General features: G+C 55.5%; 101 protein-coding genes, 1 tRNA gene, 1 pseudogene and 1 riboswitch (1 of these 104 only partly in view). Of the genes and pseudogenes, 54 read left to right on the top strand and 49 right to left on the bottom strand.

What is annotated here, in order from left to right; genetic code table 11:
• Positions 1 to 8: 8 nt before the first annotated feature.
• Positions 9 to 1,235 (top strand): MFS transporter, encoded by a 1,227-nt coding sequence (locus SADFL11_RS00755; protein WP_050775983.1) that lies wholly within the window; start codon positions 9 to 11, stop codon positions 1,233 to 1,235.
• Positions 1,236 to 1,305: 70 nt separating this feature from the next.
• Here the strand turns inward: SADFL11_RS00755 and SADFL11_RS00750 are convergent, their stop codons facing one another.
• From SADFL11_RS00750 to SADFL11_RS00740, 3 genes are all read right to left on the bottom strand, one after another.
• Complete coding sequence (locus SADFL11_RS00750) at positions 1,306 to 1,626, bottom strand: 2Fe-2S iron-sulfur cluster-binding protein (protein WP_040452313.1); 321 nt, start codon at positions 1,624 to 1,626, stop codon at positions 1,306 to 1,308.
• A 112-nt stretch (positions 1,627 to 1,738) separates the two neighbouring features.
• Positions 1,739 to 2,101 carry an Hpt domain-containing protein gene (locus SADFL11_RS00745; RefSeq protein ID WP_228198240.1) on the bottom strand — a complete coding sequence of 121 codons (363 nt, stop codon included), beginning with the start codon at positions 2,099 to 2,101 and terminating at the stop codon, positions 1,739 to 1,741.
• Between the two features lie 250 nt (positions 2,102 to 2,351).
• Entirely contained in the window at positions 2,352 to 2,666 is a 315-nt protein-coding gene (locus SADFL11_RS00740; RefSeq protein ID WP_008192916.1) for a hypothetical protein, read from the bottom strand.
• 275 nt (positions 2,667 to 2,941) lie between these two features.
• Here SADFL11_RS00740 and SADFL11_RS00735 point away from each other — a divergent pair, with 275 nt between their 5' ends.
• Entirely contained in the window at positions 2,942 to 8,641 is a 5,700-nt protein-coding gene (locus SADFL11_RS00735) for an apolipoprotein A-IV repeat region-like domain-containing protein (protein WP_008192877.1), read from the top strand.
• A 91-nt stretch (positions 8,642 to 8,732) separates the two neighbouring features.
• Here SADFL11_RS00735 and SADFL11_RS00730 read toward each other — a convergent pair whose 3' ends face one another.
• Positions 8,733 to 9,224, bottom strand: coding sequence for a MarR family winged helix-turn-helix transcriptional regulator (locus tag SADFL11_RS00730; protein ID WP_008192694.1), 492 nt, complete (start codon positions 9,222 to 9,224; stop codon positions 8,733 to 8,735).
• Between the two features lie 169 nt (positions 9,225 to 9,393).
• Here SADFL11_RS00730 and SADFL11_RS00725 point away from each other — a divergent pair, with 169 nt between their 5' ends.
• The 3 genes from SADFL11_RS00725 to SADFL11_RS00715 are packed head-to-tail and all read left to right on the top strand — an operon-like array spanning position 9,394 to position 12,245.
• A complete protein-coding gene (locus SADFL11_RS00725) occupies positions 9,394 to 10,422 on the top strand; it encodes a TRAP transporter substrate-binding protein (protein ID WP_040452315.1) in 1,029 nt (342 codons plus the stop codon).
• 2 nt (positions 10,423 to 10,424) lie between these two features.
• Positions 10,425 to 10,934 carry a TRAP transporter small permease gene (locus SADFL11_RS00720; protein ID WP_134852859.1) on the top strand — a complete coding sequence of 170 codons (510 nt, stop codon included), beginning with the start codon at positions 10,425 to 10,427 and terminating at the stop codon, positions 10,932 to 10,934.
• Between the two features lie 3 nt (positions 10,935 to 10,937).
• The gene (locus SADFL11_RS00715; RefSeq protein WP_008197376.1) at positions 10,938 to 12,245 is read left to right on the top strand and encodes a TRAP transporter large permease; all 1,308 of its coding nucleotides are present in this window, start codon (positions 10,938 to 10,940) and stop codon (positions 12,243 to 12,245) included.
• Positions 12,246 to 12,263: 18 nt separating this feature from the next.
• Here SADFL11_RS00715 and SADFL11_RS00710 read toward each other — a convergent pair whose 3' ends face one another.
• Genes SADFL11_RS00710 through SADFL11_RS00695 form a run of 4 tightly spaced genes read right to left on the bottom strand, consistent with a single transcriptional unit; the run spans position 12,264 to position 16,876 of the window.
• Positions 12,264 to 12,869 (bottom strand): ABC-type transport auxiliary lipoprotein family protein, encoded by a 606-nt coding sequence (locus SADFL11_RS00710; protein WP_040450824.1) that lies wholly within the window; start codon positions 12,867 to 12,869, stop codon positions 12,264 to 12,266.
• A gap of 26 nt (positions 12,870 to 12,895) precedes the next feature.
• On the bottom strand, positions 12,896 to 14,899 hold the full coding sequence (locus SADFL11_RS00705; RefSeq protein ID WP_008194030.1) for an MlaD family protein: 2,004 nt from the start codon (positions 14,897 to 14,899) through the stop codon (positions 12,896 to 12,898).
• An 11-nt stretch (positions 14,900 to 14,910) separates the two neighbouring features.
• On the bottom strand, positions 14,911 to 15,720 hold the full coding sequence (locus tag SADFL11_RS00700) for an ABC transporter ATP-binding protein (protein WP_040450825.1): 810 nt from the start codon (positions 15,718 to 15,720) through the stop codon (positions 14,911 to 14,913).
• 7 nt (positions 15,721 to 15,727) lie between these two features.
• Entirely contained in the window at positions 15,728 to 16,876 is a 1,149-nt protein-coding gene (locus tag SADFL11_RS00695) for an ABC transporter permease (RefSeq protein WP_008192992.1), read from the bottom strand.
• Positions 16,877 to 16,967: 91 nt separating this feature from the next.
• Here SADFL11_RS00695 and dgcN point away from each other — a divergent pair, with 91 nt between their 5' ends.
• Positions 16,968 to 17,981, top strand: a complete 1,014-nt coding sequence (dgcN, locus tag SADFL11_RS00690; protein WP_040450826.1) for an N-acetyltransferase DgcN — start codon at positions 16,968 to 16,970, stop codon at positions 17,979 to 17,981.
• The gene (gene dgcA / locus SADFL11_RS00685; protein ID WP_008190276.1) at positions 17,978 to 18,961 is read left to right on the top strand and encodes an N-acetyl-D-Glu racemase DgcA; all 984 of its coding nucleotides are present in this window, start codon (positions 17,978 to 17,980) and stop codon (positions 18,959 to 18,961) included. The genes dgcN and dgcA overlap by 4 nt, the downstream gene beginning before the upstream one ends.
• Positions 18,962 to 18,971: 10 nt before the next feature.
• Here dgcA and SADFL11_RS00680 read toward each other — a convergent pair whose 3' ends face one another.
• The gene (locus tag SADFL11_RS00680; RefSeq protein ID WP_008188632.1) at positions 18,972 to 20,147 is read right to left on the bottom strand and encodes an MFS transporter; all 1,176 of its coding nucleotides are present in this window, start codon (positions 20,145 to 20,147) and stop codon (positions 18,972 to 18,974) included.
• Positions 20,148 to 20,266: 119 nt separating this feature from the next.
• Here SADFL11_RS00680 and SADFL11_RS00675 point away from each other — a divergent pair, with 119 nt between their 5' ends.
• Positions 20,267 to 21,439 (top strand): protein phosphatase CheZ, encoded by a 1,173-nt coding sequence (locus tag SADFL11_RS00675; protein WP_008196044.1) that lies wholly within the window; start codon positions 20,267 to 20,269, stop codon positions 21,437 to 21,439.
• A 173-nt stretch (positions 21,440 to 21,612) separates the two neighbouring features.
• Here SADFL11_RS00675 and SADFL11_RS00670 read toward each other — a convergent pair whose 3' ends face one another.
• The 4 genes from SADFL11_RS00670 to SADFL11_RS00655 form a co-directional block, all read right to left on the bottom strand.
• Positions 21,613 to 22,944: a globin-coupled sensor protein gene (locus tag SADFL11_RS00670; protein WP_008189237.1), complete on the bottom strand. Its 1,332-nt coding sequence runs from the start codon at positions 22,942 to 22,944 to the stop codon at positions 21,613 to 21,615.
• A 301-nt stretch (positions 22,945 to 23,245) separates the two neighbouring features.
• Entirely contained in the window at positions 23,246 to 24,256 is a 1,011-nt protein-coding gene (locus SADFL11_RS00665) for a threonine ammonia-lyase (RefSeq protein ID WP_050775984.1), read from the bottom strand.
• 128 nt (positions 24,257 to 24,384) lie between these two features.
• Entirely contained in the window at positions 24,385 to 25,422 is a 1,038-nt protein-coding gene (locus SADFL11_RS00660; RefSeq protein WP_008195489.1) for a glycosyltransferase family 4 protein, read from the bottom strand.
• Entirely contained in the window at positions 25,419 to 26,222 is an 804-nt protein-coding gene (locus tag SADFL11_RS00655; RefSeq protein ID WP_040450827.1) for a UDP-2,3-diacylglucosamine diphosphatase, read from the bottom strand. The genes SADFL11_RS00660 and SADFL11_RS00655 overlap by 4 nt, the downstream gene beginning before the upstream one ends.
• A gap of 261 nt (positions 26,223 to 26,483) precedes the next feature.
• On the opposite strand from SADFL11_RS00655, the gene SADFL11_RS00650 reads away from it, so the two are divergent.
• Positions 26,484 to 27,263 carry an SDR family oxidoreductase gene (locus tag SADFL11_RS00650; RefSeq protein WP_008188885.1) on the top strand — a complete coding sequence of 260 codons (780 nt, stop codon included), beginning with the start codon at positions 26,484 to 26,486 and terminating at the stop codon, positions 27,261 to 27,263.
• A gap of 61 nt (positions 27,264 to 27,324) precedes the next feature.
• On the opposite strand, the gene SADFL11_RS00645 is transcribed toward SADFL11_RS00650, so the two are convergent.
• The 4 genes from SADFL11_RS00645 to SADFL11_RS00630 all read right to left on the bottom strand — a co-directional run bounded on the left by SADFL11_RS00645 (position 27,325) and on the right by SADFL11_RS00630 (position 31,967).
• Positions 27,325 to 28,638 carry an OmpP1/FadL family transporter gene (locus tag SADFL11_RS00645; protein ID WP_008197175.1) on the bottom strand — a complete coding sequence of 438 codons (1,314 nt, stop codon included), beginning with the start codon at positions 28,636 to 28,638 and terminating at the stop codon, positions 27,325 to 27,327.
• Between the two features lie 603 nt (positions 28,639 to 29,241).
• A complete protein-coding gene (locus SADFL11_RS00640; RefSeq protein WP_008191951.1) occupies positions 29,242 to 30,351 on the bottom strand; it encodes a TRAP transporter substrate-binding protein in 1,110 nt (369 codons plus the stop codon).
• A complete protein-coding gene (gene thiD / locus SADFL11_RS00635; protein WP_008196980.1) occupies positions 30,348 to 31,160 on the bottom strand; it encodes a bifunctional hydroxymethylpyrimidine kinase/phosphomethylpyrimidine kinase in 813 nt (270 codons plus the stop codon). The genes SADFL11_RS00640 and thiD overlap by 4 nt, the downstream gene beginning before the upstream one ends.
• A 33-nt stretch (positions 31,161 to 31,193) precedes the next feature.
• A complete protein-coding gene (locus tag SADFL11_RS00630; RefSeq protein WP_008188587.1) occupies positions 31,194 to 31,967 on the bottom strand; it encodes a hydroxyethylthiazole kinase in 774 nt (257 codons plus the stop codon).
• Between the two features lie 68 nt (positions 31,968 to 32,035).
• A riboswitch (TPP riboswitch) is annotated at positions 32,036 to 32,146 on the bottom strand.
• Between the two features lie 137 nt (positions 32,147 to 32,283).
• Here SADFL11_RS00630 and SADFL11_RS00625 point away from each other — a divergent pair.
• On the top strand, positions 32,284 to 32,520 hold the full coding sequence (locus tag SADFL11_RS00625) for an Lrp/AsnC ligand binding domain-containing protein (RefSeq protein WP_040450828.1): 237 nt from the start codon (positions 32,284 to 32,286) through the stop codon (positions 32,518 to 32,520).
• A 30-nt stretch (positions 32,521 to 32,550) separates the two neighbouring features.
• On the opposite strand, the gene SADFL11_RS00620 is transcribed toward SADFL11_RS00625, so the two are convergent.
• Positions 32,551 to 33,552, bottom strand: coding sequence for a DMT family transporter (locus SADFL11_RS00620; protein ID WP_228198239.1), 1,002 nt, complete (start codon positions 33,550 to 33,552; stop codon positions 32,551 to 32,553).
• Positions 33,553 to 33,909: 357 nt separating this feature from the next.
• Here SADFL11_RS00620 and SADFL11_RS00615 point away from each other — a divergent pair, with 357 nt between their 5' ends.
• The gene (locus SADFL11_RS00615) at positions 33,910 to 34,923 is read left to right on the top strand and encodes a putative transporter (RefSeq protein WP_008196586.1); all 1,014 of its coding nucleotides are present in this window, start codon (positions 33,910 to 33,912) and stop codon (positions 34,921 to 34,923) included.
• A gap of 60 nt (positions 34,924 to 34,983) precedes the next feature.
• On the opposite strand, the gene SADFL11_RS00610 is transcribed toward SADFL11_RS00615, so the two are convergent.
• Entirely contained in the window at positions 34,984 to 36,057 is a 1,074-nt protein-coding gene (locus SADFL11_RS00610) for a tartrate dehydrogenase (protein ID WP_008193225.1), read from the bottom strand.
• Between the two features lie 138 nt (positions 36,058 to 36,195).
• Between SADFL11_RS00610 and SADFL11_RS00605 the strand changes: the two genes are divergently transcribed.
• Together SADFL11_RS00605 and SADFL11_RS25505 are read left to right on the top strand one after the other, a co-directional pair.
• A complete protein-coding gene (locus SADFL11_RS00605; protein WP_040450829.1) occupies positions 36,196 to 37,110 on the top strand; it encodes a LysR family transcriptional regulator in 915 nt (304 codons plus the stop codon).
• A gap of 153 nt (positions 37,111 to 37,263) precedes the next feature.
• Positions 37,264 to 38,259: pseudogene (locus tag SADFL11_RS25505) on the top strand (TAXI family TRAP transporter solute-binding subunit).
• Positions 38,260 to 38,310: 51 nt separating this feature from the next.
• Here SADFL11_RS25505 and SADFL11_RS00595 read toward each other — a convergent pair.
• Both SADFL11_RS00595 and SADFL11_RS00590 read right to left on the bottom strand, forming a co-directional pair.
• Positions 38,311 to 41,277 carry an HD domain-containing phosphohydrolase gene (locus SADFL11_RS00595; RefSeq protein WP_167578935.1) on the bottom strand — a complete coding sequence of 989 codons (2,967 nt, stop codon included), beginning with the start codon at positions 41,275 to 41,277 and terminating at the stop codon, positions 38,311 to 38,313.
• Positions 41,278 to 41,452: 175 nt separating this feature from the next.
• Entirely contained in the window at positions 41,453 to 43,750 is a 2,298-nt protein-coding gene (locus tag SADFL11_RS00590; RefSeq protein ID WP_040450830.1) for a xanthine dehydrogenase family protein molybdopterin-binding subunit, read from the bottom strand.
• 261 nt (positions 43,751 to 44,011) lie between these two features.
• Between SADFL11_RS00590 and SADFL11_RS00585 the strand changes: the two genes are divergently transcribed.
• A complete protein-coding gene (locus SADFL11_RS00585) occupies positions 44,012 to 45,007 on the top strand; it encodes a DMT family transporter (RefSeq protein ID WP_008192141.1) in 996 nt (331 codons plus the stop codon).
• 53 nt (positions 45,008 to 45,060) lie between these two features.
• Here the strand turns inward: SADFL11_RS00585 and SADFL11_RS00580 are convergent, their stop codons facing one another.
• Both SADFL11_RS00580 and SADFL11_RS00575 read right to left on the bottom strand, forming a co-directional pair.
• Positions 45,061 to 46,722 carry a long-chain-fatty-acid--CoA ligase gene (locus tag SADFL11_RS00580; protein WP_040450831.1) on the bottom strand — a complete coding sequence of 554 codons (1,662 nt, stop codon included), beginning with the start codon at positions 46,720 to 46,722 and terminating at the stop codon, positions 45,061 to 45,063.
• Positions 46,723 to 47,007: 285 nt separating this feature from the next.
• Positions 47,008 to 48,165, bottom strand: a complete 1,158-nt coding sequence (locus SADFL11_RS00575) for an AAA family ATPase (protein ID WP_008193126.1) — start codon at positions 48,163 to 48,165, stop codon at positions 47,008 to 47,010.
• A gap of 207 nt (positions 48,166 to 48,372) precedes the next feature.
• Between SADFL11_RS00575 and SADFL11_RS00570 the strand changes: the two genes are divergently transcribed.
• The gene (locus SADFL11_RS00570) at positions 48,373 to 48,918 is read left to right on the top strand and encodes a hypothetical protein (RefSeq protein ID WP_008193648.1); all 546 of its coding nucleotides are present in this window, start codon (positions 48,373 to 48,375) and stop codon (positions 48,916 to 48,918) included.
• A gap of 12 nt (positions 48,919 to 48,930) precedes the next feature.
• Here SADFL11_RS00570 and ade read toward each other — a convergent pair whose 3' ends face one another.
• Entirely contained in the window at positions 48,931 to 50,652 is a 1,722-nt protein-coding gene (gene ade, locus SADFL11_RS00565; RefSeq protein WP_008193843.1) for an adenine deaminase, read from the bottom strand.
• Between the two features lie 381 nt (positions 50,653 to 51,033).
• On the opposite strand from ade, the gene SADFL11_RS00560 reads away from it, so the two are divergent.
• The 8 genes from SADFL11_RS00560 to eda all read left to right on the top strand — a co-directional run bounded on the left by SADFL11_RS00560 (position 51,034) and on the right by eda (position 60,489).
• Positions 51,034 to 52,353 (top strand): ROK family transcriptional regulator, encoded by a 1,320-nt coding sequence (locus SADFL11_RS00560; RefSeq protein ID WP_008195040.1) that lies wholly within the window; start codon positions 51,034 to 51,036, stop codon positions 52,351 to 52,353.
• A 25-nt stretch (positions 52,354 to 52,378) separates the two neighbouring features.
• Entirely contained in the window at positions 52,379 to 53,395 is a 1,017-nt protein-coding gene (locus SADFL11_RS00555; protein ID WP_008193365.1) for a sugar ABC transporter substrate-binding protein, read from the top strand.
• A 79-nt stretch (positions 53,396 to 53,474) separates the two neighbouring features.
• Positions 53,475 to 54,557: an ABC transporter permease gene (locus tag SADFL11_RS00550; RefSeq protein WP_008196864.1), complete on the top strand. Its 1,083-nt coding sequence runs from the start codon at positions 53,475 to 53,477 to the stop codon at positions 54,555 to 54,557.
• Complete coding sequence (locus SADFL11_RS00545; RefSeq protein WP_186009079.1) at positions 54,533 to 55,330, top strand: ATP-binding cassette domain-containing protein; 798 nt, start codon at positions 54,533 to 54,535, stop codon at positions 55,328 to 55,330. The genes SADFL11_RS00550 and SADFL11_RS00545 overlap by 25 nt, the downstream gene beginning before the upstream one ends.
• Positions 55,331 to 55,361: 31 nt before the next feature.
• Positions 55,362 to 56,309, top strand: a complete 948-nt coding sequence (locus SADFL11_RS00540; protein ID WP_008196099.1) for a carbohydrate kinase family protein — start codon at positions 55,362 to 55,364, stop codon at positions 56,307 to 56,309.
• A 98-nt stretch (positions 56,310 to 56,407) separates the two neighbouring features.
• Positions 56,408 to 57,883 (top strand): glucose-6-phosphate dehydrogenase, encoded by a 1,476-nt coding sequence (gene zwf / locus SADFL11_RS00535; protein ID WP_008196915.1) that lies wholly within the window; start codon positions 56,408 to 56,410, stop codon positions 57,881 to 57,883.
• Positions 57,884 to 58,020: 137 nt separating this feature from the next.
• On the top strand, positions 58,021 to 59,841 hold the full coding sequence (gene edd / locus SADFL11_RS00530; protein WP_040450833.1) for a phosphogluconate dehydratase: 1,821 nt from the start codon (positions 58,021 to 58,023) through the stop codon (positions 59,839 to 59,841).
• 9 nt (positions 59,842 to 59,850) lie between these two features.
• On the top strand, positions 59,851 to 60,489 hold the full coding sequence (gene eda, locus SADFL11_RS00525; protein ID WP_008189533.1) for a bifunctional 4-hydroxy-2-oxoglutarate aldolase/2-dehydro-3-deoxy-phosphogluconate aldolase: 639 nt from the start codon (positions 59,851 to 59,853) through the stop codon (positions 60,487 to 60,489).
• A 39-nt stretch (positions 60,490 to 60,528) separates the two neighbouring features.
• Here the strand turns inward: eda and SADFL11_RS00520 are convergent, their stop codons facing one another.
• Positions 60,529 to 61,095, bottom strand: coding sequence for a PilZ domain-containing protein (locus tag SADFL11_RS00520; RefSeq protein WP_008190645.1), 567 nt, complete (start codon positions 61,093 to 61,095; stop codon positions 60,529 to 60,531).
• 266 nt (positions 61,096 to 61,361) lie between these two features.
• Between SADFL11_RS00520 and SADFL11_RS00515 the strand changes: the two genes are divergently transcribed.
• The 5 genes from SADFL11_RS00515 (at position 61,362) to SADFL11_RS00495 (ending at position 65,154) form a co-directional block, all read left to right on the top strand.
• Entirely contained in the window at positions 61,362 to 62,150 is a 789-nt protein-coding gene (locus tag SADFL11_RS00515) for a delta-class carbonic anhydrase (RefSeq protein ID WP_040450834.1), read from the top strand.
• A gap of 141 nt (positions 62,151 to 62,291) precedes the next feature.
• Positions 62,292 to 63,929: a glucose-6-phosphate isomerase gene (gene pgi, locus SADFL11_RS00510; RefSeq protein ID WP_008196177.1), complete on the top strand. Its 1,638-nt coding sequence runs from the start codon at positions 62,292 to 62,294 to the stop codon at positions 63,927 to 63,929.
• A 256-nt stretch (positions 63,930 to 64,185) separates the two neighbouring features.
• The gene (locus tag SADFL11_RS25730) at positions 64,186 to 64,455 is read left to right on the top strand and encodes a membrane lipoprotein lipid attachment site-containing protein (protein WP_008189470.1); all 270 of its coding nucleotides are present in this window, start codon (positions 64,186 to 64,188) and stop codon (positions 64,453 to 64,455) included.
• A 57-nt stretch (positions 64,456 to 64,512) separates the two neighbouring features.
• On the top strand, positions 64,513 to 64,782 hold the full coding sequence (locus SADFL11_RS00500; protein ID WP_008190802.1) for a hypothetical protein: 270 nt from the start codon (positions 64,513 to 64,515) through the stop codon (positions 64,780 to 64,782).
• Between the two features lie 99 nt (positions 64,783 to 64,881).
• On the top strand, positions 64,882 to 65,154 hold the full coding sequence (locus tag SADFL11_RS00495) for a hypothetical protein (RefSeq protein ID WP_040452330.1): 273 nt from the start codon (positions 64,882 to 64,884) through the stop codon (positions 65,152 to 65,154).
• 76 nt (positions 65,155 to 65,230) lie between these two features.
• Here the strand turns inward: SADFL11_RS00495 and ald are convergent, their stop codons facing one another.
• Positions 65,231 to 66,370: an alanine dehydrogenase gene (gene ald, locus SADFL11_RS00490; protein ID WP_008192100.1), complete on the bottom strand. Its 1,140-nt coding sequence runs from the start codon at positions 66,368 to 66,370 to the stop codon at positions 65,231 to 65,233.
• A gap of 151 nt (positions 66,371 to 66,521) precedes the next feature.
• Between ald and SADFL11_RS00485 the strand changes: the two genes are divergently transcribed.
• Entirely contained in the window at positions 66,522 to 67,040 is a 519-nt protein-coding gene (locus tag SADFL11_RS00485) for an Lrp/AsnC family transcriptional regulator (protein ID WP_008192338.1), read from the top strand.
• Between the two features lie 85 nt (positions 67,041 to 67,125).
• On the top strand, positions 67,126 to 68,013 hold the full coding sequence (locus SADFL11_RS00480; RefSeq protein ID WP_008197368.1) for an SMP-30/gluconolactonase/LRE family protein: 888 nt from the start codon (positions 67,126 to 67,128) through the stop codon (positions 68,011 to 68,013).
• A gap of 610 nt (positions 68,014 to 68,623) precedes the next feature.
• Here SADFL11_RS00480 and SADFL11_RS00475 read toward each other — a convergent pair.
• The 10 genes from SADFL11_RS00475 to SADFL11_RS00425 all read right to left on the bottom strand — a co-directional run bounded on the left by SADFL11_RS00475 (position 68,624) and on the right by SADFL11_RS00425 (position 74,722).
• Entirely contained in the window at positions 68,624 to 69,208 is a 585-nt protein-coding gene (locus tag SADFL11_RS00475; protein WP_040450836.1) for a hypothetical protein, read from the bottom strand.
• 99 nt (positions 69,209 to 69,307) lie between these two features.
• Complete coding sequence (trhO, locus tag SADFL11_RS00470; protein WP_008197206.1) at positions 69,308 to 70,123, bottom strand: oxygen-dependent tRNA uridine(34) hydroxylase TrhO; 816 nt, start codon at positions 70,121 to 70,123, stop codon at positions 69,308 to 69,310.
• A gap of 139 nt (positions 70,124 to 70,262) precedes the next feature.
• A complete protein-coding gene (locus tag SADFL11_RS00465) occupies positions 70,263 to 70,631 on the bottom strand; it encodes a RebB family R body protein (protein WP_134852858.1) in 369 nt (122 codons plus the stop codon).
• Between the two features lie 234 nt (positions 70,632 to 70,865).
• On the bottom strand, positions 70,866 to 71,195 hold the full coding sequence (locus SADFL11_RS00460; RefSeq protein ID WP_040450837.1) for a RebB family R body protein: 330 nt from the start codon (positions 71,193 to 71,195) through the stop codon (positions 70,866 to 70,868).
• Positions 71,196 to 71,399: 204 nt separating this feature from the next.
• Positions 71,400 to 72,197: a hypothetical protein gene (locus SADFL11_RS25165; RefSeq protein WP_081450477.1), complete on the bottom strand. Its 798-nt coding sequence runs from the start codon at positions 72,195 to 72,197 to the stop codon at positions 71,400 to 71,402.
• The gene (locus SADFL11_RS00445) at positions 72,154 to 72,813 is read right to left on the bottom strand and encodes a hypothetical protein (RefSeq protein WP_040450838.1); all 660 of its coding nucleotides are present in this window, start codon (positions 72,811 to 72,813) and stop codon (positions 72,154 to 72,156) included. The genes SADFL11_RS25165 and SADFL11_RS00445 overlap by 44 nt, the downstream gene beginning before the upstream one ends.
• On the bottom strand, positions 72,810 to 73,100 hold the full coding sequence (locus SADFL11_RS00440) for a hypothetical protein (RefSeq protein WP_040450839.1): 291 nt from the start codon (positions 73,098 to 73,100) through the stop codon (positions 72,810 to 72,812). The genes SADFL11_RS00445 and SADFL11_RS00440 overlap by 4 nt, the downstream gene beginning before the upstream one ends.
• 31 nt (positions 73,101 to 73,131) lie before the next feature.
• Positions 73,132 to 73,773 (bottom strand): hypothetical protein, encoded by a 642-nt coding sequence (locus SADFL11_RS00435; RefSeq protein ID WP_008196835.1) that lies wholly within the window; start codon positions 73,771 to 73,773, stop codon positions 73,132 to 73,134.
• A 35-nt stretch (positions 73,774 to 73,808) separates the two neighbouring features.
• The gene (locus SADFL11_RS00430; RefSeq protein WP_008188621.1) at positions 73,809 to 74,039 is read right to left on the bottom strand and encodes a RebB family R body protein; all 231 of its coding nucleotides are present in this window, start codon (positions 74,037 to 74,039) and stop codon (positions 73,809 to 73,811) included.
• Positions 74,040 to 74,116: 77 nt separating this feature from the next.
• Complete coding sequence (locus SADFL11_RS00425) at positions 74,117 to 74,722, bottom strand: RNA polymerase sigma factor (RefSeq protein ID WP_134852857.1); 606 nt, start codon at positions 74,720 to 74,722, stop codon at positions 74,117 to 74,119.
• Positions 74,723 to 75,138: 416 nt separating this feature from the next.
• Between SADFL11_RS00425 and SADFL11_RS00420 the strand changes: the two genes are divergently transcribed.
• The gene (locus SADFL11_RS00420; protein ID WP_134852856.1) at positions 75,139 to 75,804 is read left to right on the top strand and encodes a hypothetical protein; all 666 of its coding nucleotides are present in this window, start codon (positions 75,139 to 75,141) and stop codon (positions 75,802 to 75,804) included.
• A 42-nt stretch (positions 75,805 to 75,846) separates the two neighbouring features.
• Here SADFL11_RS00420 and SADFL11_RS00415 read toward each other — a convergent pair whose 3' ends face one another.
• On the bottom strand, positions 75,847 to 76,854 hold the full coding sequence (locus tag SADFL11_RS00415) for an LLM class flavin-dependent oxidoreductase (RefSeq protein WP_008192281.1): 1,008 nt from the start codon (positions 76,852 to 76,854) through the stop codon (positions 75,847 to 75,849).
• Positions 76,855 to 77,101: 247 nt separating this feature from the next.
• Between SADFL11_RS00415 and SADFL11_RS00410 the strand changes: the two genes are divergently transcribed.
• The 5 genes from SADFL11_RS00410 (at position 77,102) to SADFL11_RS25800 (ending at position 80,659) form a co-directional block, all read left to right on the top strand.
• Positions 77,102 to 77,626 (top strand): flavodoxin domain-containing protein, encoded by a 525-nt coding sequence (locus SADFL11_RS00410; RefSeq protein ID WP_167578934.1) that lies wholly within the window; start codon positions 77,102 to 77,104, stop codon positions 77,624 to 77,626.
• Between the two features lie 256 nt (positions 77,627 to 77,882).
• The gene (locus tag SADFL11_RS00405; RefSeq protein WP_008191316.1) at positions 77,883 to 79,076 is read left to right on the top strand and encodes a tyrosine-type recombinase/integrase; all 1,194 of its coding nucleotides are present in this window, start codon (positions 77,883 to 77,885) and stop codon (positions 79,074 to 79,076) included.
• A complete protein-coding gene (locus SADFL11_RS00400) occupies positions 79,069 to 79,608 on the top strand; it encodes a hypothetical protein (RefSeq protein WP_040450841.1) in 540 nt (179 codons plus the stop codon). The genes SADFL11_RS00405 and SADFL11_RS00400 overlap by 8 nt, the downstream gene beginning before the upstream one ends.
• A 33-nt stretch (positions 79,609 to 79,641) precedes the next feature.
• On the top strand, positions 79,642 to 79,896 hold the full coding sequence (locus SADFL11_RS25805) for a helix-turn-helix transcriptional regulator (RefSeq protein ID WP_040450842.1): 255 nt from the start codon (positions 79,642 to 79,644) through the stop codon (positions 79,894 to 79,896).
• A 133-nt stretch (positions 79,897 to 80,029) separates the two neighbouring features.
• Positions 80,030 to 80,659, top strand: a complete 630-nt coding sequence (locus SADFL11_RS25800; RefSeq protein ID WP_081450478.1) for a helix-turn-helix transcriptional regulator — start codon at positions 80,030 to 80,032, stop codon at positions 80,657 to 80,659.
• Positions 80,660 to 80,814: 155 nt separating this feature from the next.
• Here SADFL11_RS25800 and SADFL11_RS00385 read toward each other — a convergent pair whose 3' ends face one another.
• Entirely contained in the window at positions 80,815 to 81,609 is a 795-nt protein-coding gene (locus SADFL11_RS00385) for a hypothetical protein (protein ID WP_040450844.1), read from the bottom strand.
• A gap of 693 nt (positions 81,610 to 82,302) precedes the next feature.
• On the opposite strand from SADFL11_RS00385, the gene SADFL11_RS00380 reads away from it, so the two are divergent.
• The 3 genes from SADFL11_RS00380 to SADFL11_RS00365 all read left to right on the top strand — a co-directional run bounded on the left by SADFL11_RS00380 (position 82,303) and on the right by SADFL11_RS00365 (position 86,517).
• On the top strand, positions 82,303 to 83,352 hold the full coding sequence (locus tag SADFL11_RS00380; RefSeq protein ID WP_134852855.1) for a hypothetical protein: 1,050 nt from the start codon (positions 82,303 to 82,305) through the stop codon (positions 83,350 to 83,352).
• Between the two features lie 868 nt (positions 83,353 to 84,220).
• Positions 84,221 to 85,396: a hypothetical protein gene (locus tag SADFL11_RS00370; RefSeq protein ID WP_050775987.1), complete on the top strand. Its 1,176-nt coding sequence runs from the start codon at positions 84,221 to 84,223 to the stop codon at positions 85,394 to 85,396.
• Positions 85,396 to 86,517, top strand: a complete 1,122-nt coding sequence (locus tag SADFL11_RS00365; protein WP_040450845.1) for a hypothetical protein — start codon at positions 85,396 to 85,398, stop codon at positions 86,515 to 86,517. The genes SADFL11_RS00370 and SADFL11_RS00365 overlap by 1 nt, the downstream gene beginning before the upstream one ends.
• A 299-nt stretch (positions 86,518 to 86,816) precedes the next feature.
• Here the strand turns inward: SADFL11_RS00365 and SADFL11_RS00360 are convergent, their stop codons facing one another.
• The 4 genes from SADFL11_RS00360 to SADFL11_RS00345 form a co-directional block, all read right to left on the bottom strand.
• Positions 86,817 to 88,802: a DUF2075 domain-containing protein gene (locus tag SADFL11_RS00360; protein WP_040450846.1), complete on the bottom strand. Its 1,986-nt coding sequence runs from the start codon at positions 88,800 to 88,802 to the stop codon at positions 86,817 to 86,819.
• Positions 88,803 to 88,857: 55 nt separating this feature from the next.
• On the bottom strand, positions 88,858 to 89,736 hold the full coding sequence (locus tag SADFL11_RS00355; RefSeq protein ID WP_167578933.1) for an HNH endonuclease: 879 nt from the start codon (positions 89,734 to 89,736) through the stop codon (positions 88,858 to 88,860).
• Between the two features lie 85 nt (positions 89,737 to 89,821).
• On the bottom strand, positions 89,822 to 90,166 hold the full coding sequence (locus SADFL11_RS00350; protein WP_081450481.1) for a KTSC domain-containing protein: 345 nt from the start codon (positions 90,164 to 90,166) through the stop codon (positions 89,822 to 89,824).
• Between the two features lie 428 nt (positions 90,167 to 90,594).
• A tRNA-Lys gene (locus SADFL11_RS00345) sits at positions 90,595 to 90,670 on the bottom strand.
• A 608-nt stretch (positions 90,671 to 91,278) separates the two neighbouring features.
• Between SADFL11_RS00345 and SADFL11_RS00340 the strand changes: the two genes are divergently transcribed.
• Both SADFL11_RS00340 and ilvN read left to right on the top strand, forming a co-directional pair.
• Positions 91,279 to 93,054: an acetolactate synthase 3 large subunit gene (locus SADFL11_RS00340; protein ID WP_008193850.1), complete on the top strand. Its 1,776-nt coding sequence runs from the start codon at positions 91,279 to 91,281 to the stop codon at positions 93,052 to 93,054.
• 27 nt (positions 93,055 to 93,081) lie between these two features.
• The gene (gene ilvN, locus SADFL11_RS00335; RefSeq protein WP_008189543.1) at positions 93,082 to 93,654 is read left to right on the top strand and encodes an acetolactate synthase small subunit; all 573 of its coding nucleotides are present in this window, start codon (positions 93,082 to 93,084) and stop codon (positions 93,652 to 93,654) included.
• Positions 93,655 to 93,766: 112 nt separating this feature from the next.
• Here the strand turns inward: ilvN and SADFL11_RS00330 are convergent, their stop codons facing one another.
• Complete coding sequence (locus SADFL11_RS00330; protein ID WP_209002702.1) at positions 93,767 to 96,301, bottom strand: sensor domain-containing protein; 2,535 nt, start codon at positions 96,299 to 96,301, stop codon at positions 93,767 to 93,769.
• Between the two features lie 371 nt (positions 96,302 to 96,672).
• On the opposite strand from SADFL11_RS00330, the gene serA reads away from it, so the two are divergent.
• The 3 genes from serA to SADFL11_RS00315 all read left to right on the top strand — a co-directional run bounded on the left by serA (position 96,673) and on the right by SADFL11_RS00315 (position 100,182).
• Positions 96,673 to 97,917, top strand: coding sequence for a phosphoglycerate dehydrogenase (serA, locus tag SADFL11_RS00325; RefSeq protein ID WP_008194468.1), 1,245 nt, complete (start codon positions 96,673 to 96,675; stop codon positions 97,915 to 97,917).
• A 143-nt stretch (positions 97,918 to 98,060) separates the two neighbouring features.
• A complete protein-coding gene (locus tag SADFL11_RS00320; RefSeq protein WP_081450482.1) occupies positions 98,061 to 98,516 on the top strand; it encodes a thiol-disulfide oxidoreductase DCC family protein in 456 nt (151 codons plus the stop codon).
• On the top strand, positions 98,506 to 100,182 hold the full coding sequence (locus SADFL11_RS00315; RefSeq protein ID WP_209002701.1) for a saccharopine dehydrogenase family protein: 1,677 nt from the start codon (positions 98,506 to 98,508) through the stop codon (positions 100,180 to 100,182). Before SADFL11_RS00320 ends, SADFL11_RS00315 begins: the two co-directional genes overlap by 11 nt.
• Positions 100,183 to 100,224: 42 nt before the next feature.
• On the opposite strand, the gene SADFL11_RS00310 is transcribed toward SADFL11_RS00315, so the two are convergent.
• The gene (locus SADFL11_RS00310; RefSeq protein WP_008194469.1) at positions 100,225 to 100,845 is read right to left on the bottom strand and encodes a DUF1826 domain-containing protein; all 621 of its coding nucleotides are present in this window, start codon (positions 100,843 to 100,845) and stop codon (positions 100,225 to 100,227) included.
• Positions 100,842 to 102,056 carry a GTP-binding protein gene (locus tag SADFL11_RS00305; protein WP_008192547.1) on the bottom strand — a complete coding sequence of 405 codons (1,215 nt, stop codon included), beginning with the start codon at positions 102,054 to 102,056 and terminating at the stop codon, positions 100,842 to 100,844. The genes SADFL11_RS00310 and SADFL11_RS00305 overlap by 4 nt, the downstream gene beginning before the upstream one ends.
• Before the next feature lie 418 nt (positions 102,057 to 102,474).
• Here SADFL11_RS00305 and SADFL11_RS00300 point away from each other — a divergent pair, with 418 nt between their 5' ends.
• Positions 102,475 to 103,605, top strand: a complete 1,131-nt coding sequence (locus SADFL11_RS00300; RefSeq protein WP_008194132.1) for a hypothetical protein — start codon at positions 102,475 to 102,477, stop codon at positions 103,603 to 103,605.
• 317 nt (positions 103,606 to 103,922) lie between these two features.
• Positions 103,923 to 105,035 (top strand): hypothetical protein, encoded by a 1,113-nt coding sequence (locus SADFL11_RS00295; protein ID WP_040450847.1) that lies wholly within the window; start codon positions 103,923 to 103,925, stop codon positions 105,033 to 105,035.
• 22 nt (positions 105,036 to 105,057) lie between these two features.
• Here SADFL11_RS00295 and SADFL11_RS00290 read toward each other — a convergent pair whose 3' ends face one another.
• Entirely contained in the window at positions 105,058 to 105,954 is an 897-nt protein-coding gene (locus tag SADFL11_RS00290) for a DMT family transporter (RefSeq protein WP_008191778.1), read from the bottom strand.
• Between the two features lie 237 nt (positions 105,955 to 106,191).
• Here SADFL11_RS00290 and SADFL11_RS00285 point away from each other — a divergent pair, with 237 nt between their 5' ends.
• Genes SADFL11_RS00285 through SADFL11_RS00275 form a run of 3 tightly spaced genes read left to right on the top strand, consistent with a single transcriptional unit; the run spans position 106,192 to position 108,198 of the window.
• The gene (locus tag SADFL11_RS00285; protein WP_008192329.1) at positions 106,192 to 106,941 is read left to right on the top strand and encodes a pyridoxine 5'-phosphate synthase; all 750 of its coding nucleotides are present in this window, start codon (positions 106,192 to 106,194) and stop codon (positions 106,939 to 106,941) included.
• Positions 106,941 to 107,528 carry an HD domain-containing protein gene (locus SADFL11_RS00280; protein ID WP_040450849.1) on the top strand — a complete coding sequence of 196 codons (588 nt, stop codon included), beginning with the start codon at positions 106,941 to 106,943 and terminating at the stop codon, positions 107,526 to 107,528. Before SADFL11_RS00285 ends, SADFL11_RS00280 begins: the two co-directional genes overlap by 1 nt.
• A gap of 46 nt (positions 107,529 to 107,574) precedes the next feature.
• The gene (locus SADFL11_RS00275) at positions 107,575 to 108,198 is read left to right on the top strand and encodes a LysE family translocator (protein ID WP_040450850.1); all 624 of its coding nucleotides are present in this window, start codon (positions 107,575 to 107,577) and stop codon (positions 108,196 to 108,198) included.
• 62 nt (positions 108,199 to 108,260) lie between these two features.
• Here the strand turns inward: SADFL11_RS00275 and SADFL11_RS00270 are convergent, their stop codons facing one another.
• The gene (locus tag SADFL11_RS00270) at positions 108,261 to 109,160 is read right to left on the bottom strand and encodes a LysR substrate-binding domain-containing protein (protein WP_008191790.1); all 900 of its coding nucleotides are present in this window, start codon (positions 109,158 to 109,160) and stop codon (positions 108,261 to 108,263) included.
• A 167-nt stretch (positions 109,161 to 109,327) separates the two neighbouring features.
• On the opposite strand from SADFL11_RS00270, the gene SADFL11_RS00265 reads away from it, so the two are divergent.
• From SADFL11_RS00265 to SADFL11_RS00245, 5 genes are all read left to right on the top strand, one after another.
• The gene (locus SADFL11_RS00265) at positions 109,328 to 110,458 is read left to right on the top strand and encodes a TauD/TfdA family dioxygenase (protein ID WP_008189084.1); all 1,131 of its coding nucleotides are present in this window, start codon (positions 109,328 to 109,330) and stop codon (positions 110,456 to 110,458) included.
• Positions 110,455 to 111,219 carry a class II aldolase/adducin family protein gene (locus SADFL11_RS00260; protein ID WP_040450851.1) on the top strand — a complete coding sequence of 255 codons (765 nt, stop codon included), beginning with the start codon at positions 110,455 to 110,457 and terminating at the stop codon, positions 111,217 to 111,219. The genes SADFL11_RS00265 and SADFL11_RS00260 overlap by 4 nt, the downstream gene beginning before the upstream one ends.
• Positions 111,220 to 111,341: 122 nt before the next feature.
• Entirely contained in the window at positions 111,342 to 111,935 is a 594-nt protein-coding gene (locus SADFL11_RS00255) for a DJ-1/PfpI family protein (RefSeq protein ID WP_040450852.1), read from the top strand.
• 136 nt (positions 111,936 to 112,071) lie between these two features.
• A complete protein-coding gene (locus SADFL11_RS00250) occupies positions 112,072 to 112,422 on the top strand; it encodes a ribbon-helix-helix domain-containing protein (RefSeq protein WP_008192966.1) in 351 nt (116 codons plus the stop codon).
• A gap of 377 nt (positions 112,423 to 112,799) precedes the next feature.
• Complete coding sequence (locus SADFL11_RS00245; RefSeq protein WP_040450853.1) at positions 112,800 to 113,159, top strand: ribbon-helix-helix domain-containing protein; 360 nt, start codon at positions 112,800 to 112,802, stop codon at positions 113,157 to 113,159.
• A gap of 16 nt (positions 113,160 to 113,175) precedes the next feature.
• Here the strand turns inward: SADFL11_RS00245 and SADFL11_RS00240 are convergent, their stop codons facing one another.
• Positions 113,176 to 114,282 (bottom strand): NAD(P)/FAD-dependent oxidoreductase, encoded by a 1,107-nt coding sequence (locus tag SADFL11_RS00240; RefSeq protein ID WP_008195794.1) that lies wholly within the window; start codon positions 114,280 to 114,282, stop codon positions 113,176 to 113,178.
• Between the two features lie 226 nt (positions 114,283 to 114,508).
• Positions 114,509 to 115,343 carry the 3' portion of an Asp-tRNA(Asn)/Glu-tRNA(Gln) amidotransferase subunit GatA gene (gene gatA / locus SADFL11_RS00235; RefSeq protein ID WP_008188852.1) on the bottom strand. It continues 650 nt past the right edge of the window, so the window shows 835 of its 1,485 coding nt (coding positions 651–1,485); the start codon falls outside the window, past its right edge; its stop codon occupies positions 114,509 to 114,511.

Raw genomic sequence — 115,343 nt, 5'->3', positions numbered from 1 at the left:
AGAAAAGAATGACGTACTTCACACAAAGCACAAATCCAAATGAATTGACTGGGTGGCGTTCGCCTGTCGTCCTCTTGATGATCATGGCAGGAGCCATGCAGCTGTCCTTTGCTGCCTGGTGGAACCTGATGAACAATTTCGCGGTTCAGGAGCTTGACTTCACAGGCCGGGAAATAGGCATCCAGCAGTCCATCCGCGAGATTCCCGGCTTCCTGAGCTTCCTCGCCGTGTACCTTCTGCTTGTGATGCGCGAGCAAACACTGGCTTATCTCTCGCTGTTGCTGCTCGGCGTCGGTGTTGCCATTACTGGTTACTTCCCCACCGCGCTTGGCTTCTACATAACAACCCTGATCATGTCGATCGGGTTCCATTATTACGAGACCATGGCGCAATCGCTGTCCTTGCAATGGCTGCCCAAGGCAACCGCGGCTGCGAGTATGGGCAAGATCCTGGCCGTGGGCTCGTTCGCCCAGCTGATTGCCTACGGTCTGATTTTCATTGCCTGGAAGACGTTCAACCTGTCTTTCACGGTGGTCTTCGCGATCGCTGGTGGTCTGACCATTGTTGTGCTGGCCTTCCTCATCATGGCCTACCCGCACTTCAAGGAAGGCGTTCCACAGCACAAGAAACTGATCCTGAAAAAGCGCTACTGGCTGTATTACGCGCTGACCTTCATGGCCGGTGCCCGCCGCCAGATCTTCACGGTCTTTGCCGGCTTCCTGATGGTCGAACGCTTTGGCTACGACGTTCATGAGGTTGCCGGACTGTTCCTGATCAACGGCGTCTTCAACATGCTGCTGGCGCCGAAGATAGGCAAGTTGATCGTCCGCTTCGGTGAACGCAAAGCCTTGATCCTGGAGTATGTCGGTTTGATCGGGGTCTTTGTGACCTATGCTTTCGTCACCAATGCGACTGTTGCCGCGGCGCTATACGTGATCGACCACGCCTTCTTTGCAATCGCTATTGCTATCAAGACCTACTTTCAGAAGATTGCCGATCCGGCTGATATCGCACCGACGGCGGGAGTTGCCTTCACCATCAATCACATCGCTGCAGTCTTCATCCCGGTTCTATTCGGCCTGGTCTGGCTGGTCTCGCCAGCAGCCGTCTTCCTCGCGGGAGCCGGAATGGCTGCTGTCAGCCTGTTCCTCTCAACCATGATCCCATCCAACCCGGATGACGGGAACGAGGTTGATTGGTGGTTCCGGAAACCAGCTGCTCAACCGGCAGAATAATAACTGGACACAAACAAAAAACCCCGCCGGATCATTCCAGCGGGGTTTTCAATATGAACTACGTAGCGTCTTAAGCCTGACGTTCCGGGACGTGGACGACCAGTCCGTCCATGTCACCCGTCACCTTGATCTGGCAGGACAAGCGTGACGTTGGTTTCACGTCGTAGGCAAAATCAAGCATGTCCTCTTCCATCGGTTCCGGCGAACCGGTTTTGCCCGACCATGCATCATCGACATAAACATGGCAGGTCGCACACGCGCAGGCGCCGCCGCACTCGGCTTCAATGCCCTGAACCATGTTCTTGATGGCGTTTTCCATAACCGTGGACCCTTCGGCGGCATCAACTTCCGTCCGGGCTCCATCGGCAGTTACAAAGGTGATTTTTGGCATATTCGCGTCCAAGGATAAAAGTGTCTCTCGATGACCCGACATAAAGGTTCCGGACAAAAGGTCAAGGACCATGCCATTTATGGATGGAATACAAAGTCCGGCGTGAGAGAAATCAGCCTTCCAGCAGATCGCAGATATACCCGTTGGCTTCTGTGACCGCCGCGACAAGACCTGTCGTCGGCGCATTGTGAGCAGCTTTCAAGTCGCCTTCCAGACACTCGCATGCCGTAGCGACCCGCGCAGCACCAATCGCCCGCGCTGAACCTTTGAGCGTGTGAACGAGATCGGCGCGGACAGACGGGTCCGTCTCGTTTTCCAAACGCTCTAGGGTCATCCGGGATTGGGATTTGAACAAGTGGAGTACCTGAACCTCCAGATCACGGTTGCCCAGTGTGTTTGTGGCCAGCTGCACCAGATCGATTGGTGCCTCGGGACTGGCGCGTCCTGACACGCGTGCCATCGATGAAGGGGCCATAAGGGTGCTCCGAAATACTCAACACATGCCTGGCGGCACGCTGCCGCAAGCTCTACAGGCGACTGAGTTTGCAGCGAAGACCCAAACGCCCGGTTAAATCGGGCGTTGCTGGGTCGCAAATTCAGGCATGTCCCCAAAAAACTGATTTCTTGGTTAACGGACATTAAGGGCCGACCCGCTCGCGGCCGAGAAAAGTATTGCTTTTTCGCAGGTTTCCTGGATCGATAAAATTTTAATAAAATGATTCGCATTAACGTTTTTCGTTTTTTTGACTTGCGGTCAATAATTCGAAGGCGTCTGCGGTGAGCTTACAAACCAACCAGTCAGGCTTGATTGGGTTGGAAAACCAAGGCTCTGCCCAACCTGCATCAATGCAGGAGCGGATCGTTCGGGCGGGAACCTGGCGGCCTTGATCATCAAAGAGAGGCAACTTTCCTCCCGGCTGGCCGAGCCCTGATTTCAACCAACGCTTTTGTGCGGGCGACAGACTGCCCGCATTAAGTGCGGATTTTTTTGCCGGCCCCGCTTCGCTTTCCGTTACGTGCTTTTGCTTCGTTTGAGGCATGAGATCCCCCTCCTAAGTGATTCAGGCGACTACTGTTTCTTGTTCGTTAGGAGAGATTGTGCCATTACAGTAACTGATGCGGCAAGATGGGGAGAATGCTGTCAACCTTCATGGTTGCAGCGGGTCAGCGGCGGCCCTTCCCAGAGTTTATGATCCGAACCGGAAACAGTGTTAGTCTCGGTTCAAGATCGGCGCATCCGGTTGACCCTCATGACAGCGAAAAGCTGCCTGAGATCACCGGTGTGTAAAGAGTACGGATGTGAGGCGACCCAAAAATGGCAAATCCGACGAAGGCGAAAGACCCGGCGGAAGCAGCTCTGTCTGCAGTTGAAGAAGCGCTTAAGCTTGATTTCGGCGGCCCTGAAGCTTCAGCGGCAGATCAACCGGCGGAACAGGAAACGCCGAGCGATGAGCGCCCGTCACGGCGCGCGGCCAAGACTGCGGATAACAGCGAAGCAGACAAAGACAACCAGCGCCCGGCCCGCCGCCGTGGACGCGGCGGACGCCCGCCGGCTGCCAATGACGACCGCCGGAACATCGGCAATCTGATTTACGCCCTGCAACGCCGGCCATCGACAGCGCCTTTCTGGGGCGCATTTGCCTTGAGCGCCGTTTGGGCCGCGCTCGGCACCAGCCTCTTCATGTCGTCGTTCGCTGACCGGGTTGCCGGCGTTACGGATGCAGAAACGCTGATGCAGTCTCCGGACATGATCCTGGCTGCCATCGGGATTGTGGTTCCGATCATCTTCTTCTTTGTCATGGCCATGATGATCTGGCGCGCGCAGGAACTGCGCATCGTTGCCCGCGGGATGACCGAAGTCGCCCTTCGCCTCGCCGAACCGGAAGACATGGCCAAGGAATCAATTTTGAGCGTTGGCCAAGCCATCCGCCGCGAAGTAGCGGCTATGGGCGACGGCATTGAACGCGCGATTGCCAGGGCGAGCGAACTGGAAGTTCTCGTTCACAACGAAGTGTCGTCGCTGGAACGCTCCTACAATGACAATGAGCTGAAAATCCGGTCCCTGATCGAAGAGCTGGTCACCCAGCGCGAAGCGATTGTCATGAACGCCGAGCGGGTACGAGAGACGATCGCCGGCGCGCATGAGAATTTTGCCTCTCAGCTCTCTGACACGTCTGGTGAACTTGGGTCGAATGTCGACCAAGCGACCCAGCGTATGATCGACGCGGTGAATGCACGGGTTGAGGAACTCACCAGCACCGTGGATTCGCGGATCGAGTCCCTTGGTGCGACGCTCAATGCCTCCGGTAACGAGATGGTAGAGTCCCTCACCGTTCGCGCGGAAGATTATGTGGCACGCCTGTCCAACACCGGCAATGAGCTGGTCGATAACCTCTCGCAAACAGGCACCACGATGTATGAGACCCTCTCCTACCGTGGCAATGAGGTGAACGAACGCTTCGCCGAGACCGCCAACACCTTCGTCGAAACCCTTTCAAAGCGTGGCCTGGAAATCAACGAAGCGCTGACGACATCCAGCACCACTGTAGTCGACACGCTCAGCAGCAAGGCGGATGAATTCCGCACAGCGCTTGAAACCACAGGAACTCAGGTCGGCGATACCATCACGGCGCGTGGCGAAGAGATCAACGCGAACCTGTCTCTGACATCGGGCCGCCTGATCGACACCATCACGGCACGCACCGAAGAGCTGGTGACAACGGTCGACACCCGCGTCACCCACCTGGACGAGGCGCTTGCAGAAACCGGCAACAGGGTTGTCGAGAGCATTTCCGAAAAAGGCCAGACCGTCACCGACACCATTTCCATCCGGGGTGCGGAGATCGTCGAAACACTGTCCAGCCGGTCTACCGAGGTTGCAGAAATTCTGCGCGGCACCGGCGAAAGCATCGTTGTCGATCTGTCCCTGCGCGGCGGCGAAATCGCGGCCAAACTGGACGAAACAGCTGGCTCCCTCACACAGACCATTTCGGTCCGTGGCGGCGAACTGGCCGACAAGCTCGACAATATCTCCGAGCGGATCTACACGGCCATTTCGATCAACGGCACCGAGCTGGACGAGCGTCTTGCTGCCCGTAGCAACGAGATGGCTAGCATCCTTGAACAGCAGACCATCGGCTTCCGCGAGACACTGGAAAGCGTCTCCGGCCAGTTCGCTGCAGGTCTTGGCGAACAAACCGGCTCACTCACCCAGAAACTCGCCGAAACCGGCACTCAGCTCGCCGAGCTCATCGGCAGCCGCGGTGACCGTGTTGCCGGTGACATCAACGAGATCAGCGGCAAGATCGCGGAGACCATCGAGGTTCGCGGCCAGGCGCTCAACGATGGCCTTGCCAACCGCTTGGGTGAACTGGAAACCATCGTTTCGGATCGCGGCGGACAGCTGATTGACGCGTTTGATACGAAAACCTTGCTGCTTTCCGAAGCTCTGGACAGCCGTCTGTCGACCCTGGACGTTACGTTCGGCAATCGCATCGAGACGATGGACAGCAAGCTGGGCGAGCGGATCGAAACCATGGATACGTCCCTGGATCAGCGGTTCTCGGCCATCGACACCACGCTCACCGACCGCATCAGCACGATGGACGCGTCCCTTGGGGATCGCATAGCGGCCATGGACACGTCCCTTGAGCATCGCTTCACAACCATGGATGCAACGCTCGGCGATCGCATTTCGACCATGGATGCGTCTCTCGAGCAGCGTGTAACCACGATGGACACCACGCTCGGCGAACGGATCTCCACGATGGACTCCTCGCTTGGCAGCCACATAAACACGCTGGATCTGACCCTAGACCAACGCACGGCTGCGTTTGAAGCTGCGCTGGAGTCCCGGACCCAGATCCTCGGCGATGCCATCGAACAACGTACCACAGTCATCAGCGACACGCTGGAGGACAAGACCCGCAACATCACGGATGTCCTCGCAGACCGCTCCGACGCAATCACGTTGCAACTTGGCCAGCGCGTTGAAGCTGCGGGCAACACACTTGCAAACCGTGTCGATGAGATCGGCACCAAGCTGACGTCACATGTCGATACAGCAGCAGGCGCCATGGCCGAGAAGGCAGAGCTCCTGACTGCAACCATGACCAGCGGCACCGACAGGATCGACGAGACCCTCGATGCCCGTGCACGTCAGATTTCCGATACACTGATTTCGCGCACCAAGGAAATCGCTCAGGCCTTCGTTGAAGGTCAGGACGAGATGACTTCTGCCCTCGACAACCGCCTGACAGAGGCCGGTTCGGTCCTTGGCAAGCAGAGCGAGCAACTGACGGAATCCCTGTCAGAGCGCATTGCCGAAATCAATGTTTCCCTCGGTGCCAAGGTGTTCGAAGTCGCGGAAACGCTCGACACGCGCGCCAGCCAGCTGGAAACCGTCCTCAATGAGCGCCTGGAAAGCATTTCCGGCACACTGACGGGAGAAAGCGAGCGCGCTCGCGATATCCTGACAGCTGTCATCTCCGAGGCCGGCGCGACCCTGTCGACCGAAAGCACCCGCCTCCGCGACATGGTTCAGGAAGCTGTCGCCAGCGCGGTTCAGTCGCTTGCCGATGAGCGCACCCGCACGGTTGAGATCGTGGACGTTGCTCTGAACGATGCGACCGCGAAACTCTCCGGTGAGGGCGACCGGATGCGCCAGATCGTTCTTGGATCCGTTGGCGAAGCCCGCGGCATCCTGGTTGGCGAGAGCCAGAAAGCTGCCGAGCAGATCACCCAGACCGTTGCACAGGCGAGCGGTTCGTTGACCAGCGAAAGCCAGCGTGCTGCCGTCCAGATCAGCCAGACAATGGAACAGGCAACTGGGGCCATGTCCGGCGAAAGCGCCAAGATCCGCGAACTGGTTCTTGTAGCGGTCGGCGACGCTGCCCGGGCCATGGCTGCAGAGAGCGAAAAAGCCCGCACGCTTTACGCTGGTACACTGGCCGAATTCACCGGCTCCCTCACCGGTGAAAGCGATAAGGTCCGTAGCGAACTGTCTGGCCTGATCGCAGAAATCTCAGGCAACCTGTCCGCCGAAAGCGAACAGGCACGGATGACCCTTGCGCGTACGCTTGAGGAAATCCGCGGTCAAATGTCTGGCGAAGCCAACATGATCCGCACCAGGGTCAACAGCGCGGTTTCCGAAGCCGCCGACCTCTTGGTCAATCGCGGCAACGAAGTCGCGACCGAAATGCTCGACAAGGCCTCGGCGCTCAACGAAGCCTTCGGTGCGCGCTCTGGCGAACTGGCGAAAATCGTCGGCACGGACGGCAACGAACTCATTTCCGCGATTGAAATGCGTGCCAACGACCTCACCGGCCGCCTGTCGGAAGTTCACGGAGCCATCCTTGAAGCCATCACGGTCAAGGGCAAGGATGTCACCGACACCTTTGCGCATACCGGGCTGGACGCTACCCGCTCGCTGGTTGAGGCTGGCGACCGGATTGTTGCTTCCATCAACGAGCGCAGTGATCAGGCAACCCGCCTCCTCACCGATACCAAACATCGGCTCGAAAACGACGTTACCGACATCCTCAACAAGATCGAGACGTCGAACGCGAACCTTCAGGCCATTGTGTCCACGGCAGGGGAGAACCTCTCCGAAGTGGAAGGCAACCTGGCACGCCGTGCAGGCGAATTCCGCTCTGCTGTCGACCGGGCGGTCACGGAGACCAACTCGACAACGAGCTTGATCGACGAACAGGTTGGCAACCTGCGCGATGTCACGGCAACCACGTTGGCCGACATCCAGAACCTGACAAACCGGTTTGGCGACCAGTCGGAAGAGCTCACAAAAGCGGCTCGCTATCTGGAAGACACCAACCGCTCCGTGGAATCCCGTGTCACAGACCGCAAGAGTGCGATCGAAGAGGTCGCCGACACCCTTCTGGCAAAGACAGAAGCTGTCGACACGCTCATGCGTTCGTTCACCCAGACCCTGTCGGAAACGCTGGAAACCGCCGACGACAAGGCCCGCGATGCGGCCGGCATGCTCTCAGCGGCTGCCGAGGCAGCGTCCAAGAAGGTGTCCGAACAGTTTGAATCCATGCGCCTGACAGCCGGAATGGAAGGTCAGAAAGCACGCGATGCGATCCGCGCCGCGCAGGACGACATCATTTCGGAAATGAGCAGAACGGTTAGCGATGCCTCCGACCGCTTCAACGATGCGGCAACCCGGATGCGTGATGTTGCTCGCGATGTTCACCGCGAGCTGGAAGCAACCCGCAACGAGCTGAAGCAAGGCGTTCTCAACTTGCCGGACGAGGCGGAGGAATCTTCTGCAGCGCTCCGCAAAGTGGTCAACGAGCAGATCCGCGCCCTGACCGAGCTGTCGGACATTGTTGCAAAACAATCAAACGCGCTCGACATCTCCAAGCCTCAGGCTCAGGTAGCAACGGCGTCGGCAGCTCCTGCACCAGCCCCAGCGCCCGCCCCTGCTCCGCAGATCCCACAGGCTCCGGTCTTTGCACAGCAGCCCGCTCAGCCGCGCCCAGCGGCTCCGCAGCAGCCGGAAACCCGCGGTCCGGTCAACACCCGCCGCCAACAGCCTGCACAACCGGACACGTCCGGTTCGACCGGGAAAGGCTGGGTCTCGGATCTGCTGCGCCGGGCATCGCGAGATGACGACGCGGCGTCCGACACCGAGCAGGGCCGTTCGCCGCTGCAAACGGTGGAAAGCCTGAACTCGCTGTCTGTCGATATCGCCCGTGCGATCGACCACGAGACCTTCATCGACCTTTGGGAACGCTACCGGAGCGGTGAGCGGCATGTCTTCACGCGCCGGCTCTATACACTGCAGGGCCAGCAGACCTTTGATGAGATCCGTCAGAAATACGCACGTGATCCGGAGTTCCGCACCGCTGTCGAACGGTACGTGTCCGATTTCGAGCAGCTCCTGTCTCAGGTCTCCCGCAACGACCGCGACAACATGCTTGGCCAGACCTACCTGACCTCAGACACGGGCAAGGTGTACACCATGCTCGCGCATGCCAGCGGTCGGCTCGACTAAGAGACAGCTCTAGCTGAAACACAAAAGGCGGCTCTCGGGCTGCCTTTTTCATTTATCGAAGACCAAATTTCGGCGTCAGTTCCTTGTGAAATTATGCGCCAGTCTCCCCGGTTTCCGCGTCAAGGTTTGCCCGGATCCTGGTCATGATATCCAGCATCGCCTCAATTTCTTGCGGCGCCAATCCGCCAAGCATTTTCTGCTCGACCGCCAACAGCTTTGGAGCCAGATCTTGGAAAGCGGATCGCCCGCTCTTCGATAGAGACAGGAGATAACTCCGGCCATCGGCCTCATTGGATTGACGGGTCAGGAAACCGCGGTCTTCCATGCGCTTGACGGCTCGGCTGACTACGACCTTGTCCATACTCGACCGATGCACGATTTCGCTCGCCTGCAGCCCCTCTACACTGGAGCCGAGAATGGCCATTACCCGCCATTCGGCCGGCGCCATGCCGTAATCACGCTGGTAAACATCAGCCAGCGCCCGGGTGACATCGGAATAAAACACCCTGACCAAATACGGGAAAAATGTTTCCAGCTGGAAGCCGTTCGGTGTGAAATCCGTCTCGTTTCCGTGTTCTGTCATGCTGTTCCTTGCCCGAATTGGCTCGATTGTAACCAGTTTGCTCTGCTGAGGCGTACCGATTAGCAAGATTTTACGATTGACTTAGTTTCAATTGCAACTAATTTCGATGAAACCGTTGTTACAGCGGCAAAGCATTTTGATCGGCAAAGACCGTATGGGAGGAACCGCCGTGAAACACTTGAAGCATCTATCTATCCTGGCCGGCTTGACCGCCGGAACACTGACCGGCTTCACCGCTGCAGCGTCCGCAGATGAACTTGTGCTGTCATCCTGGTTGCCGCCAAAGCACCCGGTCGTGACAGGGGTTATCGAGCCTTGGGCTGAGCAGGTCGCCGACGCAACAGAAGGCCGTGTGACTGTTCGCGTTCTGCCAAAGCCGCTTGGCCCGCCACCGGCCCACTATGACCTTGCCGCTGACGGTGTTGCTGACATCACCTATGGCCTGCACTCTTTCACCAAGGACGACCGTTTCCTTCGCTCCCGCATCGGCCAGTTCTCCTTCATTGCAGACACGGCAACAGACGGCTCCAAAGCCTACTGGAATGTGTATGGCGGCACCCTCGACGCCCATGCAGAACATGAAGGCACCAAGCTGCTTGGCCTTTGGGTGCATGGCCCGGGCATGTTCCACAACAACCAGCGCAAAATCGAATCCGCGGACGACTTCTCCGGTCTGAAAGTCCGGACACCGGGCGGCTATATCGCTGGCTTGTCTCAGGACCTTGGCATCACCACTCAGTTCATGGGACCAGGCGAAGTCTATGAAAAGCTTTCGCGCGGCGTGATCGACGGTGTTACCTTCCCGATGGAAGCGCTTCAGGCGTTCAACCTCACCGACCACATCAAGTATTCCATGAAAATCCCGGGCGGCATTTACAACACGTCCTGGTTCCTGGTCATGAACGAAGACGTCTGGGACGGCATCTCTGCAGAAGATCAGGCTGCGATTGAAAAGGTCTCAGGAGAAGCTCTTGCAGAACTCGCAGGTGGTGTCTGGGACGGCGCTGATACCCGCGGTGCAGCTTATATCGCGGACAAGGACATCGAAGTTTATGATGCCCCTGCCCCGGTACTCGCCAAGATCAAGGAACTGGCCGGCAAACACGAAGGTGCATGGGTTGAGGCCGTTTCCGCCACCGGTTTTGACGGTGCAGCGGCGCTCAGTGAGTTCCGCGCCCAAACCAACGTCAGCAATTGATCGTGACCGACGTTTCTGACAAATCGACGGCAGGCCGGACCTCAAGGGTCCGGCCTGTTATCAATGCGGTTCTGGGCGGCGCGTGCCTTGTGGTGCTGTTTGCGTTGATCGGCCTCACATGTATCGATGTCGTGGCCCGGTATCTCTTCAACAGCCCGGTCACTGGCGCTTATGAATTGACCGAGCTGCTGCTGGCCACACTCATCTTTCTGGCTCTGCCACTGACGACACTTGCCGGCGAACATATCGAAGTTGAGCTTCTGGACGGCGTCAAAAGCCCGTTTTTGAAGCGCTTTGGCACGCTGATTGCCGGCATTTGCACGATCGGTATCTTCATACTGATTGCCATGGAGCTGACCGAGCACGCTGAAAAGCTTCAGCGCCGTGGACAGGTGACTGACTCCCTTGAAATTCCGCTGTATCTCATCGGCTGGCTCGGAGCTGCCTCCTTCAGCGTTTCGGCCATTGCCGCCGCTGTTTTCTTCTACTCCCGTTTTCGCAAAGAGGCCTAACTCGTGCTTGAGGCTCTGATTGGTTTTGCCGCCCTGTTCGGCCTTGTCCTGCTGCGTGTGCCGATCGCCGTTGCCATGATTATCGTCGGCACAGCCGGGTTTGCCATGCTGCGCAATTGGAACGCGGCCTTCAATCTCCTGGGCAATGCGGCCTTCGACACCGGTTTGTCCTTCACCTTGTCTGTTATTCCGCTGTTCATCTTGATGGGCAATCTGCTGACCATTTCCGGCGTCAGCCAATCCCTGTTCACGACGGCACACCGGGCGCTTCACAAGATGCGTGGCGGCCTGGCAATGGCGACGATCGTTGCGTGTGGTGGGTTCTCAGCTGTTTGCGGGTCGTCGCTCGCAACAGCCGCCACCATGTCGAAGGTGGCGATGCCATCGATGCGCAAGGCCGGATATGCCGACAGCCTGGCAACTGGCTCCATCGCCGCCGGTGGCACGCTCGGCATCCTGATCCCGCCAAGCGTTATTCTGATCATCTACGGCCTTTTGACAGAGGCCGATATTGGGAAACTCTTTGTTGCCGGTATCATTCCAGGACTTTTGGGCGTCGTGTTCTACATGGCGGCTGTCTATGTAACGGTGCTCATGAAGCCGAACCTCGCCCCGTCCAGTCACGATGACATCCCCGTCGAACGCAAGGATGTGTGGGGGGTTCTCGCCGTACTTGGCCTGTTTGCGATCATCATGATCGGGATCTATGGCGGGTTCTTCACGCCGACAGAGGCCGCAGGGGTCGGCGCTGCCACAGCGTTTTTGATAGCACTGTTCTCAGGTGGTTTGACGTTCGAGAAACTGTTCCAAGCCGGTTTGAACTGCGCGCGGACCACCGCAATGATCTTCGCCATTATCATTGGTGCCGAGGTCTTCTCCAACTTCATAAGTTATGCCGGAGTTCCCGATGCCCTTCTGGAATTCGTCCAATCGCTCGATGTGAATGCCTATGTTGTCATTCTCGTTCTGGTGCTGATCTATGTGATCCTCGGCGCGGTTCTGGAAAGCCTGTCGATGATCCTCTTGACCGTGCCGGTGTTCTTTCCGCTCGTCACGTCTTTAGATTTCGGCACTGGCGCGTTGAGCGATCCGGAGATGGTGCTGATCTGGTTCGGCATCATCGTGGTGGTTGTGACTGAAATCAGTCTGATTTCACCGCCCATCGGCCTCAATGTATTCGTACTGCGCTCTGTTCTGACCGATGTGCCGCTGCGTACGATGTTCGCCGGCATCCTGCCCTTCTGGGCAGCCGACATCCTGCGTTTGGGCCTGCTCATTGCAGTCCCGGCGCTCTCGCTCGCACTCATCTAGGAAAATGCTCTTGGGCGCTCAGACGTTTCTGAGCGTCCAGGCCGCAATATCGGCAAACACCTGTTCTGCCGACTGGTTCATGGCTTCAACTGCCTTTTCAACGTCGGAGCTGCCGGACGGGGTTTCCCGCCGGAACACATTGTTGGCAACAGTACGGCCATTGCGGTCATTGACTACCCGCGCCGCAATCTCAACAACACCGCGGTTGGCCCCTTCAATATTCAGTTCAAACGCCCGGATATCCGTCTGTAGTTGATAATCGATCAGCAATCCGTCACCCGGCAGTCCGACGCCGCGGAGCCGTCCGGTATTTTGAAGCGTTTGCAGGAGCTTGTTCTGCACCACGTTCGGAAGCGTGTCGGCCCAGGCAACGTTCGGGAAGTAAGAATAGACCGGACCGCTGTCGACCACGGCGATATAGGTCGTATCGAGTGCCTTGAGCGCCCGCGGTGGCGCTACAAGCACCTGGACACGGCTGGATCGTCCGGACAACCCGCCGACATCAGCAGCCTGCAAACTGTAAAAGGCTGCAGGGCCCGAGCTCGCGCAACCGGACACCACGGCACCGGCGCCCAGCGCGCTGATAAACGCCCGCCGGCTCAGTCGGCTGTCTGCCTGTGTCATCCCCGTCAGTCCCCTATTCCCTTTACTCACCGGCGCCGCCCGCCTTGATAGGTCGGCACATCTTCACCGCCGAAAATGACGCGGTTCGGACTTTGTTCAAAGCTTTGTGCTGCCCGCTGGATCGAGACCAGCGTGCGATTGAACTGCGCCAATGCGGATGTCAGATCCGCAGACCCCTGGGTGGCAAATTTCGACAGGCCACCCGCAATGGCATCGGCACGGCTCTCGAACGCAACCGCGACCTTCCGTATCGCTTGCGCTGCAAGCGTTGCCTCCTTGATCAAGCCCTCGCCGTCGCCATCGACCATTTCGGAAACCTTTTCGACAAGGCTCTCAACCCGGACCGATGTGGAGTTGAGGGTCGCGGTCATCTGCTGGGCATCGGTAATGATCTGATCGACATCAGGTGTGCGTTTGCTCAAGTCCGCCGTCATTTGCTGAACGTTGTCAGCTGCCTGACGCGCGCTTTGCAGGATTGCCGGGATGCCATCTTCTCCAGCAAGGCCACTCGCCGCAGTTTCGACCGAGCCGACAATATTGGCGATCTTTTCCGGATCAACAGCGCGCAACAGTTCATCGGCAGACTGGAGCGTAGAGGCGAACCGTTCTGCGGCGACCTGAACATCTTCAACGAGCGCTGCAATCCGGTCATCCTGGCCGCGAACTGTTGCTGAAACCGCCTCAAAATTCTGGATCGTGGATTTTGTGGAGGCGATGATTTCGTTGATCTGGCTCTGCTGATTGTTGAAGTTGTCGACAATGCTCGCAACACTGTCGACGGTCTCACCAATGGTAGCCGGGTCGACGCTCGCAATGATTTCATCCACACGAACGAGAGAGATATTCAGTCCTTCTGTGAGTGTTGCCACGGACGCGACAATCTCGTCGACACGCAGCGGATCGATTACCGCGGCGATCTCGACACCGCGGGTTACGATCGCATCAACCTTACCGACGATATCGCGCGTCCCGGTGATCACGTCATTGATGGTGCCCTCGCGTGCGCGCAGCATCTCAACAATGTTGTTTACGCCCTGCATCGTGTTGGACGTTGCCACGACCAGTTCATCAATGTCACCCGAGCGCTTTTCCAGCACTTCGCCAAGCGCTGCGGCACCTTTCATGACCTTTTCGATGTCTTCTGGCTTCACCGCCTGAACAATGCTTTGAACGTTGCCGAGCCCATCATTGAGGCGCTCGGTGAACTCGGTCAGTTCCTTGGCCGCGTTTTGTGCATCAGCCATCAAAGTGTCGATATCTGTGCTCGCCTTGCCAAGGCTTCCAGAAAAGGCCTGCAGGTCGTCCACAATGGCCGTGACCTTGTCGGACGGGACAGCTGCCAGAAGCCGTTCACCTTCATCCACCAAGCCTTCAAGCCGCGTAGAAAGGCTGGAAAACGCGTCCGAGGCCTTTCCGATGCTTGCCATGAAATCCTTCACGCCATCGGAATTTGCGGCCAGAGCGTCTGAGAACGTCTCAACGTTCTGAATTGTTTTGGAAATTACGGGACCATTGTCCTGAAGGAGCTGATCAACGGTTTTCATCGTCGAATCCGCACGTTTCAGTACGTCCCGCGCGCCATCCACGATGTCGTCAAAAAACGACCGCTCGGCATTGATCAGCGGGATGTTATTCGGAGTCTGGCTGCCATCCGGATTCAACAGAAGCGGAGAGGAACTCGTTCCGCCGATCAGATCCACATAGGCAACACCGGTCAAGCCGGTGAAATTCAATGTTGCCTTGGTATCTTCGCGGAGCGGTGTGGATGGCCGGATTCGGACCGTCGCCAGAACCTTGGTCGGGTCACCTGGTGCAAAATCCAGCGATGAAACATCGCCGACCTTGATGCCGTTGAACAATACCTGCCCCCCCACAGGCAAGCCGGTCACTGCACCAGGAAACAGGATTTTGACTTCGACATTCTGACGCGATTCAGCGGTCACAGCGAGCCAATAGATGAACCCGAACGCGCTGAACAAGGTCGCAATCATAAAAGCGCCAATCAGGATGTAATTTGCGCGGGTTTCCATTCACTCAAACCTCATGTGCGGCGCAGAGCCCGCGCCCCTCGGAAGTAAGACTTAATCCAAGGGTCGTCATTTTTCATCATGTCTTCCATTGGCCCGATCGCAAGAACACGCTTTTGCCCGAGAACTGCGATGCGATCACAGATGGAATGCAAACTGTCGAGGTCGTGAGTAACCATATAAACGGTCAAATCCAGTGTGGAACTCAAATTTCCAATCAACGAATCGAACGCAGCAGCCCCAATAGGATCCAAGCCGGACGTTGGTTCATCCAGAAACACCAAATCCGGGTCGAGTGCAAGGGCACGGGCAAGGCTCGCACGCTTGACCATACCGCCGGAAAGTTCTGATGGAAGCTTGTCCGCCGCGTCTTGCGGCAAGCCCACCAGTTCCAGCTTCAAGGTGGCAAGTTCGTCCATCAGGCGCTGGGACAGTTTCAAATGCTCCCGCATCGGAACCTGGATGTTCTGCTTCACGGTCAGCGATGAAAACAGCGCGCCCTGTTGAAACAGCACGCCCCAACGGCGTTCGATCATCCTGCGGGTTTTGTCAGATGCGCTCGATAGATCATGACCGAAGACAGAAATCCGGCCGGCCCGTCTCGGCGTCAATCCGAGTATCGTCCGCATCAGGACCGACTTGCCAGTACCCGACCCGCCGACAAAACCAAGCACTTCACCCCGATGCACATCGAGGTCGAGATCCTGTAAGATGATCTTGGATCCGAACCCCACAGTAATGTCCCGGACCGAAAGGATATTCTCCGAATGCTCCGTGACCGGCGTCAATTTGCGCTCAGGTTGGTCGATGTCTGAAACTGCCATCTTGCCGTTATACCCCAATCGCCGCGAAGAACATCGCGAACATTCCGTCAACGACAATGACGAGGAAAATCGCTTTGACCACTGCCATGGTGGTGTGACGACCAAGCGACTCCGAAGACCCTTCAACCTTGAGGCCTTCAACGCAGGCAATAAGGCCGACGATCAGCGCCATGAAAGGCGCCTTGATGATCCCAACAACGAATGTGTTGACCGTAATGGCCGACTGGAGCTGCGTCAGGAATGCTGCCGGAGGGATATCCAGATACGCCCAGGTAATGAGACCGGCACCGAACAATGCAGATATATCCGCCACAAACGTCAAGATCGGCAAGGCGATCATCAATGCCAGAATGCGCGGCAGCACCAGAACTTCTGTCACGCTGAGGCCGATGACATGCAGTGCATCGACCTCCTCTTGCATGCGCATGGCGCCGAGCTCAGCGGTAAACGCCGAACCGGACCGTCCAGCCACCATAATTGCGGTCAGGATGACGCCGATCTCCCGAAGCACTAGGATACCTGCAAGATCGACGACGAAAATGTCGGCCCCGAATTGCCTCAGGTAAAATCCGCCCTGCTGAGAAATGATCGCGCCGATCAAAAAGCTCATCAGGGCCACGATCGGGACTGCGCCGATGCAGCTGCGGTCAAACTGTACGGCGATTGCTATGCTTCGAAGGCGTTTGGGCTGCAAAAGAACAGTCGACAGGACGATGCCGAGTGATCCTAGGATATGCAGCATCGCGAGAGTGTCTTTATACACTTCGACCATCTGCCGCCCGGTCGCTTCCAAAAACCCTACGATCGTGAAACCGGACCGGTCTGGTTGCCAGCGCGGCGGATGATGTTTCTCGATCTCGTGAAACAGGCTTTCGCGGACAGGCGTCACGCCGGTCAGCTGCACTTTCCGGCCGCTGAATTCCAGTTGCCCCCGGGTCCGGTGGATCAGCCAGGCCCCACTGGTATCCAGATGATCAACCTCTGAAACATCGATGCACGTCAGTTTGTCCTTGGCGACATTCAGCTTGGAGATTTGCTGGTCGGCGTCTGCAAGAGTGCTGACAGTCCAGTCGCCGGATAGAATAAGGGACTGATGTCCCTCGGAATCGGTGTCCAGGTGCAATTCCGGCGCTTTGTTTTTTTCCAAGAATGCCATTCCGGAGAGTTGCCCCTTGCCGCTCGTCAACTTCCCCCCGTATACCTGATTGTAAAGATTAACGTCCAGCAGTCAGATGAAAGCATTGCCCATGGAAATTGCCCGCCCTTACCTTTTGTTTCTCGGTGACGTCCCCGATGCCCTGGCCGCCAAGACCGCAACAGGCATTGTTGATTGGCGGAAAGACTGGTGTGTCGGACAGGTCCGGCTCGACGGCTGTGCCGCAGATACCGGTCTGAAGGACATGTCGATTTCCGAAGGATCTGCTGCCGGCGCCAAGACTATGGTCATCGGCGCGGTCAATGCCGGCGGACGTTTGCCGGATCATTGGGTTGATTCGGTGGTCGAAGCGTTGAATGCAGGCCTTGATGTTGCCTCCGGGCTCCATGTCAAACTCGGCGATGTTCCGGCAATCAAGGAAGCAGCTGCCAAAAACGGCCGCCAGCTGCACGATGTGCGCCACAACTCCATGACCTTCGCCACTGGAAAGGGCATCAAACGGCCGGGCAAACGGATTTTAACCGTCGGAACAGACTGCTCTGTCGGCAAAAAATACACTGCCCTTGCGATGGACAAAGCGATGAATGAGCGTGGCTACACCAGCTCGTTCTGCGCTACCGGCCAGACAGGTGTCTTCATTTCCGGCCGTGGTCTGTCTCTCGATGCTGTTATTGCCGACTTCATCGCCGGCGCTGCCGAGTGGCTCTCCCCAGCGACAGAGGAAGATCACTGGCAGGTCGTGGAAGGCCAAGGCTCCTTGTTCCACCCGTCATTTGCCGGCGTGACACTCGGCCTGCTTCATGGCTCGCAGCCCGACGGCTTTATTGTTTGCCATGAGCCCACACGAAGCAAAATGCGCGGCGTCGAAACCCCGCTTCCCACCGTCGATCAGGTCATCGACATGACCATTCAGTGCGGCAAGCTCACCAATCCCGGCATCCGCTGTGTCGGCATCGCGGTGAACACTCAGGCTCTGGATGACGATGAGGCGCTCGCGCTTCTTGCGAAACTGGGCGAGCGCCATGGCCTTCCGGCGACCGATCCGATCCGTTATGGCATGGAAGCCGTCGTCGATAAGGTGTCCGCGGAGTTCGGCACGCCATGAGCCGCAGCGTCAGCATTGACCTTGAAAGCTTCGAGATCGCGGGCGGTTTTACAATCTCCCGCGGCAGCCGCACCCATGCCAATGTGCTCGTCGCGACAGTAACGGACGGGGACCATGTTGGCCGCGGCGAATGCGTCCCCTACGCGCGCTATAACGAAACCATGGAAAGCGTTCAGGAGCAGATCCAGGAGATCTCGCCGCTGTTGAAAGACGGTTTGAGCCGCCATGCGCTACAAGAGGCCATGCCGGCCGGAGCCGCACGCAACGCAGTGGATTGCGCCCTTTGGGACCTTGAAGCCAAGCAGTCCGGAAAACCGGCTGCAGAGATTGCCGGTATCCCGCCGCTTTCACCGGTCACGACCGCTTACACGATCAGTGTCGGCACACCGGAAATCATGGCAGAAAAAACGGCAAAGGCCGCGCATCGGCCCTTGCTCAAGGTAAAACTTGGCGGGTCTGGCGACGATGAGCGAATAGAAGCTGTTCGCAAGGCCGCCCCGGACAGCACCTTGATCGTTGATGCAAATGAAGCCTGGGACGACAGCTGTTTTGCCAGGAACATGGCGGCGTGCGAAGCAGCCGGTGTGGCTTTGATTGAACAGCCTTTGCCCTCCAAGGGTGACAACCGTCTTATGGATTTCAGCTCAAGGATCACGATCTGCGCGGACGAAAGTCTGCACACGCGGGATGGGCTTGAAGATCTCCGCAGCCGGTATGATGCCATTAATATCAAGCTCGATAAGGCCGGGGGGTTGACGGAGGCCCTCGCGCTCCTCGATCAAGCCAAGGCGCTTGAGTTCAAGATCATGGTCGGTTGCATGCTCGGCACGTCTTTGGCCATGGCCCCCGCTGTCCTCTTGGCGCAGCGGGCAGACTATGTGGATCTAGACGGCCCACTTCTTTTGACCCAGGACCGCGAACCGGGACTGGTCTTCGAAGGCAGTACTTTGTTTCCGCCAAAACCGGAACTTTGGGGCTAACGCATAGGGTTTAACGGACTGGGTTCGAAGCCATGCGCTGACGCACCATCGGCGTCAGCGCAATCATCACCAGCGTTCCGGCCGCCGAAACTACCGCCATCAGATAAAACGGCAGATCCGGGTCCATCTCGTACAACGCGCCGCAGACGCTCAAACCAATGGCCATCTGCAGGCCGATTGATGTGGCAAGCAGCCCCTGGCCGGTCCCGGCCCATTTGCTCGGAACGACTTTTGCCAGAATTGCAATAGCGCCCAGATGGGCAGCGCCAAAGGTGAGCGCATGCAGAAGCTGGATCGCGATCATCGACACCAGCGTATCCGCGAACGGGAACAGGCCCCAGCGGGCGATCGCGGCAACGCCCGCAACGATCAGGAAAACCGGCGGGTCGAAACGAAGCGCGATCTTTCCGGCGACTGTGAAAAGTGCGATCTCAGCGATCACGCCAACGGCCCACAAAATGCCGATTGTTTCGTCTGCAATCCCAGCGGCTTGCCAATAGAGCGTCCCAAAACCGTAGAAAGCCGCATGGGTTGCCTGAAACAGGCCAAGCAGGATGAGCACAGGCCAAAACCAAACGGCTTTAAAGGGCGCCTCGCCAACGTCTTCGCGCAAGCCTTCGCTGGCCCCGGCTCCGCTTTGACGCGGAAGTGACAGGACAACGCCGCCTGTCAGAAGCGACGCCAAGCCAATCAGAAACAGCATCACCCAGACGGTGTCTCCGGTCGCCAGGAATCCACCTGCAAGATTGGCAGCAACAAACCCAGCAGATCCCCAAAGGCGCATCCGTGCATAGTCCGCTCCGGTGTTCCGCGCAGCATCCAAGGCATAGGCATCACTGAGCGGTAGAACCGGTGCCTTGAATACCATGTAGCCAATCACTCCAGCGCCCAGCACGTAAAGTCCATTTCCAAGGGCGAAAAGCGCGATAAAGACAGTTCCAAGCAGAGAATAAACAAATATGGACCACCGGCGCTGACCCGTACGGTCCGCCAGGTTCGTCAAAAGCGGGCTTGCGGCAATCCGGGCAACCGTCCCGGCCCCCAAGACAAATCCGATATCGGCCGCAGAAAACCCCTCGAACTCCAAAATGACCGGAAAGAATGGGAGAAACAGCCCATAGCCGAAAAAATGAACCCCGAACAAAGCAGAGACACGCGCACTGAGGGCCGACGTCAAATTCAACATGCAAACCGAACCGGATTTTGAGGCCCAAAAGAATATTAACGATTTTCAGTTTACCCTGATTTTGGAATTGTCCGGATTGGATACCGAACGGCCCTTGCAGAGTTGAGAATCGCGCCCTGATGAAAGCGGAAACACAACAGGTAGAACCGGAGCTGATAGGCGAAGCCGAATATCAGACGCTTGAACAGACCTTGATGGAATCCGATCGAGGACGTCGGTTTCTAAAAGAGTTTTTGAACCGGAACAAGACCCCGGAAACGACCGAGATCCTCGGCGCGATCCAACGTCTTGAGAAAGTCGTCACCCGCCAGCGCAAAGTGCCGGATCTCGACAAGATCCGCCTGGATATTGCCGACATGCACGAGGCAATTGAGCGCACCAAAGCAGAGATCGCCAACATCAAGGACGACGGTGACGAAAGCAATCGCTTTGTCGACGCCTCTCATGAGCTTGATGCGATTGTGACGCAGACCGAAGGCGCCACCCAGTCGATTCTGGAAGCTGCCGAGCAGATCCAGGAAAAAGCCTGGGTTCTTCGCGAAAATGGCGCAGACGATGCGACCTGCGACGATATTGATGCGAAGGCCACAGAAATCTTCATGGCCTGTTCCTTCCAAGATCTGACCGGCCAGCGCACCAACAAGGTGGTCCAGGTACTTCGATATCTGGAAAGCCGGATCAACCTGATGATCAACATCTGGGGCATCGAAGATCTGGAAGCAGATGACACCGCTGGTCCGGTCGACAGCCGCCCGGATGCCCACTTGCTGAACGGCCCGCAGCGTGACGGCGCCGGCGTCTCTCAAAACAGCGTCGATGAACTGATGTCTGTCAGCGGCGATGTGTTTGACTCCGCTGTGGAGGAAGTCGCAGCGCCTGGCAACCCATCTGCGAGTGAGGCTTCAGCACCAATGGGTGAAGCGGACATCGATGCCCTGATGGCCGGCGACAGCGGACCGATGGATGCGGCCGCGATTGATGACATGTTTGCATCCGCGCCTGCAGCCGAGGAAACGGAAGCTGAAGACACAGCAGACGTGACTGATCCGGTCGCCGATGAATTTGAAGCTGCCCACGCCGATGAAGTCCTGGATGAAGCCGCGATCGACAAACTGTTCGATGCGGAAGTCAGCGAGCCGGAAGCTGCCAACGACAGAGAACCGGCAGTGGAAACAGCAGAGGCAGAAGCTGATGCCGACTGGGCTTTGGTCGAGCAGGAAGCAGATGCCGACGATGGAGCTGACCCGCTGACGGAGCTGACCGAGGCCGAACGACAGGCTCTGTTCAACTGATCGATCTTCACCCCGTCAGGAGACAAGGGCGCCCATTCCAGGCGCCCTTTTTCTTTGCCTCACCTAAGCAAAAGCCGCGCTCGTTTCCTTGCGCGGCATTTGTCGTAGAGTTTTAAAGGCATCGTCGGCAGACCCGGAGATCTGCCAACGATGCCTCCCCTCTTTGTTCAAAGTTATCCGGCTGTGATCTTGTCAAAGAACTGGTTCGCTTCTTCGCTCAGACGTGCAGCCCTGTTCTTCAAGGTCAATGATGTTTCATGGATCGTCTCAACCGTGCCATCGACTGAATCGATCGACCCGCGCACAGCGGCGATCTCATCAGTAAAGCTCTGTGTGCCGACCGCCGCGATCTGAACCGCAGAAGAAATCTCCGCCGTTGCAGACGACTGCTGCTCCACAGCAGCAGCAATGCTGTTGGCGATCTCTGACAATTCGCTGATGATCGTGGTGATCCCATCAATATCCTGGACAGACTGCCGGGTTGCCTGCTGGATCGCAGCAATCTGTTCGGTGATCTCTTCAGTCGCCTTCGTGGTCTGACTTGCCAGCTCCTTGACCTCGGCCGCAACGACGGCGAAGCCCTTGCCCATTTCACCGGCCCGGGCCGCTTCAATGGTTGCGTTCAGCGCCAACAGGTTGGTCTGTTCAGCAATGTCAGAAATCAAGCCGATGACAGACCCCACCTGATCCGCAAAACCGGCCAGCTTGGTGACCGTTTCATTGGTGTTCTGGGCGCCTTGGACAGCTTGCTGGGCCTTTTCACGTGAGTGTCCGGCCTGACGCCCGATTTCAACAATCGAAGCGCTCATTTCTTCCGTTGCCGTCGCGCTGGACTGCACACCGCTCGCGGTCTCCGCGGAGGAGGCGTCCATGGTCTGCATACGGGTTGCGATCGACCCGGTCTCCCGGCTGAGGTCGCGGGAAGAGTTTTCCAACTCGTCAGACGTAGAGCTCAACTCGCCAACCACGCCGCTGAGTGAAGTTTCGAACGTGGCAATCGCCGACTTCAGCCCGTCTTCGCGCGCGACGGCATCCGCCACCATTTTTTCGTGGTAGGTCGAAATGGCGATGTCCATGTCCAGCATGACCAGTTTGGTGATTACCGCCATGACTTTTGAGCGCTTGGCCGCGGTCATCATCCGCTTGGTCAGCAGCACGTCGGAGATCTGGGTTAAGGCGAATGAGTAGCCGCCGATGTACCAGCTTGGATCAAGACCGATGCGCACATGCGCCAATCCGATCCGAATGGAGCGCTCAAGGTAGGCCTCGGTCGGTCCTTCGTTGAACATGCGCTCCCAATGAGCAAGTTGTGCCGAGATCAGGCGAGCTTCCTGGTCTCCGATCATTGTCGCCAGATGCGGGACTGTTTTTACATGGTCGTAAAATCCATCCATGATCCTCGGCAAATGAGAGGAAAGTGTCGGCCAGATCGATCGCGCCAATGTGCGATCTTCCTCGGTGAAACGGAAAAACGCCAGCCTGCCCTTTAGCGTTTGGTTCTGCATATTGGCTCCATAAACCCTGCAAGCCAGTGCTGGTCCCCCTCAGGCCAACACCGTCCCGCCAATCAACGTAACGCGCCCCTTCTTGAGGCGGGTTTCAACGGAACACCAGGTATTCAATGCCAAGGAAGACAGGGCGGCGGCATCAGCAGAGAGCATATCCCTACGTTACGTAACCTCCTGGTTTTGCTTCGCAATTCAGCAGACACCACGGATATTTCCGCACCATCCGTTCCTTCGCGAATCCACCGAAAGAAAACAGGATAGATACAATCCGCCTAATGGGTCAGCCCCTAACAGCGCGTTAACGCGAAACAGCCTTAAACAACATCTTAGGGTCGATATTCCCGCCTGTCAGTACGACACCAACGGTCCGTTCCCTTAGGTCAAGTTTCCCGGACAGCAGAGCGGCCAACGCAGCGGCACCGCCGGGTTCGACAACAAGTTTGAGCTCGGAAAACGCAAACGCCACCGCGTCCAGGACCTGCTCGTCGGTAACCGTAAATCCTTCCCCCGCAAATTGACGCAGGATCGAAAATCCGATCTCCCCGGGACTTTCAGAAAGAAGCGCATCACAGATCGAACCGGACTTGGCGGGATTGGACAACAGCTCCCCAGCCTCCAAGGACCGTTTATAGTCGTCGAAGAATTGCGGTTCGACCGTATGGAAGACCGTTTCCGCGGAAGTGTTTGCAAGCGCAAGCGCAATCCCGCTGGAAAGGCCTCCACCACCTGTGCAGGCCAGGACATCATCCAACCGCACACCAAGGTGTTTTGCTTGCGCTGCCATTTCCAGGCCAACGGTCCCCTGCCCGGCAATGACGGCAGGATCGTTGTACGGATGCACGAACGTCGCACCGGTTTCAGCGCAGATTTCGGAAGCGATCTTGTCGCGGTCTTCGGTGGCCCGGTCGTAAGTAATGACCGTCGCACCGTATCCGCGAGTGCGTTCCAGCTTCACCTGAGGGGCATCGGCAGGCATGACGATCGTTGCCGGCATGCCGAAGATCTTGGCGCTGGACGCGATGCCTTGTGCGTGATTACCCGACGAGCAAGCGACGACCCCCCTGGCCCGGACGTCCGGCTCCAATTGCCGCAAGCAATTGTAAGCTCCGCGAAACTTGAAAGAGCCGCTGCGTTGCAGGCATTCCGGCTTGATCAACACATGCCCGCCAACACGCTCATCCAGAGCGGGGTTGGTCAAGAGCGGGGTTTTGACAGCAACGCCTTCAAGGGCATCAGCGGCCTCCAATACATCGCCGTAAGTGACGGCTGTGCTGGTGGGGGAAGGTCGTTCTGCTGTCGCGCCGGTCATGGTGGCCACCTCGTTCAGGATCTGAGGTGGACAGGAGTACCGGCTACCCCTTGGCCTGACAACTGCAACATTGTGAGGGTTACAAAATCCCGCAGCGCCAATACTTTAAAGCTGCTGAGACTTTCAGATCACTCTACCGCGTTGGCCTGCGCCACCCCGCCAACGGCGGTGATACAATTGTCCAGGAACTGACGGCTGCTGGCTGCCCAAGTGTAATTGAGCGCAATGTTCCGGCAGTGGTCACGCGGAATATCGAGAGCGGCTTCACATGCCTCTGCGAGGTTTTCGGACAAAACACCGGCGCCGGTATCGCCGATGACATCCAGCGGCCCCATGACCGGATAGGCGGCAACCGGCACCCCGCACGCAAGCGCTTCCAGCATGACATTGCCGAACGTGTCGGTGAGCGACGGGAAGACGAAAACATCCGCGCTGGCGTAATGGCGCGCCAAATCTTCGCCGGTTTTCGCACCCGTGAAGAGTGTGTCGGTGAATTCCCTTTGCAGGGTATCCAGCTGAGGCCCATCGCCAACAACGACCTTGGAGCCGGACAGTTTCAGATCCAAAAACGCCTTGATGTTCTTCTCAATCGCAACGCGGCCCACATACATGAAGACCGGCCCAGGCAAATCCTGCGGTAGGACAGAGCCCTCATATGGCCTGAAGAGGTTTTCGTCGACCCCGCGCGACCAGCGCATCAAGTTCCGGAAGCCGCGATCTCTCAGGTCGTTCTCCAGCGAAGTCGTTGCCACCATGCAGCCGTTACCGGCGTTGTGGAAGCGGCGCATCCATGCATAAGACCAGGAAAGCGGCACCGGCATCCGGGCAGAAACATACTCCGGAAACCGTGTGTGATAACTGGTGGTGAACGGCTGTCCGCGCTTTTTGGCGATCCCGGCCGCAAGCAAGCCAAGTGGGCCTTCGGTCGCAATGTGCAGGTGTTCGCAGTCGAATTCATCCATCATCCGCCGCACGCTGCCCTTGTGGGTCAAAGACAGACGGATTTCAGGATATGTCGGGCACGGAAGTGTCTTGAAAGCCTGCGGGGTCAGGAACTCCATGCGAACGCCCATGGCGCGGAGTTCATCAGCTGTGCGTTCAAGCGAGCGAACGACGCCATTGATCTGCGGATGCCAGGCATCCGTGACAACAAGAATGGAACTCATGCGGCGACCGGAGCTTCCTGCGGCTTCTCGGTCTGGGCTCCGGTTTGGGCCTGTTCTACCCATCTGATCACCTCAAAGGTTCCATCATGATGTTCGGCAACCGCTGTGCAGCTCTCGACCCAATCACCCGTGTTAATGTAGTGGATGCCGTTGACGTCCCGGCTGGCCGCATGGTGGATGTGACCGCAGATGACGCCATCCACACCCTGCCGGCGTGCCTCGTCGGAAAGCGCTTCCTCGAACCGTCCGATGAAGCTGACAGCATTCTTGACCTTCAGTTTCGCCCAGGCCGACAAAGACCAGTACGTGAGGCCAAGCCGGCGGCGCACAGCATTCAATACCGTATTGACACCAAGCGCAGTGACGTAGGCTTTGTCGCCAAAGAACGCGAGCCACTTGGCATGCCGAATGACGACATCGAACTGATCACCATGGATCACCAGATACCGCCTATTGTCAGCAGTCTCGTGCACAATACTATCGGTCACCTCGACGCCACCGAAATGGGTACCCAAAAAGCTTCGGAGGAACTCATCGTGATTGCCAGGGATATAAACGATACGCGATCCCTTGCGGCCCTTGCGGAGGATCTTCTGAACCACATCGTTGTGAAGCTGTGGCCAATACCACGATCGCTTCAATCGCCAACCATCCGCGATATCGCCGACAAGGTAAATTGTCTCGGCGTCATTGTCCTTCAGGAAGTCAAGCAGAAGATCTGCCTGGCAGCCGCGCGTGCCCAAGTGGACATCTGAAATAAACAAGGCCCTGTAATGCCGCGATGTCTCTGAAGTGGACATTGCACGTCTCCTAGCTCCAATGGAACGCTATAGACGCGATTCAAGTTTCACTATTATGACAGATGGTATTTGGGGTGTGATGACGTCGCGTTTTCAGCAGTTCAGTAGAAAAAAAATCGCTTAGCCGCGCCACCAACCGCCATCAGCGGAACCTCGTCCAGACCCCGTGGTTCAAAGGGGCCGACAGGAAAGGGATGGCGGCGGCAGCGTTCCTTCCATAAGGTCCGGCGAACCACATCCTCTTAATTTGGGAGATCAATCATGGATTTGGGATTGCGCGGCAAGTCGGCGATCGTGTGCGCATCAAGCCGCGGGCTTGGCAGAGGGTGCGCAGAGGCGCTTGCAGAGGCCGGATGTGATCTGGTGATCAACGGACGCGACAAAGACGCTCTGGAAGCAACACGTGCGTATCTGACGGACACTTTTCAGGTGAAAGTCAGTGTTGTCGCTGCCGACGTTTCCACACCGGAAGGACAAGCGGCGCTTCTCACGGCCTGCCCAGAGCCTGACATACTGGTCAACAACAATGGCGGCCCGCCTCGCAAGGATTATTCAGAACTCAACCGCTCTGCCTTGCTGGAAGGTGCCATCCAGAACTTCGTGACCCCGATCGAACTGATCCAGGCGGTCACACCCGGAATGAAAAACCGGGGCTTTGGCAGGATTGTCAACATCACGTCCTTGTCCGTAAAGATGCCGATCGAAGGCCTGGACCTTTCCAGCGGCGCCCGTGCCGGTCTCACAGCATTCCTGGCAGGCGTGTGCCGCCAGTTGGCTCCGCACGGTGTCACGGTCAACAATCTGCTGCCGGGCAAAATGGATACTGACCGGCTGAAGGGTGGGTTTGAACGCTCGGCACAACAATCCGGACAGACAGTCGACGCTATTCGTGCAAGCCAGGCTGCAGAAATCCCAGCACGCCGTTTTGGAACGACCGAGGAGTTCGGACAGACCTGTGCCTTTCTTTGTTCCCGGCACGCCGGCTATGTCACCGGGCAGAACATTCTGATGGATGGCGGACTTTATCCGGCAGCTTTCTAACAAAAAACGCCGGCCCGCGATCGCGGGCCGGCCTAATTTCCAGAACCAGCCTGGCAGCTGATCAGAACTTGATACGGACCGAAGCTGTCAGAATGTCGACGGAGGAGTCGACGGATCCTGTCAGGGAGCCCTTTGAAGCGCTGTAGTCCTGATGACCCGGAACGAGGTTCAGGTCGGTATCTGTGCCAAAGATGTGTGTGTATCCAAGGTCAAACGAGAAGTGCTCGTTAAAGACGTAGGAGGCACCCGCACTCAGCCAGATACGGTCGTTGTCCGGAAGACGTGCGGAGCGAATTTTATCGTCGATCGGAGACCACTCGTAAGCCGCACCGGCGCGCAGAGTGAGTTTGTCATTAAAGTCGTACTCACCGCCGACCGCGAGGTAATAGCCGTCATTGTAGTTGAACGGCAGCGTGGTCACGGTTGCGCCAGTGGCATCGGCCGTGATTTGCGGTTCTTTCAAACGGCTCCAGTTTGTCCATTCGAACGTACCCAGGACGCGGATATCATCGGTGATGCTCTGCTTAGCCGAGAGCGTGATCATATCCGGTGTCGCCAGAACCGTTTTCACATCCGTTACGGCCGTCGTGAACGGGTTGGCCGGGTTCGGAGCGGCGATGGTGCCGTCGATGTCTGTGAAGATCGCAGAACGGTAACCAATACCGATTTCTGTCGTCGCCGTCGGCTTGATCGTGACACCGGCGGTCAAACCAACACCAACACCGTCACCATCGAGCTGCTGACCTGGAAACAGGGTTGCACCCGGGATGGTCGGGGAGAAAGAGGCGTTGGTCAGGCGAACATCCGCATATTGAATCTGCGGGCCGATCGCGACCGAAAACATCTCATTGATCTTGTAACCGACAACCGGGTTGAGGTTGATCGAAAAGATCTTGGACGACCGGTTGTAGCCCGCGCCTGTCCAGTTACTGTCATTTGGCTTTGTCGACAGACCGAACGCACCGTTGATTGCAACGCCGAGATAAACCTGGTCACTGAGATTATAAGACGCATAGGATGCTGGGATCCAGGCGTCATGACCAATGTCACCTGTGTCGAAGGACGTCGTGATCAGACCAGTTGGCGAGGTCAATGAGTTCGGGACGGTGTTTGAGCCCGTGATATCCGCCTTCGGAATGATGAAGGCGTTGTGAGCCTCAAAGTTGATCTTGCCGTCCATCGACGTGATGGTTGCCGGGTTCCAGAACATGGACGATATCGACGAACTGGATGTACCGTTACCGGCAAATGAAGTCCCTTGGTAGTAGGCGCTCTGCTCGCGCAGAGCGAAGCCGCCCGCAGAGGCTGCACTTGCGACGATCGAGGCTGCAATGGCCGTCGACGTCATAAGTACGATTTTCTTGGTTGCCCGCATTTTTACGTTTCTCCCAATCCTCCTCCCCCCCGGGAGGAATTTGACACTGACTGCAGGGTCTAAAAGAAACGGCTGCCTTTCAACCATGAAATGCGATCTATAATTGCAGCGCACACGCCTGCTGCGGTGCAATATAAGGGTTTTCACGAAGGTCCGGTGCACACACCAAGTGCTCGTAGCCGGATAAACATATCATGAGACCCTGCTTTTGGAGGGCCACCGAGGCCAACCATACAAATGCACACATTTTAGGCACATTACCAGCACGTCACACGGAGAGGTGTTTCTTTTTCTTCCGTTGCTATCTTGTCACAGATAACCTTAGGGAATACGGGAGTTTTGCGTGAACCCGGAGTGATATCTCGTGAGTGAATCGCGTCTTCGGTAGATCAAAAAACGCCATACGGATGTCAGCTGGCGCCCATGATGTGGCCAACTGAATGAAGTAAAAAAGCAACTCAAATGTCAAAAATGCGGATATGTCTTTGGTTCAGATACCCGCATTTCAGACACGATACATATGGAGTTTCGAACTTCACGAGCCGAAACTGCAATCAACACAGGTCGAGCCGCATCTACGCTGACACTCGCCATAGTTGCAGGTCAGACAAATCCATCACGCGCGCTCAGAAACCGCCGCATGGCAATATCGCTCCAGGGCGAAAGACGCTTCAAAGCGGCCTGATGGCTTTGATAAATGCGGTTACTCATCGGATCCTGACGGGAGGTGTCCAGAAGCACTTCTCCAGTCGTTACGCGCAAGGCTTCAAGAATGTCTTCCGGATAGGGAAGGACCTCAACGCCATCTTTTTGCTGGAGCAACTTCAGGCTTCCGGCATTTTCCCAATCGCTTTCCGCAAGCGCTCGTCCATTCTCAGCGCGGCACGCTTCTATTAAGATTGCCTGGAATTCCGTGGGCAAAGCATCATAAGCCGCCTGATTGAACAGCGCCTCGCCTGTCCCGTTCGGTTCATGGAAACCGGGTGAATAATAGTATCTCGCGGCCTTCTGGAACCCCATGGCCCGGTCCGACCAGGGCCCCAGGAATTCAGTCGCATCCAGGACGCCCGTTTGGAGCGCCTGAAACAGCTCGCCCGGTGGCAAACCAACCGGAGCGGCTCCAAGCCTGCGCATCACTTCTCCCCCCAACCCCGGCATCCGGATCTTGAGGCCTCGCAGATCATCGAGGCTCTGGAGCGGTTTCTTGTACCAGCCGCCCATCTGCACGCCGGTGTTACCCGCCATCACCGGTTTGATGCCGAAAGGCGCGTAAAGCTCATCCCAAAGCGCCTGCCCGCCGCCTTGCTCGATCCAGCTGATGTGTTCATGCGGGAGCAGACCGAAGGGGACCGCGGTGAAATAGACGGAGGCTGGGATCTTGCCTTGCCAGAAGAACGAGGCTGTGTGCGCCATTTCCGCAGTGCCATTTGAGACGGCATCAAACACGCCGAGCGCCGGCACAAGTTCGCCAGCAGCAAACAAACGGATCTTGAACGCACCACCTGAGAGCAACGCGACCTGATCAGCGATCCGCTGCGCCGTGACACCCGGGCCAGGCAGATTTTTCGGCCAGGATGTCACCAGCTTCCATTCGGTGACCGCACCTTGTGCCATCACCGCTGGGGCAGATAGGACCGACGCGCTTCCAACGGCACCGCCTGCAAGCAAATCCCGGCGGCTGACGCTCTTTTTGTGTTTCAATGCATCACTCATTGTGCGCCCTCCCAAAACGCGTGGAAGTGATGGACCGGTCCATGGCCCTGTCCAATCTTGAGTTCGTCGGCATGCCGGATCGTTTCTTGGATATAGGCTTTGGCACTGGACACAGCGTCGCCCAGCGCGTTGCCCTTGGCCAGTCCAGCAGCAATTGCAGAAGACAACGTGCATCCGGTGCCGTGGGTGTTGTCCGTCGCAATGCGGTCTTCGCGCAGCCAAAGACTTTCGCCGTTTCTTGTTGTTAGAAGGTCAGCGCTTTCCGCACTATCGCCGTGTCCACCCTTCAACAAGACAGCCTTCGCCCCGAGGTCGATCAGCTGTTTGGCTTGGCTCTGCATGTCATTTTCGTTGCGGGCGACTTCGCCCTCCAGCATGCGGGCTGCTTCATGAAGGTTCGGCGTGATGATGTCGGCCAAGGGCACCAGCTTGGATATCAGTGTTGCGACCGCACTTTCAGCCAGGAGCGGATCGCCGGACGCGGCCACCATCACAGGGTCCAGAACTACCGGCCCGGTCTGGTGGCGCTTCAAACCGTCAGCGACCTCCTCAATGATCGGAACCTGCGAGAGCATACCGATCTTTGTGGCCGTCACGGCGAGGTCCGAATAGACCGCATCGATCTGCGCGCGTACAAACTCGACAGGCACATCATGGATCGCCGTCACCCCGAGGGTGTTTTGTGCCGTGAGCGCAGTCAAGACGCTCGCCCCGTAGACACCATTTGCCGAAAAAGACTTCAGATCCGCCTGAATGCCAGCCCCACCGCCAGAATCAGAACCTGCTATTGTCACCGCGATTGCGGTCATGGTGCCCTCCGCACAATACTATTGGAATGGGTGTCAGCCCATTTGAAGACGGCTTTCGATATCGCGGGCCGTCAGGCTGTAAAGCGTGTCGAGCAGCTCTGCGACCAGACTGCCAGGTCCCCCGCTCCGGGAAGCGGCGATTTCGCCCGCTATGTTGAAGACGGACAGGCCTGATGCCGCGGCAAGCGCTGTATCTGGCTCGACGCTCGCAAACGCTGCCAGGACCGCGCCCCCCGCACAGCCGGTGGCCGTCACTCGGGCCAAAAGAGGATGACCGTTGCGCAGCCGGTAGTCGTCGCCCCGACCCTCGATCTGATCTTCTTCTCCGGTTACGGCAAACACCGTTCCCTCCGAGATCAAAGCATCGACATCGGCCCGCGTGTCAAAGAGCGCGGCCATCTCTGTTTCATTCGCCCGGACAAGAGACGGCCGCGTTTGCAAGAGTTCTTTGGCGTATGCGCAGCGCTGCGGTGACCGATCCGCGAAGACCGGATCAATGGCGACAGGCCGGCCTGCCTCCTTGGCCGCATCAATCGCGATCGGGATCGTCAAACGCCGGCTGTTGTCCAGTGTTCCGAGGTTGATCAGAAGCGCATCGGCAGACGCTGCAAAGCTCTGAACTTCTTCCGGTGCGATCGTCATGGAAGGCACTGCGCCCAGCGCCAACAGGACATTGGCCGTAAAACCCTGCGCGACCGTGTTGGTGATGGCATGGACGCGCGGTCTTTTTGACCGCACCCGCTCCAGCAAGGAAAAGACCGTCTCCGGCGACAGGTCCTGCGTGCTCGCGGCAATCGACAAGCTCATGCCAGGCCCTTTCTCAGGTTCAGAGAACAAAGCCCCAGCGCCATCATTCTTCGCATTTTACGTGAAAGATCAGTCATGATCTCAAATCCCTCCGCCGGTACAAGCCGGATCAGGTTCTAGGAGTTGGCCATTTGCCTCTCAGCCCGATCCACAATCGCCGGGCACCCCCATGAGACAAGTTCTGTCTACTAAGGCAGACGGGGGTTTTCAAGCCCCACTTGGCAGTTGCGGTGGTTCAAGCGCCAACAGCCGATTGACTGTTTGTTTGAGATAGGCGATGTCGGGGCACAGTTCGTTTTTGCCCGCAGGAGCCCCCATGACCCCGTTTTTCGTGATGATCAAATGTCAGCTCGGCAAGACCTATCAGGTTGCCAATGCAATCGCGGATGCCGAGATCGCGTCGGAAGTCTACTCTACCAGCGGTGACTATGATCTTCTCGTGAAGTTCTATATCGAAGACGGCACTGACATTGGACACTTCGTCAATGAGAAGGTGCACCCGATCGACGGCATCCAGGACACCAAGTCGATCATAACGTTCAAGGCGTTCTGATAAAGAAACCTGGAACAGCGCGGTATCTCTTCAAGACTTGGACGGTGTCGATGCCCGGCGGTCCTTGGTCCGGTCGAGGCCAAGCCGGTGCTCCCGGTAGATCACAAAGATCCCGGCGGCCATGACGATCACCGCTCCCACAATCACCTCAAGGACCGGGACCTCGGCAAAGACGACCCAGCCAACCAGGATCGCCCAGAGCATGTTCACATAATCAAACGGCGCGATGGTCGACGCATCCGCATAGCGATAGCTCTGGGTCAAAAGGATCTGCCCCACACCGCCGAACAGGCCAATCATCACCAGTAGAGCCGCTGTCTCCATATCCGGGATGATCCAGGCTTGGTCCGGCCAGATCCAACCGGCTGGAATGGTCAGAAGCGAGATCACGGTCGCGGACAGGGAAAACCAGGTGACAATGGTCGAGGTGCGCTCGGTGACGCACAGCCTCCGGACCGTGATCATGGCAAGGGCCGCAAAAGCAGCGCCCATAAATCCGACGACGGCTCCAAAGGTGGCGGAGTTGTCGAAATCCCCCTCCCCCAGATGCGGTGACAAAACAACGAGGATGCCGGCAAAACCAACTGCAACCGCACTCCACCGATAGATCCGGACAGTTTCGCCCAGCATAAAAAAGGCCAGAACAACAACGATCAGGGGGGTTGCAAAGTTGATGGCCGTTGCATCGGGCAGCGGCAGCAGATCATAGGCGGTGAACATGCACACCATGGCCGTCAAACCGATGCATGCGCGTAGAAGATGCCCCTTGGGGTTCTGCGTCTGGAACGCAAGGCCAAGCTCCCCGCGCACCCCCACCATCATCAGAACTGGAAAGACACCGAAAAAATTCCGCGCGAATACGAGCTCGCCGATTGGCACACGTTCCGCGGCGATCTTGAGCACCGTCACCATGGCAAAGAACACAATGGTCGAGGCCAGTTTGAGCCCAATTCCGATGAGCGGAGCCTGCCGTGTCATTCCCGTTGGCGCTGGGGCGCGGGACAGCTGGGTTGCGGATTTTTTTGACGCCATAAATCGGATCCAGACACTGGCATAGACCCAGCGCATTCCACGCCACGGACCAGTTGAAAAAGAATAACAGAACTGTGAAGGCAAAAGCGCCGCAAACAGATCCCAATTAGTCTGCCGAGCACCCAGGACAAGATTTGTGCAAATCGCTTCAGAAGTGAGAGACCAGTATCTACCCCGGCCTCAATTTTTGCAATCTCGCGCGTGGCCTTGGCAGATTAAACAGGGCTTGCCGATAAAATCGGCGTGTATGAGCAACGTTTCCTCTTCAAAAGCAACTGAAAACCCGGCACATACCTGCCCCTGCCGTTACGTGCTCCTATACTTATAAAAAATACCCGATTCGAAAGGCGCCGCCCTATGTTCCGATCGTTTTTTCTGAACCGTAAATGGTTCTTCTGGGCCTGGATCATCTCGGTGGTCATCCTCGGCGCCACCCAGTACCAGGTGAACCTGAACGTCGAGATCAACGAATGGTTCGGCAGTTTCTACGATCTTATTCAAAGAGCCTTGAGCGAGCCGGGTTCGGTCACCTTTAGCGAATACATGCGCGAATTGATGACGTTCCTGTACATCGCCGCGATTTTCGTGGTCGTTGCGGTGATACTGGACTTCATCACCAAGCACTTTGTGTTCCGTTGGCGTACAGCCATGAACGACTACTATATGGCCCATTGGCATGTGGTTCGTCACATTGAGGGTGCCTCCCAACGCGTTCAGGAAGATACCATGCGCTTTGCGCGAATCATGGAGAGCCTCGGCGTCTCATTCCTGCGCTCCGTCATGACACTCATCGCGTTTCTGCCGATCCTTTGGGAGCTCTCGGCCAACGTGACCGAATTGCCCTGGATTGGCCCGGTTGCTCATTCCCTTGTCTATGTCGCGATTATCTCCGCAGCGTCCGGCACGGTGTTGTTGGCTGTTGTCGGAGTGAAGCTGCCGGGTTTGGAGTTCAACAACCAGAAGGTCGAAGCGGCCTATCGGAAAGAACTCGTGTACGGCGAAGACGATGAAGAGCGCGCCGATCCACCGTCGGTCGATGAACTCTTTGGCCATGTCCGCAAGAACTATTTCCGGCTGTTCTTCCACTACCTATATTTTGACATCGCCAAATGGTCTTACCTACAGGCAACAGTTCTTGTGCCCTACATTGCGCTCGGACCGACAATCGTAACCGGAGCCATCACCTTGGGCGTGATGCAGCAGATCGTGCGCGCGTTCTCCCAGGTCGAAAACTCGTTCCAGTATCTAGTCAACGCCTGGACCACGATCGTCGAGCTGATCTCCGTCTACAAACGCCTCAGAGCCTTTGAAGGCCACATTTGGGAATACGAGCGCAACGGCAGCGTCCCACAGGAAATGCCGGCGGAGTAACAGTGGCCGGAGGTCATAGGGCAACTGGCAGACGGAGACCGAAAAGGCTTGTCTGCCAGATTACTCGTTTGATCCGTGGATCGCCCGGATAACAGCCTCGGTGACTTCCCGGGTGGTGGCTTTGCCCCCAACGTCGGGCGTCACAATGCCTGCGTCGCAGACGCGCTCAACCGCTGTCATCAGACGCTGGCTAGACGTTGCCTCCCCCAGATGGTCCAGCATCTGCGACGCGGTCCAGAAGGTTGCGACCGGGTTTGCAATCCCCTTGCCCGTGATATCGAAGGCCGATCCATGAATGGGTTCGAACATCGACGGGAAGCGGCGCTCAGGATCAATATTGGCTGTGGGAGCGACGCCCAGGCTTCCAGCCAAGGCACCTGCCAGGTCGGATAAAATGTCCGCATGGAGATTGGTCGCAACGATGGTGTCGAGGCTTTTTGGGTTCTTGACCATGCGCACGGTCATCGCATCGACCAGCATCTTGTCCCACGTCACATCCGGAAACTCTATCGCGACTTCGGCGGCGATCTCATCCCACATGACCATGCCATGCCGCTGCGCGTTGGATTTGGTCACCACGGTCAGCAGTTTACGCGGACGGGATTGTGCAAGCTGAAAGGCATACCGCATGATCCGCGTGACCCCGACACGGGTGAAGATGGCGACTTCCGTGCCAACTTCTTCCGGCAGTCCGCGGTGCGCCCGCCCGCCATTTCCCGAATACTCGCCCTCCGAGTTTTCGCGCACGATCACCCAGTCCAGGTCTCCGACACCAACGCCGCGCAGCGGGGACGTTACGCCGGGAATAATCTTCGTCGGCCGGACATTGGCGTATTGGTCAAACCCCTGACAGATCGGCAAGCGGAGCCCCCAAAGGGTAATATGATCCGGGACATCCGGTGCGCCGACGGCCCCGAAATAGATCGCATCAAAAGCTTTAAGCTGTTCGAGGCCATCAGACGGCATCATCTCGCCATGCTTCTTGTACCGCTCAGATCCCCAGTCGAAGAAGGTCAGTTTGAAATCCACATCACCTGCCCGCTGACCAAGCGCGGCCAACACTTCAGCACCCGCTTCGATCACTTCAGGCCCGATGCCGTCTGCCGGGATGGCTGCAATCTGGTAAGTGCGCATTTCAAATTCCTATTTTCGTGAAAAGGGCTGAGTGCCCACGCTCAAAGACCGCCGTTCTCTTCCCATAGTTCGCAACTCCATGTGGTTGCAGCAATAGCAATTTAATCATATAAAAAATTAATATAATCGAGATGCGATATGGAACTTCGTCAACTCAGGTGCTTCATCGCTGTAGCAGATACGCTGCATTTCGGCAGAGCTGCTCAAAAACTGAACATTCTTCCAGCTTCTTTGGGGCGGCACATCAAAATGCTGGAGGACAGTCTTGGCAGCCGTTTGCTTACCCGGACAACCCGCAGCGTTGTCCTGACGCAATCTGGCAGTGAATTCTTGGCCGCCGCACGAGACATCGTGGAGAGAGTCGACAAATTGGAGGCGTCATTTCGCGAAAGCCAACGCGACAAGACATCGGTCCTGCGCATTGGAGCCATTGATAGCGCCGCGGTTGGTCTGATCCCGCAGATAATCCCTCATTTCCGGGAGGCGTATCCCGGTGTTGATATCCAGCTCCTGGAGCAAAAAACAATACGGCTCTTGCCGCGTTTGCTGACCGGGCGTCTCGATGTTGCAATCGTCCGCCCACCTGAAATCGTTGATCAGCGGCTGATGTTGAAGTCCCTGTTCCATGAGACAGCTGTCGTCGCGGTTCCAAGCAGCCATCCGCTGGCTGCAAAGAAAAAAATCTCGGTTGAGGACATGGCGGACGAACCCCTCATCGTTCCGGACAAGGGATCGCGGCCCCACAGTCACGATCTGACAATAAAGCTGTTTCTGGAAGCTGGTTTAAGCGCACGCGTTGCGCAAATTGCCGAAGAAAAACAAACCATCGTCAATCTGGTCAGCACAGGGGTCGGCATAGCCATTGTCCCGCGTTGGATTTCCCGGCTCGCAGTCGGCGGCGTGAAATTTGTCTCCCTGGATTTGCCGTCCGGATCGGCCAGAACCAGGCTTGCGCTTTCCGTTGCCTTGGTCAGAGACACGAGAGATACGGCCCGGGATGCATTTCTTGAGATATTGCACCAACAGACGGAGCAGCTGGCCCTCTCTGCGTGACAGTTATTATTCATAAAATTTATATAATCTCTGCGAACTGTGTCGACTGAAGCGATCTGATTAGGCTGCTCTTTCGGTGAGAGCCATGTCTCTACCCCGCGAAGGAGGCTGCGGGGCGAGACAACAGGCCTTGCCCAAGACCCGGAGGAACACATGAAATTCAATCTGATTACCGGCGCCGTTGTGATCGCCGCCATGACCGCACTCCCTGCTGCTGCCGACAACCACAGCGTGGACAAAACCGGCTGGCCGGAGAGCTTTACAGTTGGAACCGGCTCACAAGGCGGAACTTACTTTGGATACGGAACTGGCTGGGCAAACATCGCTGGCGAGGAACTCGGCGTTTCCGGCGGCGCAGAAGTCACGGGCGGCCCGATGCAGAACATGGCGCTCGTGCATTCCGGCGATCTGCCGTTTGGCATGACAACGATGGGACCCGCTGCAGAATCCATTGCCGGCTCCAACCCGATTGCGCCGGGCCTGAAGATGGACAAAGCCTGCGCCATGTTCCCGATGTATCAGACGCCTTTCTCCATTACGGCATAGAGCTCATCCGGTATTACGTCTGTTGCCGACATTCCTGAAGGTGCACGAATTGGCTTTGGACCGGCAGGCTCGACGTCTGACACCTATTTCCCACGCATGATGGAAGAGCTGGGCGTGAAGTTTGAAAGGCGCAACGGGGGCTGGTCCGACCTTGGCATTCAATTGCAGGATGGTCTGCTCGATGTGATCGCATTTGCAGCCGGCGTTCCAGTTCCAGCGGTGAGCCAGCTTGAGGTACAGACCGACATCAATATCATAGAATTCACGGAAGAAGAGCAGGCCAAAATCACCGAAGCATTCCCGGTGGCAGATTTTGACATTGCAGACGACACCTACACCACTCTGGAAAGCCCGGCACGCTCCGTTTCCATGTGGAACTTTGCGATTGCAAACTGTGACCTTCCCGAGACATTCGTCCATGGCGTAGTAAAAGCCGTTATGTCCGATAACGGTCGTATGGTCCAAACTCACAAGGCCGCCCGCTCGACACTGCCGGAGTTCTGGGACCGCAACACGGTGATGAAATGGCACCCGGGTGCAGCCCGCTGGTTCCAAGAAAACGCCAGCGCGGACATTCCTGCCGACATGATCTACAGCAACTGATTGCTTTTAAGGGTCGTGCGGACAAATGATCCGCGCGACCAATATCTCTTGTCATCCAACAGCCCGACTTTCAGCTTTGTCCGGCCTTAGAGCTGCAACATCAACCTCGTCGATCTGATCCGGCTTCATGAACCTGGATGCGTAGTCGGCCCAGACGCGCGAAGTTAGAAACAGGTCGTAAAGTTCGGCATCGATGTGCCCGTCCTTGACCATGAAGCCCATGATCTTGAGCGCTACCGACACGGTCTTGCCCTTCTTGTAGGGCCGGTCGGCGGCGGTTAGAGCTTCGAAGATATCGGCTATCGCCATCATCCGTGCGAATGAACTCATCTCGCTGCCCTTTAAGCGTTTCGGGTAGCCCGTTCCATCCATCTTTTCATGGTGCCCCCCTGCAAGTTCAGGCACCTGGCGCAGGTAAGATGGGAACGGCAGCCGCGACAGCATGATGATTGTCTGCACGATATGATCGTTGATCTTGTAGCGTTCCTCAGCGGTCAAGGTGCCACGCGCAATTGAGAGATTGTAGAGCTCCCCACGATCATAAAGGTGCTCCGGTTGGTCCAGCTTGAAGCCCCAGGGATTGTCTGCGGCGAAGAGATCCTCTGGCCGGCGCTTAAGAACGTGCTCTGGCCGATCTGCAAGCAGCGGCTCGCGGACCGGCAAGTCCGGCTCAGGAGTTTGCTGCTTGCGATACAGTTCCTCGTGGCTGATCCCGACCCTGTCTGAGAGCGTTCGGGTCCAGGTCCGCTTCGCGATTTCCTGGAGCCGGTCAAGCCGGTCGGGTGACATAAACTCGCCGCCCTCATTGCATTCGGCCACAAAGGCAAAGTCCACATCAAGCGCTGCCAGCTGCTCGTCGCGCTGTTCAACCAAGTCTTTCAGGTCATCACCGTTGGCAACACCTTTCCAATAGGTGATTTCCGCATCGCGTTTCAGAACCTCAAAACGCATCCGGATTTCATGAATGCGATCATACAGCGTCTCCAGTTTTGTCGCCTTGTCGACCACATACTCCGGTGTGGTTACCTTGCCACAATCATGCAACCACGCGGCCACATGGATGGCTTCCCGGTCGTCATCTGTCAGCTTCAAATCAGCGAAAGGCCCGTGGTCTGCGGCATTGGCGGCCTCAGCCAGCATTTTAGTGAGTTCGGGCACACGCGCGCAGTGCCCCCCAGTATAGGGACTTTTGGCATCAATCGCGTCGGCGATCATGCGGATAAAGGCCTCAAACAGAGCCTTTTGCGACGCGATCAACTGGCGGGTTTCGAGCGCGATGGCAGCTGACCGAGACAACGCGTCGACAAAACGGATCAACGAGGTATTGGCTTTTGCTTCCTGCACCAGGGTCATGATGCCGATCATCGCGTTGTTACGGTTAAACAGCGGAACAACCATGGCATTGCGCTCCGGATTCTTCCCTGCACCTGGATCACCGCCACAAACAGCCAGCGCTTCGCCGTCAATAATGGTCGCTCGAATGTCATCCCGATCAATGGCCTCGCGCAGGACATGTGGGAGATTATTCAAGGGATGGCGGCGTAATGTGTCGACTGGCACCCCCATGGCCGCAACCGGTTCAAGGGCAGTGTCGTCCGCACTGATCAGGTAGACTGCCCCCTGCTCTGATCCGACAATGTTTCCCATTCCCTCCAGCAGGGTCTGCAACAGCCGCTCAAAATCGGTTTCTTCAGAAATAGACCGGTTGATTTCCAGAAACTGCCGAATGGTCGATTTCATGTCGCCCATTGACCTGGAAAGGTCCTCAATCTCGATGATGAAGCTTTGAACGTCGACAGGATCAGAAAAATCGAATTGCTGTATCTTCTCCGCTTCCAAAGAGAGCGCCTGTACCGGCCTGGAGACCAGCCGGGCCACCAGCATCGTAATTGGAATGGAGACAAGCAGAATGATCCCGATTGCAATCCCGCCCTGCTGAAGGAGTTGACGTGCCTGGACAAGAAGTTCTGCCTCGGGAACCGCAATGGCCAGATAATATGGAGTCGATCCGCGAACTTTAAGCGGGGACACTTGCACCCGCCACGGCTCGCCATCGAAGGCAAGGCGGTCATTTAGTGTTTTGTCATCGACACCGGTCAGCCCCGCCTCAACGGCTGCTCTGGCCACCTGCGGTAAGACCGTTCCATCCAGATGATCTATCGAGAGGCGGCCAAGACCAGGCGCCCCTCCGGTCGCCGATGGTGGCAAAACTTCCACGACCTTCCTCTTGTCTGGATGTGCGATCATGCCGAGATCACTCCCAAAAAGTGCAAGCTCGGTATGTTCGGTGATCCGCTCTTTCCGCAAGGATGCTGCCAGCGTGTCCAATGAAATATCAGCGCCAACCGTGGCGCCGCTGCCCAAAGCCCGAAGGGCGATGGTTTGCCCGAGCTCTTGTGAGGTGAAAAAAATATAGGGCCGCGTCTTGATCTGGTCAGCAGATGCCTTGGCTTGCTCGAACCAGGGCCGGGACCGCGGATCGTAACCTGCAAAGCTCGCCTGCTCCCGTTCGCCGAGAATATTCATCGCGATATCAAGGAAGATATAACGGCTCCGCACCCCGCCATTGGGGGAGCGTTCGATCGATTGGACGACAAAAAAAGCCTCCGGCGGCGCACTGTAACGCCCCCGCACCTCATCACTGCTGGTTGGCACGAGCATGATGAAGTCCCCGTCATCGTAACCGATATAAACAGAGGAGAGCGCGGCAGACTGATCAAGAAACCCGGCAAGAAAAGCCATATGCGGAAGGCGTTCGGAAAGCGTTTCTGTGCGCGTGATGTCGTGAAGCGCGATAATCTCCACCGCCAGTTCCGCTGGAGCATAAAGACGCTCGAGTCCAGTAACCGCTTCGGTACTTGTTAGACTGAATAGATTTCGCGACGCCTCGGTTATCACATCGTTCATTCTGGAATAGGTTAACCAGCCGATCACAGATCCGACGGTTAGAACAAGGATCAGAAATACAACGCTCAGATGAAATTGCAGTGTCTGACGCACACGAGAAAGAATATTCATGATCATCTAACCTAGAGTTAGAAATGAATTACAACTCCCCAATATCGCGGACATCTTAAAATTGCGTAGCACCGACCGGAAACCTGAGAATGGAGCAACCCCAAAACATTACAGATAATAAAAAAAGCGCCGAAAATAATCCGGCGCAATTCCATTTTAAATTATAAAGTCGTGTCTATTTCGCAGCCTGGATTGCATCCCAAACCCGGTGCGGGGTTGCGGGCATATCAAGGAGTTCGGTGACACCCGCGCCGTCTTTCAGAGCGTTCTGGATCGCATTCATGACAGCCGCGCAGCCGCCGATCGTGCCGGCTTCTCCGGCACCCTTGATCCCCATCGCATTGGTCGTCGACGGCACATTGCGGGTCTGGAAGTCGAAATTCGGCACATCCGCCGCCCGCAGGAGTCTGTAATCGAGGAGTGAGGCCGTCAGAAGCTGACCATCCTCGTCAAAAACCGTGTGCTCGCACAAGGCCTGACTGATGGCAGACGCCGCCCCGCCGTGCACCTGACCGGCCAAGAGCAGCGGATTCACGGTGACGCCAAAATCATCGACAATCACGTAGTTCTGGATGTCGACATCGCCGGTGTCCGGATCAACTTCCAGCTCGCAGATGTGGGTGCCGTTCGGATAGGTCGCCTCTGTTTGCTTGACCTCTTCGCGCGCTTGCAAAGGCTCACCGGCCCCGGCAGCGATTTCTGCGAGGGTCACTTGCTGGTCGGTACCGACAACGCGGACCATGCCGCTGTCGAGTTCAAGATCGTCAATGCCCGCTTCCAGCTTGTCGGCCGCCAGTTCCTTGACCTTCTTGACCAATGCAACGCTGGCTTCCTTGACCGATGGCAGACCGAGCGGGATGGAGCGAGACCCGCCGGTCCCGCCGCCTTTGCGCACCCGGTCCGTGTCGCCTTGAATGACCTCGATATCCTCAATGTTGACGCCGAACTGCTCCGCAACGACCTGGCTGTAGGCTGTCGCATGGCCCTGACCGTTGGTCTGGGTTCCTATCAGAAGTGTCAGATTGCCGCTCGCCCCGATCTCAACGGTCGCCTCTTCCCCACCTGGAAAAGCACAGGCCTCAATGTAAGAGCAAATGCCGAAGCCGCGATACTTGCCGGCAGCCTGACTTGCCTGCTGGCGCGCCTTGAAACCGGCCCAATCAGCAGTCTCCAAGGCCTTTTCCAGGTGCCCCTGATAATCTCCGGTGTCGTACATCCGGCCGGTTTGGGTGGTGTAGGGCAGTTGTTCCTTCTTGATGAAGTTGAGCTTGCGGAACTCAATCGGACCAAGGCCAGTTTCCTCACCCGCTTTGTCGATCAGCCGTTCAATCAAGTAGGCAGCTTCCGGACGCCCGGCGCCCCGGAACGCGTCGGTCGGGACCGTGTGACTGTAGACGCCTTCCACCTTCGCAAACACGGCTGGAATGTCATAAAGGCCGGATGTCATGGTGGTGCCGACCCAGGGAATAAACGGGCCGAACTGGTGCAGATAGGCGCCCATTGCCGCCTTCACATGCACCTTCATTCCAAGGATTTTGTTGTCTGCATCCAGAGCCAACTCGGCATGGGAGAGATTGTCCCGGCCATGGGCGTCGGTGACAAAATGATCCATCCGTTCACCGGCCCAGCGCACTGGCACGCCCAGCGCCTGCGCAGCCAGCATGGCGAGCGGGTATTCACGGTAACAGAAGATTTTGGTGCCAAAACCACCGCCGACTTCCGGCGTTACAACCTGAACATAGTCCGCTTCAAGGCCGAGAATCTGGCAAAGGACGTCCCGCATCCCGTGCCCGCCCTGAGTACCGAGGGTAAGCTTGAAACGGTCACTGGCACTGTCAAATTCAGCCACACAGCCGCGCAGTTCCATGTAGTTGGCAACGATCCGGTTATTGACGAGATCAATTGAGACTGTATTGGCCGCGTTGGCAAAAGCCGCATCAGTTTTATCAGCATCGCCGTGCCCGAAAGTGAAGGCAACATTGGTGCCGAACTCCGGCCAAACCTTCACCGCATCCGGTGCAAGCGCCTCCTCCATCTCGACCACGACATCCAGAGGGTCGTAGTCGACCTCGAGCATCTCAGCAGCGTCGCGCGCGCCTTGCAACGTGTCAGCTACAACAAAGGCAATCGCGTCGCCGACATAGCGAACCGTATCGGAGCACAGCAGCGGCTGGGTCGGCAGATTGAAATTGCTGCCGTCGATCTGCTTCAAGATGGCCCGTGTCGGCATGGACTTTCCGGCGACATCCGCACCAGTCAGCACCATACGGACGCCATCAATCGCCCGAACCTCATCTGCATTTGCGATGGAGATCTTTGCGTGGGCCATCGCCGAGCGCAGCACAAAAGAATGCAGGCATCCTTCCGGCTGGTAATCGCCGGTATAGATCCCCTCTCCCGTGATGAGCGGCAAATCTTCTTTGCGGCGCAACGGCGCGCCAACACCGAATTTCGGAGTAGCCATTTGGTTCATGGAAGAGACCTTCAGTTGACTTAAGTCTTTGCCGATTGTCTACAGCGCCTGGGACGCGCCGGCGGCAGGTTGACCACAATATAGTCCGGCGCAATTAAACTGACCAGTGCACTTTTTTGCAAGCCCTGGCAGCGAAGCTCTTCCCTTCTGCCCGAATTCCAGTAGGTTTGTTCGCACACTCTCTTTTTGACCGCCTTCCTTTTTCCCCGGCCAATCTGCCCAAGCGGCAAGCCGTTTTCCAAGGCGGTTTCAGGAACTTAAATGGACGCGACACCAAAGAAACCAACTGCGGAACCGGTTGAAGACTTGCCGCCATCATCAAATCGCTTCATCAAGTTTTTTGCAGATCGAACCAGTCAGCTGCCGCCGAACACGATCGGTGCCTTGTGGATTCTGCTGGCCGCCTTCCTGTTTTCCATCATGGTGACGCTGATCAAGTTTCTTGGTCAGGATCTTTCCGTGTTTCAGATCCTTGTTGTCCGCCAGGCGTTGATGCTGCTGATCGTTGCGCCCAAGGTCCTGCCTGGACTGCCTGGTTCGCTCGCCACAAAACGGCCGGGGCTCCAGCTGACCCGGATTGTTTTTGCGACCTCCGCCATGCTGCTGGGCTTCACCGCCATCATTGAAATGCCGCTTGCAGATGCGACGGCGATCAGCTTTTCCAAGACGTTTTTCATCACCATCTTCGCCATCTGGTTCCTGGGTGAGCAAGTCGGCAAACACCGCTGGGGCGCGACCATCGTTGGCTTTTTGGGTGTGCTTTTGATGCTTCGGCCAAGCGGCGAGGGGCTCGTGGACCCCTTTGCCCTGATGGCGCTTGGCAGTGCGGCTTGTGCCGGTATGGTGATGATCGTCATCCGCATCCTGACCCGGACAGACCCGCCAAATACGATCCTCACCTATCAGGCGATGGGCGTTGGCCTCATCATGATCATACCTGCATGGATGACCTGGCAAGCGCCGACACTTGAACAATGGGCTTTACTGGCAGCCGTTGGTTTCTTTTCCTGGGCCGGGCAGATGGCCAACATCAAGGCTTTTCAGGCCGGTGAAGCCACGGCCATCGCATCGCTCGACTACACCCGTCTGCTCTATGCCACCTTGTTCGGGGCCTTGATCTTCAGCCAGTGGCCCGGGGTTGAAACGCTGATCGGCGCCAGCGTGGTCATCGCGGCCTCGATCTACACCGTTCGCCGCGAAGCAATCCGGGGCCGCCAGCTTGCTCGCGCTTCGGACGGACGCGGGTATTCAAACTAAAAACGCGCCCGAATTGGGCGCGTTACAGGTTTGATTTCCGATAACCGAAGGGCTTAAGCGGCGGCAGCGGCGCGTTTGGCGGCCTCTTCTTCCACGAGTTCCTTTTTCGACAGTTTGCCAACCATGGTTTTTGGCAACTCGTCGCGGAACTCGATTTCCCGCGGCAATTCAATGGCCGACAGGTGATCCTTCAGGAAGGCCTTCAGGTCACCGGCGGTCAGGGAATGACCGTCCTTGAGCTTGACGAACGCTTTCGGCGACTGGCCACGGTATTCATCGGGGATCGCGATCACGATGGTCTCGTCGACCGCGTCGTTCTGATAGATCGCTTCCTCAATGACACGCGGATAGACATTGTAGCCGGAACACAGGATCAGATCCTTGATCCGGTCGACAAGATAAATGAAGCCGTCTTCATCCTGGTAGCCGACGTCCCCGGTGTGCAGGTACCCATCTTCCGTGATGGTTTCTGCCGTGGCGTCGTCGCGCTTCCAGTAACCCTTCATCACCTGCTGGCCGTGGATCAGGAGTTCACCCTTCTCGCCTTGCGCAACTTCGGTCCTGCGATCCTCAATATCGACAAACCGCACCTTCGTACCCGGGACCGGACGTCCGATGGATCCCGCGCGGCGGTTCTCGTCCAGCGGATTGACCGCGGCAACCGGAGACGACTCTGTGAGGCCATAACCTTCTACCAGAATACAGCCAGTCAGTTTTTCGAAGTTTTCTTTAACTTCAACAGGTAGCGGCGCACCGCCGGAGATGCACAAGTTGATGCTGGAAAGGTCGTATTTCTTGGTCTCGTGCGAGTTGTTGATCGCTGTGTAGATGGTTGGCACCCCTGGGAACAGGGTGACTTTCTTCCGAACGATCGATTCCAAAAGCATCTTCAACTCAAAGCGCGGCTGCAACACCATTTCTGCCCCGAGAATGACAGAGAGATTTTGCCCCACCGTCATCGCAAACACATGGAAGAACGGCAGCACGCAGAGCATCTTTTCCTCGCCCGGTTGGGCCTTTTCGAAGATATCGCGCATCTGTTCGATATTGGCGCACAGGTTCTTGTGCGTCAGCATTGCACCTTTCGGCACACCGGTTGTCCCACCGGTGTATTGCAGAACGGCGATTGTTTCTTCCGGATCGATCTCAACCGGCTTCGGTTTGCTGCCTTTGGTCTGCAGGTCTTCAAAGCGGACATGCGCCTCGTCCTGCGGGATCGCGGCAAGTTCCTTGCGCTTGAACAAGCTGAACAGCGTCTTCTTGATGGTCGGCAGACAGACCGTCATCGGACAGACGATGATCTTGTCGAGAACACGTTCTTTCCGGACGTTCTCGACTTTGTCGTAGATCACCTTCAGATCCATGGTCACCATAATGCGCACATCCGCATCACGGGCCTGGAAAGCGATTTCGCGTTCGACATAAAGCGGATTGAAGTTGGCAACAGTGCCGCCGATCTTCAGGATTGCGAAGTAGAAGATCGTGTAAAATGGGGTATTGGGCAGGCACAACCCGACATTCACGCCTAGACCTACGCCCATGGCTTGCAATCCGGCTGCGGTGCGGTCGACCAGATCGCCCATCTCGCGATAGGTCCAGACCTTGCCCATGAAGTCGGCCGCCGGCCGGTCTCCAAAGCGTTCCGCTGAATTGTCGAGGTATTCGTGAATTGGACGGACCTTAAATGCCGCGTTCCACTCCTCCGCACTCGTCATGACGTTCTCCAACGTGTTTTCTCCGGCTCCTTTTTCATGCGAGCCGGTTGATCGATTCAGCCCCCCTACAGCTGAATCCTCCTCCCTGATCGGCAATGCATAGCGCGATGCCGACGCCGGTGTTCGCTACTGACATGACCCAAGCTTCCGTTGACGTCAACCAGCGACGTAACGACACCTCATCAACTTTTTGCACTTTTGGGTACAAAAATACCAGAATTCGACAAATTATAAAATCTTAGGTTGTTTATTGAGCCGACAACCGTTTCGAAACGTGGGCGACATTTACCGGCTTGGCCAGCGCCAGCGGGGCGGTTCCGCATCGGCTACTTGCGTCTCTCCTAGCTCCTTGTGGAGATGATGGTGCAGGCACCCCCGCTCTCCGGCAAGAGCATTCACCAAAGGTTCCGCATGCGAGACAACCAGCACCTGGGTTTTTTCCGCCGCTTTCGAAATCAAGCGCGCGAGCGGTTCCAAGAGTGAGGGATGCAAGCTGGTTTCCGGCTCGTTCAAAACGATCAATGGCGCCGGGCGCGGAGACAAGAGCGCAGCCGTCAAAAGCAGATACCGCAACGTGCCGTCAGAAAGCTCAGCCGCTCGAAGAGATCTCAGAAGCCCTTTTTGGCGCATTAGCAACTCAAAATAGCCCTCGTTGACGGTGATTTCGATCTCGGCTCCGGGAAAGGCATCGTCAATTGCATCAGCTAAAACGACTTCATCGCCAATCTCCAGAATGGTTTGAAGGGCGGCAGCAAGATCTGCGCCGTCGGCAGAAAGTGCTGGCGTGCGGGTCCCGATTTTCGGAAACCTGGCCGGTGCCTCCCGGTCGGTGCGCAGATGATCATAGAACCGCCATGCGCGCATCCGTTCCCTGAGCACCAGGAGCTCCAGGCCGTCTTTTGGATCGGCGGCATGGGTCATCATGCTGTCAAACCGCGCCAGGTTTTGGACCACCGGCAGTCGTTGCCCTTGTTGGTTCAAGACCCGGACCGACGGCCCGTTGCGCCCGGCAATCTCGTTCGACCGTGACAACGCCTCTCCCGCCCAAAGGGCTTCGCACTTGATCTCAGGATCCATTGAGAAATAAGAGCGGCCGGCATCAGCAGGCAGTCCAAGGTCGATCGCGTAGCCGTAATCTTCGTCCGCAAACCCCAGTTTCAGCGCAACAGTGCCCTTTCGAACCGTGCCTTGCACCGGCACCTCACCGCGCTTCATGGCGCGCGACACGGTTTCCGGGCCAGCCCAAAGGGTTGAATTCAAGCCCCCCTCAGAGGCGAGCGATGCAATCGCCCGTCCCTGCGCCACTTCAGCCAAGAGCCGGATCGAGCGGTATAGGCTGGATTTGCCGCTGCCGTTGGCACCCGTGATCAAGGTGATCCGGTCGAGCGGCAAAATGAGATCCCGTAAAGAGCGGTAACCGGAGACCGCGAAAGTTAAAAGCATGCCGGGTTCCTGGGCGGTGTCGAATTCATTTTGGACTTTGCAAAAACTCGAACTAAGCTGCTAGATCAGCGGGCGTTAAATCGGGATCGATTTCACACCTAAAGCTGATCGGTCTTACAGTGGTCGAGCATCATTGGGCGTTTTCACCAAAACGCCCAATGCTTTAATCGGGGCAGCCTTTTGCCTGAATGCAGAAATTGAAAGGTCATGTTTAATCCCAAAGAGGCGGCGGATGATAGCCGCGCTTTGAACATTGTCATTTTGTTTTTCGTTGCCGTTGCGGTGATCTTCTCGATAGGTCTCCACTTCGACAGCGCCCTCAAATACTGGCTACTCAGCAAATTCGGTGAAACTGCGACCGGGACCGTTGTGCAGATCAGCAAGCCCTCGACCGATCCGAATGAGATGCGGGACCTCGCCCGAAAGAGCCCGCGCAACTATTTGAAAAATCGCCAGACTTGGGTGACGGGAGACAGCTTGCTGATTGAATTTCAGCCGGGAAGCGGAGCGTTTGAATACGTCTCTTTCAAACGGCCGCCCGGCAGCACAGTCGGCCAGGCAGGCAAAGCAATCGACATCATCTACTTGCCGCTCAATCCGCGGATCGCTCACCCGCGCGTTCATCTTGCCGACTTTGCCTTAGACGCCAAGATCATGATGGGCTCCCTGATCGCCGCGATGATTACCTTTTGGCTGCTGGTCGAAGCCTTTGTGTCTTGGATCAGGTTCCGGAAAACCATGCGCCACTACTGACGAGCGAAACCACTACGACCCCTGATCAACCAGTTCAAATTTGTTGACATCGAACATACCGAAATCAGTGATCTTGAGATGCGGAATAACCGGCAGCGGCAGAAACGCCACTTGAAGAAACGGTTCTGCCAGTGTGCATCCAAGCGACTTTGCGGCATGTCGAAGGTCTTCCAAATCATGACGCACCGTTTCGAACGGCTCCAGGCTCATGAGACCAGCTAGCGGCAGAGCCAGCTCGGCTTTCACGCCGTCCTGGCCGGCAACCGCAAACCCGCCCTTCATTGCAATCACCCTGTTGACTGCGTAGGCCATCGCCGCTTCATCGGCGCCGACAACACAGATGTTGTGACTGTCATGGCCAACCGATGAAGCAATAGCTCCTTGTGTCATTCCGAAGCCGTGGACGAACCCAAGGCCAATATTGCCGGTGCCTTTGTGCCGTTCAACAACTGCGACCTTCAGAACGTCTTGTTCAAAATCCACAAGGGTCTTTCCGCCATTTGCCGGTAGAGTGCGTTTCAGATGTTCCGTAATGATTTTGCCGGGGATGACACCAATCACATCGGCTTCGCTGTTGCGGGCTGGAATGTTGAACGATGCCGCACTGACCTCATCCGCCTTGACACTATCAAGCCCGACAGGCGCGACAATGCTGCGGGTCGCGAAGGCGGCATCATCGGCGACAACACCGCCACAGATCGCGGTTTCAACACGGCAGTCTTCGAAATCGCTCAAAAGTGCGATGTCGGCGCGTTTTCCGGGAGCCAATACGCCTCTGTCTTTCAGGCCAAAGGCATTCGCCGCGGACCAGCTTGCAGCGCGATAGACGTCGAGCGGCCGGATCCCCTTGGCAATCAACCGCCGGATCATGCTGTCCAGATGCCCCTCCTCGGCAATATCCAGCGGATTGCGATCATCGGTGCAGAGCGCAACAAAAGCAGAGGTATCGGACGTCAGAATGGGCGCCAACGCATCGAGGTCCTTGCAAACCGACCCCTCACGCATCAGCACAGCCATGCCCTTGGAGAGCTTTTCCAGCGCTTCTTCAGCTGACGTTGCCTCATGATCTGTTCGGATGCCAGCTGCCAGATAGCCATTGAGCGGTTTGCCACCAAGCAAAGGCGCATGACCGTCAATATGTCCATCCTGGAAAGCTGCGAGCTTGGCAAGCACCTTCGGATCACGCGCCAGAACACCTGGAAAATTCATGAACTCCGCAAGACCAATGACGCTGGAGTGATCTTTAAACGGCAGAAGATCCTCTATCTCCAGACAGGCGCCGGCTGTCTCGAACGCGGTCGCCGGAACGCAGGACGACAGGTTTACCTTCAAATCCATGACGGTCTGCAACGAACTGTCCAAAAAGTAGCGAATGCCCTCCACACCCAGTACGTTGGCAATCTCATGCGGATCGCAGATAGCTGTTGTGACCCCGTGTGGCAGGACACAACGATCGAATTCAAAGGGAGTTACCAGCGAAGACTCGACATGGAGATGCGTGTCGATGAACCCGGGCACCGCTGTGAGGCCAGTTCCATCGATGGTGTTTTCCGCCCTATAGGTGTCATGCGTCCCAACGATGCGATCGCCGACAATGGCAATATCCGTCGTCACAGTGGACCCATCGACGACGCTGAACATCTGGACGTTCTTTATGACCAGATCCGCTGCAATCTCCCCCGCACCCGCGGCTATGGCCTTGTCCAAAAAGCTCTCGTCGTGGCGGTGCGGCATGGTTCGGATCTCCTGTTCTTGTTCTAGAAGCGGACCTTAGCGTTCAGCGGCCCGGATCAGAAAGCCCCCATCGGTATTTTCCACGTGGCAGATTTCTGCCTGCAGTTTCTCATCCCCTGTTGGAGGGTAATCGAGCCCCAACCTCTATCCAAATCGAGCGCATTATTCCGAATTTGATCTTCAACAGTATTTTTGATTAACTAAATCAAATTTAATAATTATCGAAAACTCAATCACCTACCGCAGGACAGCAACGAAACGCTGCGGCGCAGCACGGAAATCGAATTGACAGTTTCCCGAATGACGAGAATAATTTTTCCAAAATAAATAATTATGGTCTCGCAGTGAAAGCGGACCCGGAATGACCGAGGGAGGAGGCCAATGGATGAAATCCGGAAAAGCGGCCGCGGCTCGAATTCTGTCCAGCTGAGACGCTATAACGAGCGGATCGTCTTACAGATATTGCGGCGCGCGGGAGAAGCCTCGAAGGCCGAACTCGCCCGGGCTGTGCAACTGACGAACGCGGCCATTGGCGCGATCATCCAGACCCTCATCGAAGAGGGCCTGATCGTGGAAGCTGGCAAACGCCATGATGGCAGCCGCGGTCAGCCCGCAACAATCCTGAAACTCGCACCGCGGGGCGCATTTTCCTTTGGCGTTCGTTTGGACCGAACCAGCCTGGAAACGGTACTGATGGATTTTTCCGGTCAGATCATCAACCGACGGACGCATGAGATGATCCTGCCGGAGCCCGCGAAAGCGCTTACGATCCTGACTGATGACCTGGAACAGTTGCGGGAAAATCTGAGCGAAGGAGAACAAGACCGCATCACCGGCATCGGGCTCGCTCAACCCTTTAATCTCGGCGCATGGCTCCATGAACTCGGCTTGCCGGAGGCACATTTCAAGGACTGGGAAAAATACGATCTCGCGAGCGCCCTTGAAGAAGAAACCGGTCTTCCGGTCTTCAGTGAAAACGACGGCACGGCGGCAGCTGTCGCTGAGCTTTTTTATGGTGTTGGGCGTCAGAACGACAACTTTCTCTATCTGTTCCTGGGACCCGCAATTGGCGGCGGTTTGGTGATGAACGGTGATGTCGTTCGCGGTGTTTCCGGCAATTCTGGTGACGTTGCGATGATCCCGGTCCCGCCGAGCAAATTGCCCACCGCCAACGCCCCACGTCAGGAATGGGACTTGCTCCTGGCAAGAGCTAGCCTGGTTGCCCTCGCCCGGCATATGTCACCGGACAACTTTTCTGAACTGAGCCGCACCGATCTGCGGCAGGCCATCGAGGAAGCGGACGACAAGGCGCGCGAATGGACAGAAGACTGTGTCAGCGCACTCGCCGTAGCGCTCCGCTCAGCCTTCGCGATCCTGGACATGCCTCTGGTCGTTTTGGACAGCGACCTTGGGAATGATTTCAACACCAGCTTTGCAGAAGCGATGGCGTCAGCTGTTGCAGATGCAGCACCGGAGAGCAGGACCTCGCCTCAGATGGCAACCGGCAGCTTCGGACAGGATGCCGGTGCCGTCGGCGCGGCCAGCCTGCCACAATTTTTCAACTTCTCGCCCCGGACAGCGATCCTTACCGGAGGCAGGTCGCTTGGACCTGCCGGATCTGGCCGGAGCGAAGACCGTGCCGGTTTTCCGGCGCGGGCAGCACGGTTGGGGTCACATCTGGCCACACCCAACCGTCTTTAGAAACAGGCCAGGGAGGAAATATACAATGATCCGCAAACTACTCGCGACTGGTTCCGTTCTTGCCGCAATGGCAGCGACACCGGCCATGGCGGCTGACCTGTCCGCCTGCCTGATCACCAAAACGGACACCAACCCGTTTTTCGTCAAGATGAAAGAAGGCGCGACGGCAAAAGCCGAAGAACTTGGCATTGAACTGAAGTCTTTCGCTGGCAAGGTCGATGGCGACCATGAGACACAGGTCGCAGCGATTGAAACCTGTATCGCAGATGGCGCCAAGGGCATTCTGCTGACGGCATCCGACACATCTTCAATCGTACCGGCAGTCAAACAAGCGCGCGACAATGGGCTTCTGGTTATCGCACTCGACACACCGCTCAGCCCGATCGACGCAGCCGATGCCACATTTGCAACTGACAACTTCCTGGCCGGGGAACTGATCGGCAAATGGGCAGCCGGTTCGCTTGGTGATGAGGCCGCAAATGCCAAAATCGCAATGCTCGACCTCGGCATTAGCCAGCCGACCGTCGGCGTCTTGCGCGACCAAGGCTTCCTGCAGGGCTTTGGCATCGATCTTGGCGACCCGAACAAGTGGGGCGATGAGACTGATCCGCGGATCGTCGGCAATGATGTGACGGCAGGCAACGAGGAAGGTGGCCGCCGCGCCATGGAGAACCTGCTTGCCAAGGACCCAATGATCAACGTTGTTTACACGATCAACGAGCCAGCTGCAGCCGGCGCCTATGAGGCTCTCAAGTCGATTGGCCGGGAAAACGACGTTCTGATCGTCTCTGTCGACGGCGGTTGCCCAGGCGTCCAAAACGTCAAGGACGGCGTCATTGGCGCGACCTCCCAGCAATATCCGCTTCTCATGGCGTCTCTTGGAATCGAAGCCATCAAGGAATGGGCAGACAACGGCAACAAGCCGGAGCCGACCCCGGGCAAGGAGTTCTTTGACACCGGTGTAGCGCTCGTCACAGACAAGCCTGTAGATGGCGTCGAGTCCATAGATACCACCGAAGGCACCAACCTTTGCTGGGGCTAATCCTGCAAGGATAAGACTGAAGCAAAAGGGGCAAGCTGGCCTTGCCCCTTTTAAAACCGGCGCATAGAGGGAAACGGGCATGACCTCAGAGACCAAGACGGACCGCGGCCCTGCAGAATTCGAAGCTGCAGCATCACAGGGCCCGCAATCCGTCGCAGAGTTCGACGATCACCACCAGAGTATTGGGCAAAAGATCCAGCACACGCTGCATCAGACGCCGTCCCTGGTGCCGCTCATCGTGCTGCTCTTGTCCGTTCTGATATTCGGGCTTTTATTGGGCTCAAAATTCTTCTCCCCTTTCGCCATGACGCTGATCCTTCAACAGGTTCAGATCGTCGGTATTGTGGCAGCGGCTCAGAGCATCGTGATCCTCACTGCCGGTATCGACCTGTCGGTCGGCGCGATCATGGTTCTGTCGTCCGTGGTCATGGGCCAATTCACGTTCCGTTATGGACTGCCCGTTGAGGTCGCTATTGCAGCAGGCCTTATCTGCGGAACGATCTGCGGCTACATCAATGGCTTTCTGGTCGCCGTCGTCAAATTGCCGCCTTTCATCGTGACGCTCGGCATGTGGCAGATCGTTCTGGCGACCAATTTCCTCTATTCCGCGAATGAAACCATTCGATCCCAGGACATCTCAGAGCAGGCCCCCCTGCTCCAGTTTTTCGGCAACAAGGTTGCGATTGGCGGAGCAATTTTCACCTACGGCGTGATCTTCATGGTTCTGCTTGTTCTGGTGTTGGCGTACGTTCTGCGCCAAACCGCCTGGGGCCGTCATGTCTATGCGATTGGTGATGACCCCGAAGCGGCGCAGTTGTCAGGGGTAAAGGTTAAACGCGTTCAGATTTCAGTCTACATGCTCTCAGGACTGATCTGCGCCTTTGCCGGCTGGGCGATGATCGGGCGGATTGGTTCCGTCTCACCGACAACCGGTCAGCTTGCCAATATTGAGTCCATCACTGCCGTGGTGATCGGAGGGATCTCGCTGTTCGGCGGGCGGGGATCGATCCTTGGAACCCTGTTCGGTGCCTTGATCGTCGGCGTCTTCACACTTGGGCTGCGGCTGCTCGGGGCAGATGCTCAATGGACCTATCTCTTGATCGGCCTCTTAATCATTGCTGCAGTCGCAGTGGACCAATGGATCAGAAAGGTATCTGTCTAATGGAACCTCTTCTTCAAGCAAGCAATCTGGTCAAGCGTTACGGTCGCGTCATAGCCATGGATCACGCCGACTTCGAACTATATCCGGGCGAAATTCTGGCCGTGATCGGTGACAATGGCGCTGGCAAGTCCACCTTGATCAAGGCGCTCAGCGGCGCAGTTCAGCCGGACGAGGGAGAAATCCGGCTGGATGGCAAGCCGGTCCAATTCCATTCGCCCATTGATGCGCGCGCTGCCGGGATAGAAACCGTCTACCAGACCTTGGCCATGTCCCCGGCTTTGTCCATCACCGACAACATGTTCATGGGCCGGGAACTGCGCAAACCGGGTTTCCGGGGCAAATGGCTGCGCCAGCTCGACCACAAGAAGATGGAGCAAATTGCACGGGACAAACTAAGCGAGCTTGGACTGCTGACCATCCAGAACATCAACCAGGCCGTCGAGACCTTATCCGGCGGTCAACGCCAAGGGGTCGCCGTTGCACGTGCGGCCGCCTTTGGCTCAAAAGTTGTCATCATGGACGAACCTACGGCCGCGCTTGGTGTCAAGGAAAGCCGCCGGGTACTGGAATTGATCACGGACGTGAAAGCGCGTGGCCTGCCAATCGTTCTGATCAGCCACAACATGCCGCACGTTTTCGAAGTCGCAGACCGTATTCACATCCACCGGCTTGGCCGGCGCGCCTGTGTGATCAAGCCGGACGACTTTTCCATGTCGGACGCCGTCGCGATCATGACGGGTGCCATGGATCCGCCAGAAGACATGGCGGCGTGAGCATCCGCCTACGAAAAGAATAGGACCAACAATGTATTTGATTTGCGGTGAAGCCTTGTTTGATCTCTTCGGGGCAGACACCTCGGGCACAAGCGTCGGTTTCGACGGGCGGATCGGCGGATCGCCCTTCAACGTCGCAATGGGGCTCGCCCGTCTCGGCGAAGACGCAGCGTTTTTCGGTGGAATATCAAAAGACGTTCTTGGCGAAAAGCTGGTTGGAAAACTGAGAGACGAAGGGGTTTCCGATCGCTTTGTTGTACGCAGCGACTATCTGACGACCTTGAGCCTGGTTCAACAGGATCCTGACGGGCAACCCGCCTATACGTTCTATGGCGCCAATGCGGCTGACCGCATGCTCACCGAAGCGGATCTCCCGGTTTTCGGGACTTCCCCGTCGTTCATTCACATCGGGTCTTATACGGCGCTCACGGAGCCCGTGGCCTCGGCGCTAAAAACGTTGATCGCAAGAGAGCATGCACGCTGTCTGATCTCCTTTGATCCCAATATCCGGCCAACAGTGGTCGCCGATATGGACAAGTGGCGGCGCAACACATCCGCAATCGTTCCCTACACAGATGTCATCAAGGTCAGCGATGAAGACCTCGCATTGATCGCCCCGGGCGAACCTGTCGAGGCTATCGCCCGTGATTGGCTCGCTGAAGGCTCCAAGCTGGTGATTGTCACACGCGGGAAAGACGGTGCCTCCGCCTACACGGCCCACTCCGAAGCAAGTGTGCCCGGTATTGCAGTCGACGTAGTCGACACTGTCGGCGCCGGAGACACCTTCCAGGCAGCACTATTGTCCGGACTGAAAACACTGGGAGCAGACAACCGCGCGGGCCTCACAGCGCTCGATCCAGCGCAACTTACGCGATTGCTGACATTTTGCACGCAAGCCGCAGCAATCACCTGCTCGCGGCGCGGGGCAGACCTCCCAACCAGGGCAGATCTTGAAAAAGAGGGCTGCTCTTTGGTTTGAGGGGCTGACAAGAGAATTAAATCGATTTAAAAGACATCCGAATGTTACGATGCTTAGACTAGAACGGCGAAATTCGCTGGCTTGGAAGGGATGAGAACATGGCGGTCCGCGTCATTGAAGTAGCCGAATTCGATCTGGTTGTATTTGGCGCCTCCGGAGACCTTGCGCATCGCAAGCTGTTGCCGGCCCTTTACCACCGGGATGCGGACGGACAAATGCCCGATGACGCGCGGATCATTGCCAGCGCGCGCCGTGACTATTCGGACGATGATTATCGCGACTACGCCCGGAAAGCCTTGAAGGAGCATGTCTCCGATCTCGACGACGCGCATCTGGAAAAATTCCTGAAACGCATCCGGTACGTGAAAATCGACATCGGGACCGGTGAAGGCTTCGAAGACCTCAAGACCGTTCTGGAAGAACGCGAAGATGTCATCCGCGCGTTCTACCTTGCTGTCGGCCCGGACCTTTTTGGCACCATATGCGAAAATCTCGGCAAGATCAGCGTTGTGAACACCCATTCCCGCGTGGTTATGGAAAAGCCGATTGGCAAAGACGGCGCATCGGCCAAGGCGTTGAACGCAACTGTCGGTGCCGTGTTCAACGAAGACCAGATTTTCCGGATCGACCATTATCTCGGCAAGGAAACCGTGCAGAACCTCATGGCTCTGCGGTTTGCCAACGCCCTGTTCGAACCCCTTTGGAATGCCGCTCACATCGACCACGTTCAGATCACGGTCGCCGAGTCACTTGGGACCGGCGGCCGGGCCGGTTACTACGATACGGCTGGCGCACTCCGGGACATGGTACAGAACCATATTCTGCAGCTTCTGTGTCTGGTGGCCATGGAACCGCCGGAGTCCATGAACGCCGACAGTGTGCGCGATGAAAAACTGAAAGTTCTGAAAGCCCTCGCCCCGATTGGCGAGCACAATACCGACAAACTGACCGTCCGCGGCCAGTACCGCGCCGGAGCATCGGCCGGTGGCGCTGTCCCGGGCTATCTGGAAGAGCTTGGCAATGATCAAAGCGGAACTGAAACCTTCGTTGCGCTGAAAGCCGAAATCGCCAACTGGCGATGGGCCGGCGTGCCGTTCTACCTGCGCACCGGCAAGCGCCTTGCCCAACGGGTTTCCGAGATCGTCGTTCAGTTCCGGCCAATTCCCCACTCGATCTTCGATGAGGAAGCCGGCGCGATCACGGCAAACCGCCTCATCATCCGCCTTCAGCCAGATGAAGGCGTTCAGATGAAGGTGATGATTAAGGACCCAGGCCCAGGCGGCATGCGCCTGCGCCAGGTGCCACTGGACATGAGCTTTGCCGAAGCCTTCAAGGTCCGGAACCCGGACGCCTATGAACGGCTGATCATGGACGTCATCCGCGGCAACCAGACCCTTTTCATGCGCCGCGACGAAGTCGATGCAGCCTGGGCCTGGATTGATCCAATTCAGGCAGCCTGGGCGGCCTCCAAGGAAACGCCAAAGGGGTACACGGCCGGAACATGGGGGCCATCAGCCTCCATCGCCTTGGTTGAACGTGACGGCCGCACCTGGGCGGAAGACGAACTGGTTTAAACGCCGGAAGAGTGCGTTAAAGTCGCATGTTTCTGAGAATTAAATCGATTAAATGACACAAACAGTCATTACGCTCTATCTAATTAGTTGAGAGAGAAACCGGCTTCAACAGCGTCGGAAGATGAGGGAGACAAGCCATGGCCATCAAGGATCGTGTCGGCGAGGTCACCGAACGGATCGTAAAACGCAGCCACGACAGCCGCAGTGTTTATCTTGATCGGATCGGCAAGGCCGCAGACCAGGGCCCGCAGCGTTCGCGATTGTCTTGCGGCAACCTCGCACATGGATTTGCCGCATGTGGACTGTCCGACAAAGCTGCCTTGTCTGGTGATGTTGTGCCGAACCTGGGCATCATCACTGCCTATAACGACATGCTGTCCGCCCATCAGCCTTATGAGACCTATCCGGACCTGATCCGTCAGGCTGCTCGGGACGTCGGAGCGGTGGCGCAGGTCGCGGGCGGCGTACCGGCTATGTGTGACGGGGTTACACAGGGCCAGGACGGGATGGAACTTTCCCTGTTTTCGCGCGATGTCATTGCCATGGCAGCTGCTGTCGGGCTTTCGCATCAGATGTTTGATGCAGCCGTGTTCCTAGGCATCTGCGACAAGATCGTTCCTGGCCTCACGATTGCAGCTCTGTCTTTCGGCCATCTGCCGGCTGTCTTCATTCCGGCAGGGCCAATGACCACAGGGATCTCGAACGACGAGAAAGCGAAGGTCCGCCAGCTCTATGCGGAAGGCAAGGTTGGCCGAGACGCGCTTTTGGAATCGGAGTCCAAGGCCTACCATTCTCCCGGCACCTGCACGTTTTACGGCACCGCGAACTCCAACCAGATGCTGATGGAGATCATGGGCCTGCACATGCCGGGCGCATCTTTTGTCAATCCGGGCACGCCACTTCGCGAAGCGTTGACCAAGGAAGCGGCCAAACGCGCGCTGGCGATCTCGGCCCTTGGCAATGAGTTCACCCCTGCAGGTGAAATCATCGATGAAAAAGCCATCGTCAACGGCGTTGTCGGCCTGCACGCCACCGGCGGCTCAACCAACCACACCATGCACTTGGTGGCGATGGCCGCAGCGGCCGGGATCCGGCTGACGTGGGACGATATCTCCGACCTTTCGGATGTGGTCCCACTGCTTGCGCGTGTTTATCCAAATGGAAAAGCCGATGTGAACCACTTCCAGGCAGCCGGTGGTCTTGCGTTCCTCATCCGCGAACTCTTGGGTGACGGATACCTCCATCAGGATGTAAAAACTGTCTACGGCAGTGATCTTTCCGGTTATACGGTCGAGGCAAAACTCGACGCGGACGGCAATGTCATCCGGGACCTTGCTCCGCAAATCTCCGGCGATGAGACAGTTCTTGCGCCCGCCGCCAAAGCATTCCAGCCGACGGGCGGTCTAAAAATGCTGACCGGAAACATCGGCAAAGCGGTGATCAAAATCTCCGCAGTTGCCAAGGAGCGCCATATCATTGAGGCCCCTGCCCGTGTCTTTCACTCGCAGGAAGCCTTCCTAACGGCGTTTTCCAACAAGGAACTCAACGGGGACATTGCTGCTGTTGTCCGGTTCCAGGGCCCGAAAGCCTGCGGCATGCCGGAGCTTCACAAGCTGACCCCATCCCTGGGCATCCTTCAGGATCGTGGTCATAAGGTTGCGCTCATTACGGATGGCCGCATGTCCGGTGCATCGGGCAAGGTTCCAGCGGCCATTCACGTGACACCGGAAGCTGCCAATGGCGGCCCGATCGCAAAGATCCAGGACGGTGACCTCATCCGCATCAATGCGGTTACAGGAGAACTGACGGTTCTCGTTGATGAGGCCGAGTTCGATGCGCGACCGGTTGCACAAGAGGACCTCAGCCATCATCAGTTCGGTGTCGGCCGCGATCTGTTTGCCGCCTTCAGGGCCAATGTCGGCACGGCAGATGCCGGCGCGCATGTTTTTGACGTGTAAGGAAAGATAATGGGACAAGACATTTCAAAAATCGAAGCGGTCATGACAGCGGCACCGGTGATACCGGTACTGGTGGTCGAAGACCCGAAAAAAGCTGTCCCGATGGCGGAGGCTCTGGTTCGCGGCGGATTGCCGGCTATCGAAATCACGCTCCGTACACCGCATGCCCTGGAAGCAATTGCTGCTGTCAATGAGAACGTGGAAGGCGCGATCGTAGGGGCTGGAACTGTCCTGACGCCTCAGCAGTATGACGCCGTTGTTTCCGCTGGCGCGCGGTTTGTTGTTTCGCCCGGTGCAACGGATACGCTCCTGGACGCGGCTGATGAACACGGCGTGCCGCTGTTGCCGGGAGCGGCAACTGCTTCGGAGGTTATGAAGCTTCTTGAACGCGGTTATGAACGGCTGAAGTTCTTTCCAGCGGAACAAGCAGGCGGTTCGCCTTACCTGAAGTCTCTTTCCTCGCCCTTGGCTACCGCAAAATTCTGCCCAACCGGTGGGGTCAGCCTCGAAAAAGCGCCTGACTATCTGAAACTGCCAAATGTTTTGTGCGTGGGTGGTTCGTGGATTGCGGATGCAAAGGCAATCGCTTCAGAAGACTGGGGTGGGATTGAGGAACGGGCGCGGGCGGCATCCCAACTCGGCAAGTAGCCGTCGGAATACGATGCTCAGCTATCGCGCGAATGTTTATTAGGCTGAGGCGGCCTCTGATTCCGGCGCTTCATCCTCGCTTCCATCGACTTTGCGGTCCCAAAGAAGGCGCAGTCCACCGGACGTATCATTCCGCCAGGCAAATTCGGCAACGACAGGCTTGCCGAATTTTTTCATGGTCAACAGCACCTCTTCCGGCAAAGCCGGCAGGCTTTTCGCCATAACGCGGCAACCGTTGTTACCGGCGTCCACGATCGTGCCGGAAATCTCGGTGATCCCCTCAAAGTCGGAAATCTTCACCGGAATGCTGACGTTGTTCCGTTTCTCCCGACGTTTATCGGAGAAACTTTCAGTCGATTTCACAAACAGGACGGCCGCATCAGAGTCCTTGCGGGACGTGATCTGACATTTGACGAGCTTGTCGGAGTCTTTCGGTCGAATACCGATATTCTTGCTCAGCTCCTGAATATCGGGAGAAGTCAGGCGGCATCCCCATTCCCCGACATTAGAAACAACACCACTGATCACTGACAGATTGTCAAAATCTACAACGAGAACCTCTTCTTCGGCCTCGGGTTTATCCTGCAAGTGCGCAAGTGCATTCATTACCGCCTCCAACTACCCTTTTTACTTAGGGTTATTATCATTTCAAATGGCTTAACATCTTCAATTTTAGGTGCTTGATCTCAGAGGCAAATGGCACTTACCCTGCGGCTTGTGGCCGCCGACCCGTTTGGACTTGCAGCAGTTCCCCTCACCAGAGTTCGGCCCGGAATGAAAGTACATCCGATCCTCTAGCCATCCCGGTTTCCGAAGACCTCACTCCGTCCGATGAACCGGCGTATTTTCATCCAAAACAGATGGAGACGAGTATGACAGCTTATTTTAAGGCTTCGATCGCAGCCCTGGCTCTCCTAACAGTTCCAGTCGCGGCGAATGCAGAGAACCTTTGTCAGGGATATGGCCCGCAAACACCGCGCGATATCTCAAACACGGCCGGCTCAAATACCACCACGGTCGCTTTTGCGCCTGAAGCAGCAACACTTAACCTGTGTAATTTGCATACCCATACGAATGCTGAGCACAAAGGACCGGGTTTTTCAGTTTTTGTCGACGACAGCGACCATGGCGGATTTCGCTGCAACGAAACTGACACGTTGACCGAAGCCGAGCTTGCTGCACCAGAATCCGATGCCTTCCATGGTGTTAAGCCAGGCGACACAATTGAAGTTCACTGGGTCTTTTCATCTTGCAACGTGTCACCGGGAAAAGGTCTGGGCTCCTGTCTAAGTGACTCTTGTGTAAATCCGCAATTGCGTGTCGAGGCCCAAACATTTCTGGTCGTCAATGATTCAAACGCTCTGAATTTCATGGACTTCGCCTACCAAGACAATATTGTCGACGGCCTTCATCAGCCAAAAGCGCTGCCCACTGGAACAGGGTCTCCTGTCACCTTTATTGGTTCAACGACTGGACCCAGCTACAGCCAAGCAAAATGCTCGCCGTTCCAGGTAACTTGGAGTGTCCGGCCACAATGCGCCAAAGTCGATATCAATTCCCTGAACGCCTGGGCGGACGCCGGAAACATCTTCCAAGAGGATCACTCTCACGGTGTCCGCCAATTGGTGACCGCTGAAGAACTGCTCGCGCCGATCAACTGACCTTTGCTGGCCGGCCAGCTGCTGGCCGGCACCCACTTCCGGTAATCGTATCTTTCAGGATCATGCCAGCTGTGCTATCTGATGCAGCGACATTCAGATTGCCCAGAAACACAGGGCTTAAATCGATTTAAGGAGACCCGCATGACGGTCGAAGCGACCTTCACCATGCTCGCTCAGCAAGCGGAAACCCTGTCCGGCACATCGCTTCGAAACATGTTTCAGGAAGACCCTGACCGGTTTGCGAAGTTTTCCGCCCGTTGTGACGATCTTCTGCTCGATTATTCAAAGATCAAACTGGATGCCAAGATCCTGGAGCTGTTGCTGCAGGTCGCGCGCGAAGCGGAAGTCGATGCGAAACGCACAGCGATGTTTTCAGCCGGCAAGATTAACACCACCGAACACCGCGCTGTCCTTCACACGGCCCTTCGCAACCAGTCTACAGACCCGGTTCTGGTCGATGGCGAGGATGTGATGCCAGACATTCGCGCGGTCCTTGATGCAATGGCTGATTTCTCGGAGGCTGTAAGATCCGGGGAACTAACATCTTCCGCCGGAACCGCTTTCACCGATGTCGTCAACATTGGCATTGGCGGCTCGGATCTTGGTCCTGCAATGACCACTTTGGCGCTCGCACCTTATCATGATGGGCCAGAACTCCATTACGTTTCCAATGTGGACGGTGCGCACATTGCCGACACGCTGGAAAAACTGGATCCGGCCTCGACCCTGATCATCGTAGCCTCCAAGACCTTCACCACAGTTGAAACGATGACCAACGCGCAGACGGCGCGCAAATGGATCGCAGATGCTCTGGGGGAAGAAGCTGTCGGCGCGCATTTCGCTGCCGTTTCAACGGCTCTAGACAAGGTTGGGGCATTCGGAATCGACGCAACGCGCATTTTTGGCTTCTGGGATTGGGTGGGCGGCCGGTATTCTATCTGGTCGGCCATTGGTCTGCCGTTGATGATTGCAATCGGGCCGGACGCCTTCAACGAGTTTCTGGAAGGCGCATATGCGATGGATGTGCATTTCCAGGATGCGCCGATGGAAGAGAACCTTCCTGTTTTGATGGCCCTGATCGGGATTTGGCACCGCAACGTTTTGGGCTATGGCGCGCGCGCTGTTCTGCCATACGATCAGCGCCTCGCCCGGCTTCCTGCCTATCTGCAGCAGCTTGACATGGAGTCCAACGGCAAGCGGGTCAAATTGAACGGCACATTGGTCGACAGCAACACCGGCCCGCTCGTGTGGGGGGAACCCGGCACCAACGGTCAGCACGCCTTCTATCAACTTCTTCATCAGGGCACGACCGTCATTCCTTGCGAGTTCCTGATTGCAGCTCGGGGTCATGAAGACGACTTGACGCATCAGCACGAACTTTTGATATCCAATTGCCTGGCCCAGTCCGAGGCATTGATGCTTGGCCGGACACTTGATGAAGCCGCTTCTCAACTCTCAACTGCAGGCTTTGACGAAGATGAAGTCGCCCTCCTGGCGCCGCACAAGGTTTTTCCGGGCGACCGGCCGTCACTGACACTCGCCTATGACGAACTGACGCCGTTTGCACTCGGCCGGTTGATTGCCCTTTATGAGCACCGTGTATTTGTCGAGGGCGTAATCTGGGGCATAAACTCCTTCGATCAGTGGGGCGTAGAATTGGGCAAGGAGTTGGCAACGGCTTTGTTGCCGATGGTCAAAGGCGAAGCTGAACCTGCAACAAAAGACGCCTCGACTAGAGGGCTTCTGACTGCCCTGCAGTCGGCGAGCGCAAACGCCTAAAGCATCGTTGAGTTCAGTGCGAGAGGGCTCACAAGGCCATACTTTCGCCTCACGGCACAGGTCTTTGTGCATCAACGGTCGACCGTGTTGCTTTGCGAATTCCAAAGGGCATGACTTCAACCACGACTTATGTGGCGATTGCCGGTTTGGCAAAACCAACTTACGCTGTGTTCATTGATTTACGCTCCGTGATTCGCCATTGTGGAGCGAAAAGAGAGGTGCCGGCAGGCGTCCTTATAATGAGGAGATCTCAGTTATGAAAAAGCTTGTATTGCTCGCAGGCATCACCCTTGCCTTGGCCGGGTGCCAATCTGACAGTTCGCGCGATCGCGCGCTCGTCGGCGGTGGTCTTGGCGCAGCGACCGGCGCCGCAATTGGCGCAGCAGCCACGGGCGATGTCGGCGGCGCACTTGTTGGCGCAGCAATCGGCGGCGCAGGCGGCGCGATTGTTGGCGGCGCAACAACACCGAAAAATTGCGTAGCGTATGACCGTTACGGCAATCCATACCGGGTAGCTTGCCCGTAACCCTTGAGCATGTCCGGCCACGAACATGCAGTGCACTGAAAAAATGAGAAATAGACGATGAAAAAACTCTTCTTGGTCGCAGCAACCGCTGCCCTTCTTGTCGGCTGCCAGTCCAGCAGCCAGACGGATCGCGCCCTCGTCGGTGGCGGTCTTGGTGCGGCAACCGGTGCAGTAATCGGCGCGGCGACAGGCGGCGGTGCGGGTGCAGCGCTAGCAGGTGCTGCAATTGGCGGCGCTGGTGGTGCCGTTGTCGGTGCGGCGACAGCGCCAAAAAACTGCGTTGCCTACGACCAGTACGGCAACCCGTACCGGGTTGTTTGCCCATAACATCGTAGCACTGGGCGTTGGATAACCGGCCTCGTTAAGAATTGGTTAACCATCGCCCTTTCACCCTAGGCGGACCTGTTGACCGAAGGAGCGCCCGGGATGAAGCCCGCCATTGCCTTGCTATCGCTGACCCTATTGCTTGCTGGATGCGTCAACACGGAAAGCCAGCGAGATCGGATGCTGATTGGCGCAGGTCTCGGCGCAGCTACAGGAGCGACAATTGGCGCTGCTGCGGGATCAACCGGCGGCGCAGCACTTGCTGGCGCAGCTTTGGGTGCAATTGGCGGCGGCCTGATTGGCGTGGTTACATCTCCACGCAACTGCATTGCGCGCGACACGGAAGGCACGCCCTATACGGTTCCCTGCCCCTGAACGCCAAACCCAAGACCCAAAATAAAAAGGCCAGCCCAAACGGGCCGGCCTTTTCTTTTGATCGCCTTAAACCAGCTTAAGCGGCTCGGCTTGCAGCCATCGAATTCAAAGCGCTTTCTGGATCGACATAGTCGTATCCAAGTGCGGTCGCCACAGCTTCGCAGGTGACTTTGCCCTGATGAACGTTCAAGCCCGGAAGGAAGTTTGCATCGTCAAGCAACGCCTTCTTTGCGCCCTTGTCTGCGAGCGCCAAGGCGAACGGCAGCGTCGCATTGTTCAGCGCATAAGTCGAAGTCCGCGGGACAGCGCCCGGCATGTTGGCAACGCAGTAGTGAACAACCTCATCAACGATGTAGGTCGGCTCTGAATGCGTGGTCGCCTTGGATGTTTCAAAGCAGCCGCCTTGGTCGATCGCAACATCGACAACGACAGAGCCTGGCTTCATCTTGCTGATCATCTCAGCAGTTACCAGCTTCGGCGCAGCAGCACCGGCGACCAGAACGGCGCCAACGACGATGTCAGCCGCAAGAACCTGTTTCTCAAGCGCAGCTTTGGTTGAGTAGACGGTTTTGAGCGCAGAACCGAAGGTCTGCGACAGGTTGGACAGAACCTGCGTATTGCGGTCCAGAACCGTCACATCGGCCCCAAGGCCCAGCGCCATGGTGATGGCATGCGAACCGACAACGCCGCCGCCAATGACTACGACCTTGGCAGGTTCAACTCCCGGAACACCGCCAACGAGAACACCGGAACCGCCGTTGATCTTCTCCAGGCATTTCGCACCGGCAGTGACAGACAAGCGGCCGGCAACCTGAGACATCGGGACGAGTAGCGGCAGACCGCCTTGCGAATCCACAACAGTTTCATAGGCAATGCAGGTTGCCCCGGACTTCACCAGATCAGCCGTCTGAGCTTCATCGGGCGCGAGATGCAGATAGGTAAAGAGGATATGGTGCGGGCGCAACATGGCGCGCTCAACAGCCTGCGGCTCTTTCACCTTGATGATCATTTCGGCAGCGTCGAAAATTTCCTGAGCGGTTGCGAGGATTTTGGCGCCACTGACTTCATAGTTGGCATCGCTGGCGCCGATCCCTGCACCAGCGTTCGTTTCTACAAAAACCTCATGGCCATGAGCTGTGATCTCATGAACGCTGTCCGGTGTCAGACCGACCCGGAATTCGTTGTTTTTGATTTCCTTAGGTACGCCAATCCGCATGGTTCCGTCTCCTCTGGTGCGGCTTGTTTATTGTTTTTGATAATACCACTGAGAAAGACGCAGGTGCTTGCGTTCAAGGCCTGTTGAAATGGTGTCTGTGCAATTTTATTGCGTGAATTTTATTCAGTCTCGAATTTTATGGTATCAATAAATGAACCAATCGAATTATGTGCAGCGCAAAATCATGATCCTCGACAGACTTGACCGCAAGATACTCAATGTCCTGCAACGCGATGGACGGATCGCAAATGCGGACCTTGCCGAGAAAATCGGCTTGTCGCCCTCTGCCTGCCTGCGGCGCATGCGAGCGCTTGAAGAGGCAGGGGTCATCGACAGCTATGTCGCTCTGCTCGACCAGCGAAAACTCGGCAGGCGGATGGATGTCTTTGTCGAAATCTCACTGACCGGTCAATCGAAGGAAACACTGGAGAGTTTTGAAAGGGCCGTCGCCCGGTCCGAAGAAATCATGGAGTGTTTCTTGATGGCAGGCGATGCTGACTACATCCTGCGCCTGACCGCAGCTGACCCGATTGATTTTGAGCGCATTCACAGGGATCACCTGTCGCAACTACCGGGCGTATTGCGGATGAAATCGTCCTTTGCCATCCGCCCGATCGTCAAACGCACCGCCTTGCCCTTGTCCGAAACAGCGGACGCAGCAGACCGATAGGTCGCGTATGTGAGGCTATCGACGTTCCGGTTCTCGCCCGCTATAGTCGCGGCCCTTCTTAGAGGCTTTACAGGAACCCCGTCTGGTGTCCCACACGATTACCCGTTTTCTTGATACGACTTACCAACTTGCTGAATGCCCAACCTGGGACGAGCGCACCAACAGACTGCTTTGGGCCGATATTCAAGGGCGCAGCGTTCAATCGATGGATTGGGACACACGCGCCATCACCACATGGCAATTCGACAACGAAGTCGGGTCCTTCGGCCTGTGCGATGATGGGCGGCTGATTACCAGTGTCTGGGATAAGGTGGTTCTGTTCGATCCTCAAACCGGAACACAGGAGGTTCTGGCCGAAGTCGAAGCCGACAAACCTCAGACCCGATTGAACGACGGAAAGGTTGGCCCGGACGGCGCCTTTTGGGTGGGCACGATGGACACAAGCTCCCCACGGGAACCGATCGCCGGTCTTTATCGGGTCGACAGCAGTGGTGAGGTTGCGGAAATCCGGGACGAACTGCAGTGCTCGAACGGCCTCGCCTGGACGCCGGACGGCGACTACATGTACCACTCCGACACGTCACCGGGATGGATCGAGTGCTATGCCTTTGATGCGGCGACCGGCTCATTGGGTGCGAAAATGCTGTTCGCGCAGCAAACCAACGCCACAGGGCGGCCGGATGGCGCAACGGTCGATGCCAACGGCAATTACTGGAGTGGCGGGGTTTCGTCCGGCGTGGTCAATTGTTTCGCGCCGAACGGCGAATTGCTAGAGGCGATCAAGATGCCCGTACAACGGCCGACCATGCCATGCTTTTGCGGGCCAAACCTTGATCATCTGATCGTCACCAGCATCAAGCAGCCGTCCGATCCGACCTCCGTCGAACCGGATACACTGTCCGGCGGATTGTTCCTCATCGAAGGCCACGGTCAGACCGGCTTGAAGACCTATCGCTTCAAAACCGCTCAATAGATCCGGAATTAAAGACCCGAGCTAGTGCCCTCGAAGCAGCATCAAAAGTTGCTGTAGATCCGGGCGTTTCGGGTGCAGTCGCGCGCGCTCACGCGTTTCAAAACCGTCCGAGCTGGTTGTATTAGCGTGTTCTGGAGAACGGTCTGATAGACTGCGGGCCTGTGCACTTTGCAAAGGACCTGCCGTCCGTTGATGGTTTGGTATTCCCAACGTGTGTGGGCCCGATGGGTCATGATTGTCCGTTTGATATTTTTATAGACCGCAGGCTGGTGAACTTTTTCGTAGCAGGCCGTTGTCATGTTGCTGCCAAACGCCGGCCCCGCCCCCAGAACGGATGCTGCCAAGACCATCACTTTGACGCTGTTCGGATACCCCATACTGTTCCCCTGTCTCGAAGTGACTGAAAAGACCACTTCACCCTAGGGAAAATCCTGTTAGAGAGAAAGCAATTCTCTGAATTCTACTTAAGGCTTCCCTGAGACGCCGCTTATGCATGGCAAATTGCAATGATCCATGCTTAACCACCTCTTTCCGGAATGGCGGGAAAAGAGTTAAGACATTTTGGACATACCAATTTCGACCGCCTGGAACAGATATTCTTCTATGTAGTCTAGCGGCAGCCTTTTGCCCTGATCGGTTGCCATACCGTGCGCGCTGGTTGCACCAGAACATTCCGGCTCACCGTCTGATAGATGGCTGGTTTTTGGACACGGTGTGAGCTTGCCGGTTGTATCAGCACCTTTTCCTTCACGTGGCTGTAGACGGCAGGATGTCGTACCGCGACTTTTGAAGCCGGCTTGACCAGAACGCGCTGCGATGCTGTCTGATACACAGCTGGATAGTGCACCTTGCACAAGATCCGGCGACCTTTGATCGTGCGGTACTCCCAGCCGCTAGACGCAGGCTTCACTTGCACCTTGTGATGCTGTGTCTGGTAAACGGCAGGACTGGTGCGGTACGTAACGCGCTCCGGCTGAACAAGCACCTGGCGGGTTTGATACGCATATTTTGCCGGTTGCTGAACCACATAACTGCTGGCGGCCTGAACCAGAACACGCTGATTGACCGTCTTGTAGACGGCGGGCACCACGGCCTGTTCATAGCAAGACGATGCATAACCGCCCGCGGCTGCGGTATTCAGCGCAAATGGGCAAAACATGAGCGCGGTAACCGCGCTCCAGAAGGTGCGACGCATAACATTCCCCCAGTCTGGCGCAAATTGGCGCCTGCCCCATGACAGTAGGGAAGCTTCACCTAAGGGAAAAGCAAAAAGTTAACGGCCATTAACTTTTCTTCAGCCGGTCTTCGAAAGATCCTGTTGCACAGGTCCTTTCTCATAATCGGTGTCTTCGTTGATGATATGCCGTGCCTCGTCCGGCACCCATTCACCCCACCGTGGCTCCAGTTTGTGGTCGACCGAAACACGGTCGTCGAACACAAAGCACTCGCCGTTCCAGAGACTTTTGTCTTCCGGAACTTTCTCCAGATAGTTCAAAATGCCGCCTTCCAGGTGGTAGACGTCCTTAAAGCCGTTTTTGAGCATCCAGGCCGTTGCTTTCTCGCAGCGGATCCCACCGGTGCAGAACATGGCAACCTTTGGCTTGGTTTTCAGATTTTCCTGATCGTGCACCCACTCCGGAAATTCCCGGAAAGACTGGGTTTCCGGATTTACCGCCCCTTCGAACGTTCCGAATGCATACTCGTAGTCGTTCCGCGTATCGATTACGATCACCCCCGGCTCTGAAATCAGCGCATTCCAGTCTTCGGGCTTGACGTACTCGCCCACGACTTCATTCGGGTCAATGTTGTCGACCGCAAGCCGGACGATTTCCTGCTTCAAACGCACTTTCATACGTTTAAAAACATGGCGGTGTGTCCAGGACTCTTTGTGCGTGAGCTCAGCGAGACGCGGATCGGAGCGTAAATATTCAAGGACAGCGCGTACACCGGCTTCAGGACCGCAAATGGTGCCGTTGATGCCTTCGGACGCGAGCAGAAGACTGCCGCGCACATCTTGAGAGACGCAGAACGTTTTGAGCGGGTCCCGCATCTCCTCGAAATCATCGAGCGGCGTGAAATAATAGAGGGCTGAGACAAGAAAGTCGTTCATGGGGCTTTGTCTTTTTGTTTGAAAGGCGCCATCGGGCCAGGCCCGTCTGGCGCCCTCTATACAGCGACAGCCCCCTGCCTGAAAAGTCCGCAGTTTCTCGGACCCCTTCAGAAACACCCGTCGAAGCCACAGTTGGCAGTTATTGAACCGCGTTCTTGACGGCCTTCAAAAGATCCAGCAGATCCTGATCCGGGTTTTCAGCGGCCGCGGTTGCAGCGCTGCTGCTTTCGGTGACCTTGTGCAGCTGCGCGATCCCGGCTTTCAATGCGCTTTGGGCCAGTTGGGTCTGCTGTTGCTGCGTCGCCACCGCATTTTCATACAAAATGCTAAGCGAGTTCGCGTTGGAAACATACAGGCTGGCCACCGCAACAGCGGGAGACAGCCCGAGAACGAGATCATTGAGATTTGCCGCCTCGCCGATCTTGGACAGGGTCTCCATGTCAGATTCAAGGGTATTTAAAGGCATATCAGCCGGTTGCTCCGGCTGCGCTTGAGATTTGCTTGGCATGATATCTTCCTTCACTTGCCGGATGATCCGGTTTGGTGGGGCTTCACCTGCCCTGTACGCCTTGTCCCGTTGGATCCACGCTTTTGGATACACCCAATAATCATCAGGGCGACCGGGATGAGGTCGCAGGAAGTATCAACCTATAGTTGTTAATTCTTTATTGCTTCACGCATACGTAATGGCTCCGTTCCAGAAATTGGAACAGAGCCAATGGCTTATAGTGCGGGCTTCGGCTTACCGGCCGCCGCTGAAAGCCTGAAGGACCGTCATAAGACCGGTGAGATTGTCGGCAACACCGGTCTGGCCAACCTTCTCGGTCGCGCCCGCACCAGCCATGGTGTCCATGCTGTAGATCTGCATGACACCCTGGTTCGCTGCAGCCTGCGCAAGAATGTTTTGCTGCTGTTGTGCGGCCACCGCATTTTCAAACAAAATGCCGGTTGAGTGTGCCATCGACTGGTACAAAGTGCTGATGGCCATGGCCGGGGCTTCACCAACCACCTTGACGTTGGATTGGGTCACGGCGTCCGTGACCATCGGGTTCACTGTTACGGGATCTGCCATATTTGCTACTCCTTGAGCTGAGCCGGTTCATATTCGGCTATCGGCACTTGGTTAGACGCCCGCAAATCTTCTGTGTGAAAGTAAACCTGGCTTATCTGATTGATAAAAATGGAAAAACGTCAATTCCGACTGAGAAACATCCCGTCAAACAAAAAGCCCGCCGACGATGGCGGGCGGGCTCATATAATGCTTTTGAAATCCAGATTATGATTTTGGTCTGTTGTGTTGCGGGGCCGCATTCGCTTGAGACCGAAGCCCCGCGATTTGGCGCTCAACCTCTCTGGCGACCATCGAGTTGATATTCCCCATCAATGTGTTGAGCTGGTAAGCAACCTTTGGATCAGCCAGTGCCGCTGTGCCTGGCCCAAATTGCGGCATGCCCTGGAACGCCTCCCCCTTCTTCTGCTGACTGGCTTTCAAAAGCTCAGTGAGGGAGGCCTTGTCATTCAGAAGTTTTTCAAGGTCAGCCTGTTGCGCGGACATGGTATTGGAAAGTTGCTCTGCCTTGTCCCGCGCATCAGTCAGGACGCGTTCAACCGCTTGCATCCCTTCATCCAGCGCGGCATCCCCGGCTTCCTTTTTCTTCAAAATCTCGGCTGCGATCCCGACAACTGTCGGTAAAGACCGGTAGAGGGATTGGTAGTCGGACTGCAAAGTCGAGGTTTTCAGGAAACCCTCAAGAATTTCCTTGAGGAGGTCTGAGCCTCCGCTGCTTCCTCGGCCAGAGCCAGAGCCAGAGCCAGAGCCAGAGCCAGTGCCTGTACCTGGAGCTGGTCCGGGAGCGGCGTTTTGTTGACCAGCGCTACCTGCCTCACCAGAAGGTGCGCTTGATGCAGTTTGTACAGCGGCAGCTGCTTGACCGCTGGTTCTGTCGGAAGGCCCAGCTTTCTGGGGGGGGGGTGTATCGGCTGCCGCAGTCGCCGGCGCGCCTTTGGCGCCTTGGGCAGAAGCCGTTGGGTCACCCGCGTCTGCGGGGGCGGCTGGACTTGGTTTGCGGACCATTTTCCGGCTCCTTTATCTCATCGCTCGGCTCTGACGTTTGTTGTTCCCATTCGGGTGGTGGTGGCTCACGGTCCTGCAATCTGGAAACCATCTGCTCGCGGATTGACGCAATCCGCTGTGCACTCGAGCGTCCTGACGCTGGATTGGACCGATCGGCGTTTCCAGCCCCCCTAATTTTTTGATGCCGGCATGCAAGGATATCCCGGTTCCAATCGCGAATTTGACCTCGGCAATGCTCTTGAGGGCGCTGAGGACGGTCCGGCCGGGAACTGGACACATCCGCCGGAAGGCTGTGATCGGCGCAGACCGGGAACCCTGGATCCACACAGCCGCACTGGCCATGATCCTGCGATCTTGCTTTTTCCGTATCGCTTACCTGAATGCTGACAACTGCCTCAGATGCGATTTGATCGTTTACCCCGTCCAGCGCCCGTAGAGCTGCTTCCACGGATGCGCGGGCCTCCACCAGATAGGTTGACCGTTGAGCAAACTCGATATGGACTTCCGGTTCCGTAAAGCTGCCGCGAACCTGTTCCGCAACTTCGGCCCAGTTCACAAGGCACTCAAGCAGAAGATCATCAATCTCGCGGTAGGCAGTTATGAGATGTACGGTCATTTCTTTCTCCCGGTCATGCGGTCCAACAGGCGGTTGACCGTCTCCTTTTCATCCGCGCTCAGGTCTTCAAACGCCTCTGAAATCGTTTTTTCCTTCCGAACCTTTCGAAGCTTCCCTCGCTCGCTATCGTCTCCCGGAACGCTTTTATCGCGACCTGTTTCGTCATGGCCCCGGTTTTCGTCGTCATCACCCGCAAGGGATCGGGGCGTTTTCAAAAGCCAGAGATTAGTTTCCTTCGCGATGGCCGGTATTGACGGCCCCCGGCGCTCCGGATGATGTGCAAACATTGGCTGCCTCCTATTGGTTCAGCCCGCAAGATTATGACCCCGTTTTAAAATCAGAGATCACCGTTTTGGACGAGGTTCCTGCTGCGGTACTTACGCTTCCATAAACACTCACCGCTTGGGTCACCATTTGCTGGATGTCGGTCAAGAGCGGGATTTCCTCGCCGGCAAGCGGTGGATTCTCAGCCGCTTTCTTGATCGCAACGGCCTGTGCCGCCACCGCGATCTGCATGATAGCATTCATGTAGTTTGCAGCGTCTTGAACCGCGAGGCCGGTTGTCTGGCCAACCATCAACTCCGGCGCTGTCGACACCATGGTCGGCGCATATTCGGCATTTTCGTAGTTGGAAAACTCGGCAGCCTGAACTACTTGCTGATTGAGCGCACTGGTGACTGGCGCTGTGGATGCAGCCGGAGCAGGTTGCGGATTGTTCTGCCCCCCACTGTCACCGCCTTTGGCGGGACCGGCTCCGCCTGGCGCGCCGTTTTCAGACTTATCGCCGTTGCCATTCTTAGAAGCTGTCATGGCCTGTGTGTCCTTCTGCGCCGCAGGTTTCAAGTGACCGTTTGCATCGCGTGATAATCCCGGAACGGCGGCATTGGCCTCTGTTGCCGGGTCCGCCGGTTTCGAAGCCGGCTTGTCTCTACCCATCAATGACTTGAGCGCGTCAAACATCACTGGTTACTCCCTGATTGACGCTTCTTAGGCCGTTAGCCGGTTTCGCCGATATCCATGATCAGCTGGCACGCCTTGGAAACCACCGCGGTGGTGATCTGGTTCATGGCCTGCTGACTGTGGACCGCGTTTTGAATAGACAAACCGGACGCGTGGCTTGCCACCTGATAAAGGCTGGCTATGGCCTGGGCCGGGGCCTCGGCAACAACTTTGACGTTGGTTTGTGTCACCGCATCCGTGATTTGTGCATTGACGAGGTCAGCCATCTCTTCATCCAGTTCCGTGTTGATCGCGATCCAATCGGCCTGTGTATCCGGTACGAGCCGTCAGGAGAGTGGACGCTTCATTGCATCGCCTGTGACACTGGGCGGGTTTGTTTGCCAGGCGCATTGTCTTCCCCAACGGCCTCGCGCAAATGCTGACGAAGGTGCTGGACACGCTTGCGGGCAAGCGGTTCCGAAATGGCCATGGTCACGGCAATTTCCTTGTAGGTGCACTCTTCGCAGAACCTCAGCCGGAAAATGCGTTTGAATTCTGGTGTCAAGGCATCAACTGCCGCCAGAACAGCCCGCAATGCATCCTGATGCCGCAATGTGTTCTCCTGATCCGGCTGCCTGTCTGCAAGATCAGCTTTGTGATCCTGATAGATGTCAGCTCCGAAATCACGAACCTGGCGTTCCGACGTCTCCTTACGCAAACGGCTGATATATTCGTTCTTCATCGCAAACAGCAGGAAAGCCCGCGGTTCACGAATAGCCGTATGGTGCCGCTCAACGTGGCTAACCGCCTTAATCAAAGTCGCCGACAACAAATCCTCAGCCGCCTCCCGATCACCGCGGGTCAGGCGAAGAGCTCTGCGGCGCAGCACCTGCCCATCGTCAATCCAGCTCATCCAAAGGCTTTGCGCTGGACCATTCCACCTCAACACCTGTGCGTTCTGGCCTGTCATACGGCGTCTCCGTTTCGCACTTTGAACCCGTTTTGTTCACACAACCCAAGGACGCTAGGAATTTTTTCTTGTGACCTGTTTTTTGAGATTTTCTCGGAAAAGGCTTGCCTCAAATCATAATATCGCCAACAACATCATGTTTTCATTGTATTAAGATATGTGAGTTTCATTATGCAGTTTAGCATACGAACATCGCAGCACAACCGCGAATACAACCTTAAATAGCGTTTAGCGATTTAAGCGATGACACAGGACATTGTAGGAACAGCAGCGTAATCAGCAGAAACGCAGATTACGAATGAGAGAAACAGGCAATGTATCCAGACCGGCCTACCCCGAACAAACCCTCGTTTTTGCAATTGTTCCACATCGCGGCCAAATGTGATTGCCTTTATCTTCTGGACTTTTATTGTCAGTTGCTTTTCTCACACAACCGCACAAGCCACCTGTCGGAAGAACAACAGGCCTTGCTGGCAAAAGCAGCCCATGATGATATAATTGCCGTTGCTGCTGAGCAGAACAGGCTTTTGCCTCCAAGAGATCAGTTGCTGTTGTGCGGCAATGAACCTTATTTCATTAAGCCAATGCCAATCGAAGCCGTCGAAAGTGGCCTGGCCGGCGATGAGGAAAAATTTCTTTTCAATCTCTGGCACGAAAACAAAGGCGTCATTCAAAACGATGACCGCCTGACGAAACTCTCCTCAAAGTTTATTCTCACCTTGCCCGAAGCCGATGCAGGCAAAGTGCCTGAGTTGACCTTTGCCGGGCGCGACAGCACGTTCCGCAGGATGTTTCCGGCTGCGATTTCGAACAATCGTCCGGTTGTTGATGTGCTGCCGGAAAAATACGTGGCGGCGGCAACGGATGCCTATCATATGGCAATTGCGGGGGAACCGTCCTTTGACATTCAAAGAACAGGACCGCTCCTCGGACCGAAGGTCCCGAATATCACTCAGCAGCGCCTTGTGCTTAAATTCAAGTCCTCATCCGGATTTGAAAGGGTTTTCAGCCTGATCCGGGTCCTTCAGATACATGAGGCTTCTGACCGCGTGAAAAGCACAGCCCTGAACCTAGAAAACTAGCTGCGGCGGGGCACAAAACCATGAGCCTCTTACATCCTGCACCTAAGCGGCCTGCGGTTTAACTTGTAAATCCCGCAAGGCAGCACCTGCGATTTCAAAAGACCGGAGACGCGCCTTGTGATCATGAATCATGCCGGTGACCATCAATTCATCTGGCTTATAACGATCCAGCAGATTCTGAATCTGAACATGGACTGTATCCGGAGACCCCGTGGCAGAACAGGAGAGCGCATGTTTCACCTGCGCAAGAACCGGCGCCGGAATTTCTGGAGACAAATCCTCTACCGGATACGGTAATTTGCCTGGCCACCCGGTCCTAAGGCGCGCAAACGCAAGATATTGCGAGGACCGCAGGTACTGTGCCTCTTCATCGCTCGCCGCCGCACAGACACCAGCGGCCATCACGGCATAAGGCTGATCCAGATATCGCGACGGCTGGAACTGCGCCCGGTAGATGGTAAGCGCCTCTTCCAGCATGTCTGGCGCGAAGTGCGAAGCAAACGCATAAGGCAAACCATAGTGCGCTGCCAGCTGAGCCCCATAAAGGCTAGAGCCAAGGATCCAGACCGGAACATGTGTGCCCGCACCCGGAATTGCGCGGACACGTCCGCTTTCTGCCTCGTCTGCGAAATAGGCGAGCAACTCTTGAACGTCTTGGGGAAAGGTGTCGTCCGGAGCCATATGCCGCCGCAAAGCGCGCGCCGTTGCCATATCTGTTCCAGGCGCCCTTCCCAAGCCCAGATCTATCCGGCCCGGATAAAGCGTTGCCAGCGTGCCGAACTGTTCTGCGACGACAAGCGGAGCATGATTGGGCAGCATGATCCCACCGGCACCAACCCGGATGGTGCAGGTCGCCCCAGCGACATGTCCGATCACAACAGCGGTCGCCGCACTGGCGATCCCGGGCATATTATGGTGCTCTGCAAGCCAAAACCGGTGAAAACCATTGTTCTCAGCCAATTGGGCAAGCACTACCGAGTTGTTTAGCGCATCGGCTGCCGTTTTGCCCTCCGGAATGGGCGACAGATCGAGCAGGGAAAACTTATGCATGAGCAGCTCCTTCGCCTGGCAGCTATTCACTCAAACACGACCATACAAGCCTAACGACCGCATTTTAGCTAACACCGGCTGATTTTTTATCCCCCCGCAACAATCCTGATCCAGCATGCAGGAGCTGTCACTTTTAAGTAAGGCGATTTGCCGCAACCGGGCACTAAAAAGCACGTGAAAATGCGGACGAACGGCAAAACCCCGCCGTGCTAGCCTCGATCATCGAGTGAAAGCAATGGGGGCAGCCGTGAAGTTTCTGATTGTCTATGCAAGCACCGAAGGGCAAACGAACAAGATTGCCAAATTCATGGCCGGATTACTGACCAATTCCGGTCACCAGGTTCGGTTCCACAACGTCGGCGATGTTTCTGACGGGCTCACAATCACAGACTATGACCACGTTATCGTCGCAGGGTCTGTACACTCTGGCAAGCACCAACCAGATCTTCAGCTATTCGTTTACGCTAATCGCGAACGGTTAAACAAATTGCCGAGTCTCCTGGTGTCCGTGAGCCTTGCAGCAGCATTTCCAGACACCCAGAGCGAAGCCCAAGGATATGTGGACACGTTTCTGGAAACAACGGAGTGGCAACCGACGCATACGCTCCTGACCGCCGGAGCAATCAAACCGGGGATTTACGACTGGTTTCAAAAATCGGCCTTGCTGGAAGGGGATCTGGCGGCTCATTTTGATGAAGATCTTTCAGACACGCGCGAATTCACAGACTGGGATGCATTGAAGCAAAAGACTGTGGAGATCACCACCAGCTGATGTGAGCAGCGTTTAAACCGGCCCAGTTTGGTTTGGTCGTCATGGGAATTTTGGTGGGTGAGTGGGGGCTCGAACCCCAGACCCGCTGATTAAGAGACTGGTGCTACTTAGTTCCACCGAGGCTCACTAGCTTCCTATAAGTACGCATTTACAGATAGATAGCTAGAAACTCCAGTCCACACCATTCCTGTGCGATGCATTGCATTCCTCTATTTTGCTGCCTATATCTCATCTAGGCAGCAAACGAGGCGCAGCAATGGCCGAACCAAGAAAACTCACCAAATCAGTTGTGGAAGGGATAATTCCTGGCCCTCGGGACGTCGTGCACTGGGACACCGTACTCAAGGGGTTCGGGGTGAAAGTGACACCTAAAGGCCGCAAGGTGTTCATCGTTCAACATCGACCTAAGGGCCACAAAGGCGCAGCCAAGAAATACACGATTGGCAAGTACGGAGACTTTACAGTCCAACAGGCACGCGACGCAGCCCTTGATGTGATCCACAACAGTGCTCAGGGCATCGACCTTGGTGCTCAGCAGAAAGCCGAACGCGCCAAGCAATTGAACGATTTAACCAAAGACCTGGTCAGTCAGTTTATCGAAAAGCACGTCTCACAAAACCGATCCGCACGTGAGACAACGCGGCTGCTTGATCACGACGTGATCCCTGTTATTGGCAACAAGTCCATCCACGACGTGACCAAGCACGACATCATCAGCATCGTTGATAGAGTGTCAGGTCGAGGTGCGCATACAACAGCAAACAGAACACTGGCTGCAGTTCGCAAGTTTCTAAACTGGTGTGTTGGTCGTGGGGTAATCGAAACCAGCCCTGCTGCAAACGTCGCCGCTCCTAAAAAAGAGGTTTCCCGCGATCGCGCACTAGATACCGCCGAGCTCGCAGCAATCTTGAATGCCACAGATAAGATGGGCTTTCCGTTTGGGTATTATGTGAAATTGCTTTTTCTTACAGCGCAACGACGCGGCGAAGTTTCTGGCATGCGATGGAGTGAGATCAACCTCGATAGCGCAACATGGACAATTCCAGCAGAGCGAGCGAAGAACGGCAAAGCACATGTCGTTCATTTGTCGCAAGCTTCGTTGGACGTGTTGCAATCAATTCCCAAATTCGCAAACGCTAATGGAACCGAGAGCGATCTGGTTTTTACAACAAACGGTAAAACGAGCATCAGTGGGTTCTCAAAAGCAAAGAAGCAGCTTGATGAATTATCCGGCGTTACTGACTGGCGCATTCATGACATTCGCCGCACAGTCGTAACGCAGATGGCAGCAATGGGCGTTTGGCATCATGTTGCTGATGCAATCCTCAATCACAAGACCGGCGCTATCAGCGGTGTTGCTGCGGTATACCAGCGACATGAGTTTTTGGACGACCGAAAACGGGCGCTGGACGATTGGGCGAAGAGACTGAGAGAGATCTCCGATGAGTGACACATCTAAACCTGATCCCGAAACGGCTACAATTGAAGAGGTCGAGGCCTATCTGATCGATCGCTTGGAGGAAAAACTAGGACGATATCGTTCGGATGACTTCACTCTTGAAGATGCGCAAGGGGTATCTGGCAGTAATCGAGCACCGGTGGTAATCGAGGTATTCGAGACAACAATATCCAACCGGCGAAAGAACGAAAGCTGGCGATCTGCACTTTTCTACAATGCAAAAGACGCGTTTCTAAAAACAGGCCAACTTCCTTATTGGGAAGAAATGCAATGCTCGACCGATGATCCAGTTTTTGCTTCACTAGAAAGCAAGTTTCATAACTACAGACACCGTCTCGAACATTTCCCTAATATCGACCCCAACGAAAAACTGTCCTATCAAAAAATTTGCTACGCGATCATCTGCGGTGAGTTTCGGATTGCCTCTGAACTGATATTCAGCGGGACAAAGGCACAACGTGTTAAGTGGCTAAAAAACTTGTTGAACCTCAATAAACAGAAAAATACGCATCGAAATCAATAGACGAATTATCTGGTGAGATTTGGCAGCTTTAAGATGTCAACCACTGCCGGAGAGTTCCTCATGAATACACACGATCCAGCCCTACTCCCCCTGCCCTCTGACGACGACACACTGATCCGCCGAGCAGATGTTCAGGCCTATCTGGGCATCGCCCCCCAGACCCTAGCTAGATGGGCTCACGAAGGCCAAGGACCGCGCTTCATCAAGATGGGCAGTAAATTAGTCGCCTACCGCGCTGGTGACCTCAGGCGCTGGCTTGAGACCTGCCAGATATCAAGCACCATATAGTCCCAAATCACCAAATCCATGATCCGTATTGTATATATAGAGATTTAAGTATCTGAAATATATAGAAAATCATCGGATCAACCCCTCACATATGAGGGTTTTGGTTCTGAAAAAGGTACGAAACCCGTCATAAATGCGGGGTTTCGTACCTTTCCGGAAGCGCTTCCCTTTGTCTTGTTTGGTAAGCAAAATGCCTAGACCACAGCGCGCCGACCTAGTTCCAGAAATTCGACTACCCAATACCGAAGTGGCCCGCGGGCTGGCGGCTTCAGCAGTCTCTGGGCAACCAGTGAGGGTTTCCGTTTACCCGGCAGACGAACCGTTTGTCCCACATTATCGTATGTACGATGACTATAATCGCATTCTCCAGCAACACGCAGCCGCACTAGCAAAACATCACGGTAATGACATACTTCTGTTCATAGCGTCTCATTTTCGCATGTCAGAATTTCGAGAGATAGAACGGACGGACACACAGATCATCGGCCGACTGACGGTAGTGGGGTGCCGGGCGCGTGTAACTCAGTCTGAAATTGCGTCTGCTCTTAATATGAGCACGTCAACCGTTGAACGCGCTATCAAACTGCTAAAGGAACACAACATCATAATAAACTGGGGTCGAGGCTGGATAGAATTATCAGCGGACATGATTTGGTGCGGCAAAGATGACCACAGAAGAGCCTATAGACAAGTACAACACATTCATAAGAACCACCCCAACAATTTCGAAATCATTGACAGCCGAAACACGGACAACACGTGAAGATCTAAGCGATCAGTGTGGCCGGTCTAGCCCATTCTGGCACTACACATGGTCAACGCGCTCAAACAACCAAACCTTTAGCAGCATTGCGCCTAATTTCGGAAAATGAGCCGGACTTGGTAAGAAAAATCGAAACGCCCAGTCTGCTTTTGTTGTTATGCCAGCTCAACGTAAAAAGCGTTGACGCTTTCTAGCTTCCAGCCGAGGACGTTTTGCACGTTGGCTGCCTCGGCCTCCGATGCCGTAAACAAATGTGTGCCAGTGTCTTCGTTGTAGAGCCGGAATACGCCTTGGTCGCTTGTGCCGGTCGGATCAGCGTACACGTAGGTTGCAACGCCTTCATAAACAAACTGCGGAAAGCTATCCTCAACATAGGCTTTCTCATCTGCCGACGTTGTAAAGAAGTGCGCGTCCGTCAAAGTGTTGTAGAAACGGTGCAAGGCAGTACCTGTGCTTGAGTAGGCGTCGGTAATGAAGCTTGGACCCTCAAGCGCCATGTGGGGCAAGTTTGCGGCTATGTCGTCACGCTCTTCCACCGAAGTTGTGTAGAAGTGCGACCCGCTTTCCGAATTGAAGAAACGGTAGACAGCCCCCTCAGGACCAGCCAGATCCCTAAGTGCATATATAAGTTGGTTTGAAGACGTATTGATCATGCCGCTCATGGCTGAAATGCCAAGTTCGCCACCACTGGCGGCCACGAGCACCTGATACTGCGCGTCAGAGATGCTATTTATTGCATTTTCAAGGACAGTTCGGACCTGTCCACCCCCAAAGGTCTCGCCACCACCAGGGGGCACGTCAAACCCGGACAGGAAGCTCGTAAACGCATTTTCAAAGACCAAACCGATGTCAGCGCCCAACTCGTTTGTGAACGCGGCGTTGACAGCATCGGCAACTCCCCCCTTACCAGCGCTTGTCACAGCGTCGTCTAGGGCGTGCGCAACGGTCATCTGAAGGTAGCCGTCTGACCGAAAGTTAGACAAATCGTAAACTAGATGGGGCCGAATATCTTCGTAGGTAATCGTTGCTGTCTGTTCCAATGACACTCTCAATACGTTCTAAAATTGCAATCATCCAGCGGATATCATTTAACGAGCATCAAATCCAAACGCTTCTTGGGAAATTTGGCGACATTCAAAAATGACTTTGTTTGCCGACGAGTAATGGATCTAAGGGCTAGCTCGCGATTGTTTACATCCTTGTTCGGAAGGACTGATGAGCGTTCCGGGTTCGCAGGCTCACGCTACGCGCTACGCGCTCCGCGTTCATACCCGCTGCCTTCGCCAGCGACGGACTAAAAGTGTTATATAGGTGTACTCACTTTATAGGTAAGCAATGCTGACCCATCATAACTGAGGTCAAAACACCTTCGTAACTACATTGACCGCACGAATTTCAAAAACGCCTTGCACAGTTCATTACTGCTACTTTTTCAACAGCATCTGTTTGCGCGCAAGCTAGATTGCATACCCCAAAACCGCAAACTAGGAACAATGGAGGTTGCCTCATCAACACCACCTACGATTTAATTTAAATCGTGACACGTAAATCCCAGGTTATATATTACTACCCGAAAAGGTGCTTCGGACTGAAGGCAACCCGATTTTTGCTGCATAGTGTTAATAGTCGGAATGGAGTTTTTGATGGCGGTACCGCGTTACCCCGAGATTTCAGGTGAGTTAGTAGACGATACATTTTTTGTCTCTAGTTATCGCGAATATTATGGACTTTCTGGCAACGACACGTTTTGGACATACGATTACAACTACGCCAGCCTGTTGTCAGGTGGACTTGGTAATGACACCTACAATGTCTTTGATGGAGCATACGTTCTTATTCATGACACTGGCGGTACTGATATAGTTCGCGCCATCGGCACCACCCTCTCAGATCCAGATCTGTATGTTGCATATCTAGATAACCAGCACCTGCTTGTGGCAAATTACAGAACGCAACATGTTGTCGCTGTAGCGGACTGGTTTAATCCAGAAAAGCGGATCGAATACTTTGAGTTTTTCGAGGGCATTTTCACCTACGATCAGGTGAACAACGTTATTCAATCGGCGCCTAACTTCTTGGGAAACTACAGCACTGATGTTTACGGCTCGACAGTATTGGGTATCAGCGCAACAGCAGCAGACGTGATAAATTACGTAACCAGCATCACACAGCGCGAAGCAGAAATAACAGGAGCTGAGTTTACAGAGTTTCTACCTGACTTTTCAGGCACTCAAGGCACAGACCTGGTCCGGTTTTACAACACAGGTACAGACGCATTTTTCTACACCGCGAATGTCGATGAAGCACTAAGTGTGCAAACCAACCTTCCGTACTTCACCTATCAAGGACGTCCATTCAACGTGGTAGATGTATGGGACAATACAGAACAGGACGCTGAGGCCATCTTTAGGTTCTTAAACCAAAGCACCGGCGGTCACTTTTTCACTGATAGCGAAGCTGAACGGGATTACATTATCAACAATCCAGATAACAGCGGCTTCCTAGCTAACTTCCGTTATGAAGGCGCGGTTTTTAAAGCCTTTGATGAAGGTGGAGCTGGCCGGGTCGCAGTACACCGATTGTATGATCCAGAAACTGGATCGCATGCACTTTCAACATCCGAGGCTGAAATTGTCGGACTTCAAGCCAACGGCTTTCAGTATGAGCATGTGGCGTTCTGGGCTTACAGCTAGCCGAATAATTAAAGTAACTCTGAAACACGTGAATTCAGTTTAAGTATCTCGAACACTTTTGAAATTTGGAGAAAATATGAAACACACAGTGATAGCCTTAGTATTTATGACCCTCGGGTCCAATGCATACGCTGACTGCATCGGAACAAGTTCTTTTTCTACTTGTTATGACAGTTCTGGAAACTCCTACACTGTCCAGCGTTTCGGAAACACGACCATGATGCAAGGTAGGAATAGTCGTACTGGATCGACCTGGTCCCAGAATTCACAAACGTTTGGAAATTCAACATACACTGACGGAAGAACTAATGGGCGGAGCTGGAATATGCAACAGCATAACTTTGGCAACGGCTTCAGAAGCTATTCTGGTACGGACAGTTATGGAAATCACTTTTCGGGAACATGCACAGCGTTTGGATGTGACTAGGTCATGCGGTTTTTGACAGAGGTGGTAACTCTCAGACAACTACTGAACAATTCCCAGTCAATGATCATTCGGACATTCAAAAAATTGGATCTTTCCGCCCATTGCAGAGATTGGCTTTGGTCTCAATTTATCGCGAATGTATGTCTACTGGCTGTAATTCGTGCTGGAAACTCCCGCGCTACCAATAATCGCAGTAGCGCACGTCGCGCTGCGGCCTTTAAAGCCGGCGACGCGGCACATAGCGATCACGTTGCGACGCATCGATGGAACGTGTTTTCTCTATCTGGCTGGACACGGTCAAGGCGTGTAAATACAACTCTCGGCAACCACTTGTATTTCAGCTAGAAATACGGATAGCTTTTCCGTGAAGTCATACCGGCCTCGCCGAAAAACACGCAGCCCATCAGCAACCGGCCTGCGAAATAGGACGCAGCACATAAGATGAAAATTATCGGTGAAGCCAAAGATCTCAGATCAGATACACAAATCATTTACGCGCAAGTCACGCCTGATGAGTATTTGCGAATAGTTGGCAACGACTATGGTTCCTTTGTTATCCAGAGAAAGCGTGAAGCGCACAAAGCTTATGGAAGACTAAAGGACGATATTCGTTTAGGCGCATCGCTCCCGACCATAACACTCGCTCTAAAGCCAGAATTTGTCGATGATGCAAAAAAGGCTATCGGAGATGAGGCGGGACTGACCAAGTATCTCTCAATGCCTGGGCGTTGCAACATCTTGGATGGTTTGCAGCGGACCTACATTTTGGACGATCTAAAAAAAGAAGACTATTATTTCAAGGAAGGTCAGAAACTACTTCTCGAGATTTGGATCGAAAGCGACCTTGAAAAGCTTGTTTACCGCATAATCGTGCTGAATGCCGGACAAAAGCCCATGTCCGCAAGGCATCAGATAGAGCTTCTTTTCGCTTCCCTCCATAAGGCTATTGAAAACGAAATAGGAAGTATCACCCTCGTCACAGAAAGGGATCAAAAAAGGCGCCGAAAGCCTCGGATCTACCCTCTTCAAGTGGTTGTTTCTGGGTACCAGGCATTTGTTTCTGGCGCGACTGAGCTGAATAAGGACAACCTGATTTCTCAAAAGCTTCAAGTCGATAACGCACTAGACATGGGTGAAACCAGCATTCGAGAACAGTTTTCTGATTTTATTGATTACTTTAAGATATACGCAAAACTCGATGAAGAGGTATTTCGAGTTTATTCAAGTGCAGATGGCAATAACCAAGAAGACGACGAAAAATCAAACCTTCGTTCTCCGCATTGGTTAACCAGCGAAAACACCTGCATCTCATTTTTCGCGTCGATAGCTCAGTACGCCCCAAGCGGGGGTGGAAGCGCAAGCGAGAGCATCAACGCAAAAAAGCAGCGCAGAACAAAGTCGGCGCTGAACAAGCTAGTCGAAGACATATCTCAATCAGCGCCTGGCTCTGACCCTCTACAACTCGAAGAACTTGATGCAATTCGTATGGGAAAGAGTGCTCGAAAAATCAATGTAGGAACCTACACCAGAAGACTTTTAGCAAATGGGTTGAAAGAGTACTTTAGGGCTGAAGGAGATATAACCTTGGTCGAAGCCTGGAACCTGGCTGCCGACTAATGCGTGCTGAAGAGATAGAAGACGTGCTCACTTCGGGTGAGTTCGAACGTATCTTCGAAACCCAGGAAGACTTTGTTCCTGCGGAAATAGTTGACCACGTTAACTTCCTCGAAATTTCAAATTCAGGTATTTTTCGCGTAAATAAGACTTCTTCAAAAACCGAACGCAACAGAGACAGCGTCGATATCACTCATGAAGATGGTCGAGACCTCGGACAGCTTCTTTTGATCAAAGGAAAGAAACTCGATGACTTTTATACACTATCGTCAGCTGAATTTTTAGCCTATTTGGATGATGTTACACGAGAAGAATTCGGTGAACTAGGTCACGTTTTCTCTACAGATTTCCTTGTTACATCTGACATTCCTCCAGCGGAATACGACCGCGACCTTAGATCAACCGCGGACATTTGGGGCGGTTTTAGCCATTTCGCGGCCCCACGTAGCGCACGCCTACCATTTTCTAGTATTGTCGCAAACTCTCGGATTTCCGTACCATCGCAACACCATTCCGAAGCTTTTGCTCGTTACACATATGCTCGCAATCCTTTTGAGCGTTTTTTGCGCCTATACCACTGTATTGAGCTGCTCTTTGACACAATAACCGTTCTGAGAATTAAACAGCTAACAGATGATATCCGCGGCCTATCCACAATTCTGAATGCACATGCAACAAAGGAGGTGGACAGACTGATATCCATATCACGTGAGTTTATTTGCGATCACGAAGCCCTCGCTGAAAAACTCACATCCATTTCTGGATATGAAGACATAGCTAAGAAGATTTTCGATGATCATTCCAAGAATGGCAATCCCATCGCGCCCTCCCAGAACCCACCGAGGTGGGCTAGTGTAACTGGAAGCTTAAGTGCAGGTCGCTATTCAGAGGCTGATCTAAAAAACGATCAAGCGCTAATGGCCCGAGAAGACTATTGCACATTCATCTCAACGATTTCTGCGTATTGGATCTATCGGGTTCGATGCTCAATTGCCCACAGCAGAATAGGAGAATTCATCCTAACAGATGCAGAAACTGGTTTTGTCCAGGATTTCGCCGAACCACTTCTGCTCGAGTTCTGCACTCAGATTTTTTCATCTCAGGCTCTAAGAGACTTGATTTAAGGTACACGTGGTATTGTCAAAAGCCTGCCTTTGTTTCGGGCGGGCTACGGGTAAGCAGCTTAGGGCCGAAGCCAACTGTGGTTTCCTTGTGCAAGAACGTCCACTTAGCTCTTCGCACTATACAAAATTCTACAGTCCCTTTCCGCACTCTTTTGATCATTCGTTCCGGGCGCCGCGAAAGCTTGGTTTCCGTGCAATCGCAAATTCATTAATGATTTCTTATGCGCAGTCGGAAACCAATTTAAAGAAAATGCATGTGTTTCGAAAAAAGGGAAATTTGACACTGAAATGTTTGCGGATCAGGGCGTTATTTCGGTAATGCCGCAGCGCAGTAGAAATTCGAAAATTTCCTCATAAAAATGCGGATACCGCGTATGATCAGCTTCGTCGCCTCTTGGGATCAAGATGACCATTCCCTGTCGCGCACGAGTGAGTAGCACTCTGTAGGCATTCGCCAAATATACCTTGCGGAAGGCATCCTTAACGTGCTGCCACTTAGTGCCCTTGAAGGAGTAGTGGCGCCATTCATCTGCCTCACGCCTGTAATCTGCATCCCAGCACATGCACGTCCAATCAAGCTCGAGGCCCTGTATGTCAAATTCAGTGGCGACGTCTTCGAGGTAGAACGAGGACCGAATGTCGTCCCTGTTATTCAGAAACCAGTTAGCTGGGTCGATTTCGCTTTTAACTTGGAGCCCTTCTGGCTTCAGTCTTATGGCGCCGGAAGATGCGACAAGTCCGATGCGTTCGGTGCCTCTTGCATGATTTCGGAGCCAATTCTTCGCTCGGCTAAGATCACGTGTAATTGCGAGCGGGTATTTTTCCAGAGCTAGATATAAATGCCGTGCGCGTTCCGCATCACCGTCGATGATTGCTTCAACAAAGTCTGATAGCTTTTCAGCTCGGTAAGACCTAACCGACACCGCGAGATGCAATGCTTCTTCTTTTTTGGCGCGCAAGTTACGCAGTTTGGCATTTAGGTCCTGACCCCAACTGTATGTACGTTGGTTCAAGTGCCCAGAGTGATATACGTCCCAATGCTGAAACCTTTTTGCTAGCGCGTCGAACCATTCTGTGAGACCAGCTTCACCGGTGTTTATTTCCTGACCACCGCCAATCAGGCATACGATCGTGCACCAATCCTCACGTCGATCCATCAAACTGATCAGAAATTCCGGCTCTGACATATCAAACGATAAAGCGCCGCGTTTTTGCACCATGAAACGTTCAGCATGCGCTTGGTTCCAGGCGCGCTGGGCTTCATCGAACACAACAACATGCTCGACCGGAGGGTTGTCTGATCGCAATCCCTCATCTCGGAAGTGATGGATATTCTGGATAAAGGCGCTCACTTTCTGAAGAGCCGCCTTCTTGTTGATCGGATTGCCATTAGCCTTCGCTCGCGCAACCCGGTCTCTGGCGAGAGCTTCCCGCATTACCGTAACAAGGGGTCCGTTTCCGGATAAGAATACGGCGTGCTCTTCCGTGCCTTCCACTTTCCGGGTTGAGATATTCAGACCAGCCAGGGTTTTGCCGGCACCGGGCACACCCGTCACAAAGCAAATTGATTTTCTGCCATTCTTTCGAGAATTGGTGATGATGTCCAAGATGCATTCTGTCGTATTGCTGAGATTTTTTACGCCAGCATCCGAACGTGAAATTTCTTCTACTGCATGGCCTTGATATAGCGCCTGTGCAGCTTCAATAATCGTGGGCGTCGGTTTATAGCCGCTCTCAGACCAATCCCTGGCATCGGTATCGCTAATACTTTCGCCCTCCACAACAAGCCTGATTATCTCTTCGATGTTGTCGCCATTGGACAGCAACGGTCTAGCGATCTGATCAGCATCCCATTGGACATTAACGACCGCTGCCGGCGCTCCAGTGGTCACAAGGATTGGAACAATCCGCTTACTGTGGCTGCCCTCATGAAAGTTTTTTAGGTCAAGTGCATAATCAACAACCTGATCAATAGCGTGCCGATCATGCGACCGATCTGAAAGGTGCTCGCCCGTCTTATACTCTATAACGAACACGGTATTCTGGATCAGCAACACAACATCAACGCGCTTGCCCATCCTTGGAATTGTGAACTCAAAGTACACATGCCCGGAAAGACATTTGGCAAGTTGCTGCTTCAAGTTGACAATCTGCGCTATCCAGGCGTTCCGCTGCTGAGCAGTGAGTTCGAATTGGTGGGCACTTGTTAAGGCGCCGAGTATCTCGTCCTCGCTCTGAAGAATGAATGCGGGGATCGAGTTGTCAAAGTACGATCGCTTAAACATGTGGGCGTAGTATGCCCCTCCTCAAATGATAAATAATAATCAGTCTTTGATAGACTTAGGTCGTTACATCGCCTTTATAGACGTAGCCCTCGTTGAAACCTCCCCTCTCTGCCCGCTTGTCACGGACCTGCTGCATAAATGTCGCTTCGTCAGCGCCATGTTGCTTAGCTAATGAAAAAACAACTTCCGCCAGGTCGACCAACTCTTCCAGCTTGTCCTTAGTAGTCCGCGCGGCGATCAGCTCTGCATGTTCTTCGACAAGTTTCTCCATGAGCGCATCAGTATGCTCCTTGCAGCTCACAGTGTTGATAATAGCCGTGCGGCCTTCTTCACGGATCAATTCTGGAATGCGATCACGAACTAACTTGTTTCTTCTTCGGAAGTCCGTGGCGTCAGTGTCGCGTTTAGCGCGATTGCAGGCAAAGCATAGGGCTTGCAGATTGCGCTTATCATTGACGCCCATCAGTTCGTCGTGAAGCCGCACCTTGCCGTTCTTGTCAGCTTTCGACTGCGGTACGATGTGATCAACGTCGATAGGGCTAATATCGCTAGAGATACCACACAGTTCGCATTTGCCATGCGCGGCCTTCAGGACTTCGTATCTGGCGGATGATGAGACAGTCGCCGCGTCGCCCTTCTTCTTTTTCTTTTCGAGCCATTCAACGATTTTTTTATCGCAGACACCGATTGCTTCACGGATTACTTCTGCTTGCTCCGGCAGCTGTACAAGTTGGAAGGTGGCGGTCGACTTGTCGTATCCAACAACACCATGCTTGGTCAGAGTTTGCTTTGGCCATCGCATCACGATCTTTTCATAATACCTTTGCACGGATGCATCGTGTGCTGCCAAGGTTGCTGCCAGCTGAGCCTTGGTGCGTTGACCGTCATGCTGCAGTAATTCTTTGATGATGACAGGTTGATACACATCAGTCATCGACATCTTATGGCGGAGAAAATCTAGCAGTTTCGACATGACAACCTGACTGAAACCCGTTGTGCGACACGAGCCTTGTCGTAGATTAAAATGATGGTACCCGATGGTTGCGGCAGTCATACAGACCGCCGTTAGACGATGCTCGGATGTTGACGTTGTAGAACCTGCCCATAGACGACGCACCCAAGAAAGCAGTGACTACATTCGAACCAACTTCGCAATAATGATAGTACGTGGATCGGAGACGCAAAATCATGTACCGCGTTTCAGGTTGGTAGCAGACGCGCTTCACGAAGCTACTCCGACTGATGCTCTGACAGCTAAACGTATCGAGTAAAATATCCCCACGATATTTCACATAAACCGTTTCACTTTGCGCAAGGGAGGTAAAACCTAACAGTGCTATTAGAATGATTGCGTAGCGTGTCATGAGCAGGGCCAAAAGAATTATTGAACAATAACACGAAATTAGGACATTCACAGACAAACACCAAGCGACAATCCTTTTTCGGTAGCTGCAGTCTTCGGGGCATTGCAACGCTATACGGTGCTCCGATCGTTTTTGAATGTACGTTTATTCCGTGATTTCTATGCTGATCGAATTTTGGGGTGAGTGACCTCAAATAGAGTGGGCCGCCCACAATAACAGGTACCTTTTGTTTTCACCGGGGGGGATACGGGGGCGTCACGTTGCGCTAAATGACCTCCAATCGCTTGCATGTGACAGAATGATCAGAACACATCTGAGAATGCATAGCGGCTTGCAAAGTCTATTGATGGCCTGACTGCCAGCGCTGCTTATTTGCTGCCTAGCAAAAACCAAACCCAAGCATCATGCCAATAAACGACTGAAATTGCTGGTGGGTGAGTGGGGGCTCGAACCCCAGACCCGCTGATTAAGAGTCAGCTGCTCTACCAACTGAGCTACACACCCAACGCGGTGGCGCTGCCCAGGGGCATCCACCGATTTCGGGGATATATAGCCGCCGCCATCAGGCTGCAATGGCTCTGCGACACTTTTTGTCATGCCGCTCAGCCGTTTCCACAGCTTCGGTTCAGCCGCGCAATGACCCAACTGTCCGCTGCCCTGACCACTGGATGTTGGAAATTTTCAAAAACATTGCCGAACTTATACGCAACAAATGAATTTTTGGCTTGACCCCTCCCCCCGACCTTACTAGGGTGCGGCGCATCAAATCAGGCTGGAAGAGCTGGTTTGTGCGTTGGCTGCAAACACATCCAACTCGTGGGAACGCAGCACTTTCTTCCAAACGGTCTTGTTATCAAAGACCTGCAGCATCAAAGGACCGGAACGACATGATGATGTCGCTCATTCTAGTAGTGGTGGAAAAGCGCGCCCTGGCGGGATAACCCCGACCGGCATATTGGCGCGCGACCAAGGCTCCCTCAGGGGCCTTTTTTTGTATCCGCCGCCTGAAACGCTCCTTCATCCGGACTTTGATGCCGCAGCAACAGGATCAAAACCAAACTTGAGAGCCAATAGCCTGACCCATCAGGCGAACATGCAAGGACGTGAGACGAATGACACGGGAAATGACCGGCGCTGAAATGGTTATCCAGGCGCTGAAGGACCAGGGAGTTGACACAATCTTCGGCTACCCGGGTGGTGCTGTGCTTCCCATTTATGACGAGATCATTCAGCAGGACGGCCTTGAGCACATTCTGGTGCGCCATGAACAAGGGGCTGGTCATGCTGCGGAAGGCTACGCGCGCTCTACCGGCAAACCCGGCGTTGCCCTGGTCACATCCGGCCCCGGCGCAACCAACATGGTCACCGCCTTGACGGACGCCATGCTGGACAGCATTCCGCTGGTCTGCATCTCCGGCCAGGTTCCGACCCACTTGATCGGCAACGATGCCTTTCAGGAGTGCGATACGGTCGGCATCACCCGGCCCTGCACCAAACACAACTGGCTGGTCCGCAACGTTGACGATCTGCCGCGCATTCTGCATGAGGCCTTTTATGTTGCGACCTCCGGCCGTCCGGGCCCGGTCGTTGTCGACATTCCGAAGGACGTCCAGTTCGCAACCGGCACCTATCAGGGACCAACACCGAACCCGGCCGCAGCACACAAGAGCTACCGGCCTCAGGTCAAAGGCGACGCAGCTTCGATCCGGATGGCCGCCGAAATGATGGCAGCGGCCAAGCGGCCGATCCTCTACACGGGCGGCGGTGTCATCAACTCCGGTCCGCAAGCCACTCAGCTGTTGCGCGAGCTGGTGTCGCTGACCGGCTTCCCGATCACCTCAACCCTGATGGGTCTTGGTGCCTATCCGGCTTCCGGTGACAACTGGTTGGGCATGCTCGGCATGCATGGAACCTACGAAGCCAACATGGCGATGCATGATTGCGATCTGATGATCAACATCGGCGCCCGCTTCGACGACCGGATTACCGGCCGGACCGACGCATTCTCGCCAGGCTCCAAGAAAATCCACATCGATATCGACCCGTCCTCGATCAACAAGACGATCAACGCCGACCTGCCGATCATTGGCGATGTCGGCCATGTTCTGGAGGATCTTGTCCGGATCTGGCGGTCTTCGTCCATGAAAGCGGATGCGGCAGCCATGAAGGACTGGTGGTCGCAGATCGATACCTGGCGTGCGCGCAATTCGCTTGCGTACATGCCAAACAGCGATGTCATCATGCCGCAATACGCCATTCAACGGCTGTACGAGCTGACCAAACACCGCAAGACGTTCGTCTCAACGGAAGTCGGTCAACACCAGATGTGGGCGGCGCAGTTCTATGGCTTTGAAGAGCCGAACCGGTGGCTGACCTCCGGCGGTCTCGGAACCATGGGCTATGGCCTGCCAGCTGCGATCGGCGCGCAAGTCGCACACCGCGACGCCTTGTGTGTCGATATCGCAGGGGACGCCTCGATCCTGATGAATATCCAGGAAATGTCGACGGCCGTTCAATACCGGTTGCCGGTCAAAGTGTTCATCCTGAACAACCAGTACATGGGCATGGTCCGCCAGTGGCAGCAGCTCCTGCATGGCAATCGCTTGTCTCATTCCTATACGGAGAGCCTGCCAGATTTTGTCAAGCTGGCCGAGGCCTATGGCGGGGTTGGTTTCCGGGTGGAAAAACCGGGAGATCTGGACGGTGCCATCGAGGAGATGATCGCGGTCGACAGGCCTGTCCTGTTTGATTGCCGGGTTGCGGCACTCGCCAACTGCTTCCCGATGATCCCTTCGGGCAAGGCTCACAACGAAATGCTGCTTCCGGACGAGGCCAATGACGAGGCCGTTGCCAACGCGATTTCCGCTGAAGGCAAATCCCTCGTTTAAGGCCCGGTCACAAGGATTTTTGAGAAGATGAACGCACAAAACGTCAATGCACCTTCCGCCTATTTCCTGGCCGAAGTCAGCAATGAAATCGAAACCCACACCCTATCGCTGATCGTTGACAACGAGCCGGGCGTGCTTGCCCGTGTAATAGGCTTGTTTTCCGGGCGCGGCTACAACATCGACAGCCTGACCGTGTCGGAAACAGAGCACGAGAAGCATTTGTCACGGATCACGATCGTGACGACCGGGACACCGATGATCATCGAGCAGATCCGCCATCAGCTTGACCGCCTGGTGCCTGTCCACCGTGTCACAGACTTGACGGTTCGGGCTCGCCGGCTCAATCAGGACAAGCCGCTGGAGCGCGAACTGGCATTGATCAAAGTTGTCGGCGACGGAGACAAACGCCTGGAAGCTCTGCGTTTGGCAGATGCATTCAAGGCAACCGTCATTGATGCAACGACCGAGCATTTCGTCTTTGAGATCACCGGCCGGACATCCAAGATCGAGCAGTTCATCTCGATCATGAAACCGCTCGGACTGGTCGAAGTCTCCCGTACCGGTGTCGCTGCGGTTCAGCGGGGATCAGAGGGCCTCTAAACGAAGTTCTTCGGGAAAAACATGGCCCCGGTGTCTGCACCGGGGCCTTTTTATTTGGTTGCGTCCGATCCAAGTCAGTCCGGCTGGTTCAAAACGCCAAGTTTCTCGAACGTTATCTCGCGACCGGAAGGCCTGTCATGATATGCGGATCGTCTTGCTGAGCCTCAAGGAGGGCAACCAAGTCGGAAAACGGCATCGGTTTGGCAAAATAGTAGCCCTGAAGACGATCGCACCCGAGCTTCGACAGGAGGTCCGCCTGTTCCTTCGTCTCGACTCCCTCTGCGGTCACACCAAGCTCCAGCGCCTGCGCAATCTCGATGATCGAGCGTAGCAGACGCAATCCGCCGCTACCGGCTGTCACAAGGGGGGCCAAACGGCGATCAATCTTGAGCCGGTCCGGGTTGATCCGCTGCAGCGCGACCACAGATGCCCGGCCACTGCCAAAATCATCGACTTCGATGGAGATCCCCATGCCGCGGAGCTCGTTGAGCCGTTGCAAGAACGCATTATCCTGTTCTTCCAAAAAAATCGTCTCAAGCAGCTCAAAACTTATCTGCCCTGGATAGGCCTGAATTTGCCGTTGAATATCCTCAAGATCAGTCAGATTGACCCTGTCTTCACTGACATTAAACGACAACGCAATGGAGCCTGACGCAGCGACAGGCAAATTGCGGCATTGTTCAATCGCCTTTTCAAACATCTGTTGATCGATTTCTCCGGCGACACTGATGTCCGTGGCAACCGTAAGAAATTCACTAGGTGCAAGAATACCCTTTTCTGGGTGACGCCATCGGGCAAGAACCTCAATTCCGACGATCTGGCCGGATTTTGCTTCCACTTGTGGCTGGTAGTAAGGCTCAAATTCTCGTTTCTCGATCGCGCGTAGAATATCATCCGCTAGCGCCTTCGCCCGGCGGACGTCTTCCAGATCCGAGCAATCATAAACTTCAATACGCCCACGGCCACGATGTTTGGCCTTGTAGAGCGCCACGTCTGAATTGGTCAGGAGATTTTCAACTTCGGAAAGAGGTGTCTCGGCGATCCCGATCGAAGCACCCACCCGGCACTCCTTGTCGTGCGTGCGTACGGGACGCGACAGATCCTTCAAAAGAGTGTTGGCCAGGTCAGCAGGCCGGTCCGAACTATCTGACAATGGAACCAAAACAACAAACTCATCTCCGCCGATCCGGGCAACTGCCTCCGCAGGTTCTAATACAAGCCGGATTCGATTGGCCGCTTCGACCAGCACATCGTCACCAGCCCGATGGCCCATCGTATCGTTGATCTGTTTGAACCGGTCCAGATCAATGTGGAGTGCCGCAATCTCCCCGCCGGTCGCTTGACGCCGTTCAGTGAATTCTTCAAGGGTTTTTGCAAGATATCTGCGATTTCCCAACCCAGTCAGATCATCATGAAGTGCCATGTGGGTTATTTCGGCGTTGGCCTTCTTCAGTTCTTCAGAGTTCCTTTCAAGCGCGCGGCGGTGACGCACCAGTTCGGTCGTATCGATCCGCAAAATGACCAAGTCGCCGTTTTCAACCCTTGAACGTAACAGGCGATGATGCACATCGCCCGGCAACTCCAGGTCCTGGACCGGTTTGTCCATTTCCCGGTCCTGGTGCCTATCGGACATCCATTCCTCTTCCCGGCCAATCGCATTGGAGATCTTGCCGGCCCGGATCGCGATTCGGGCGATCTCCGTGCGATGCATGCCAAACTTCAGCTCAGCTGGATTGGTCGACATCGATGCCCGGTACGCATCGTTGCAAACGACAAGGCAATCGCCCGCATCGTAGATCACAAAAGGCGCCGGATAGGCATTCAACGCCGCGAGCAGTCTGGCTTGCGCCTCTTCAGCAGCCCTCTTTTCGCGAACAAACTCCGTCGAATTCAAGCGGATAACAACATAGTCACCGTTAGGCGCTCGTGAGCGCATGAGGCGATGATGGACATCCCCATCAAGCTCCACATCCTGTGCCGGCATCTGCATCGTGGCTGGGGACAGGATTTCATCGATCCATTCATCTTCACGGCCAATCGCGACCGGATATCGCCCGTGCTTTATTGCAAGGCGCAGCACCTCCCTGAGATGCATGCCTTCCACCAAGTCGCCGGGTGTGTCAGACATCGACGCCGCATAGCTGTCATTCCGGAAGACAAGATTTAGTTCGGAATCGTATATGACGATCGGATCCGGATAGGCGTTGAGCGCACCCAGGATCCGTTCATGCGCATGCTTGAGCGCCGCCACTTCCTGATCCGGGCTACCAGCCTCAGGGTGGCGCTCGTCTCCTTCGGCCAAAAACGTTTCGCTAGAAATGTCCATATAGGTGACACAGCTGTACAGCTCCCCTGCGGCTTCATCCTGAAACGCAAAACCAGACGCGCTCACCAAAATCGTCGAGCCGTCCTCCTTGGACAGCTTTACGGTTTTTCGGATTTTTCCGGATGGGTCATGGAGAATCTGTCTATGGACGCTTGCAAACGGAAAAGTGTTCCCGGAAGTCCAATCTCTTCGGGCTCCGAACAACACATCAAACGCTTGATTGGTGTAGGCGACTTGCAATGCCCTGCCGTCCAGCCCCAATCGGCAGACAGCAACAGCATCAGCTGTCAGATCAAGAAACGATTTTTTGAGTAATTCCAATCCAGATTTCGCCTTCAGAAGCATCTCATTTGTTTTATGAAACACCCGTTAGTCAAGAATGAATGGAAGTAAACAAAAATCCAGAACTTTCGAAGAAAACATACTTACTATTGTAAATTGTAGCGATATAAAATTCACAGGAATCACAACACTCGAACCAAAAGAACTGATCAAGTATGCTTCTACGGCAAGCCGCACTCAAAACTCTCGGACTGAATCATCCTCATCTCTCCACTCGGGGGAACGAGGGAAGACCCATTTGTGCCAACGCGACCTAGACGCGACACGGATCTGCGCGTATACGACACCGGCGTTTTTGCGGCGCACCGGCCGCAGCTGATACACCTGTCAAGAATAGAGGCTCTAGGCCCATGATCCACGGTCTGTCCCGGCCGAAGAACCAGATCCGCTGGCTGCTGCTGGAAGGCATTTCGCCGACCGCGCACGCGATTTTGGAAAAAAACGGTTACACGAATGTGGAAGTCCTGTCCGGCGCGCTGGAAAAGGACGCCCTGATCGAGAAGCTGCAGGACGTGCAGATGCTCGGGATCCGCTCCCGCACGCAAGTAACGGAAGAGGTTCTGGAATCGGCAAAGTCGCTGGTCGCCGTCGGCTGCTTTTCTGTTGGCACCAACCAGGTCGATCTCGGTGGCACGCTGACACGCGGCATTCCGGTCTTCAACGCACCGTTTTCCAACACGCGGTCCGTGGCAGAGCTGACCATTGCCGAAATCGTCATGTTGATGCGCGGTGTCTTCCCGAAATCGAGCGGGGCCCACGAAGGGCGCTGGATGAAGACGGCTGCCGGCTCTCACGAGGTGCGCGGCAAGACCCTCGGCATCATCGGCTACGGCAACATCGGCACGCAGCTCTCCAATCTTGCAGAAGCTATGGGCCTGCGGGTGATCTACTACGATACCATCGACAAGCTTCAACATGGCAACGTGATGCCATCCGACAGCATGGATGCACTTCTCGCTGAATCCGATGTCGTTTCTCTTCATGTGCCCGACACACCGGGAACCCGGAACATGTTCGGCGCTGATCAGATCGCCAAGATGAAAAAGGGCGCCTTCCTGATCAACAATGCCCGCGGCAAGGTCGTCAACATTGACGCGCTTGCAGCGGCGTTGAAAACCGGACATCTGGCCGGCGCGGCAGTGGATGTGTTCCCGGTTGAGCCCAAGTCCAACAAGGATGAGTTCATCTCGCCGCTGCGCGGTCTCGATAATGTGATCCTGACCCCGCATGTTGGCGGCTCAACGGAAGAGGCTCAGGCCCGGATTGGTGAGGAAGTCTCCAAGCGCCTGGTGGAATACTCAGACGTTGGCTCTACGATCGGCGCGGTCTCCTTTCCGCAGGTTCAGCTGCCGAAGGGCACGGAGGCGACCCGCTTCATCCAAGTGCACCACAATGCGCCCGGCGCAATGCGTACATTGAACGACCTTTTCACGCGGCACGACCTCAACATCCATGCCCAGTACATGCAGTCGCATCTGGACATTGGTTATGTGGTGCTCGATGTCGACAGCCCTGTTCAGGATCCGGTCAAGATCCTTGAAGAAATCCGGGCCTTGCCGAACACGATCCGAGCCCGCCTGCTCAACCGGGTTTGAGCGCCAAAGGCATCTCACAAAGATGAAGAAAGCCCCGCAATTTGCGGGGCTTTCTTCATCATGCATTGCTGCGACAAATTGCGGATCTCCAATCGGCCATTCAGGTGGTAATTTGAGACCAACAAAACGTTGTCGGGGCAATCATGAAACACCATTGCCACACCGCCGGGCATAACACCCTGCCCAGATTGCCTGTACGCACCGATCTCCCATCAAACCTGATCGTGTTTGACGCGACCTGTCTAATGTGTTCTGGCTTTGCCCGTTTTGTGGCTCTGCGCGATAACAAAACAAAATTCAAATTTGTATCCGCACAATCCGAACTTGGCAGAGAACTCTATGTTATTCACGGCCTGGATCCGGATCAAATGGAGACAAGTATTGTCATTCAAGAAGGCCGGGCTTTTGTGAAGATGGCAGCTTTTTGTCAAGCAATGTCAGCCCTTGGTTGGCCTTGGCGACTGTTTAAGGCCCTGAAACTTCTTCCGCCTCCATTCGCCGACTGGTTTTATGACCGTATTGCCCGAAACCGCTACCGAGCGGGCCGTCGCAGTTGTCCGCTTCCCTCCGATGCTTTGAGAAACCGTCTTGTTGACTGATCAAAGCGCTGTGAAACGCATCGTCGTTCTCGGCGGTTATGGTGTTTTCGGTGGTCTGTTAAGCCAGGCTTTGCTCCGTGACAACCAATTTGACGTGGTTGTGGCAGGTCGGACGATTGAAAAAGCTCAAGCGTTTTGCACCTCGATCGGAGGTGGTTCACCTGCTTTTCTGGATCGGGCCGATCCCGCTTTTGGGGATGCGCTTGCGAAATTGGGACCATTTATTACGATAGACGCGGCCGGCCCTTTCCAGCTGTACGGACAAAACCCTTACCAAGTGGCAGAAGCCGTGCTGGAAATTGGCAGTCATTATCTGGATCTCTCTGACGATCCCGGCTTCACGCACGGTATCACCACACTGAATGATCGGGCTGAAACACTCGGATTGGTAGCGCTTTCTGGGGTTTCAATTGTACCTGCACTATCGTCGGCTGCGGTTGACACCCTCCAAGAGGACTTTCGGGAAATTGAACTAATCGAAACAACAATCCTTCCAGGCAACAGGGCACCCCGCGGGCTTTCTGTCATTCGGGCCATACTTAGCCAAATCGGAAGACCGGTCATGGTCACCCGAGGCGGACGATCTACCTATGTCACCGGATGGTCGGGGCTTGAAAAACGAAAAATCACATCAAACTCCACTGCGGATCTCGAACAACGGTGGTCGAGCTTCATCGGCTCGCCGGATCTGGCCCTCTTTCCGAAACAGTATGGGGCCGAGTCCGTATTGTTCCGCGCGGGGCTTGAACTTCCCGTCCTTCATATTGGGCTATACTTACTGTCCTTTCTCGTGCGCCTGAGACTTGTGAAAACTCTGGAACCAGCCTCGAAGACTTTCCAAACGATTGCTGGCTGGTTTGGGCCGTTCGGTTCAGACCGTGGCGGAATGCAGGTATTCCTGCAAGGACCGGGCAAAGACGGCAACAACTTGGAAAGAACTTGGAGCCTGATTGCTGAGGCCGGCGATGGCCCCCACATTCCTGCGGTGGCGGCGAATGTCCTGTGCAAGAAATTGGTAGCTAAGTCCGTTGCGCCTGGTGCCCGGGCCTGCCTTGGCGAGTTCACCCTCAAGGACATAGACACTGCAACGGCGCAGCTCAGTGTTGTTACCAGCATTCAAACCAAGACTTGGAAGCCTCTTTTTGAAAAGGCACTTGGCGCATCGTTTTGGACGCTTCCCAAAGGAGTCAGAGAATTGCACCGTACCTCCGACCAACGCAACTGGGTCGGCAAAGCTGAAATCACACGCGGCGGATCATGGCTGGTTCCAGCGATCTGCGGGATTGCAGGTTTTCCAAAGGAAGCAGCGCAACGTCCTATCGCCGTGACAATAACAGCGTGCGGCGACAAGGAAGTTTGGTGCCGGGACTTTGGCGGACGTGTAATGCGATCCGTTCTGAGTCTGGCGCAAGATCCGGGCGACGGTATTGTTACGGAGCGTTTTGGAGCGGCGGCTTTTGATATTGGGCTGGAAATAAAGAACGGTGCCTTGATGTTCCCTGTTTCCAAGGGCCGGTTGTTCGGAATTCCCATCCCAAAGTGGCTTCTTCCCATCAGCGAGACACAAGAAACATCGGAAGACAACCGCTTCTGTTTTGATGTCAAAGTATCGATACCGTTGATTGGGCCGATTGTCCGGTATCGGGGTTGGCTTGAGCCCGGATAAAACACAAAGAGATAAAGCCCCGCAACTTGCGGGGCTTTGGATTCAAGCAACGGGGTCGATGACCAGCAACAAACGCGGACCGTCTTCCGGTGTGACCTCCGGCGAGCGGTGCAGGATGCCGGTGGTCTCGTCAGTGTCCCAGAGCGTGCCGCGAAAGAGGGCGGCAGCGCCGCGTTTCACCCGCCGGATGCGCTTGGGACCCGCTTCAGAGCCCAAGGGAACATACTCGGTCCCCGATCCGCGATAGGTGCACAACAAACGCGCTGGCACCCGGTCGATGTGAAACTTCGGACACATCACCTCATCGGCCACATCCAACCGCAGCCGGACGTGATCAACGGCAAGGATCTTGGCCATCATGACCGCAAGGGCGCCAATATCGCTCGCCAGAACATCCCGTTCCGGTGACGCCTTGAGACCTGATGTTTCACACGCGGTGATCACGGCAGCTTCAGCAAGGTGAACCGGAACAACGGTTCGAAGGTCAGGCAACTGATCTTTGCCAAGACCATCAATCCACGATTGGAAACCCGGCTCCGGTGTGCGCTGCCAGATCGCAGCCGCAACCCCAGGCGACGCAATTTCGGTCAGGATGTCCGCATCCCGGCCCATGAAGACGTCGGCTGCAACTGAACCGGCTGAAGTTTCAAGCGCAAGGCTCATTCGGCAGCCTCCCGGCGTTGAAACGGCGGGAACGGATCGGCAAGGGATGCAAAAGCCGACAAGTCGTCCCCGGCCTCCGGCGGGATCAGGCAAGCGTCCATTCGCTCCCGCAATTCGGGCCAGTCGATACCTGCGCCAATGATCACGATCTCCTGCCTGCGGTCACCGAATGGCTCTGACCAATGAGAGCGGGCATACGCCTGAACGCGCTCGTCCTGTGGCCATTGCACTGGCGGAACAGACGCCCACCAGGTTCCAAGCGGGCTGATGCTGGACAGCGCGCCGGCCAAAGAAAATTCCAGCACATAATCCGGCCAGCTTGCGATCCAGAAATGTCCCTTGGCGCGGATAACACCCGGCAAAGATCCATTCAAAAGGGCGTGAATTTTGGCAGGATCAAACGGCCGGCGGGCGCGGTAGACATAGGAAGCAACGCCATACTCCTCCGTTTCCGGAACATGGTCGGCAAACCCATAAAGTTCTTTGGCCCACATCGGGTGCTCATGAGCCTTTTCGAAATCGAACAGCCCCGTGTTGAGAATTTCGGACGGCTCTACAACGGAGTAGTCGGTCTCAATGATGCGCGCATCCGCATTGAGGCTGCGGATGATTTTTCGTGCCGCATCCACTTGGCCCGCATTCGCAGCGCTTACCTTGTTGAGCACCACGACATCGGCAAACTCGATCTGATCGGTGAGGAGATGCACGAGGGTCCGCTCGTCCTCTTCGCCGAGCGTTTCCCCCCGGTCACTCAGGAATTCATGGCTGGAGAAGTCCTTCAGAAGGTTCACCGCATCGACAACAGTGACCATCGTGTCGATCCGCGCAACGTCGGAGAGGCTTTCCCCCTCCTCATCGCGGAAGTCGAAAGTCGCCGCTACCGGCAATGGCTCCGAAATGCCGGTCGATTCAATCAAAAGATAGTCGAACCGGCGCTCCTCGGCGATCCGGCGGACCTCCTGCAAGAGGTCGTCACGAAGCGTGCAACAGATGCAGCCATTGGACATTTCGACCAGTGTTTCATCGGTATGGCTGAGTTCCGCACCGCCGGACCGCACCAAATCCGCGTCGATGTTCACCTCGGACATGTCATTGACGATGACAGCCACTTTCAGATTGTCGCGATTGTTCAAAATACGGTTGAGCAACGTGGTTTTGCCTGCGCCCAAAAAGCCGGACAGGATCGTAACGGGCAAACGGATGGCGGACATGAGCTCTCCATTATGTCATGTTGAACTGTAATGTTATTACGTTACATATCTCATATCTCCAATGGGTCGCTGCTGACAAGACAAAACTCCCCAAGCACTCATCCTTCCTCTGGATGGTTGGAAAAGAGTGGTGACGTTTAAACCGACTTGTTGATCTAGGCCGTGTAGACGATGGGCAGATACAGCCGTTGACAATCAGAAACGATCTCCCACCTTACGCAAATGCGTTCAAACACAGGCAAGATTTCCTGAAAGTCACAGCTAAAATACATTCAAAATTTGCACAATTTACCAGCTATGCTCGATTATTTTCAGCTGAATTATTGTTTTCCGCCTAAGGGAAGATACAATCCTTACTAGGCCTCAATTTATAACAAGCGCCGGCCGCTTAGACATGTTCTGGGAAGGACGATGACCCGTGACCCTTACTTCAGACGAAATCACGAAAATCCGCGAAGTAATCAGCAACACCGACAAAACGCTGGAAGAAACGGACTCCGGTTCCCACTATCAAAACACATACACCTATTTCTATGTGCCAAAAGACTTCGGTTCTGCTGCCACCACAACCGACGACACGGGCTTGGGCGCCGTACTGAGACTTGGTGGATACTCGGATTTGGAGGAACCGGAGAATGCAAATCTGGGCAAAAGTCAGGGATCTTTGCACGCTGTCCAGTCCGAGGTTTATCCGACCCAGCATATCTCCGATGAAACCAGTGCCAAAGCCCACCAGAATGCACCAGGCAAACAGACGAATGGCGAAAACAATGAAGTCATAAAGCGGCAAGGGATTTTAATGGCCTGCGACGGGCGCGTGCTTCTGCGGTCCGGCGAAAAGATCTACGTGCATGCAGCGGATCAAATCCATGTCCAGAGTGACGAGAACATTGCCCTTGTCACAGTGAATGGCTCAATAGACAGCACGTCCGGTGACAAGTTTACAGTGAAGGCCACAAAGAAGGTGAGCGTGCGCTCAGGTGTTGGAGACCCTGATACCTACACCGCCAGAGGTGTCAACAACTCAGGAGACAAAGGCATCGAGATCATCGCGAACGATGGAAACTCCGATGTCTATATTGAGGGCAACTCACTCTTCCTGCAGGTCAACGGAACAAGCACAGCCGACATCACCGAAGACAACTCGACCATCATGCGGGCCGACAACTTTGAGGATATTTGGGGCCACAACACATCTATTTTCCGTGGCACGTTTTTTGAATTGTATTTTGGTGCTGGCCTTTCTTACAGAGCCGCAGCGTCGCTAAATGTTGCAACAGCACTCGACGTTAACATTGGTTTGTTTGACGTTGGAATTACCGGAGTGGAAATGACAAAAACCATTCTCGAAGTCAAATCGTCCATGTTCAAGTCAAAAAATGTTGCGGTAGAAGCGGAAACCACCGCAACACGGGCGCGGTCTGATGCCGTTTGCGTGGGCAGTACCGCGACCAAAGCAGAGTCGGAGGTCGTCACTGCAAGTATTGGAAACGTGAAATCGCTGATCGCCTTCTGGGAAGCCAAAATCGCTTCGACGGCGCAGATCTAGCATTTCAAATCCAATCGCCAAGTGTCGTTCGGGTGGGAAAACGGATGGCGGGCCTTCCGGGCAGGGTTTTAGGTGCGAGGCGCAGCTGCGTTTGCAGAAGTCATCAAACTTGAGGCTGACCTCTATACGCCATCATGATCCCAAACAGCGGTGCTGAGAAAACCCAACGAACCCAACCAAAATCCCAGCGACGCTGGTCTGGTTTGAGTTTCTCACCGGGCTTTCTAAACTATGTTTAATTTGTAGCTGGACGCGCCGATGCACACCTATCCAGTCACACGGAAATGGATCCGTTAAACAGGATACGGGAGAGCGTCATGGCCCTGGCAATGGATTGGCCGCAGGCACAAGTCGATGAAGGTTCAGCCAACTCCGCAACAATACTGCCCTTTGAGACGGACGACCTCTCCCCGCAAAACCCCACACAGTCTCTCACGCGATATCAGTACTTCTTTGTTCCTTCGCACCAGAAGGAAGAAGATGATACGGATTGCGTGACCAAGCCGGGAGCATTTCTACGGCTCGGGTCCTATTCGGACATCGAGGAAGAAAGCGCACAGTCGGATAACGGAGTGGCGGCGTATTACCCATCCCGTCACATTGCGAGTGAGGCGGGCGATGGCGTCTACAAGAATGCAGCCGGTCCAAGGGCTGCGCAGAGCTGCGGCATTACAATGGCTTGTGACGGCCGGGTTTTGATCAAGTCCGATGAGAAGTTCTTTGTCGAAACAACCGATCTGGTAGACATCCATTGCGGGAATGAGATTGTCATCACCGCGGATACAGGCCCGATCACCACTGAAACCGGCGATCAATTCTCCGTCGCTGCCACCAAGAAGGTGAGCCTTCACTCAGGCGCTGCTACCAGTGACAACTTTGTCCCGTCCGACAAAAACACCTCGGGCGAAAAAGGCGTCGAAATCATAGCAAACGAGGGGAACTCAAACGCATTCCTGGAAGCAAAAGACATTGTCACACACGCGCATGGATCCAAGACAACCCATGTCGATGGAACGCAAACCAATGTCGTCCGATCCGATACATTGAACGACACGTGGGGCAACGCCAGAACGATCTTTCGCGGCAGCAATCTTTCCCTCTATTTCGCTGGAGGTCTCAGCTACCGGGCGAGTGCCTCCCTAAATGTTTCAACATCCATCGATTTGAACTTCCTGATGACGGATTTCAAATTTACTCTCTGTAAGTTCGAGAAAATCAAATGGGGCGTCGATTTAAAGGATGTTGTCTTCAAGACCAGAACACTAGAGTCAAACCTGACGCAACTCAGTAACGAGTTCAAAAACCTTTCGACGAGCACGGTATTCTACGAGATCGACCTTAATATGTTGAATTCTCAGACCAATCAAATTTCTACGGAAATGGGGAATATGAAGGCGTCCATAATGTCACAATTGAACATTCAGCTCTGACAGCGAAGCTTCGGTGCAGAGCTCAGCCGGCATGCGCCGCTCTGCCCCGTGACAGAATAAACAGCCCAGAAAAGACGATCACCGCACAGCCAAGCAAGGTCTGAGCATCCAGATGCTCACCGAAAAAGACCACGCCGAGGCCGACGCCGAACAAGAGGCGGGAATAGCGGAAGGGCGTGACGATCGAAACGTCTCCGGTGCGCATGGCCAGCATCAAACTGCTGTAGGCAAAAACACCTGAGAAAACCGCAAAAGCCACATAGGTACCGCTCGGCCTGTCCGGCCAAACAAGCCCCTCGCCGGCCCATATTGAATAGCACACACCGGCGATGATCAACGTGATGAAGCCATAAAACCCGAGAAGCGCTGTGCTCAGTGACTTCGGCGCTGCTCGGCTAGCGAGATCCCGGCCTGCAAACCCCAGCATTCCAATGAACGCCAGCATCGACAGCGGCGTGAAACTGTCCGCGCCCGGCCGTAACACGATCAGGACACCAATCAGACCGATGATGATCGCGGCCCAACGGCGCCAGCCAACCCGCTCGCCAAAGAAGATCATGGCCCCAAGTACGACAAAGATCGGTGTGGCCTGCAGGATCACCGTCGTGGATGACAGGGGGGTCAGGGCCAGCGCCAGGACGTAAAACAGGCGCCCGGTCAGCTCAAAGACGAATCGCACCCCCATGACCGGTGTGAAGACATCGCGCGGGACCAATGCCTCACCGCGTTTCAGGGCCAAACCGCCAAAAACAACGGCACCGCCGAATCCAAACAGTATCAGAATTTCACCAACCGGCAGAACCACCGATGCGGCTTTCAGGAACATGTCCTCAACGGCAAACAATGCCATTGCAAGGATCATGAACAGACTGCCGCGCAAATTGGCCGACATGGGTGCGGAAAGACTGTTTGCCGACACGATCTGAAACCTTTGAATCTATGAAGCAAAAAAAATTGGTAAGGCTTTTCGTTCTATCGGCTTTTTCAAGGACAAGCCAGACTTGCAGACCCGTGAGCCTGCGGCATAATTCCTCGCTCAAACATTGTCACTAGGGACAATATCTTGTTTGACTTCAATGACTTTTGGAACAATCTTTCGCAAAAGTCATAACGAGTTGACTCAATCTGCCAACCACCTCAACCAGGTTATCGTCTCATGAGTGCCGTCTCGCGCCTGTCCGTCAATGTCAACGCTGTTGCCATGCTGCGCAACCGCCGTGATCTGCCTTGGCCCAGTGTTGCCGGTCTGGCGGCCATCGCCATGGAAGCTGGCGCAAAGGGCATCACCGTGCACCCACGCCCGGACGAGCGCCATATCCGCAAGACGGACGTCTTCGAGCTTGCCGAACTGATCGAAGAGCGCTTCCCAAACAAGGAGTTGTGCCTGGAAGGGTATCCATCACCGGACTTCATGAAGCTTGTGGAGGAAGCCCGGCCGGAACAAGTGCTATTCGTGCCGGACGACCCAGACCAAACCACTTCGGACCACGGCTGGGATTTTTCCAAGGACATTGGTCTCCTGGAAACCGCTATTGCAGCCGCAAAAGAATGGGCGGTGACCGTTTCCCTCTTCTGCAATCCAGATCCGGCAGATCCGGATCATGCCGCTCGCATCGGCGCAGAACGGATTGAGATTTATACCGGTCCTTATGGTGCCTGTTATGACACACCAGACCTCGCCGCCAAGGAACTGGACAAGATTGCTGCAACCGCCAAAGCAGCCAAGGCTGCCGGTCTTGGTGTCAACGCGGGACACGATCTGACAGTCGAGAATATCCCGGCTCTGTTGCAGCGGGCACCGTTCATCCGCGAGATGTCGATCGGTCACGGGTTTACCGCAGACGCCCTCGTCTACGGCTTTGCGGAGAGCGTCAGACGATTCCGCACGGCCATGGGCGAGCTTTGATGTCTTCGGATGATTTGGTGCGGCAAGTTGCGTTCCTGCTGGAAACCGACAAGCTGAAAGATGTCATCCGGCTCAATCTGGTCTCAGATGGCAGCCGGCGCGAGACGACCGCCGAGCATTGCTGGCACGTCATCCTGCAGACCTTGACCCTTGCAGAACACGCGGAACCAGGGACCAACATTCATCATGTCCTGAAGCTATTGGCGGTTCATGATCTGGTCGAGATTGACGCTGGCGATCACTGGGTGACGGAAGACAACCACCAGGCCATCGCCATTCAGGAACAGGCCGCCGCGGAAAAGATCTTCGCCTTGCTGCCGAGCCAACAGTCGCATGATTTCAAGGCGTTGTGGCACGAGTTTGAAGCCAACGAGACCAAAGAAGCTCGTTTTGCCAATGCGATGGATGTGCTGCATCCGATGCTGCTTGTCTTCGCATCAGAGCAGGACACGCCGGTTCATGAGCCCATGTCCGTTGACGACATCCGGAAGAAAAAGGAAGCAAAACTTGCTCCCTTTCCTGCCCTTTGGGCTTATGCCCAGTCCCTCCTCGACCGCGCCGTTCAGGCAGGTCACCTGACACCCTGAGCCATCCGCGTTTGGGCCCTGTCCCGATTAAAGAAAGAGATTTCAGATGCCATTTGAACTGTGGCTTATGTTCGTTGCCGTTTCACTTTTGCCGGCAATCAGTCCCGGCCCCGCCGTCATGCTGGCAATTTCCAACACCCTGCGGTTTGGCCGCAACGCCACACTCGCTTCAGCGACCGGGAACATGATGGGCCTGATCGTGATCGGCTACGCGGTCGCTTTCGGTTTTGGCGCGCTGATGGCGGCCTCTGCCGTTGCCTTCACAGTTCTGAAAATCATAGGTGCGGTCTATCTGGTCTTCCTTGGCATCAAAATCCTGCGAGACGGGTCCAGCTTTCAAGTGCAGGACGGCGCTCTCACGCCGCGCAAAAGCCCGATGAAGCTGTTCCTTGAGGCGTTTTTCGTCTCTGTCACAAACCCCAAGGCAATTCTGGTAATCACCGCACTGTTCCCTCAATTCATGTCCAAAGGCGGCATTAATCTCGCCGAGATCACCATTCTGTCGGTCACCTATGCGGCTCTGTGTTTTGCCAATCACGCGGCCATCGCCTTCGCTGGAGGTCATATGCGCCAGTTCCTGACATCTGCCCGGCGCGTGCGTTGGGTCCGCCGGATCACCGGCGGCTTGTTTGTTGGGTGCGGAGCAGCACTCGCAACCGCCAGCAGATAGAGTCGTTAGGAGCGGTATTATTCACCTTCAATCGACCGCATAGTGGCTGTTGTGCGCTGGCTTCAAAGCGTCTCCGTGTGTGCGGTATGTTTCAGCCAATTGACCACCACGTCAGCCGTTTCCGCATTCTTGGATCTACCGGAAAGAACAGCGTAATAGGCATCCGGCGGCCGGTACGCTGGTAGGCTTACCGGCACCAACAGGCCCTTGGCCACCTGGTCCCCGGTGATCGACCGCCAGCCGAGCATGATACCGTGACCGGAGAGCGCTGCCTGTGTTGCCTGGACATAGTTAGAAAACCTCAATCCCTTCGCAGATCCATTGGCCTTTTGACTCGTCCTGAAAAAATATTGCGGCCAGGAAATCCAGCGCTTGTCGGCCACCTCGACATGGATCAGGAAGGCGGACGCAAGGCTCCCGCCTTCCTCACTGATCCGCGCTGCTAGCCCCGGCGCACAGACCGGCTCGACACGCTCTTCAAAAAGAAGATGCACGGTGCCATCTGTCCAACTGCCATCTCCGTAGCGCATGGCAATGTCCGTGCCCGGTCCGAGGGCAGGCACTTCATGCGGGATAGTTTGGACATTGACGACGATGTCTGGATGATCGCGGTAAAAGGCCTCAAGCCTCGGCATCAGCCAATAGGTGGCAAATCCCATGGTGCAAGCAACGGTGACCGTGTTTGCCGCCGATTCGAGAGCTTGAATGTCGGTGAGCGCCTCCACAAGCCTCTCACGATTGTCCTGAACCGCCTTCAGTAGAATCTGGCCGGCTTCGGTTAGGCTCGCAGGGCGTGTACTTCTGTCGAACAGTGATGTCCCGATGTGGTTCTCTAGATGGCGCAGCGCCTGACTGACCGCAGGCAGCGAAACATTGAGCTCTTGCGCCGCGTGTTTGACCCCGCCCATCCGGTCGACGATTTCAAACACACGCAGGAGACGGGGTGGCGGCAAGCGGTCCATTCGCTATCAAGTTAATCCGTAACTTAACTCAAGTTCGTTTTTTATGATCTTTTCAAATCAGTTCTGCAAGCGCAATTTTCTTCTAACTGGCTGGATGAGAACATGGGTTTTCATTTCCAGTCGTGGAAGCCACTACGCATTGCGCGATTAATTTATAGGAACGAAAAATGCTCGGGACGGGTGAAGAAGGCGTGCTTCTGCGCGAAAAGGGACTGGATGTGCCATTGCCGGACGGACGCCTCGCTTATTTCAATTACTATTGGCTGAAGGACAATGAGCCGGCTTCCTTCGATCCCGAAACACGGGAACGGGTCAATGATATCTTCGCGCTTGCAGAAGAACCGAAAGCGCAAACTGCGGCCATTGCCGGTGATCACCTAGAAATCCAGTGGCAGGGAGCTGAGCACCGCTCAGCGATCCCGATGGCGCAGCTTGTGCAATATGCCAAAGCCCAACAGCGCCCCGACCCGGCCAATCTGCCGAGAAAATCCTGGTTTGCAGATCATTATGCAAACATGGCCCGGTTTGAATACGGATCAGTCGCATCAGACGCTGATGCGCGCAAGACCTGGGCCGGAGCGATGCTGACTGATGGCGTTTCGCTGATCACCGGCATGCCGAATACGGATGCAGGGCTGACTGATCTGGCTGGCCTGCTCGGATATGTACGGCCGAGCTATTTCGGCCATACGTTCGAGGTGAAGACGCATATCAAGCCTACAAATCTCGCCTTTACGTCCAAGGCCCTGCCGCTGCACACGGATCTGCCATCGGAAGAGTTCGCGCCGGGTATCCAGTATCTCCACTGCCGGGCGAACTCGGTTGAGGGCGGCGACAGCATTTTTGTCGACGGTCTGGCGGTTGCCGAGGATTTCCGGGCTGCCTACCCGGACGACTTCAAGCTGCTGGTGGAAACCGATATTCCCTATTACTGCGAGCACGACACGTTCGACATGCGCGCCCGTCAGCATGTGATTGAGCTCGACGACTACGGAAACATTTCCGGTGTCACGATCAGCCAGCACCACGAAGATATTTTCGACCTGCCGCAAGAAGCATTGGACGCCTACTATCCCGCCTTTTGCCGGTTTGGACGGATGATGCGCGACGAGAAATACGTGATGCGGTTCCGTTTGAATGCCGGTGAATGTATCGTCTTTGACAATCACCGGATCGTTCACGGGCGTGTTGCTTACTCGGCGACCAGCGGGGAGCGTCATTTGCGGGGGTGCTACACCGACCGGGGAGAGCTGCGGTCAACCTACAGGATCCTATCCGGAGAAGGACGGTTCAAATGAGCGTGGTGACACCCCTGACCCCAAGCGCTGATCAACAATCGGAACAAAGACTGCGGGAAGACCTGGCAGCGGCCTTCCGGCTGGCGGTGGAGTTCGGCTGGCACGAAGGCGTCGGCAATCACTTTAGTGCAGCCGTCTCGGAAGACGGTACGAAATTTCTGATGAACCGGAAATGGCGGCACTTTTCCGAAGTGACAGCCAGCAATCTCCAGCTTCTGGATGCCAATGACGACAGCATCGTGGAAACGCCAGACGCACCGGACCCGAGCGCATGGTGCATTCACGGGACGGTGCACCGGCTCAACCCGGCGGTGAAAGTGCTGTTTCACGTCCATCCTCCAAACGCGACAGCGCTGGCAACGCTACAAGATCCGTCGATGAAGCCGATCGATCTCAACACGGCCCGCTTCTTCGGCAAGGTTGCTGTTGATCTCGGCTTTGGCGGCATGGCGGATGAGGCTGAAGAAGGACGGCGGATTGCCGAGACGCTCGGCAACAAACCGATCCTGATAATGGGCAATCACGGCGTTTCGGTTGCTGCCGAAACGATCGCGGAGGCCTTCGATCATCTCTATTACTTCGAGCGGGCAGCCGGAACCTTGCTGACAGCCTATGCGACCGGTCAGCCGCTGGCGGTGATGTCGGACAATCTGGCCGCCAAGACGGCAGCCGAGTGGGAGCCTTACAAGGGCATGGGACACGCTCATTTCGATTATCTGAAGCGCCAGCTCGATAAAAATCAGCCGGACTACCGCGATTGAAAACAAGTCTTTAGCAGGCCGGGACTGCTGAAATCCGGCCTGTAGTAGTCGCCTAGTACCCGCTGCCTCGCTTTGCAGGCTAGCCTTTGTCCATCCGCAATTCTTCAACGGGAGGACGAAGCATGAGCGCACAGAAAATCCTGATGATCACCGGTGATTTCACCGAAGACTATGAAACTATGGTGCCGTTCCAGGCGCTTTTGGCGATGGGCTATGAAGTGGACGCCGTTTGCCCGGGCAAAAAGGCTGGCGAAAGCGTTGCCACCTGCATCCATGATTTTGAGGGCGACCAAACTTACACGGAAAAACGCGGCCACAATTTCACGCTGAATGCAACCTTCGCCGATATCAATCCGGCCGATTACGACGCTCTTGTGATCCCGGGTGGCCGGGCACCGGAATATCTGCGGCTGGACGGTGCGGTCCTTGAGGCCGTGTCCCATTTCATGAGCGAGAACAAGCCGGTCGCCGCAATTTGCCATGGCGCCCAGATCCTTACAGCGGCGAAGGTCATCGAGGGCCGGACAGTGTCAGCCTATCCGGCCTGCCGCCCGGAAGTTGAGCTTGCTGGCGCGACTTATGCGGACATTGCTGTTGATGCGGCGGTCACCGACGGCAATCTCGTCACCGCGCCCGCCTGGCCGGCACATCCGGCTTGGATTGCCCAATTCCACAAGGTGTTGAGCAGCGCTCAGCAGGGCTCTCTCGCAGCCTGACGATGTAAACAACCGGTCCGGGCACCAAATTGAATCGCCCGGGCCGGTATCATGGTCGAGCAGACCAAACTGTGGCGAAGAGCTCTTGAATTGACCTTCTGAACGGGTACTTTGAGGTGATGGAGGAAACACCGCGATGTGCAAACTGTTTATCGATGCCGATGTAAATCTCTGGCAAAGCACGACAAAATCACTGCGCATCGACGGCATGGTCACATCCGTGCGGTTGGAAACCTTCTTCTGGAACGTTCTTGATGAAATCGCGGCGCGCGACGGTATGAATGTTGTGCAGTTGATTACCAAGCTGCATCACGAAAGCATTGATGCCGGTCACGACCTTGGCAATTTCACCTCTTTCCTCAGGGTCTGCTGCGGCCGCTACATGGCTCTGCAGCTCGCCGGAGATGTGCCCACAGACACACGCGTTCCGATTGCAGGCCTTGACGCCGATGGCATTCTGGAGGCAGAGGAACGCCGCGTTCATTGAGGTCCAAGCGCAGCTGCCATGCCGGTGCTTGGGGCAATGCGTGACTGCGTAAAGGCCCGGACCACAGGGCCTCAGGCGCGCGTTCATGCAACCCAAGACCCGAACCCACTAAAGCGAGGCACTCACGTGTGTAGTATTCTGTTACTACCCGCACCCCCTAATCCCCTGATAGGACAATGCATTCATTGTTGACGTTAGGTCTCCCACCGATTCTTGCCGGTGATGAAGCCTGGCGGCAATTCAAGAACCTTGCCGATCCTGTCTTCCTTTCTTTACCCACCAAACAAGAAGTTGGCAGGTTTCCGGTTCCCTGCCCGGGTCAAATATTTCGAACCCGGGCAGGGTTTTCTTGGTCTGCATTCGTCTGGGGGGGACACATGTGCAAGTTGTTTGTCGAGGCGGCAACTGAGCTTTGGCAATGCCGTGCCCGGTCACTCCGGATCGATGGAATGGTGACATCCGTTCGCCTCGAAAACTTCTTTTGGAAAGTTCTTGAGGAACTGGCCGAGCGCGACGGCATGAACGTTGTGCAACTGATCACGCGGCTGCACAACGAAAGCATTGCGGCGGGCCACGACCTTGGCAATTTCACCTCTTTCCTGAGGGTCTGCTGCGGCCGGTATCTTGCCTTGCAGCTCTCCGGAGATGTTCCGATCGACAAGTCTCAGCCAATCAGTAGTCTCAACGTGGACGAAATCCTGAAATCCGAGGCCCGTCAGATACCGGATTGGAATTGACGGGTTAATTGCCCGCCTAATCGGCTCCAACAAGGCCTACCACACAATCAGCAATCGCGAGCGCAGACGTAAGGCCCGGCGATTCTATCCCGTAGAGCGCCACAAGACCGGCTTGGCCGTGCGCCGCAGGTCCATCAATCCTGAAATCCGCAGCCGGCTCACCCGGCCCCACGATTTTGGGGCGGATGCCGGAATAGTCCGGCACGAGCGCACCATCGGCCAAATCCGGCCAGTAACTTCGGATCGCGGCATAGAATTTATCCCCGCGAGCCGCGTCAACCGGGTAGTGGAAGTCTTCAACCCACTCCACATCCGGGCCGAACCGCGCCTGGTGCTGAAGATCCAGAGTCAGATGAACGCCAAGGCCGCCGGGTTCCGGCACCGGATAAATCAGCTTAGAAAACGGCGCCCTGCCCTGAAGTTTGAAGTAACTGCCCTTGGCGAGAAACGCCTTGGGCGGATGCGTACCATCTAACCCGGCAGCCAGCGCCGGGGCCATATGGCCGGCAGACAGGATCAGCTCCTTGCACGTGATCGCATAGGCCTCGCCGTCTTCGGTCGACACGTGAACTCCGAAACCGCCTGCTTGCAATGGCTCGATATGATCAACCTTGGTGTTGAGAACCACCTGGCCGCCATGGGCTTCCAGACTGCCCTGCAGCGCCAGCATGAAACCGTGGCTGTCGAGAATGCCAGTGGAGGGAGACCAGAGAGCACCGGCGGCATTCAGTGCCGGCTCCTTTCGGCGGAGCGCGTCCCTTGAGACGAACTCGAGATCGGTCACACCATTTGCGGCAGCCTTGGCCTTGATGGTGTCCAGTTCCTCAAGTTGCCGATCATTTGTGGCGACGATCAGCTTGCCGATCTGTTCATGCCCAACCCCGTTTTCTTGGCAAAAGGCATAAAGCTGCTTCTTGCCTTGGACGCAAAGCTGCGCTTTCAGGCTGCCTTGCGGATAGTAGATCCCGGCATGAATGACCTCCGAATTGCGGGCGCTTGTTTCCGAGCCGATCAGATCATGCTGCTCCAAAACCATCACTTCGCGCCCGGTTAGGGCCAAGGCGCGCGCGCAGGCAAGCCCCACGGCCCCAGCCCCAATCACGATGGTTTCGATGTCATGCATGGCCTGGCTCATTCCTCAGCGACTTTCATCCTGGAAAAGCCAACTGGCTTTATCCGGGATCGGGGGGCTGATACCGCTGCTCTGGCTCACCGATCCCGGGTCTCACAGGTGTTCGCCCGGTATGGCACATTTTTCTTTTAGCTGCCGTCCCGGGCCTGACCCGGGACCTGCACTTCTTTCCGGCATGGCCCCGGGCCAGGTCCGGGGCGGCAGGTTTTGTTGAGGCTTAGCCCCACCACTTCTCCGGCTCGAAGGAGCCAGCTGCGTCTTCGATGACTTGACCGACTTGGAAGAGCGTCGACTCATCGAACGGTTTGCCGATCAGCTGCAGGCCAAGCGGCAGGCCTTCAGACGAGAGACCTGCCGGAACCGAAATGCCCGGAAGACCGGCCATGTTTACGGTCACGGTGAAGATGTCGTTCAGGTACATTTTCACCGGATCGGAGTGAAGATCCTGATCCGCCACACCAAAGGCCGCAGAAGGTGTTGCTGGGGTCAGGATGGCATCAACGCCGTTGGCCCAAGCCAGATCAAAGTCGCGCTTGATCAGCGTGCGGACCTTCTGGGCTTTCAGGTAATAGGCATCGTAGTAACCGGCGGACAGCACATAGGTGCCGATCAGAATCCGGCGTTTCACCTCGTCACCAAACCCTTCGGCGCGGGTGTTTTCGTACATCTCGACGATGTCTTTGCCCGGAACGCGCAGGCCGTAGCGCACCCCGTCATAACGGGCAAGGTTCGAAGAGGCTTCTGCCGGTGCCACGATGTAGTAGGCTGGGAGCGCGTATTTTGTGTGCGGCATGGCAATGTCGACGATTTCCGCGCCTGCATCCTTCAGCCACGCAATGCCCTGTTGCCACAGTTCATCGATTTCACCCGGCATGCCGTCCAGCCGGTATTCCGCTGGAATGCCGATTTTCAGACCCTTCACGGACTTGCCGATGGCCGCTTCATAGTCCGGCACCTCGATGTCGACGGACGTGGTGTCTTTCGGGTCGACAGACGCCATAGACTTCAAAAGGATTGCACTGTCGCGCACCGTGTGGGCGATCGGACCAGCC

Source organism: Roseibium alexandrii DFL-11 (genome assembly GCF_000158095.2).
Lineage (GTDB): Bacteria > Pseudomonadota > Alphaproteobacteria > Rhizobiales > Stappiaceae > Roseibium > Roseibium alexandrii.
Note: the sequence above shows the minus strand (reverse complement) of the source record. Positions and strands in the feature narration are given on the sequence as shown.

Excerpts from the sequence above, each read along its gene's own strand:
- SADFL11_RS00305 (WP_008192547.1), bottom strand. The coding sequence starts at position 102,056 with ATGTCCGCCATCCGTTTGCCCGTTACGATCCTGTCCGGCTTTTTGGGC.
- SADFL11_RS00560 (WP_008195040.1), top strand. The coding sequence starts at position 51,034 with ATGGATGAAATCCGGAAAAGCGGCCGCGGCTCGAATTCTGTCCAGCTG.
- SADFL11_RS00340 (WP_008193850.1), top strand. The coding sequence starts at position 91,279 with ATGACACGGGAAATGACCGGCGCTGAAATGGTTATCCAGGCGCTGAAG.
- SADFL11_RS00580 (WP_040450831.1), bottom strand. The coding sequence starts at position 46,722 with ATGACGAGTGCGGAGGAGTGGAACGCGGCATTTAAGGTCCGTCCAATT.
- SADFL11_RS00675 (WP_008196044.1), top strand. The coding sequence starts at position 20,267 with ATGAAAGCGGAAACACAACAGGTAGAACCGGAGCTGATAGGCGAAGCC.
- SADFL11_RS25730 (WP_008189470.1), top strand. The coding sequence starts at position 64,186 with ATGAAAAAGCTTGTATTGCTCGCAGGCATCACCCTTGCCTTGGCCGGG.
- SADFL11_RS00625 (WP_040450828.1), top strand. The coding sequence starts at position 32,284 with ATGACCCCGTTTTTCGTGATGATCAAATGTCAGCTCGGCAAGACCTAT.
- SADFL11_RS00650 (WP_008188885.1), top strand. The coding sequence starts at position 26,484 with ATGGATTTGGGATTGCGCGGCAAGTCGGCGATCGTGTGCGCATCAAGC.
- SADFL11_RS00570 (WP_008193648.1), top strand. The coding sequence starts at position 48,373 with ATGTTTAATCCCAAAGAGGCGGCGGATGATAGCCGCGCTTTGAACATT.
- SADFL11_RS00645 (WP_008197175.1), bottom strand. The coding sequence starts at position 28,638 with ATGCGGGCAACCAAGAAAATCGTACTTATGACGTCGACGGCCATTGCA.
- SADFL11_RS00400 (WP_040450841.1), top strand. The coding sequence starts at position 79,069 with ATGAGTGACACATCTAAACCTGATCCCGAAACGGCTACAATTGAAGAG.
- SADFL11_RS00575 (WP_008193126.1), bottom strand. The coding sequence starts at position 48,165 with ATGCTTTTAACTTTCGCGGTCTCCGGTTACCGCTCTTTACGGGATCTC.
- trhO (WP_008197206.1), bottom strand. The coding sequence starts at position 70,123 with ATGAACGACTTTCTTGTCTCAGCCCTCTATTATTTCACGCCGCTCGAT.
- SADFL11_RS00255 (WP_040450852.1), top strand. The coding sequence starts at position 111,342 with ATGAGCGCACAGAAAATCCTGATGATCACCGGTGATTTCACCGAAGAC.
- SADFL11_RS00755 (WP_050775983.1), top strand. The coding sequence starts at position 9 with ATGACGTACTTCACACAAAGCACAAATCCAAATGAATTGACTGGGTGG.
- SADFL11_RS00425 (WP_134852857.1), bottom strand. The coding sequence starts at position 74,722 with ATGACAGGCCAGAACGCACAGGTGTTGAGGTGGAATGGTCCAGCGCAA.
- ald (WP_008192100.1), bottom strand. The coding sequence starts at position 66,370 with ATGCGGATTGGCGTACCTAAGGAAATCAAAAACAACGAATTCCGGGTC.
- SADFL11_RS00245 (WP_040450853.1), top strand. The coding sequence starts at position 112,800 with ATGTGCAAGTTGTTTGTCGAGGCGGCAACTGAGCTTTGGCAATGCCGT.
- SADFL11_RS00750 (WP_040452313.1), bottom strand. The coding sequence starts at position 1,626 with ATGCCAAAAATCACCTTTGTAACTGCCGATGGAGCCCGGACGGAAGTT.
- SADFL11_RS00355 (WP_167578933.1), bottom strand. The coding sequence starts at position 89,736 with ATGACTGATGTGTATCAACCTGTCATCATCAAAGAATTACTGCAGCAT.
- SADFL11_RS00320 (WP_081450482.1), top strand. The coding sequence starts at position 98,061 with ATGAAACACCATTGCCACACCGCCGGGCATAACACCCTGCCCAGATTG.
- SADFL11_RS00365 (WP_040450845.1), top strand. The coding sequence starts at position 85,396 with ATGCGTGCTGAAGAGATAGAAGACGTGCTCACTTCGGGTGAGTTCGAA.
- SADFL11_RS00605 (WP_040450829.1), top strand. The coding sequence starts at position 36,196 with ATGGAACTTCGTCAACTCAGGTGCTTCATCGCTGTAGCAGATACGCTG.
- SADFL11_RS00665 (WP_050775984.1), bottom strand. The coding sequence starts at position 24,256 with ATGACCGGCGCGACAGCAGAACGACCTTCCCCCACCAGCACAGCCGTC.
- SADFL11_RS00610 (WP_008193225.1), bottom strand. The coding sequence starts at position 36,057 with ATGCGCACTTACCAGATTGCAGCCATCCCGGCAGACGGCATCGGGCCT.
- SADFL11_RS00270 (WP_008191790.1), bottom strand. The coding sequence starts at position 109,160 with ATGGACCGCTTGCCGCCACCCCGTCTCCTGCGTGTGTTTGAAATCGTC.
- SADFL11_RS00260 (WP_040450851.1), top strand. The coding sequence starts at position 110,455 with ATGAGCGTGGTGACACCCCTGACCCCAAGCGCTGATCAACAATCGGAA.
- SADFL11_RS00585 (WP_008192141.1), top strand. The coding sequence starts at position 44,012 with ATGGACGCGACACCAAAGAAACCAACTGCGGAACCGGTTGAAGACTTG.
- SADFL11_RS00385 (WP_040450844.1), bottom strand. The coding sequence starts at position 81,609 with ATGACCGTTGCGCACGCCCTAGACGACGCTGTGACAAGCGCTGGTAAG.
- SADFL11_RS00440 (WP_040450839.1), bottom strand. The coding sequence starts at position 73,100 with ATGTTTGCACATCATCCGGAGCGCCGGGGGCCGTCAATACCGGCCATC.
- SADFL11_RS00370 (WP_050775987.1), top strand. The coding sequence starts at position 84,221 with ATGAAAATTATCGGTGAAGCCAAAGATCTCAGATCAGATACACAAATC.
- SADFL11_RS00515 (WP_040450834.1), top strand. The coding sequence starts at position 61,362 with ATGACAGCTTATTTTAAGGCTTCGATCGCAGCCCTGGCTCTCCTAACA.
- SADFL11_RS25805 (WP_040450842.1), top strand. The coding sequence starts at position 79,642 with ATGTCAACCACTGCCGGAGAGTTCCTCATGAATACACACGATCCAGCC.
- SADFL11_RS00460 (WP_040450837.1), bottom strand. The coding sequence starts at position 71,195 with ATGGCAGATCCCGTAACAGTGAACCCGATGGTCACGGACGCCGTGACC.
- SADFL11_RS00615 (WP_008196586.1), top strand. The coding sequence starts at position 33,910 with ATGTTCCGATCGTTTTTTCTGAACCGTAAATGGTTCTTCTGGGCCTGG.
- SADFL11_RS00680 (WP_008188632.1), bottom strand. The coding sequence starts at position 20,147 with ATGTTGAATTTGACGTCGGCCCTCAGTGCGCGTGTCTCTGCTTTGTTC.
- SADFL11_RS00495 (WP_040452330.1), top strand. The coding sequence starts at position 64,882 with ATGAAGCCCGCCATTGCCTTGCTATCGCTGACCCTATTGCTTGCTGGA.
- SADFL11_RS00700 (WP_040450825.1), bottom strand. The coding sequence starts at position 15,720 with ATGGCAGTTTCAGACATCGACCAACCTGAGCGCAAATTGACGCCGGTC.
- dgcN (WP_040450826.1), top strand. The coding sequence starts at position 16,968 with ATGGAAATTGCCCGCCCTTACCTTTTGTTTCTCGGTGACGTCCCCGAT.
- eda (WP_008189533.1), top strand. The coding sequence starts at position 59,851 with ATGGGACAAGACATTTCAAAAATCGAAGCGGTCATGACAGCGGCACCG.
- SADFL11_RS00485 (WP_008192338.1), top strand. The coding sequence starts at position 66,522 with ATGAACCAATCGAATTATGTGCAGCGCAAAATCATGATCCTCGACAGA.
- SADFL11_RS00310 (WP_008194469.1), bottom strand. The coding sequence starts at position 100,845 with ATGAGCCTTGCGCTTGAAACTTCAGCCGGTTCAGTTGCAGCCGACGTC.
- dgcA (WP_008190276.1), top strand. The coding sequence starts at position 17,978 with ATGAGCCGCAGCGTCAGCATTGACCTTGAAAGCTTCGAGATCGCGGGC.
- SADFL11_RS00465 (WP_134852858.1), bottom strand. The coding sequence starts at position 70,631 with ATGCCAAGCAAATCTCAAGCGCAGCCGGAGCAACCGGCTGATATGCCT.
- SADFL11_RS00630 (WP_008188587.1), bottom strand. The coding sequence starts at position 31,967 with ATGAGCTTGTCGATTGCCGCGAGCACGCAGGACCTGTCGCCGGAGACG.
- SADFL11_RS00745 (WP_228198240.1), bottom strand. The coding sequence starts at position 2,101 with ATGGCCCCTTCATCGATGGCACGCGTGTCAGGACGCGCCAGTCCCGAG.
- zwf (WP_008196915.1), top strand. The coding sequence starts at position 56,408 with ATGGCGGTCCGCGTCATTGAAGTAGCCGAATTCGATCTGGTTGTATTT.
- SADFL11_RS00710 (WP_040450824.1), bottom strand. The coding sequence starts at position 12,869 with ATGACACAGGCAGACAGCCGACTGAGCCGGCGGGCGTTTATCAGCGCG.
- SADFL11_RS00670 (WP_008189237.1), bottom strand. The coding sequence starts at position 22,944 with ATGCAGAACCAAACGCTAAAGGGCAGGCTGGCGTTTTTCCGTTTCACC.
- SADFL11_RS00380 (WP_134852855.1), top strand. The coding sequence starts at position 82,303 with ATGGCGGTACCGCGTTACCCCGAGATTTCAGGTGAGTTAGTAGACGAT.
- SADFL11_RS00445 (WP_040450838.1), bottom strand. The coding sequence starts at position 72,813 with ATGACCGTACATCTCATAACTGCCTACCGCGAGATTGATGATCTTCTG.
- SADFL11_RS00280 (WP_040450849.1), top strand. The coding sequence starts at position 106,941 with ATGTCTTCGGATGATTTGGTGCGGCAAGTTGCGTTCCTGCTGGAAACC.
- edd (WP_040450833.1), top strand. The coding sequence starts at position 58,021 with ATGGCCATCAAGGATCGTGTCGGCGAGGTCACCGAACGGATCGTAAAA.
- serA (WP_008194468.1), top strand. The coding sequence starts at position 96,673 with ATGATCCACGGTCTGTCCCGGCCGAAGAACCAGATCCGCTGGCTGCTG.
- ilvN (WP_008189543.1), top strand. The coding sequence starts at position 93,082 with ATGAACGCACAAAACGTCAATGCACCTTCCGCCTATTTCCTGGCCGAA.
- SADFL11_RS00250 (WP_008192966.1), top strand. The coding sequence starts at position 112,072 with ATGTGCAAACTGTTTATCGATGCCGATGTAAATCTCTGGCAAAGCACG.
- SADFL11_RS00640 (WP_008191951.1), bottom strand. The coding sequence starts at position 30,351 with ATGAGTGATGCATTGAAACACAAAAAGAGCGTCAGCCGCCGGGATTTG.
- SADFL11_RS00415 (WP_008192281.1), bottom strand. The coding sequence starts at position 76,854 with ATGCATAAGTTTTCCCTGCTCGATCTGTCGCCCATTCCGGAGGGCAAA.
- SADFL11_RS00240 (WP_008195794.1), bottom strand. The coding sequence starts at position 114,282 with ATGCATGACATCGAAACCATCGTGATTGGGGCTGGGGCCGTGGGGCTT.
- SADFL11_RS00435 (WP_008196835.1), bottom strand. The coding sequence starts at position 73,773 with ATGTTTGACGCGCTCAAGTCATTGATGGGTAGAGACAAGCCGGCTTCG.
- SADFL11_RS00595 (WP_167578935.1), bottom strand. The coding sequence starts at position 41,277 with ATGAATATTCTTTCTCGTGTGCGTCAGACACTGCAATTTCATCTGAGC.
- SADFL11_RS00540 (WP_008196099.1), top strand. The coding sequence starts at position 55,362 with ATGTATTTGATTTGCGGTGAAGCCTTGTTTGATCTCTTCGGGGCAGAC.
- SADFL11_RS00405 (WP_008191316.1), top strand. The coding sequence starts at position 77,883 with ATGGCCGAACCAAGAAAACTCACCAAATCAGTTGTGGAAGGGATAATT.
- SADFL11_RS00550 (WP_008196864.1), top strand. The coding sequence starts at position 53,475 with ATGACCTCAGAGACCAAGACGGACCGCGGCCCTGCAGAATTCGAAGCT.
- SADFL11_RS00500 (WP_008190802.1), top strand. The coding sequence starts at position 64,513 with ATGAAAAAACTCTTCTTGGTCGCAGCAACCGCTGCCCTTCTTGTCGGC.
- SADFL11_RS00695 (WP_008192992.1), bottom strand. The coding sequence starts at position 16,876 with ATGGCATTCTTGGAAAAAAACAAAGCGCCGGAATTGCACCTGGACACC.
- SADFL11_RS00350 (WP_081450481.1), bottom strand. The coding sequence starts at position 90,166 with ATGACACGCTACGCAATCATTCTAATAGCACTGTTAGGTTTTACCTCC.
- SADFL11_RS00430 (WP_008188621.1), bottom strand. The coding sequence starts at position 74,039 with ATGGCTGACCTCGTCAATGCACAAATCACGGATGCGGTGACACAAACC.
- pgi (WP_008196177.1), top strand. The coding sequence starts at position 62,292 with ATGACGGTCGAAGCGACCTTCACCATGCTCGCTCAGCAAGCGGAAACC.
- SADFL11_RS00275 (WP_040450850.1), top strand. The coding sequence starts at position 107,575 with ATGCCATTTGAACTGTGGCTTATGTTCGTTGCCGTTTCACTTTTGCCG.
- SADFL11_RS25800 (WP_081450478.1), top strand. The coding sequence starts at position 80,030 with ATGCGGGGTTTCGTACCTTTCCGGAAGCGCTTCCCTTTGTCTTGTTTG.
- SADFL11_RS00520 (WP_008190645.1), bottom strand. The coding sequence starts at position 61,095 with ATGAATGCACTTGCGCACTTGCAGGATAAACCCGAGGCCGAAGAAGAG.
- SADFL11_RS00475 (WP_040450836.1), bottom strand. The coding sequence starts at position 69,208 with ATGCGTCGCACCTTCTGGAGCGCGGTTACCGCGCTCATGTTTTGCCCA.
- SADFL11_RS00620 (WP_228198239.1), bottom strand. The coding sequence starts at position 33,552 with ATGGCGTCAAAAAAATCCGCAACCCAGCTGTCCCGCGCCCCAGCGCCA.
- SADFL11_RS00705 (WP_008194030.1), bottom strand. The coding sequence starts at position 14,899 with ATGGAAACCCGCGCAAATTACATCCTGATTGGCGCTTTTATGATTGCG.
- SADFL11_RS00295 (WP_040450847.1), top strand. The coding sequence starts at position 103,923 with ATGGCCCTGGCAATGGATTGGCCGCAGGCACAAGTCGATGAAGGTTCA.
- SADFL11_RS25165 (WP_081450477.1), bottom strand. The coding sequence starts at position 72,197 with ATGGTCCGCAAACCAAGTCCAGCCGCCCCCGCAGACGCGGGTGACCCA.
- SADFL11_RS00735 (WP_008192877.1), top strand. The coding sequence starts at position 2,942 with ATGGCAAATCCGACGAAGGCGAAAGACCCGGCGGAAGCAGCTCTGTCT.
- SADFL11_RS00555 (WP_008193365.1), top strand. The coding sequence starts at position 52,379 with ATGATCCGCAAACTACTCGCGACTGGTTCCGTTCTTGCCGCAATGGCA.
- SADFL11_RS00740 (WP_008192916.1), bottom strand. The coding sequence starts at position 2,666 with ATGCCTCAAACGAAGCAAAAGCACGTAACGGAAAGCGAAGCGGGGCCG.
- SADFL11_RS00655 (WP_040450827.1), bottom strand. The coding sequence starts at position 26,222 with ATGTCCACTTCAGAGACATCGCGGCATTACAGGGCCTTGTTTATTTCA.
- ade (WP_008193843.1), bottom strand. The coding sequence starts at position 50,652 with ATGCCGCACCGCCACGACGAGAGCTTTTTGGACAAGGCCATAGCCGCG.
- SADFL11_RS00730 (WP_008192694.1), bottom strand. The coding sequence starts at position 9,224 with ATGACAGAACACGGAAACGAGACGGATTTCACACCGAACGGCTTCCAG.
- SADFL11_RS00285 (WP_008192329.1), top strand. The coding sequence starts at position 106,192 with ATGAGTGCCGTCTCGCGCCTGTCCGTCAATGTCAACGCTGTTGCCATG.
- SADFL11_RS00265 (WP_008189084.1), top strand. The coding sequence starts at position 109,328 with ATGCTCGGGACGGGTGAAGAAGGCGTGCTTCTGCGCGAAAAGGGACTG.
- SADFL11_RS00660 (WP_008195489.1), bottom strand. The coding sequence starts at position 25,422 with ATGAGTTCCATTCTTGTTGTCACGGATGCCTGGCATCCGCAGATCAAT.
- thiD (WP_008196980.1), bottom strand. The coding sequence starts at position 31,160 with ATGACCGCAATCGCGGTGACAATAGCAGGTTCTGATTCTGGCGGTGGG.
- SADFL11_RS00360 (WP_040450846.1), bottom strand. The coding sequence starts at position 88,802 with ATGTTTAAGCGATCGTACTTTGACAACTCGATCCCCGCATTCATTCTT.
- SADFL11_RS00545 (WP_186009079.1), top strand. The coding sequence starts at position 54,533 with ATGGATCAGAAAGGTATCTGTCTAATGGAACCTCTTCTTCAAGCAAGC.
- SADFL11_RS00590 (WP_040450830.1), bottom strand. The coding sequence starts at position 43,750 with ATGAACCAAATGGCTACTCCGAAATTCGGTGTTGGCGCGCCGTTGCGC.